99 protein-coding genes, 1 rRNA gene, 1 other RNA gene and 2 pseudogenes (1 of these 103 running past the window's edge) are annotated in these 115,343 nt (G+C 47.3%); 43 read left to right on the top strand and 60 right to left on the bottom strand.

Features of this window, described 5'->3' with window-relative positions; translation table 11 throughout:
* Both Q4Q52_RS12255 and Q4Q52_RS12250 read left to right on the top strand, forming a co-directional pair.
* A protein-coding gene (locus tag Q4Q52_RS12255) for a hypothetical protein (RefSeq protein WP_259567172.1) crosses the window boundary here: on the top strand, window positions 1–275 show its 3' portion. It extends 70 nt beyond the left edge of the window; only the last 275 of its 345 coding nucleotides appear in the window; its start codon lies beyond the left edge, outside the window; the stop codon is at window positions 273–275.
* A 74-nt stretch (window positions 276–349) separates the two neighbouring features.
* Window positions 350–697, top strand: a complete 348-nt coding sequence (locus tag Q4Q52_RS12250; RefSeq protein WP_311990740.1) for a hypothetical protein — start codon at window positions 350–352, stop codon at window positions 695–697.
* On the opposite strand, the gene Q4Q52_RS12245 is transcribed toward Q4Q52_RS12250, so the two are convergent.
* Window positions 694–1,866 carry a DNA glycosylase AlkZ-like family protein gene (locus tag Q4Q52_RS12245; RefSeq protein WP_311990733.1) on the bottom strand — a complete coding sequence of 391 codons (1,173 nt, stop codon included), beginning with the start codon at window positions 1,864–1,866 and terminating at the stop codon, window positions 694–696. The genes Q4Q52_RS12250 and Q4Q52_RS12245 overlap by 4 nt on opposite strands.
* A 245-nt stretch (window positions 1,867–2,111) precedes the next feature.
* On the opposite strand from Q4Q52_RS12245, the gene Q4Q52_RS12240 reads away from it, so the two are divergent.
* From Q4Q52_RS12240 to Q4Q52_RS12230, 3 genes are all read left to right on the top strand, one after another.
* On the top strand, window positions 2,112–2,642 hold the full coding sequence (locus Q4Q52_RS12240; protein WP_311990732.1) for a hypothetical protein: 531 nt from the start codon (window positions 2,112–2,114) through the stop codon (window positions 2,640–2,642).
* A gap of 176 nt (window positions 2,643–2,818) precedes the next feature.
* On the top strand, window positions 2,819–4,297 hold the full coding sequence (gene creD, locus Q4Q52_RS12235) for a cell envelope integrity protein CreD (RefSeq protein WP_311899563.1): 1,479 nt from the start codon (window positions 2,819–2,821) through the stop codon (window positions 4,295–4,297).
* A gap of 122 nt (window positions 4,298–4,419) precedes the next feature.
* The gene (locus Q4Q52_RS12230) at window positions 4,420–5,202 is read left to right on the top strand and encodes a phosphatase PAP2 family protein (protein ID WP_311906261.1); all 783 of its coding nucleotides are present in this window, start codon (window positions 4,420–4,422) and stop codon (window positions 5,200–5,202) included.
* Between the two features lie 53 nt (window positions 5,203–5,255).
* Here Q4Q52_RS12230 and Q4Q52_RS12225 read toward each other — a convergent pair whose 3' ends face one another.
* A complete protein-coding gene (locus tag Q4Q52_RS12225) occupies window positions 5,256–5,981 on the bottom strand; it encodes a transporter substrate-binding domain-containing protein (RefSeq protein WP_311906252.1) in 726 nt (241 codons plus the stop codon).
* A 192-nt stretch (window positions 5,982–6,173) separates the two neighbouring features.
* Between Q4Q52_RS12225 and Q4Q52_RS12220 the strand changes: the two genes are divergently transcribed.
* A complete protein-coding gene (locus Q4Q52_RS12220) occupies window positions 6,174–6,674 on the top strand; it encodes an Lrp/AsnC family transcriptional regulator (protein WP_006083449.1) in 501 nt (166 codons plus the stop codon).
* Window positions 6,675–7,042: 368 nt separating this feature from the next.
* Window positions 7,043–8,407, top strand: coding sequence for a sodium-dependent transporter (locus Q4Q52_RS12215; RefSeq protein ID WP_311990731.1), 1,365 nt, complete (start codon window positions 7,043–7,045; stop codon window positions 8,405–8,407).
* A 239-nt stretch (window positions 8,408–8,646) separates the two neighbouring features.
* Here the strand turns inward: Q4Q52_RS12215 and Q4Q52_RS12210 are convergent, their stop codons facing one another.
* Entirely contained in the window at window positions 8,647–9,510 is an 864-nt protein-coding gene (locus Q4Q52_RS12210) for a Tim44 domain-containing protein (protein WP_261274013.1), read from the bottom strand.
* A gap of 530 nt (window positions 9,511–10,040) precedes the next feature.
* On the opposite strand from Q4Q52_RS12210, the gene Q4Q52_RS12205 reads away from it, so the two are divergent.
* Window positions 10,041–10,661: a hypothetical protein gene (locus tag Q4Q52_RS12205; protein ID WP_311990730.1), complete on the top strand. Its 621-nt coding sequence runs from the start codon at window positions 10,041–10,043 to the stop codon at window positions 10,659–10,661.
* Window positions 10,662–10,870: 209 nt separating this feature from the next.
* Window positions 10,871–11,885 (top strand): annotated as a pseudogene (locus Q4Q52_RS12200) (IS110-like element ISSba19 family transposase).
* Between the two features lie 629 nt (window positions 11,886–12,514).
* On the opposite strand, the gene Q4Q52_RS12195 reads toward Q4Q52_RS12200, so the two are convergent.
* The 7 genes from Q4Q52_RS12195 to ilvC all read right to left on the bottom strand — a co-directional run bounded on the left by Q4Q52_RS12195 (window position 12,515) and on the right by ilvC (window position 21,940).
* Window positions 12,515–12,775: a hypothetical protein gene (locus Q4Q52_RS12195; RefSeq protein WP_311990729.1), complete on the bottom strand. Its 261-nt coding sequence runs from the start codon at window positions 12,773–12,775 to the stop codon at window positions 12,515–12,517.
* A 1-nt stretch (window position 12,776) separates the two neighbouring features.
* Window positions 12,777–13,910, bottom strand: coding sequence for an alanine--glyoxylate aminotransferase family protein (locus Q4Q52_RS12190; RefSeq protein ID WP_311990739.1), 1,134 nt, complete (start codon window positions 13,908–13,910; stop codon window positions 12,777–12,779).
* Window positions 13,911–14,154: 244 nt separating this feature from the next.
* Window positions 14,155–15,750 (bottom strand): threonine ammonia-lyase, biosynthetic, encoded by a 1,596-nt coding sequence (gene ilvA, locus Q4Q52_RS12185; protein WP_311990728.1) that lies wholly within the window; start codon window positions 15,748–15,750, stop codon window positions 14,155–14,157.
* A 1-nt stretch (window position 15,751) separates the two neighbouring features.
* Window positions 15,752–17,626, bottom strand: a complete 1,875-nt coding sequence (gene ilvD, locus Q4Q52_RS12180) for a dihydroxy-acid dehydratase (protein ID WP_311990727.1) — start codon at window positions 17,624–17,626, stop codon at window positions 15,752–15,754.
* Between the two features lie 136 nt (window positions 17,627–17,762).
* On the bottom strand, window positions 17,763–18,020 hold the full coding sequence (gene ilvM, locus Q4Q52_RS12175; RefSeq protein ID WP_311990726.1) for an acetolactate synthase 2 small subunit: 258 nt from the start codon (window positions 18,018–18,020) through the stop codon (window positions 17,763–17,765).
* Window positions 18,017–19,690 (bottom strand): acetolactate synthase 2 catalytic subunit, encoded by a 1,674-nt coding sequence (gene ilvG, locus Q4Q52_RS12170; protein ID WP_311990725.1) that lies wholly within the window; start codon window positions 19,688–19,690, stop codon window positions 18,017–18,019. Before ilvG ends, ilvM begins: the two co-directional genes overlap by 4 nt.
* Window positions 19,691–20,461: 771 nt before the next feature.
* Window positions 20,462–21,940, bottom strand: a complete 1,479-nt coding sequence (gene ilvC / locus Q4Q52_RS12165; RefSeq protein WP_311990724.1) for a ketol-acid reductoisomerase — start codon at window positions 21,938–21,940, stop codon at window positions 20,462–20,464.
* Window positions 21,941–22,201: 261 nt separating this feature from the next.
* On the opposite strand from ilvC, the gene ilvY reads away from it, so the two are divergent.
* Window positions 22,202–23,074, top strand: a complete 873-nt coding sequence (ilvY, locus tag Q4Q52_RS12160; RefSeq protein ID WP_311990723.1) for an HTH-type transcriptional activator IlvY — start codon at window positions 22,202–22,204, stop codon at window positions 23,072–23,074.
* On the opposite strand, the gene Q4Q52_RS12155 is transcribed toward ilvY, so the two are convergent.
* The 4 genes from Q4Q52_RS12155 to Q4Q52_RS12140 form a co-directional block, all read right to left on the bottom strand.
* Window positions 23,071–24,387, bottom strand: coding sequence for a hemolysin family protein (locus tag Q4Q52_RS12155; protein WP_107946304.1), 1,317 nt, complete (start codon window positions 24,385–24,387; stop codon window positions 23,071–23,073). The genes ilvY and Q4Q52_RS12155 overlap by 4 nt on opposite strands.
* A gap of 751 nt (window positions 24,388–25,138) precedes the next feature.
* Window positions 25,139–26,923: a sensor domain-containing diguanylate cyclase gene (locus Q4Q52_RS12150; protein WP_311990738.1), complete on the bottom strand. Its 1,785-nt coding sequence runs from the start codon at window positions 26,921–26,923 to the stop codon at window positions 25,139–25,141.
* 45 nt (window positions 26,924–26,968) lie between these two features.
* On the bottom strand, window positions 26,969–27,997 hold the full coding sequence (locus tag Q4Q52_RS12145) for an ABC transporter substrate-binding protein (protein WP_006083466.1): 1,029 nt from the start codon (window positions 27,995–27,997) through the stop codon (window positions 26,969–26,971).
* 737 nt (window positions 27,998–28,734) lie between these two features.
* On the bottom strand, window positions 28,735–29,883 hold the full coding sequence (locus Q4Q52_RS12140; RefSeq protein WP_311990737.1) for a DUF1963 domain-containing protein: 1,149 nt from the start codon (window positions 29,881–29,883) through the stop codon (window positions 28,735–28,737).
* Window positions 29,884–30,097: 214 nt separating this feature from the next.
* Here Q4Q52_RS12140 and Q4Q52_RS12135 point away from each other — a divergent pair, with 214 nt between their 5' ends.
* The 3 genes from Q4Q52_RS12135 (at window position 30,098) to Q4Q52_RS12125 (ending at window position 33,588) form a co-directional block, all read left to right on the top strand.
* A complete protein-coding gene (locus tag Q4Q52_RS12135; protein WP_106649161.1) occupies window positions 30,098–31,624 on the top strand; it encodes a YifB family Mg chelatase-like AAA ATPase in 1,527 nt (508 codons plus the stop codon).
* A 109-nt stretch (window positions 31,625–31,733) separates the two neighbouring features.
* Entirely contained in the window at window positions 31,734–32,636 is a 903-nt protein-coding gene (locus Q4Q52_RS12130; protein WP_311990722.1) for an acyltransferase, read from the top strand.
* Window positions 32,637–32,643: 7 nt separating this feature from the next.
* Window positions 32,644–33,588 carry an acyltransferase gene (locus Q4Q52_RS12125; protein ID WP_311990721.1) on the top strand — a complete coding sequence of 315 codons (945 nt, stop codon included), beginning with the start codon at window positions 32,644–32,646 and terminating at the stop codon, window positions 33,586–33,588.
* A gap of 7 nt (window positions 33,589–33,595) precedes the next feature.
* On the opposite strand, the pseudogene Q4Q52_RS12120 reads toward Q4Q52_RS12125, so the two are convergent.
* A pseudogene (locus Q4Q52_RS12120) lies at window positions 33,596–33,892 on the bottom strand (DUF523 domain-containing protein); the annotation flags it as partial.
* A 365-nt stretch (window positions 33,893–34,257) separates the two neighbouring features.
* Here Q4Q52_RS12120 and Q4Q52_RS12115 point away from each other — a divergent pair.
* The 7 genes from Q4Q52_RS12115 to Q4Q52_RS12085 all read left to right on the top strand — a co-directional run bounded on the left by Q4Q52_RS12115 (window position 34,258) and on the right by Q4Q52_RS12085 (window position 47,090).
* Complete coding sequence (locus Q4Q52_RS12115) at window positions 34,258–35,025, top strand: GntR family transcriptional regulator (RefSeq protein WP_259563682.1); 768 nt, start codon at window positions 34,258–34,260, stop codon at window positions 35,023–35,025.
* Window positions 35,026–35,082: 57 nt separating this feature from the next.
* A complete protein-coding gene (prpB, locus tag Q4Q52_RS12110) occupies window positions 35,083–35,961 on the top strand; it encodes a methylisocitrate lyase (protein WP_259579354.1) in 879 nt (292 codons plus the stop codon).
* Window positions 35,962–36,057: 96 nt separating this feature from the next.
* A complete protein-coding gene (prpC, locus tag Q4Q52_RS12105; protein ID WP_259579353.1) occupies window positions 36,058–37,185 on the top strand; it encodes a 2-methylcitrate synthase in 1,128 nt (375 codons plus the stop codon).
* Between the two features lie 80 nt (window positions 37,186–37,265).
* A complete protein-coding gene (acnD, locus tag Q4Q52_RS12100; RefSeq protein WP_311990720.1) occupies window positions 37,266–39,869 on the top strand; it encodes a Fe/S-dependent 2-methylisocitrate dehydratase AcnD in 2,604 nt (867 codons plus the stop codon).
* A gap of 160 nt (window positions 39,870–40,029) precedes the next feature.
* Entirely contained in the window at window positions 40,030–41,253 is a 1,224-nt protein-coding gene (gene prpF / locus Q4Q52_RS12095; RefSeq protein WP_311990719.1) for a 2-methylaconitate cis-trans isomerase PrpF, read from the top strand.
* A 55-nt stretch (window positions 41,254–41,308) separates the two neighbouring features.
* A complete protein-coding gene (locus Q4Q52_RS12090) occupies window positions 41,309–42,172 on the top strand; it encodes an oxaloacetate decarboxylase (protein ID WP_311990718.1) in 864 nt (287 codons plus the stop codon).
* 391 nt (window positions 42,173–42,563) lie between these two features.
* Entirely contained in the window at window positions 42,564–47,090 is a 4,527-nt protein-coding gene (locus Q4Q52_RS12085) for an EAL domain-containing protein (protein ID WP_311990717.1), read from the top strand.
* A 110-nt stretch (window positions 47,091–47,200) separates the two neighbouring features.
* On the opposite strand, the gene Q4Q52_RS12080 is transcribed toward Q4Q52_RS12085, so the two are convergent.
* On the bottom strand, window positions 47,201–48,292 hold the full coding sequence (locus Q4Q52_RS12080) for a branched-chain amino acid aminotransferase (RefSeq protein WP_006083479.1): 1,092 nt from the start codon (window positions 48,290–48,292) through the stop codon (window positions 47,201–47,203).
* A gap of 130 nt (window positions 48,293–48,422) precedes the next feature.
* On the opposite strand from Q4Q52_RS12080, the gene Q4Q52_RS12075 reads away from it, so the two are divergent.
* Complete coding sequence (locus Q4Q52_RS12075) at window positions 48,423–48,692, top strand: Rho-binding antiterminator (RefSeq protein WP_311990716.1); 270 nt, start codon at window positions 48,423–48,425, stop codon at window positions 48,690–48,692.
* A gap of 44 nt (window positions 48,693–48,736) precedes the next feature.
* Here the strand turns inward: Q4Q52_RS12075 and Q4Q52_RS12070 are convergent, their stop codons facing one another.
* Window positions 48,737–49,087, bottom strand: a complete 351-nt coding sequence (locus Q4Q52_RS12070) for a RidA family protein (RefSeq protein ID WP_311990715.1) — start codon at window positions 49,085–49,087, stop codon at window positions 48,737–48,739.
* Between the two features lie 80 nt (window positions 49,088–49,167).
* The gene (locus Q4Q52_RS12065) at window positions 49,168–50,661 is read right to left on the bottom strand and encodes a Na+/H+ antiporter NhaC family protein (protein WP_311990714.1); all 1,494 of its coding nucleotides are present in this window, start codon (window positions 50,659–50,661) and stop codon (window positions 49,168–49,170) included.
* Between the two features lie 179 nt (window positions 50,662–50,840).
* On the opposite strand from Q4Q52_RS12065, the gene Q4Q52_RS12060 reads away from it, so the two are divergent.
* On the top strand, window positions 50,841–51,062 hold the full coding sequence (locus Q4Q52_RS12060) for a cell division protein ZapB (protein WP_006083484.1): 222 nt from the start codon (window positions 50,841–50,843) through the stop codon (window positions 51,060–51,062).
* Here Q4Q52_RS12060 and Q4Q52_RS12055 read toward each other — a convergent pair.
* The 7 genes from Q4Q52_RS12055 to Q4Q52_RS12025 form a co-directional block, all read right to left on the bottom strand.
* Window positions 51,059–51,271: a DUF1107 domain-containing protein gene (locus Q4Q52_RS12055; protein ID WP_106649149.1), complete on the bottom strand. Its 213-nt coding sequence runs from the start codon at window positions 51,269–51,271 to the stop codon at window positions 51,059–51,061. The two genes, Q4Q52_RS12060 and Q4Q52_RS12055, sit on opposite strands and share 4 nt — an antisense overlap.
* 462 nt (window positions 51,272–51,733) lie before the next feature.
* Entirely contained in the window at window positions 51,734–52,342 is a 609-nt protein-coding gene (locus Q4Q52_RS12050) for a thiol:disulfide interchange protein DsbA/DsbL (protein ID WP_311990713.1), read from the bottom strand.
* A 130-nt stretch (window positions 52,343–52,472) separates the two neighbouring features.
* Window positions 52,473–53,495, bottom strand: a complete 1,023-nt coding sequence (locus Q4Q52_RS12045; protein ID WP_006083490.1) for a serine/threonine protein kinase — start codon at window positions 53,493–53,495, stop codon at window positions 52,473–52,475.
* 2 nt (window positions 53,496–53,497) lie between these two features.
* Window positions 53,498–53,830 carry a DUF3630 family protein gene (locus Q4Q52_RS12040; protein ID WP_063884645.1) on the bottom strand — a complete coding sequence of 111 codons (333 nt, stop codon included), beginning with the start codon at window positions 53,828–53,830 and terminating at the stop codon, window positions 53,498–53,500.
* A gap of 13 nt (window positions 53,831–53,843) precedes the next feature.
* A complete protein-coding gene (locus tag Q4Q52_RS12035) occupies window positions 53,844–55,298 on the bottom strand; it encodes a protein adenylyltransferase SelO family protein (RefSeq protein WP_311990712.1) in 1,455 nt (484 codons plus the stop codon).
* A 9-nt stretch (window positions 55,299–55,307) separates the two neighbouring features.
* The gene (locus tag Q4Q52_RS12030; RefSeq protein WP_311891204.1) at window positions 55,308–55,619 is read right to left on the bottom strand and encodes a hypothetical protein; all 312 of its coding nucleotides are present in this window, start codon (window positions 55,617–55,619) and stop codon (window positions 55,308–55,310) included.
* A gap of 144 nt (window positions 55,620–55,763) precedes the next feature.
* Window positions 55,764–56,600: a hypothetical protein gene (locus tag Q4Q52_RS12025; RefSeq protein ID WP_311990711.1), complete on the bottom strand. Its 837-nt coding sequence runs from the start codon at window positions 56,598–56,600 to the stop codon at window positions 55,764–55,766.
* Window positions 56,601–56,874: 274 nt separating this feature from the next.
* Here Q4Q52_RS12025 and Q4Q52_RS12020 point away from each other — a divergent pair, with 274 nt between their 5' ends.
* From Q4Q52_RS12020 to Q4Q52_RS12005, 4 genes are all read left to right on the top strand, one after another.
* Complete coding sequence (locus tag Q4Q52_RS12020; protein WP_311990710.1) at window positions 56,875–57,234, top strand: DsrE family protein; 360 nt, start codon at window positions 56,875–56,877, stop codon at window positions 57,232–57,234.
* A 147-nt stretch (window positions 57,235–57,381) separates the two neighbouring features.
* Window positions 57,382–57,780 (top strand): nitrous oxide-stimulated promoter family protein, encoded by a 399-nt coding sequence (locus Q4Q52_RS12015; RefSeq protein ID WP_012090453.1) that lies wholly within the window; start codon window positions 57,382–57,384, stop codon window positions 57,778–57,780.
* 57 nt (window positions 57,781–57,837) lie between these two features.
* Window positions 57,838–58,752 carry a hypothetical protein gene (locus Q4Q52_RS12010; protein ID WP_311990709.1) on the top strand — a complete coding sequence of 305 codons (915 nt, stop codon included), beginning with the start codon at window positions 57,838–57,840 and terminating at the stop codon, window positions 58,750–58,752.
* Between the two features lie 152 nt (window positions 58,753–58,904).
* The gene (locus Q4Q52_RS12005) at window positions 58,905–59,489 is read left to right on the top strand and encodes a YSC84-related protein (RefSeq protein ID WP_311990708.1); all 585 of its coding nucleotides are present in this window, start codon (window positions 58,905–58,907) and stop codon (window positions 59,487–59,489) included.
* A gap of 95 nt (window positions 59,490–59,584) precedes the next feature.
* Here Q4Q52_RS12005 and Q4Q52_RS12000 read toward each other — a convergent pair whose 3' ends face one another.
* From Q4Q52_RS12000 to Q4Q52_RS11975, 6 genes are all read right to left on the bottom strand, one after another.
* The gene (locus Q4Q52_RS12000; protein WP_311990707.1) at window positions 59,585–60,190 is read right to left on the bottom strand and encodes a hypothetical protein; all 606 of its coding nucleotides are present in this window, start codon (window positions 60,188–60,190) and stop codon (window positions 59,585–59,587) included.
* A gap of 93 nt (window positions 60,191–60,283) precedes the next feature.
* Window positions 60,284–61,321, bottom strand: a complete 1,038-nt coding sequence (locus tag Q4Q52_RS11995) for an acyltransferase (RefSeq protein WP_220591351.1) — start codon at window positions 61,319–61,321, stop codon at window positions 60,284–60,286.
* A 2-nt stretch (window positions 61,322–61,323) separates the two neighbouring features.
* Window positions 61,324–62,721, bottom strand: coding sequence for a hypothetical protein (locus Q4Q52_RS11990; protein ID WP_311990706.1), 1,398 nt, complete (start codon window positions 62,719–62,721; stop codon window positions 61,324–61,326).
* Window positions 62,722–62,914: 193 nt separating this feature from the next.
* Complete coding sequence (locus Q4Q52_RS11985) at window positions 62,915–63,265, bottom strand: YkvA family protein (RefSeq protein ID WP_261273303.1); 351 nt, start codon at window positions 63,263–63,265, stop codon at window positions 62,915–62,917.
* 49 nt (window positions 63,266–63,314) lie between these two features.
* Window positions 63,315–64,073: an AraC family transcriptional regulator gene (locus Q4Q52_RS11980; RefSeq protein WP_006083510.1), complete on the bottom strand. Its 759-nt coding sequence runs from the start codon at window positions 64,071–64,073 to the stop codon at window positions 63,315–63,317.
* Between the two features lie 24 nt (window positions 64,074–64,097).
* A complete protein-coding gene (locus Q4Q52_RS11975) occupies window positions 64,098–64,637 on the bottom strand; it encodes a YbhB/YbcL family Raf kinase inhibitor-like protein (RefSeq protein ID WP_311988570.1) in 540 nt (179 codons plus the stop codon).
* Between the two features lie 469 nt (window positions 64,638–65,106).
* On the opposite strand from Q4Q52_RS11975, the gene speFL reads away from it, so the two are divergent.
* From speFL to Q4Q52_RS11960, 4 genes are all read left to right on the top strand, one after another.
* Window positions 65,107–65,223 (top strand): leader peptide SpeFL, encoded by a 117-nt coding sequence (speFL, locus tag Q4Q52_RS22225; RefSeq protein ID WP_100199882.1) that lies wholly within the window; start codon window positions 65,107–65,109, stop codon window positions 65,221–65,223.
* 321 nt (window positions 65,224–65,544) lie between these two features.
* Window positions 65,545–67,707 (top strand): ornithine decarboxylase SpeF, encoded by a 2,163-nt coding sequence (gene speF / locus Q4Q52_RS11970; protein WP_106649128.1) that lies wholly within the window; start codon window positions 65,545–65,547, stop codon window positions 67,705–67,707.
* Between the two features lie 86 nt (window positions 67,708–67,793).
* Window positions 67,794–69,113, top strand: coding sequence for a putrescine-ornithine antiporter (gene potE, locus Q4Q52_RS11965; RefSeq protein ID WP_311990705.1), 1,320 nt, complete (start codon window positions 67,794–67,796; stop codon window positions 69,111–69,113).
* Between the two features lie 117 nt (window positions 69,114–69,230).
* Window positions 69,231–70,385, top strand: coding sequence for a porin (locus tag Q4Q52_RS11960; RefSeq protein WP_311990704.1), 1,155 nt, complete (start codon window positions 69,231–69,233; stop codon window positions 70,383–70,385).
* Between the two features lie 460 nt (window positions 70,386–70,845).
* Here Q4Q52_RS11960 and Q4Q52_RS11955 read toward each other — a convergent pair whose 3' ends face one another.
* On the bottom strand, window positions 70,846–71,421 hold the full coding sequence (locus tag Q4Q52_RS11955) for a gluconokinase (RefSeq protein WP_409373423.1): 576 nt from the start codon (window positions 71,419–71,421) through the stop codon (window positions 70,846–70,848).
* Window positions 71,422–71,491: 70 nt separating this feature from the next.
* On the opposite strand from Q4Q52_RS11955, the gene gntU reads away from it, so the two are divergent.
* The gene (gene gntU, locus Q4Q52_RS11950; RefSeq protein ID WP_006083518.1) at window positions 71,492–72,835 is read left to right on the top strand and encodes a gluconate transporter; all 1,344 of its coding nucleotides are present in this window, start codon (window positions 71,492–71,494) and stop codon (window positions 72,833–72,835) included.
* Between the two features lie 67 nt (window positions 72,836–72,902).
* On the opposite strand, the gene gntR is transcribed toward gntU, so the two are convergent.
* The 3 genes from gntR to Q4Q52_RS11935 form a co-directional block, all read right to left on the bottom strand.
* Window positions 72,903–73,901: a gluconate operon transcriptional repressor GntR gene (gntR, locus tag Q4Q52_RS11945; protein ID WP_012197748.1), complete on the bottom strand. Its 999-nt coding sequence runs from the start codon at window positions 73,899–73,901 to the stop codon at window positions 72,903–72,905.
* Between the two features lie 405 nt (window positions 73,902–74,306).
* Entirely contained in the window at window positions 74,307–76,757 is a 2,451-nt protein-coding gene (locus Q4Q52_RS11940; RefSeq protein WP_311990702.1) for a YgiQ family radical SAM protein, read from the bottom strand.
* Window positions 76,758–76,972: 215 nt separating this feature from the next.
* Window positions 76,973–77,383 carry an MAPEG family protein gene (locus tag Q4Q52_RS11935; RefSeq protein ID WP_006084485.1) on the bottom strand — a complete coding sequence of 137 codons (411 nt, stop codon included), beginning with the start codon at window positions 77,381–77,383 and terminating at the stop codon, window positions 76,973–76,975.
* 157 nt (window positions 77,384–77,540) lie between these two features.
* Between Q4Q52_RS11935 and Q4Q52_RS11930 the strand changes: the two genes are divergently transcribed.
* On the top strand, window positions 77,541–78,761 hold the full coding sequence (locus Q4Q52_RS11930) for a threonine/serine exporter ThrE family protein (protein WP_126493056.1): 1,221 nt from the start codon (window positions 77,541–77,543) through the stop codon (window positions 78,759–78,761).
* A 191-nt stretch (window positions 78,762–78,952) separates the two neighbouring features.
* Window positions 78,953–80,599, top strand: a complete 1,647-nt coding sequence (locus Q4Q52_RS11925; RefSeq protein ID WP_311990701.1) for a hypothetical protein — start codon at window positions 78,953–78,955, stop codon at window positions 80,597–80,599.
* A 65-nt stretch (window positions 80,600–80,664) separates the two neighbouring features.
* Here the strand turns inward: Q4Q52_RS11925 and Q4Q52_RS11920 are convergent, their stop codons facing one another.
* The 5 genes from Q4Q52_RS11920 to rsmI form a co-directional block, all read right to left on the bottom strand.
* Window positions 80,665–80,913 carry a hypothetical protein gene (locus Q4Q52_RS11920; RefSeq protein WP_311990700.1) on the bottom strand — a complete coding sequence of 83 codons (249 nt, stop codon included), beginning with the start codon at window positions 80,911–80,913 and terminating at the stop codon, window positions 80,665–80,667.
* A complete protein-coding gene (locus tag Q4Q52_RS11915) occupies window positions 80,907–81,416 on the bottom strand; it encodes a hypothetical protein (protein WP_311990699.1) in 510 nt (169 codons plus the stop codon). Before Q4Q52_RS11915 ends, Q4Q52_RS11920 begins: the two co-directional genes overlap by 7 nt.
* A 9-nt stretch (window positions 81,417–81,425) precedes the next feature.
* The gene (locus Q4Q52_RS11910; protein ID WP_311990698.1) at window positions 81,426–81,749 is read right to left on the bottom strand and encodes a DUF883 C-terminal domain-containing protein; all 324 of its coding nucleotides are present in this window, start codon (window positions 81,747–81,749) and stop codon (window positions 81,426–81,428) included.
* A 360-nt stretch (window positions 81,750–82,109) separates the two neighbouring features.
* An RNA gene (rnpB, locus tag Q4Q52_RS11905) (RNase P RNA component class A) lies at window positions 82,110–82,462 on the bottom strand.
* Window positions 82,463–82,527: 65 nt separating this feature from the next.
* Entirely contained in the window at window positions 82,528–83,370 is an 843-nt protein-coding gene (rsmI, locus tag Q4Q52_RS11900; protein WP_006084494.1) for a 16S rRNA (cytidine(1402)-2'-O)-methyltransferase, read from the bottom strand.
* Window positions 83,371–83,458: 88 nt separating this feature from the next.
* On the opposite strand from rsmI, the gene Q4Q52_RS11895 reads away from it, so the two are divergent.
* The 4 genes from Q4Q52_RS11895 to dolP all read left to right on the top strand — a co-directional run bounded on the left by Q4Q52_RS11895 (window position 83,459) and on the right by dolP (window position 86,943).
* Entirely contained in the window at window positions 83,459–85,354 is a 1,896-nt protein-coding gene (locus tag Q4Q52_RS11895) for a penicillin-binding protein activator (protein ID WP_311906223.1), read from the top strand.
* Complete coding sequence (locus Q4Q52_RS11890) at window positions 85,351–85,677, top strand: YraN family protein (protein WP_311906222.1); 327 nt, start codon at window positions 85,351–85,353, stop codon at window positions 85,675–85,677. The genes Q4Q52_RS11895 and Q4Q52_RS11890 overlap by 4 nt, the downstream gene beginning before the upstream one ends.
* 109 nt (window positions 85,678–85,786) lie before the next feature.
* Window positions 85,787–86,380, top strand: coding sequence for a phosphoheptose isomerase (locus Q4Q52_RS11885; RefSeq protein ID WP_006083530.1), 594 nt, complete (start codon window positions 85,787–85,789; stop codon window positions 86,378–86,380).
* A complete protein-coding gene (dolP, locus tag Q4Q52_RS11880) occupies window positions 86,377–86,943 on the top strand; it encodes a division/outer membrane stress-associated lipid-binding lipoprotein (RefSeq protein WP_311906221.1) in 567 nt (188 codons plus the stop codon). The genes Q4Q52_RS11885 and dolP overlap by 4 nt, the downstream gene beginning before the upstream one ends.
* A 92-nt stretch (window positions 86,944–87,035) precedes the next feature.
* Here the strand turns inward: dolP and Q4Q52_RS11875 are convergent, their stop codons facing one another.
* Window positions 87,036–87,920, bottom strand: coding sequence for a DMT family transporter (locus Q4Q52_RS11875; RefSeq protein ID WP_006083532.1), 885 nt, complete (start codon window positions 87,918–87,920; stop codon window positions 87,036–87,038).
* A 120-nt stretch (window positions 87,921–88,040) separates the two neighbouring features.
* On the opposite strand from Q4Q52_RS11875, the gene Q4Q52_RS11870 reads away from it, so the two are divergent.
* On the top strand, window positions 88,041–88,913 hold the full coding sequence (locus Q4Q52_RS11870; protein WP_006083533.1) for a LysR substrate-binding domain-containing protein: 873 nt from the start codon (window positions 88,041–88,043) through the stop codon (window positions 88,911–88,913).
* A gap of 63 nt (window positions 88,914–88,976) precedes the next feature.
* On the opposite strand, the gene trpS is transcribed toward Q4Q52_RS11870, so the two are convergent.
* From trpS to rpe, 3 genes are all read right to left on the bottom strand, one after another.
* The gene (gene trpS, locus Q4Q52_RS11865; RefSeq protein WP_107946270.1) at window positions 88,977–89,975 is read right to left on the bottom strand and encodes a tryptophan--tRNA ligase; all 999 of its coding nucleotides are present in this window, start codon (window positions 89,973–89,975) and stop codon (window positions 88,977–88,979) included.
* 71 nt (window positions 89,976–90,046) lie between these two features.
* Window positions 90,047–90,724 carry a phosphoglycolate phosphatase gene (locus Q4Q52_RS11860; RefSeq protein ID WP_311906220.1) on the bottom strand — a complete coding sequence of 226 codons (678 nt, stop codon included), beginning with the start codon at window positions 90,722–90,724 and terminating at the stop codon, window positions 90,047–90,049.
* Between the two features lie 2 nt (window positions 90,725–90,726).
* Complete coding sequence (rpe, locus tag Q4Q52_RS11855; RefSeq protein ID WP_012090481.1) at window positions 90,727–91,401, bottom strand: ribulose-phosphate 3-epimerase; 675 nt, start codon at window positions 91,399–91,401, stop codon at window positions 90,727–90,729.
* 276 nt (window positions 91,402–91,677) lie between these two features.
* On the opposite strand from rpe, the gene Q4Q52_RS11850 reads away from it, so the two are divergent.
* The gene (locus tag Q4Q52_RS11850) at window positions 91,678–92,043 is read left to right on the top strand and encodes a hypothetical protein (protein WP_311906219.1); all 366 of its coding nucleotides are present in this window, start codon (window positions 91,678–91,680) and stop codon (window positions 92,041–92,043) included.
* Window positions 92,043–92,228 carry a DUF2970 domain-containing protein gene (locus Q4Q52_RS11845; protein WP_311906218.1) on the top strand — a complete coding sequence of 62 codons (186 nt, stop codon included), beginning with the start codon at window positions 92,043–92,045 and terminating at the stop codon, window positions 92,226–92,228. Before Q4Q52_RS11850 ends, Q4Q52_RS11845 begins: the two co-directional genes overlap by 1 nt.
* A gap of 18 nt (window positions 92,229–92,246) precedes the next feature.
* On the opposite strand, the gene Q4Q52_RS11840 is transcribed toward Q4Q52_RS11845, so the two are convergent.
* The 9 genes from Q4Q52_RS11840 to Q4Q52_RS11800 all read right to left on the bottom strand — a co-directional run bounded on the left by Q4Q52_RS11840 (window position 92,247) and on the right by Q4Q52_RS11800 (window position 101,282).
* Window positions 92,247–93,086: a Dam family site-specific DNA-(adenine-N6)-methyltransferase gene (locus Q4Q52_RS11840; protein ID WP_012588791.1), complete on the bottom strand. Its 840-nt coding sequence runs from the start codon at window positions 93,084–93,086 to the stop codon at window positions 92,247–92,249.
* Window positions 93,087–93,134: 48 nt separating this feature from the next.
* On the bottom strand, window positions 93,135–94,583 hold the full coding sequence (locus tag Q4Q52_RS11835) for an AAA family ATPase (protein WP_311906217.1): 1,449 nt from the start codon (window positions 94,581–94,583) through the stop codon (window positions 93,135–93,137).
* Window positions 94,584–94,601: 18 nt separating this feature from the next.
* Window positions 94,602–95,678 carry a 3-dehydroquinate synthase gene (gene aroB, locus Q4Q52_RS11830; protein ID WP_311990697.1) on the bottom strand — a complete coding sequence of 359 codons (1,077 nt, stop codon included), beginning with the start codon at window positions 95,676–95,678 and terminating at the stop codon, window positions 94,602–94,604.
* A 9-nt stretch (window positions 95,679–95,687) separates the two neighbouring features.
* Entirely contained in the window at window positions 95,688–96,203 is a 516-nt protein-coding gene (gene aroK / locus Q4Q52_RS11825; RefSeq protein WP_006083542.1) for a shikimate kinase AroK, read from the bottom strand.
* 216 nt (window positions 96,204–96,419) lie between these two features.
* On the bottom strand, window positions 96,420–98,471 hold the full coding sequence (locus Q4Q52_RS11820; RefSeq protein WP_311990696.1) for a type IV pilus secretin PilQ family protein: 2,052 nt from the start codon (window positions 98,469–98,471) through the stop codon (window positions 96,420–96,422).
* A gap of 21 nt (window positions 98,472–98,492) precedes the next feature.
* A complete protein-coding gene (locus Q4Q52_RS11815; protein ID WP_106649105.1) occupies window positions 98,493–99,008 on the bottom strand; it encodes a pilus assembly protein PilP in 516 nt (171 codons plus the stop codon).
* Window positions 99,008–99,634 (bottom strand): type 4a pilus biogenesis protein PilO, encoded by a 627-nt coding sequence (locus tag Q4Q52_RS11810; RefSeq protein ID WP_311891937.1) that lies wholly within the window; start codon window positions 99,632–99,634, stop codon window positions 99,008–99,010. The genes Q4Q52_RS11815 and Q4Q52_RS11810 overlap by 1 nt, the downstream gene beginning before the upstream one ends.
* Window positions 99,631–100,215, bottom strand: a complete 585-nt coding sequence (locus Q4Q52_RS11805; RefSeq protein WP_106649103.1) for a PilN domain-containing protein — start codon at window positions 100,213–100,215, stop codon at window positions 99,631–99,633. Before Q4Q52_RS11805 ends, Q4Q52_RS11810 begins: the two co-directional genes overlap by 4 nt.
* Window positions 100,203–101,282, bottom strand: a complete 1,080-nt coding sequence (locus tag Q4Q52_RS11800; RefSeq protein ID WP_311990695.1) for a pilus assembly protein PilM — start codon at window positions 101,280–101,282, stop codon at window positions 100,203–100,205. Before Q4Q52_RS11800 ends, Q4Q52_RS11805 begins: the two co-directional genes overlap by 13 nt.
* 188 nt (window positions 101,283–101,470) lie before the next feature.
* Between Q4Q52_RS11800 and Q4Q52_RS11795 the strand changes: the two genes are divergently transcribed.
* Window positions 101,471–104,005: a PBP1A family penicillin-binding protein gene (locus tag Q4Q52_RS11795; RefSeq protein WP_311990694.1), complete on the top strand. Its 2,535-nt coding sequence runs from the start codon at window positions 101,471–101,473 to the stop codon at window positions 104,003–104,005.
* Window positions 104,006–104,105: 100 nt separating this feature from the next.
* Here Q4Q52_RS11795 and argH read toward each other — a convergent pair whose 3' ends face one another.
* The 5 genes from argH to argC form a co-directional block, all read right to left on the bottom strand.
* Window positions 104,106–105,473, bottom strand: a complete 1,368-nt coding sequence (gene argH, locus Q4Q52_RS11790; protein WP_311990693.1) for an argininosuccinate lyase — start codon at window positions 105,471–105,473, stop codon at window positions 104,106–104,108.
* Window positions 105,474–105,582: 109 nt separating this feature from the next.
* Window positions 105,583–106,821, bottom strand: a complete 1,239-nt coding sequence (locus Q4Q52_RS11785) for an argininosuccinate synthase (RefSeq protein ID WP_006083550.1) — start codon at window positions 106,819–106,821, stop codon at window positions 105,583–105,585.
* 59 nt (window positions 106,822–106,880) lie between these two features.
* Window positions 106,881–107,786, bottom strand: coding sequence for an ornithine carbamoyltransferase (locus Q4Q52_RS11780; protein WP_006083551.1), 906 nt, complete (start codon window positions 107,784–107,786; stop codon window positions 106,881–106,883).
* A 12-nt stretch (window positions 107,787–107,798) separates the two neighbouring features.
* Window positions 107,799–108,581 (bottom strand): acetylglutamate kinase, encoded by a 783-nt coding sequence (gene argB, locus Q4Q52_RS11775; RefSeq protein WP_259579301.1) that lies wholly within the window; start codon window positions 108,579–108,581, stop codon window positions 107,799–107,801.
* A 31-nt stretch (window positions 108,582–108,612) separates the two neighbouring features.
* Complete coding sequence (gene argC / locus Q4Q52_RS11770) at window positions 108,613–109,593, bottom strand: N-acetyl-gamma-glutamyl-phosphate reductase (protein ID WP_107946259.1); 981 nt, start codon at window positions 109,591–109,593, stop codon at window positions 108,613–108,615.
* A 624-nt stretch (window positions 109,594–110,217) separates the two neighbouring features.
* Here argC and ppc point away from each other — a divergent pair.
* Together ppc and Q4Q52_RS11760 are read left to right on the top strand one after the other, a co-directional pair.
* A complete protein-coding gene (gene ppc, locus Q4Q52_RS11765; RefSeq protein WP_311891933.1) occupies window positions 110,218–112,887 on the top strand; it encodes a phosphoenolpyruvate carboxylase in 2,670 nt (889 codons plus the stop codon).
* Complete coding sequence (locus tag Q4Q52_RS11760; RefSeq protein WP_261273266.1) at window positions 112,887–113,432, top strand: DUF1439 domain-containing protein; 546 nt, start codon at window positions 112,887–112,889, stop codon at window positions 113,430–113,432. Before ppc ends, Q4Q52_RS11760 begins: the two co-directional genes overlap by 1 nt.
* Before the next feature lie 123 nt (window positions 113,433–113,555).
* Here Q4Q52_RS11760 and Q4Q52_RS11755 read toward each other — a convergent pair whose 3' ends face one another.
* Together Q4Q52_RS11755 and rrf are read right to left on the bottom strand one after the other, a co-directional pair.
* Window positions 113,556–114,830 carry a CinA family nicotinamide mononucleotide deamidase-related protein gene (locus Q4Q52_RS11755; RefSeq protein WP_311891932.1) on the bottom strand — a complete coding sequence of 425 codons (1,275 nt, stop codon included), beginning with the start codon at window positions 114,828–114,830 and terminating at the stop codon, window positions 113,556–113,558.
* A gap of 312 nt (window positions 114,831–115,142) precedes the next feature.
* Window positions 115,143–115,258: ribosomal RNA gene (gene rrf, locus Q4Q52_RS11750) — 5S ribosomal RNA — on the bottom strand.
* Window positions 115,259–115,343 lie beyond the last annotated feature (85 nt).

Below are 115,343 nucleotides of genomic sequence, written 5' to 3'. Positions count from 1 at the left end.
CGAGTAAAAGCCATAGCTATCAAGATAACGACCTCACTATTCATGAAGTAGAAACGCTGTATCACTTCGATAATGGCGTGGTGATCTGCCAGCAAACCGAACAAGATCAACTCATGATTGAGGCGGCATCGGACAGTGTTTGCGAAGACTATTGGATAAACTATCGGGTGATAGCATCGAGCGGAATCGTTATTTCACCGCAGCAGAAATCCTTCAGTAACCTTTGCCAACAGGGATTCTGGCTCAAGATGCAACGGGATCGCAGCTCAATATAGACCCGCAAAATAGACCAGTAAACCTGAGTGATTGATTGAGGCAAAGCGTCAACAGAGGGAAGACGATAAGCGTGATGGAAACCGCTGTGGAGTTAATCACTTTTGAGAGCCTAATACGCTGGACATTACTCCTGCTTGGTGGCCTGCCGCTACTCACTTATCCCGGAGTGCTCCTCGCCAGTTTGATGGGACTGGCCAGTCAATCAAGTATTAAACCCGCTTTTATCACTCGATTGATGAATCAGTGTTTTCTGTGGGGCAGCTTAGTTTATCCCGCCGTATATATTCCCTGCTATCGCATCGCTAGCGATAGCACAGCCTCGTCACCCTTAATCACCGCAGCCTTGCCACTGCTGTATCTTATTTTACTCTATGGTTGCTTCCGCTTTATGGACATTCCAATTAAAGCGACTGATGACTAACACTTTTGTTGCCGTGCATACTTCTGCTTAAGGCCTTTATGATTTGCTTTAACTAACTTCCAGCGATCGCAACCGTTAAAGCGGGCATATTCACTGACGGCGATATCAAAGGCAGCACAGAAATCCTCATCTAGGCCATTCACCATCACGCCCGCTTCTAAGGTCAATTGCTGCAATAACAAGATGCCCGTTTGGCGATCGGCTTTCACATCCACGCGGCCAACAAAAGTATCGCGCCACAGAATCGCTAAAGAATAATAACCATACCGACGCTTTTCGGCGGGCACATAGACTTCAATTTGATAATCAAAATCAAACCATTGCTTTAGCCGTTGCCGTTGGATTAATAAATTATCGAAGGGATTTAGCAGCCAGACTTTATTGGGTAATGGCGCATGGAGCTGTAATGCAGGGTGGTAAAAGTAGCTTTGCCCCGCCGCCTTAAAACTCGCTAATACCCCCTGTGACTGCATCTCTGCCAGCTCTTGGGCTACTGCTGGTTTTAAGCCTTTGCGTAGATAAGCTATTTGCGCCGCAGTACCAAAGGCATGGGCATCGAGATAACGATCAATCAGATAGCGGGTAAATTCAGCCTCTGTCGGTGCTTTGGCATTTATGTCTTGTGGTAACACCCGCGCAGTGAGATCGTAAACCTTCTGGAATTTCTCTCGCCGCACCACCATTAGCTCACCACGCATAAAGAGCTGCTCTAGGGCTTTTTTCGCGGGTTTCCAATCCCACCAGGCACCGTTTTTACCTTCACTGTGTTCAAAATCACTGGCCTTGAGTGGCCCTTCTGCAATGATTCGTGCCCGCACCTCTTGCATTACTTTATCGTCGGGCTCAAACCAATGTTTACCGCCATTTTGCAGCTGCAGTTTACGTTGCAAACTAAAACGGTAATCGGCGATCGGTAAATAGGCCGCCGCATGGGACCAATATTCGAAGATTTCTCCCTTAGCTAAAGCCGAATCGAGCATCTTCGGCTGGTATCCGGGCATACGACTATGCAACACATGGTGATGCGCCCGCTCAACCACGTTAATTGAGTCGATTTGCACATAACTTAGGCGCAAGACAGTCTCAGCCACCGAAGTCTGTGGCTGTAATAATCCTTGCTGCTGCATCGTTAATTGCAGCCATTCGCGGGGTGAAAAGGGATTAGACATCACGTTTCCTAAGGTAAAACCTGCAAACACTAAGCCCAACAGACAAAACTAAGATTCTAAAAAATGCTGATGTAGTTTGTATCTTTCGAATGAGCCCCTAAAATACACCGCAAACCAGCTCATGCAGCGCGCTCTTCGGATAACATAAGCCATTTATAACTTAACGGCTATCGCTTTACAGGCCTGTTAGTGTCACGACTCAAGGTCGCGCTAACCACCCACTGACGCCTCATTAAGGATTGATGATGAATATCTACTATCGCCAAGCACAACTCTGCGGCCGCAAAACGGGCAATGGCGCTAAGCTGCCATTTTTGATGAATATCTTGTATTCACTTGCAGCTAAAAATGGCGATCACCAGCCCTTTTCAATGGATGACATTAACGCCGTACTATTCAATCAACATCAGTCGATTGGTTGCTCCATCAAAGCGCCGCTGCCGATAGTGAGTTGGCGCACCGAAGCGATAGAGTATGAGTTATTCAAAGGCGAAGAGCTGGTTTATCTGCCCCAATGCATCATCTTTAGCAATGGCGCCATCGCCTATGTCATTGTCGTCATAGGTGATGAGTATGAGCTGCGTATTTGGCCCGATTACAGTAACCGTGAGCGGGAAAAACAGCACTGGTTTTCCCACCATGCCGTAGTCTATTGCGCCGAACTTGACGTCTTTAAGCAAAGCTTCGAAACACTGCTTAAGCATATTCGAAAAGAAGATGACTACGAGAAAAAACACCCCAGATTTGGCAAAGACACCCCACTCTCAGATTTATAAACGTGATTAATGTGTATGGATTTAGCGGTAATTGCCATAATTTTGCCACTATTGATCAGCAACTTGCCCGCAACTCTTACGGGGAAATCTGTTTTAATACCCGCCGTGATACCGAGCTAACTCAGCACAATCTTAGCGGTGAAGTCTCGGTCGTATTTCATAGGGAATGAAATCCAATGTTCAGTATTATTTTCTGGGTACTCACCCTACTTAGTTTGGCCTTATTTGGTGGTGCAGCCTACTTAGTCGTACGCGCACTGCTAAAAAAATTCAATCGAGATCAAGGAATAGACATGGAATCGCCACAGGCACAGTCCTCACACAGCAAAGGGACACCACTCGCCAAAAACACCACCCTATTGAAAGCGTTAACCATAGGCATACTGTCGATCTTAGCTTTGATCCCATTAGGGATCATCATGGACATGACCTCAGATCGCGAAGCCCTGTACCACAGTGTTGTCGATGAAATTGGCCGTTCATGGGGCGAGCAACAAACGCTCTCAGGACCTGTGCTTGTCATTCCCTATAGCTATTTTGTGATGCAGGAAGAAGTCAGCGCCGATGGCAAAAATCGCCATCAAGTAAAGCGTACCTATCAAGATGAATTGGTCATACTGCCGAAAAAACTCAAACTAGATTTAGATCTTAAGCATGATTTCCGTACCCGCGGCATTTATCAATCCTTAGTTTATAACGCCACTTTGCAAGGCAAAGCAGATTTCAGTTTAAGTCATTATGAAATCCCCAACCTCATTGCCTTTGACAATAAAAATGCGCGTCTCGCCTTTGGTGTCTCATCAAATCAAGCCATTGATAAAGTGGATAAACTTGAATTAACGGGTGATGCGGTCACGCTGTCAGGCTCGCTGATGTCGGGTACAGGTTTAGGCACCACTGGCGGCTTAGAAAAAGGCTTCAACCAAGGTGTACAAGTCGGTGAAGCGAGTGACTTTAGTGTGGACTTTGCGATGACACTGCGCGGCTCGCAGTCGATTAGTGCCTTACCACTGGGCGAACAAACCCTGCTTAATATTCATGCGGATTGGCCACACCCGAGCTTCAAGGGATTATTACCCGCAGAACGTGATATTAACGCACAGGGTTTTACCGCAAGTTGGAATATCAGTCACTTAACCCGTAACTACCCACAGGAGTTTATTAAGAGTAATCAATCGACCCTGACCGAAGTGTCGGCCAATGCGATTCTGTTCGAGCCCGTAACTCACTACGGCAAGATTGAACGCTCAGTGAAATACGGCCTACTGTTTATCGTACTGACTTTTATCATGTTATTTATTTTTGAGCTGGGGCAAAAAACCAGTCTTAGTACGATTCAATATGTGTTAGTCGGCAGCGCCATGGCCTTGTTCTATTTGCTCCTGCTGTCGCTATCTGAGCATTTAGCCTTCTTGCATGCCTATTTAATTGCCGCCTGTATTCCTGTGCTATCGGTATCCGCCTATGTCGGCAGCGCCACGGCAAGTATCAAGCGCGGTGCGATAGTGGGCATTATGCTGGTGAGTTTATATGCCGTGCTTTACTCGATACTGCAACTGGAAGATTACGCCCTGCTGATGGGCACAGGATTACTGTTAGTTGTCCTACTGATTTTGATGTTTGTCACAAGGCATCAACCCAAGAACACGGCGTAACAGCGCCCAACCGATCCACCCTTGAAGACCCCCGACAGCGCCACTTTTTGCTGTCGGGATTTTTTTATTGGCAAAGCCATTGCCGCGTTGTAGCCTATGGCGTTTATCAAGAGGCTTGTATTTTGACCCATAGCGCCTATCTTTTCCGCCGTTTAGGTTTAGCCTGGTTATTGCTGGCAAGCATTCCAAGCTTACTGTTACTGACCCAAAATCAGTTGTTTCCACTGATCGATCTGCACTCTCACTTAGCCCGAACCTTATATTGGATTACCATGACGGGCACAGCGCCCTATGGCGTGGCCACTGTGTTGTTTGTGCTGGCTATCGCCTATCGTCTTATGCCTAAAGCCCTCTTTATGAGTTTGTTTTTAGCCATTAGTCTCAGCCAAGTCATCAGCTTAAGTGTGAGCCATACGCTCAAATCCTATTTCAAAGAGCCCAGACCTAATCTGGTCTTTTTGGCTAAGCAAGCACTGCCTACGGATGAACAACTTTCACTCGATGCCTTTTATCAATTGGATAAACAGGGGCGCTCCGAGACAATATCCAATGCGCTCGATGGCTTAAAAGTGGCAGACCCTGAGATGAGGCTCGACTCGCGCATTCACCAGCATTGGGAAAATGAAATCGGCTACTCATTCCCTTCTGGGCATACCATTTTTGCTGTGACACTGGTGCTCACCGCCAGTTACTATCTGCTGCTCGCAGGCTTACCTAGCGTTGCATTGGTATTATTGGGTTGGGGATTTTTGATGGGATTAAGCCGCATGCTGTTAGGGATGCATTGGCCACAAGATGTGTTGTTTTCGACCTTTTTAGCCGCCTTCATCAGCAGCTTGAGCGTGTTCTTAGTCAGTAAAATACGCCCACTCACGCAAACGCTCGTGAACGAGCCAGAACGCTAACCTCTGTAGTTGATCATCTCGATTCAGCCTTTCACTCAAATACTTAGGCCTTGCTAAGCACTGCCTAAGTATTTGACCACTAAGGCCTGATAAATCCCATTGGCCTTAATTTTTGCCAGCCCTTGATTAAAAGTATCCCGCGCCACTGAGTTGTGGAATACCATGCGATAGGATGTCGGCGGGAAAATAAAGTGGTAGCTCAATGCTTGCTGGGTGTCGATATTGGGTTCAACAAACCGATTCAATTGAGTGAAAATATAACGGTCGGCAATCACAGTATTAATCCGACCTAAGTACAACATACGATTCTGGCTTAGTTGAGTATCGACTTCGCGATAAATCGTCTGTTGCGCTACGGCATTAAATTCAGTACCGAGCAATAGGCGAGCATTTTCAAAGGCCGCAATACTGTAATTTTTTAGATCGGCAATACTTTTTATTTCAAGGTGTTGCGCAGCCAAGCTAATTGCCACATTGGTATAGTCGACATAATCATTGGACCAATAGCCATCGACGCCATTTACTGGGTTCATGGTCATCACGGCATCTAATCTGTCTTTGTTGAAATATAAGACTTGGCGCTTACGAGAGTAAAATTTAAAGTTAACTGACTGGCCCATTTCCTTAAAGGCGGCCTTAATAATATCAATCTCAAGTCCTGATTCGGCATCTTCGATAATATAGGGTGGGCGATTTAACGCACTACCAATGGTTATCGAGGCAGGAAATGCATACGTCGGTAAGATTAATAGGCAGATTAACAGCAAACTCAAGCGCATACAGTGTCTCACTCTTATTAGTATTATAACTATAGCGGTAAATGGTGGGAGATCCAGACAGCGCGCCCCTCACCCACTGTAAGTAAGGGTGATCACTCTCCCAACTTTTAAATCCCGATTGACTCAAGATTTTTGGCAAACTTGGCTAAGACTGGCAAACTAGGGGCAGACCCTGCCAACCCTAAGCTTTCGATGACAGAAACTCACCCATACAAACTCGATCAACTCGATTTAACCATTTTGCGTTTACTGCAAACCCACGGCAGATTGTCCAACCTCGAACTGGCCAATAAAGTCGGCCTGTCGCCGTCCCCTTGCTCGCGCCGTGTTAAAGCCTTAGAAGAAGCGGGTTATATTGCCGATTATGCAACGCGTCTGTCGGCGGATAAGTTCAACCTGCATTTGACTGCGTATATCCATGTGCGGATGGAAAAACACACGCCAGCAATCCTCAATCAATTTGAAGCCAATGTACTAGCCTACGAAGAAGTCCAAGAATGCGCGCTGATCACAGGTTCTGAAGCCGACTACCAACTTAAAGTGTTAGTACAAGATATGGCGCACTTTCGCACTTTCCTGTTAGATAAACTCACGACCAATGTACATATCGCAGGTGTGCATTCCAGCTTTGTGTTGAAAAAGGTCAAGGACCACACGGCCATTCCCTTAAGCCACATCACCATTCAACCATAGGCTATGTAAAAGATACGGCGTTCAGACACAAAGTGCTGCGACATGACTCAGACTTATCCAGTCACAATCGTGACTCAAGTAAAGTCATAGCATCAAAATACCCACTAAGCTTCTGCCATACGGTATTTTTTGACCATAAGATCACAATTCATTGCATTTTTATCATCGCAATTATTCGCTAAAGTGAGGCCACTAGTCGTTGTCAATCGCAATATAGTCTCGCATAAAACCAGCTAGTGAAGCTAAACACCAAAATATCAGCAAAATGAGAATATAAATTGCCTATTAACACCATTTTAACGCACTAAAATTGCGTTGAAATCCTAATTTATCCGCCTAAGATACGCCTTCTTTTTATGGGAGGCACAATGCAATCGGCCAATACAAGTTCAACTAACCACTTCAGCTCACGCTTAGGTTTTATCATGGCGGCCGCAGGTAGCGCCGTTGGCGTCGGCAATATTTGGGGATTCCCCACCCAAGCGGCCACCCATGGTGGCGGCGCCTTTCTACTTGTGTACCTAGTGCTGATTTTCATCCTAGGCATTCCCATGCTGATGGCTGAACTCATGATAGGTCGCCACGGGCAAACCAACCCTGCCGATGCCATGGGTAAACTCGGCTTCAACTCACTCACCCGAGGTTTAGGCAAGACCATAGGTTTGCTTTCCATAGTGACTGCGGGATTGATTTATACCTTCTACAGCATTCTCTCCGGCTGGTTTGTCAGCTTTGCCATCGCGCCAATTGCCAAAGCTATGGGCTCGAATGACACCGCCGCTTGGCTAGTGGATTTTTCGCTGTCACGTAATCTGGTGTTTACACTGATCTTCAGCACGCTGGTGTTTCTGGTATTACTGCAAGGCGTGCAAGAAGGCATAGAAAAATGGTCGAAACGCTTAATGCCGTTATTACTGATCATGCTGATCGCGGGCGTGGCGTATATCTTCACCCTAAATGGTGCGAGCGAAGGGATAAGCGCGCTACTAACGCCTAACTTTACCAAGGCACTGGCACCGGATACCCTGATAAGCGCGCTCGGACAAACCTTCTTCTCCCTCACCATAGGCACAGGTGCCATGATGGTGTACGGCAGTTATCTGAGCCAAAAAGAGAATATTGCTAAACTGACCGTCTGGGTTGCCTTTACCGACAGCGGCATCGCCTTTCTCGCCGCCTTCTTGATTATCCCAGCCATGTATGTGGCCCAGCACAATGGCGTGGAGATTTTTAATGCTGAGGGTAAATTACTCGATTCGGATGCATTGGTGTTTACTGTCTTACCCGCGTTATTTTCGACCTTAGGCGATACGGCCAACCTCATCATCAGCGTGATTTTCTTTATTCTGCTGATCATCGCGGGTTTAACCTCGGCCATATCCATCGCCGAAGTGCCGACGAGTTATGTGATGCAAAAGTTCGGACTCAGCCGTCAACGCGCCACCTTGATCATCGGCCTATTGTTGACCTCATTATCCTTATTACTGGCGGTATTTTTTGAGACGCTATTTAGTTTCACTATAATGCTGACCACCCAAATCGCCCAGCCGCTGGTCGCCCTCGGCATTGCGATTTACTTAGGTTGGATTTGGCGCCAAACACAATTGCTCAAGGCGATTCGTGGACAAGATGGCGTCAATACCACAGGACTCTTCTGGCACATTTGGCCAAGGTATGTAAAGTATGTTTGCCCAGTGCTGATTATCGCGATCGCCATCAGGCAATTTGTGTAAGCCTTTAAAAAGCAAAAATCCCCGCTAAGTGCAGGGATTTTTTATTTAGCAATGGATGATCTAATTAACTTTTTTAAAATAATCATCAAAGTCTTGCTGCCGCCAATAGTCAATGCGATGACAGCTGTATCCTTCCATCTATCAATAACGTTGAACTGCTAAGGAAGTCTAGATTTGAACGAAAGGGGGATATAAATAGCAGCCTTAAGGGATTAAGGCTGCTTTTGAAGACGGGCAGATTACTGTTCGATACCAACGATCAACCAAGGTGAATTGGCTTGCGTTACGTTACGCTCTAAATGCCAGATTTCCTTAATGTCCTCTTCTACGCCTTCAACGGTATCGCGATAGCGGCCGCTAAATTTAACGCTCACTTCCGCAAGATTGGCATTGTGTGTGGCGCGGACGAGTTCGGCATCCAAAAACATCACTTCAGTGTGCTGATCGCCAACTAACTCGCGACGTTGGTTGCTGAGTTCATTGTAAAGATCTATAGAAACATACTCTTGGATTTTGCTTAAGTCGTTTTCATTCCACGCCAATTGCAAGGTTTTGTAGTGACTACGAGCACCTTCCAAAAAGCTGGGTAAATCAAAGCCGGCAGGCAAATCGAAGGGAACTGCGCTTGTCGCTTGGCCAAAACCATTGCTGCCGCTGTTTGCATTGGTGGCAAAACCTGTTTGTTCAGTCTGTTGGCGCTGCATATTCGGATTGGGTTGGCCTGCTCCCGCGTAGGCTGGTCTTTGCTGCGCCCCCGTTTTTGAGGCCATCACAGTACGGACGATTTTGAATATTACGAATGCCAGCAAACCGATTATCAAAATATCCATGATTTGAATATTTTCAAAACCACCGCCCATAAACAGCGCAGCCAATAAGCCACCCGCTAATAAACCGCCTAACATGCCGCCCATCATACCTTTCTTGCCCGGCGCTCCCGCTGGTGCCGTAGTCGGTGTGTTGGTCGCCGCTGGTTGAGCCGGAGCCGTTTGGTGACTCTTGCCAATAGATTTACTACCGCCGAACTTTTTCGCTTCTGCGACTGGACTAGCAACCAAGCTAACCGCAAAAATCATCGCAAACATAATTAATAACTTTTTCATTTATAAGATCTTTGTTTATATAACCTGTGGTGTCGGCATCATAGCGGGATGACATTATATGTCAACTATCAAAAGAGGGGCCTAGGCTTACAAACTTCGTTTGTTCTTCTAAATCAAAATCAAAGTCGTGGGGCTTCATCCCTGATTATTCAACATGACTCAACTAAGAATGCGTCAAAAGATATGACCATTAGACTATGTGACGTGAGAAGTGACTAAGCACTGTCATTCCAGTGACACGCAGCAAGCACATCCCTGTGAGCTCGACCGTGACATCCCTGTCACGAACGGTCACTTACATGCCAGTGCTTAATCTCGTTAACTTCCGTGCATTCTGTTCGCCAGAACTACCCGAGGTCCAATGCCAAGATCTAAGTAACATCTCAATAGGCATATTTTTTGAAATATGCGATTCGATACAATGTTATTAGATAAATGTATGCCTGTTCTTTGTTTTTTCTAACATAATAGAACAACTAATATAGTTAACATTAGAGGACATGGCAGTGTGTCATTATAGGGAAATGATTATGAGAAGCGCTGGGGTTATTTTGCTTTTGTTGTTAACGGGTTGTCAGCCTAACGATACTGACTTTAATAATGAAGTCAGTGAATTCAAATCGACTGGAATAGGGGCTGATATTGCCAATAGTCGATTTATTCCTCCATACAATAGTTTTGAGCCATTACTTGAATATACACAGTGGTGCAATTCAGTCTTATGGGCTCAACAGTCTGCTGAAGAGACTTCGATTGATTTGGCATTTTTAAGAGAAGAAGTTTTTGTAATGACACCCCCAGAAATTATTGGTGCTAAAGGCTTAGTAAATGAGTTTGTTGAGCGTAGCGGTGGTGTAGATTCTCTTTATCCCTATATTCACGGGGATGCTGCTTATCTTATGAAACCTTCTCGTCTAGCGATGCCAATTATTAAGAAGATGCTAAATAGCTACCAAAGAAGTGCTAGTTTTGAAAAGGCAATTGAACTTAATAAGAAGAGACCCAAAAGGTCAAAGTCTTTCACTGATGCTGATACCTTGTGTTTTAAAGCGGACATGTTGACCGGTATTTTAGGTGGGGAAAGTCGCTCAAGGAACGTTATTAGTGAAGTTTCGGAATTAGTTCGTAAGAATACTTTAGCAAGTCGATAAATCCACATTGTTGGTATCCGGTAGTTTTTACCTAATTTGACCACGAATGCCGCAGGATACGATTTCCCTGCGAAGTTGCCGCGGGGCGTTGGAATAAATGGCGTGAGTCCGGACATGGATAATGGAATGGACCCATCCACTTTTAATCGGCCTCGCAATGGGCCACGATGTAGTCGCTAAAACTCATCAGAAAGAGGACGGGTCCATTTATGAAGATTACTACAATCGGTTTAGATATCGCAAAGTCTGTTTTTCATGCTGTTGGTGTCGATAAAGCTGGCAAGTTAATCAAAAAAAATGCTTAGACGCAAGGACTTGCTTCCCTTTCTTGCTCAAATTGAGCCGTGCCTAATTGTGATGGAAGCCTGTGGTGGAGCAAATTACTGGGCCAGAGAATTTGAGCTGTTGGGCCATAACGTCAAGCTAATCGCACCTCAATTTGTGGTGCCTTTTCGGCAAGGTAATAAAAATGACTACAACGATGCGCTAGCCATCGCTGAAGCTGCGCAGCGACCCAACATGCGGTTTGTAAAACCCAAAAGCGTCGAGCAGCAAGATGTGCAACTGCTCCACCGCATGCGCGAAAGATTAACTAAGCAATCAACTGCCTTAATCAACCAAGTGCGAGGCATGTTAGCAGAATACGGCATTGTGATAGCCAAGAGTAAATCGGCTTTTAAAGTACAGTTTCCAGATATTTTAGCGGATGAAACCAATGCGCTGACCACCAAAGGTCGGGCCATTTTTTATCAGTTATATGAAGAATTTAGTGATATAGAAAAACGGCTTAAGGGCTGTGATGCCCAAGTGCTCACTGAAACTAAAAACAATGTGATTTGCCAGCGTTTAGAAACTATCCCAGGTATTGGTCCAGTCACCGCTACAGCCTTTTATGCGGCCGTCGGTGATGGTAAAGATTTCACTAATGGCAGGCACTTTTCAGCTTGGTGTGGCTTAGTTCCCAAGCAACACAGCAGTGGAGGTAAAGATAACCTCCTTGGGATAAGCAAGCGGGGAAATGCTTACTTACGTACCCTGTTCATCCACGGCGCCAGAGCCGTGTTGCAACACAGTTGTCATAAACAGGATAAATTTAGTTGCTGGGCAATCCAGTTAGCAGAACGCCGAGGTTTTAACCGAGCCTGTGTAGCCGTCGCCAATAAACTCGCGAGAATGGCATGGGTTATCGCGGCGCATGACGAAGAATATCGACTTCCAGTATAGTGCTGAATAGATTCAATAAATGCTAATAATTAACCAACCAGCAAGTTGCTAAGACACTTGATTTGATGATGAGACAGTCAGACTGATCTACTGAAAACCTTAGTCGGGCATAGGCTCATAATGAAGCCGCAAGGATGATAAGGACAGTAGAAGCAGATATCCATCAGGGCCAGAGGCATACCTCAATAACAGGCCGGATATATGGGTGCAATGAACTCTTCTCAAAATCGCTATCGATTGTCTTGCAAACCGGATGGGTCCATATATGTCCGGCTAGCTTCCGTAGGTACAGGGACGTTGCCTTCGGAAGCGATAGCCATTTATCCATAAGACCAAGGCCAGTATCTAATGCATGTAACTTCGCTAGGGACGGCAAGGGAGATCCAAGAGGGGATTGCTGTTGATCCCCTCTTGGTCGGGTGTGGGGTGAAGCCCCACGACTTTCTCGGCCGTAAGGCCGCAAATATGTTTAATAAAATACAACTTTAAAACCGAAAATCCTCTAGAGCCCATTGAACATTATTCTGGGTGATTTCAGAAAATATCAACTAAGTGCAACCAGCAGAAAAGTAAAAATCCCCGCATTGCGGGGATTTTCAATATATCAAAGACAACTAACACTCACAGCGTTACACGCATTTTCCATCCGATGAGTCACCGGAAGAAAGTGCTCGACTGATGCCGCCGAAGATGACACTCAAGAAGCCGATACCGACATCTTTTTGTCGCTCATCTGCGCTGCCCGTATCGTGGCCGCTCGCCTCACGCATACTTTGATTATTGTTGGTTCCGCGCACAAAATCGCAGGACGCATTGCTGGTATTGTTCACTGAACAGGCACTGAGCAAAGCGAGCATTAGGCCGCAAAGTGCAAGGCGTAATCTTGGCATATTAGTTCAACACTTCTTCTAATGCCTTGAGGCATAAAGAAACATTCTCACGGCGGGCACCAAAGCCCATTAGACCGATGCGCCATGCTTTACCCGCAAGGGCCCCAAGGCCTGCGCCGATTTCGAGGTTGTAATCCTTCAGTAAACGAGTGCGCACTGCGGCATCATCGACACCAGCGGGGATATAAACCGTATTCAGCTGCGGTAGGCGATAATCTTCGGCAACCACAAAATTAAGCCCTAACTTTTCCAGCCCAGCACGCAGCACTAAATGCATTTCGTGATGGCGTTGCCACGCATTCTCTAAACCTTCGGCCGCCAAAATACGCAGAGATTCATGCAGTGCATACAGGGCATTCACTGGCGCAGTGTGATGATAACTACGCTTACCGCCCGCGCTGGTCCAATAGGCCATCACAAGACTTTGATCGAGGAACCAACTTTGCACAGGAGTTTTACGATTCTTGAGTTTCTCTACCGCTGCGCTCGAGAAAGACACGGGCGATAAACCCGGTACACAGGAGAGACACTTTTGACTGCCGGAATAAATGGCATCTATGCCCCACTCATCAACTCTTAACTCGACGCCACCAAGGGAAGTCACGGCATCGACTATGCTCAAGCAACCATAGGTTTTGGCTAATGCACACAAGGTCTTGGGATCGGACAAAGCACCAGTAGAGGTTTCTGCGTGCACAAAGGCTAAAAACTTGGCATCGGGATTGGCTTTAAGCGCCGCTTCAACCGCAGCAGGATCGACAGGCGCGCCCCACTCATTGTCCACCAGCACTGCAATGGCGCCCACGCGCTCGACGTTTTGGCGCATACGCTCACCAAACACACCGTTACGACAGACAATAACTTTCTCACCCGGCTCGACTAAATTAACGAAACAGGTTTCCATGCCCGCACTGCCCGGCGCAGAGACCGCCATAGTCATTTCGTTTTTAGTTTGGAAGGCGTATTGGATCAGGCTCTTAAGCTCATCCATCATGCCGACAAACAGCGGATCTAAGTGGCCAATTGTCGGTCTGGACTGCGCCGCAAGCACTTCGGGATAAACATCCGACGGGCCAGGGCCCATCAAAATACGGCGAGGAGGATTAAAAGCGGTAAAACGCGGTGCTGGTAACATCATGTCTCCTTAATGCGTGCAGGTCGAGGTCTCGTTGTTATTCGTTAGCCGTTCTGTGTTAAGAAACAGCCAGTTAATCGTTAACGGGTTAAGTCAGTAACTTAACTGTGACGTATTAATCGGCGGCTAGAGTATTAAGTCTACAAAACTACCACAAAAAAGGGCGCATGTGCGCCCCTCCTTTAGCCTAACTTTGCCTAACATGTCATCGCGTCGATCTAAGCTATGTGCATCACAGCGAACGCTATAAGCCTTTGTTGCCGTTACCCGCATTTAAAAACAGCTGATAGGCAGGACTTTGGGTTTCCTCTTGATAGACAAAACCCAACTCAGTTAAAAACTGTTGGAACGGCAAAGCATCACTGGCGGGTACTTCAAACCCCGCCAGCACTCGGCCAAAGGCCGCGCCGTGGTTGCGATAATGGAACAGACTGATGTTCCATTTGCTCTGCAAGGTCGTTAAAAACTTCAGCAGCGCACCGGGATGTTCAGGAAACTCAAAGCTAAATAAACGCTCCTCTAAAGGCTCAGGTGGATGACCACCGACCATATAACGCACATGCAATTTCGCGGTTTCATCCCCGGATAAATCCTGCACTTCAAAACCATTAGCCTCTAAGGTGGCAATGATTTGTTCTAGCTCACCTTGGCCTCGGCTTAAACGAATGCCGGCAAACACCACGGCAAGATCACGACTACTGAAACGATAGTTAAACTCTGTCATCACCCGCTTATCGAGTAACTCACAGAATCTTAAGAAACTTCCCGGACGCTCAGGGACTTTCACCGCCAGTACCGCTTCTTTTTGCTCGCCAAGCTCACAACGTTCAGACACATAACGCAGACTGTGGAAATTCACATTCGCGCCACTTAAAATCGCGGCGACTTTCTCACCATTGCCGCAATCACCATGGGCATTAGCGCTGACATATTTTTTAAGCCCAGCTAAGGACAAGGCCCCTGCGGGTTCGGCGATCGCACGGGTGTCTTCGAAGATATCTTTTACCGCGGCGCAGATTTCATCCGAAGTGACAGTCACTACTTCATCGACATACAGCTTGGCGACACGAAACGGCTCAGTGCCGATACGTTTAACCGCCACGCCGTCGGCAAATAAACCGACTTGCGCCAGTGTCACAGGTTCGCCCGCTTCCATCGCTGCCTTTAAACAGGCCGCGTCTTCGGGCTCGACACCGACAATTTTCACCTGCGGCATCACCGCCTTGTAATAGGCGGCGATACCCGCGATGAGCCCACCACCGCCCACGGGTACAAATACCACTTCGAGATCGCGCTGCTGCTGCAACATCTCTTGGGCGATAGTGCCTTGTCCTGCGATCACCGCTTCATCATCAAAGGGCGCGATATAGACTCGGCCCTCTTCTTTAGCCATCGCCATCGCATAGCCATTGGCTTGATCGAAGGCTTGGCCGTGCAATACCACGTTGCCACCTAAACGGCGCACCGCATCGACTTTAATATCGGGCGTTGTCTCTGGCATCACAATCACAGCATCCACACCGCGACTCGCCGCCGACATCGCCACACCCTGAGCATGATTGCCTGCCGAAGCACACACCACACCGCGTTGACATTCTTCTTTCGTCAGCTGGGCGATACGGTTATAGGCACCGCGTAACTTGAAGGAATGCACTGGCTGCATATCTTCGCGCTTCAAAAATACCTGACAACCTAAACGCGCCGATAGCTTGTTCATGCTTGAAAGCGGCGTCACTTTCGCTATGTCATACACAGATGACAACAGGATTTTTTGCAGATAGCTTTGTGCCAACTGAAAATGTGCTAAATCCGTCCGAGCTTGCGATGCAAGTGGCAACATATTAGTCCTCCAGTTTACTGCGATCGCGCACCGCGCCCTTGTCGGCACTGGTGGCGAGCATGGCGTAGGCCTTAAGCGCGAGTGATACATAACGCTCGCGACCGATAGGTTTCCACGCCATTGGGCCACGCGCTAACATGGTCTCGCGGCGAGCATTGAGTTCAACATCACTTACTGCCAACTTGATGCTGCGCTTGGGTATATCAATTTCGATGCGATCGCCATTTTCAATCAAGGCGATCGTGCCGCCCGCTGCCGCTTCGGGTGAGACGTGACCGATAGATAAACCTGAAGTGCCACCGGAGAAACGACCATCGGTGATCAGCGCACAGGCCTTGCCTAAGCCACGTGATTTTAAGTAACTGGTTGGGTACAACATTTCTTGCATACCCGGGCCGCCTTTCGGGCCTTCATAACGGATAACCACCACATCACCCGCCACCACTTCGCCGCCTAAGATACCCGCCACTGCGTCATCTTGGCTTTCATAGACGCGCGCCGAGCCGATGAAGGTCAGATTCGATTCATCCACGCCCGCTGTTTTAACGATACAGCCGTTCTCGGCCACGTTGCCCGACAATACGGCAAGGCCACCCTCTTGGCTGAAAGCAAACTCACGGCTACGGATACAACCTTCTTGCCTGTCGTTATCCAGTGACGGCCAGCGACAATCTTGGCTAAAGGCTTTAGTGGTCGGAATCCCCGCAGGCCCAGCCATAAAGAAATGTTTTACTTTTTCATCTTGCGTCTGCATCACATCGTACTGGGCCAATACCGATTTCAAGGTCCCGCTGCCCGGCGTGCCGTCATTATCGGCCGCCACATGGAACACATCGGTATGCAGTAATCCAGCTCTGTCGAGTTCGCCTAAAATCCCCATCACGCCGCCCGCACGGTGCACGTCTTCCATATGGTATTTAGGCGTCGATGGCGCAACCTTACAAAGGTGCGGCACAAGGCGCGACATACGGTCGATATCCGCCATGGTAAAATCAACATCGGCCTCCTGCGCGGCGGCCAATAAATGCAATACGGTATTAGATGAACCGCCCATGGCGATATCTAAGGTCATGGCATTTTCGAAGGCGTTAAAATTGGCGATATTGCGCGGCAATGCCGATTCATCATCTTGATGATAATAACGTTTTGCCAGCGCCATCACGCGGCGACCCGCTTCTAAAAACAGCTCGCGGCGGTCGGCGTGGGTTGCCAGCATAGAGCCGTTACCCGGCAGCGATAATCCTAGCGCTTCGGTTAAACAGTTCATTGAGTTGGCGGTAAACATGCCTGAGCAAGAGCCACAGGTTGGGCACGCGCTACGCTCGATTTTGGCACTGTCTTCATCGCTCACGTTCGAGTCGGCGCCCGCCACCATAGCATCGACTAAATCGAGCTTGATGAGTTTATCCGACAGCTTAGTCTTGCCCGCTTCCATCGGTCCGCCCGAGACAAATACGACGGGAATATTAAGGCGCAGCGCCGCCATCAACATACCGGGGGTGATCTTGTCGCAGTTGGAGATACAGACTAGAGCATCGGCACAGTGGGCGTTAACCATGTATTCCACACTGTCGGCGATAAGCTCACGCGATGGCAGACTGTACAGCATGCCGCCGTGGCCCATGGCGATACCGTCATCGACGGCAATCGTATTGAATTCTTTGGCAATACCGCCCGCTTCTTCGATGGCGCTCGCCACCAGTGAGCCCATGTCTTTTAAGTGCACATGACCCGGTACAAACTGAGTAAAGGAGTTAGCAATGGCGATAATTGGCTTACCAAAATCATTGTCTTTCACCCCTGTGGCGCGCCATAACGCACGGGCACCCGCCATATTGCGGCCTTCGGTACTGGTAGCTGATCGTAACTTTGGCATTGACTGTATCCTTTATCTCAAATCGAAAATCGTATTCTTAATTCACATGGCGAATGCTGCACTTACCGCATTCGTCTCAATATCTGGCACTCATAGTCACTCAACATCAGGGACTAAAATGAACCCAAGCAAGGCCTTAAGCATTCGCCGTTTGTTGCAAGCTCAGCGGTAACAATACCTTACATTGAGTCACATCAATCAGTTTATTCAGCTGATTACTTAACAGTTCGATAGCACGTTCGCTATCGACCTCCATATCCAGCGACAGGCTCGCATCATCATTCATGCGCATCTGCATTTGGGTAATCGTAAAGCCACGGTGGCGAGTCACGCGCAAAACACGCTCAAGCACTTCGGGGCGTTGTTGAACCGTTAATTCCAGAAAGTGGATCATGTTTGTTTCTCCATTTCGTCCATCATATCGCTGTTTGATGCGCCGGGGGGCACCAGTGGCCAAACGTTAAAAGCATCGTCGATTGCAACGTGTAACAAATACGGGCCCTTAGCCGCTAACATTTCGGTTAAGGCTTCTTCCACTTCGTCGGAAGAGAAAATCGTCCGACCGGGGATATCGAAGGCGGAGGCCAATTGCACAAAATCTGGGTTATCGGATAAATCCGTTTCGCTGTAGCGTTCTTCAAAAAATAGCTGCTGCCACTGCTTCACCATGCCAAGCTTTTGATTGTCGATAAGCACAATCTTCACTGGCAGCTTGCGGCGTTTGATGGTGGTCAGTTCCTGCACATTCATCATAAAAGAACCATCGCCAGACACAGTCACCACAGTCGCATCGGGACGGGCCACTTGCGCACCAATGGCGGCGGGCAAACCAAAGCCCATAGTGCCTAAGCCAGCACTGGACAGATGATCTTCTGGGCGGCGGAACCACATATGCTGGGCCACCCACATTTGGTGCTGGCCCACATCGCAACAAACAACATTGTCTTCGGGTAATTTATTGGCTAAACGGCGCAGCAGTGCGGGGGCGTAGATCAAACTGCCGGGGTGTTGATAATCCCATTGATGCTTATGGGATAAATGCTCCACCTCGGTCTGCCAAGGTGTGATGTTTATCGGCATGGCTAAGGCAGGTAAGATTTGGCGTAAGTCGCCGGCGATTGCCACCTCTGGCATACGTAATTTGCCCAGTTCGGCGGCGTCGATGTCTAAATGGATCACTTTGGCCTTGTCGGCAAAGCTCGCTAAACGGCCTGTTACCCTGTCGTCGAAACGGGCGCCCACCACGATCAGCAAATCGCAATCCTGTACCGCTAAGTTAGCGGCCTTGCCGCCATGCATGCCTAACATGCCTAAGTAGCCGGGTGTGCCGTGGGCGATACTGCCCAGCCCTTTCAAGGTTGCGACCGAAGGTATGCCCGTCACTTTGATAAACTCACGCAGTTGATCGACCGCGCCCGCCATGCCCACACCACCGCCGACATACAACATAGGCTGTTTAGCCTCAGCCAACAGTGCACGGGCAGCGTCGATATCACTCATCTCGGCTTGGGGTTCGTTCATCACAGCCAGCAAAGGGGTGCGATATTCCAATTGGGCGATTTGGATATCCTTCGGGATATCGACTAGCACAGGGCCAGGGCGACCGGATGCAGCGATTTCGAAGGCTTGATACAAGGTTGGGATCAGGTCGTTGACGTCTGTCACCATAAAACTGTGCTTAGTGCAGCTCAACGACATGCCCAGCACGTCGATTTCTTGAAAAGCGTCGGTGCCGATTACGGCGGTAGAGACTTGGCCTGTGATGGCCACCATAGGCACAGAATCTAACAGGGCATCGGCTAAGGAAGTGATCAGGTTAGTCGCGCCAGGGCCTGAGGTCGCAAAGCACACGCCGGTTTTACCGCTGGCTCTTGCGTATCCTACGGCAGCAAAGGCGGCGCCTTGTTCATGACGGCTGAGCAGGTGTTCGACAGGGCTTCCATAGAGGGCATCGTATATTGGCATAATGGCACCACCTGGGTAACCAAACACTGTGGTGACTCCATGTGCTGCTAACACTTTGATTACCGCGTCTGCGCCTCTGATCATCTGCCCTGGTTCCATATTCTCTCTCGCTACGTTAGTCCTGAATTGCCGAAAATCGACGCTAATTTTTTACTCTTTCGAAGCTTAGGACCTTGCTCTAGGCCCTGAAACGAAGAACCCCCCGGTCCTTTCGGAGCGGGGGGTTCTTTCGAAACTTTTAACCTTTTAGGTCTATCAGTTCGCCATGCGCCGCCCCCGCTGTGATTTAATAATCACGACGGTAATAATCACGAGAATGAGCTTGGCAGCTTGGTTAAACATCAATATGGATTCCTAATCGGTGTTTCTAAAATTGGGATATTGCATGAAAGTTAGTTTCGCTTTGGACTTTGCCCTACCGCGAGCTATTAGCTTTACCATAAAGCGACAGCCAAACACAATAAAAAATATCTTTTGTCAAAAAAATTCAGCTTCCCTGCCGAGACAATGCAAAACAACAAAGTAAAACGTTAACTGTTGATCCTCAGTCGGCGCGATTCACCTACCGCAGGATTCATTCACTGAACGCGCATTCACTCGCGAACGTTCACTGAAGATTCACTCACTAACTATTAACTCACTAACAATGTCGTTTTTGCCCGCTCGACAACCCACTGAACAGGAAAAATTTGTTTCTCACTACACTGATTTATCACAAAGCTGATTCATCACTAAGCAAACTCAAGATGCGCGTTTCACTATCTTGAGCTTGTTTGGGAACTGAGCTGAGACCCAAGTCCTTTGAGTCTCAACCCTCTCCCCCAATGCTGGGTTTAATTTAAGCTCAACTAAATCTCAGCTAAAACTCAATTAGGCCTCAACAATGCTCTTCATATCTGTCATGTAACCGCGAAGCTCAGCACCAACATATTCCACTGCCGTTTCACGAATCGCTTCGTTAACTGCGATGAGCGTTAGGTTGTCGACACCGGTTGCGCTGTCTTTCAGGCCAGCACCTAAATACTCAGGTGACATGGCATTAACGTAATCGCGCAGCATAGGCACGGCGGCGTGATTGAACAGGTAGCAACCGTATTCGGCGGTATCTGAAATCACTACGTTCATTTCGTACAAACGCTTACGGGCAATCGTGTTGGCGATAAGTGGGGTTTCGTGCAGTGACTCGTAATAAGCCGACTCTTCCACGATACCCGCAGACACCATAGTGTCGAACGCCAGTTCCACACCCGCTTTGATCATAGCGACAAGGAAAATACCTTTGTCGAAATAGGTTTGTTCGTCGATATGCTCGCTCGATACGGGTGCATTTTCGAAACCTGTTTCGCCAGTTTCGGCTCTCCAACGCAGTAAGTTCGCATCATCGTTCGCCCAGTCTTCCATCATAGTGCGAGAGAATTCGCCGCTGATGATGTCATCCATGTGCTTTTCAAATAATGGCTGGAGGATTTCTTTTAAATCTTCTGCAATTTCAAATGCTTTAATCTTGGCTGGATTAGACAAACGGTCCATCATGTTAGTGATGCCACCGTGTTTCAGCGCTTCAGTGACCGTTTCCCAACCTTGCTGGATAAGCTTGGCCGCATAGCCTGGCTCAACGCCATCGGCGATCATTTTCTCGTAACCTAAGATGGCGCCCGTCTGCAACATACCGCACAGAATGGTCTGCTCGCCCATTAGATCCGACTTCACTTCAGCGATGAAAGACGACAGTAAAACACCGGCTCTGTCGCCACCCGTTGCGCTAGCGTAGGCTTTCGCAATCTCTAAGCCGTCACCGTCTGGATCGTTTTCTGGGTGAACCGCAATAAGGGTTGGTACACCAAAACCACGTTTGTATTCTTCACGCACTTCAGTGCCAGGGCACTTAGGGGCAACCATCACCACAGTGATATCGGGACGAACTTGCATGCCCTCTTCAACGATGTTGAAGCCGTGTGAGTAAGACAAGGTAGAACCTTGCTTCATCAATGGCATAACCGCGTTAACCACGTTGGAATGCTGTTTGTCCGGCGTCAGGTTAAGCACCAGATCCGCCGCGGGTATTAATTCTTCAAACGTACCGACACGGAAACCATTGTCGGTCGCTTTTTGCCATGAGGCACGTTTCTGTTCAATTGCTTCAGGGCGCAGGGCAAAAGAGATATTCAAGCCCGAATCACGCATGTTCAAGCCTTGGTTCAGACCTTGAGCACCACAACCTAAAATAACAATATTCCAATCTTTGATGTAGTTACAGCCGTCGCTAAACTCAGAACGATCCATGAAACGACATTGGCCAAGCTGTGCTAATTGTTGACGTAAATTCAGAGAGTTAAAATAGTTAGCCATCTGATATACCACCTATAAGTCAGAAATTTTGGACGCAACCAAACTAACATAATGTTACGGCTTGGTTGTGATTGAAATCACTATAACCCATGCTTATCATTGCTTAAAATGATATATTCGGAACTTCATATTGCATTATGCGCAACGTCAACTGCAATCATGGATTCATAACACTGACAGTAACATCGGCGCCAATATGCGACACCCAATCACGCCGTCACTCAAGCCAAGGCTTAAGTTCAAACTAAACAGGATAAGATCATGGATATTCGTACCCTCAAATTGTATCTGCACTTATGTGACAGTTTGCACTTCGCCAAAACGGCGGAGCAGATGCATGTGAGCCCATCGACCTTAAGCCGAGCCCTGCAAAGATTAGAAGAGGAAGTGAACGCTAAGCTGTTAGAGCGGGATAATCGCAGTGTGACCTTAACCCACGCGGGACGCGAGTTTAAGCTGTTTGCCGAGCAAACCTTGAACCATTGGAGCACGCTCAAGCACAGTATCGATCTCAAGCAGGACGTACTGCGCGGTCGGTTAAATCTGTATTGCTCGGTCACTGCTGCCTACAGTCATTTACCGGGTTTATTGGATTTATTCCGCCAAGAACATCCCTTCGTCGAGATAGCCTTAACCACGGGAGATGCGGCGAACGCCCTGGCCGAAGTGCAGCAGAATCGCGCCGATATTGCCATTGCCGCGCTGCCGGATCCCTTCCCTGCCACCTTGCATTTCGCCAAGATTGACGATGTGCCTTTGTCCTTAATCGCGCCAACCATGCGCTGCGCGGTGCAGCAACAGATAAGCCAAGCCCCCATCGACTGGTCGCGGGTGCCCTTTATCATTCCCGACCATGGCCCTGGGCGGCGCCGCGCCGATAATTGGTTCAAACAAATGGGCATCAGCCCTAATATTTACGCCCAAGTCTCGGGCCAAGAAGCGATCGCCTCTATGGTGGCGTTGGGCTGCGGCGTGAGCATGAGCCCAGAAGTGGTGATCAATAACAGCCCAGTGCGGGATCGCATTCAGTTACTCGCTTCTCCCGTTGCAATACCGCCCTTCGAGTTAGGTTGCTGCTGCAAAGTAAAGCGGCTCGACGATCCCATAGTCAATGCGTTTTTGGATGTGATTTAAACATCCGGCGAGTTGAGCTTATCGATAGGATCGATACGGGTCACCAATAGCTGATCGACCTTGTAAGAATCGATATCGACCACCTCAAATTTATAGCCCGCATAGTTGACGAAATCGGTACGCTTAGGGATTTTACGCAGCATATACATCATAAAACCGGCAATGGTTTCGTAGTTTTGATTATGCGGGAATTCTTCGATGCCGAAGGCGCGCATCACATCGGTAATCGGTGTTACCCCATCGACTAACCAAGAGTTACCATCGCGGGCGATGATCTGCTCTTCGCTCTCGTGCAATGACCAAGCCCCCATCACGGCGCGTTGTAAATCGTTGGTCGTGACAATACCCACCACTAAGGCATATTCGTTCATTACTACGGCAAAATCGGCGCGGCTGTTCTTAAAATATTCCATCGCCTCTGACAGGCTCAAAGTATCGGGAATAATCAGCGAAGTGTGGACTAAATTGCTGCCTTTTAAGGTAATATTCTCACCGTTAATCACTCGGATCAGCAGCTCTTTTGCATCCACAAAGCCTTTGATCATATCTAACTGACCATCGCAGACGAGGAACTTAGTGTGGGGATCTTCAGAAATCTTACGCTTGATATCTTCTTCGCTGTCTTGCAGTAAAAAGTACACTAAGCTTTCACGGGCCGTCATGGCAGAGGTTACAGAAACGGTTTGCATTTCAAACACATTTTCCATCATCTGTTGTTCACCGCGATCTAAAACTCCAGCTTCGGCGCCTGCATTCATCACGGCATAAATGTCGTCGGAGGTGATAGCATCGTTACGCACGGTTGGGATTTGCAGCAGTTTAAAGATGCCGCTCGCCATGCCATTGAAAAACCATACTAATGGACGCAATAGCACAATACAGAAAGACATAGGCCCAACAACGGCTAATGCGACGGGCTCAGGCATCGCCATCGCAATGCGTTTTGGCATCAAATCGGCCACCAGAATAAAGGCACTGGTGACGACAACAAAGGATAAAATAAAGCTCAGTTGGCTCAACCAAGGATCGGTCAGCAAAGGCGATAGTAATTCATAGAAATAAGGTCGAAATGCCGACTCACCGACGATACCGCCCATGATAGCAACGGCATTAAGCCCGATTTGTACCACAGTAAAAAAGCTGCCGGGAACGGCTTGTAACTGCAACACTTTTTCTGCGCGGGCATCGCCCTCATCGGCCAATTGACGTAAACGGATTTTACGTGAAGCGGCAAGTGCAATTTCTGACATAGAGAAGAAACAACTCGCGCCGATTAGGCACAATATAATCATCACGTTATCAAAGAGACTCATGTAACACCTTTCATTTAACACTGGACTAACTAGGACCAACCCGCGCTTTATGGCTCGCGAGTCAGCTGAATTCATTTAATTGGGGCACAGTTTGCTAGGGGTTATCCAGCCTACAAACCGTTCAAACGGCTGCGCCAGCTCCTTGCTACCCTAAGATAAAAAGCACTTACATTGCCGTTTTAGGCTGCTCTGAGTATATCTGCAAATTCACGGCTTAGGCGCGACTCGACATCATTAAGACATCTCAGTGCGGTGGCTTTGATATTGAGCTGCTAGAACGTACATTTAAGCCAATGGAATTGACTAGGCAGTCGTGGCTTTCGCTTAGTTGCGTTACGAGAAATACGTCCAGAATGGCAGCATGGATGTCACTCAGAGTGCATCGCTAAATCGACTATGGGCGACAGATTATATCTCATTTGCCGCCTAATATTACCTCACCTTGAGTAATTTTTATCTTAACGATGGATCTACAGCACAGTTTCATGCAAATGTTATCAATTAGTTAGCATGATTGAATGCGGTCTGTGACATAAAGAGGCTCAGCTGATTTAGCCTAAATCTCGCCGGATGGCTAAATGACGGACGCTGATGACCTAAACATTACTTAAGCATGGAGATAGGACAATTTGAGGCTTAATCCCAATCATTAAGCGCAGAGAGCACCTAATGATGGAGCAATACTCAACTGATGCCGAGCAACAAAAGACTGCAATAGGTATAGGTACAAGGCTGACTTGCCCCTATGCCATTAAATCACTTCAACTTCGACCCTATTACGCCCTTTATCCTTAGCGCGATAGAGACAAACATCGGCACGGCGTAACACGTCGGGCATCTTAAGTCCCGAGACCTTATCTAATGGCAAAAACACGCTGCCAATACTAATCGTTACCACAGCCAACGGCGATGCTTGATGGGGAATATTGAGTTGGTCGACGAGATAACATAGCTGCGTGGCAATGGCCGTTAACTGTGCCGGCGTGACATGCTCAACGACTAAGGCAAACTCTTCGCCACCGATGCGCGCCAATAAAGCATTGTGCGGCAGGATATCGCACTGCGCTAAGGCATCCGCCACACGCTTAAGCACTAGGTCACCTTCAATATGACCATAAGTGTCGTTATAGGATTTAAAATAATCGACGTCCAACATCAACAGCCCTGCTGGCGTCTTGGTCTGTAGCACAGCCTCTAGCCTTTCGGTAAAAGGACGTCTATTCGCTAACCCAGTCAACTCATCGGTTTCGGCCTTTTCTTTCAATTGAGTATTGGCAGTAACCAGCGCTTGTTGCAGCACTATCATCTGCCGCTCTTTTTGCTCGCGCAGCAGTAACTCGTTCAATGCGGACGCAAACTGAGTCAGCATATTCTTTTTCTGGGCATTCCAGTTCAGTGGCCGCGACACCGTCGACATCGAGAGTAATCCCAATAACTCTCCGGCATTTTTAATCGCAAAGGCAGCAATCGAACATATCCCCACGGATTTCATCACCTCATATTCCTGTGGTGAGAAGTCCTTTAACGCCTCAAGATCCTCAATCACTAAGGTCGATTCTGTCTCGAGTTTTTTAGCAAGCTGAGTAATGTTGTCCACCGAAATCCCTTGGACCTTGTTAGCATGTAACTCGCTGGTCCAAAAACTGCGGTAATAAGCATGCTGTTGATGAAATTCGAGAATGCTCACCCTCTCAACATCAAACAACTGACCGATTTTGTGGCACACCTCAGCTAAGGTTTTATCTACATTGCAGGTGTCGATACTCAAAAATTGCAACGAAATCTCCGCCAGCAACTGATTCGATTGCGACTGCCAATCCAGTTCTTTGGTCCGCTCTTTCACTAAGTCCGACAATAAATGCTGCTGTTGCTGTAACGCACGTTGATGGCGCTTATTGATAGCGAGGTCATTGCGTATCCTTTGGTACATGTCCTTAAGCGACAATGCCACATGAGCAATCTCGTCAGGACTGGCGGTCACCGTCTCTGGCACAGATAACTTCTTTAGCGATTTAAGATTGATTTTATTAGTAAAATCTTCCAATGCCGACAATCTATCCGTCACCATGAGTCGCACTAAGGTCAAGATCAAATAGATCATCAGCAGGGTCTTTAAGCCATTGCCAAGCACAATAAAAATCAACTGCCGCCACAGCTCGTAGTAAAGCTGGTTGGTGTCTAAGCCTACGGTTAAGGTTGCGATCAGCTGATCTTGATAAGTCACAGGATAATGAAACAGGGTTTGTGACTCGTCGTCGGTTAACAGCGGTTTACCCAGCTGCATAGTGACGCCGTCGATACTGTCTAAATGCACGCTCGACACTAACGGCATCATTCCTAAACCAGAGAGCAAATCAGATAGCAGGCTGCGGTCGACGTCCCACAGCGACTTCGCCACACTCGGCAGAATAGATTCTGAATATTCGCGGATATCCGACGTGGCATTGTCGATACTATCCTGATAGTTCCAAATCAACTGCACCAGCATAGTTAACACTGCAAAAAATGAACTCACCCCGATAATGGTCAGCGTCATCTTATGACTAATAGAATGATTTCGATGCTTCATGTACACCCGTTATTACGCCTTGAAGGGCAACTTATTCAAAATCTGAGACTGGAAAATCTGTGGCCAATCCCGAGCAACTAACATTTGATAAAATGCCGAATCAGGCAGTAAAACGCCGAACAAGGTGACATTGTCATAGGGAATATAGTGCTTATGCTGCTGATAATATTGCAACTCGACCAAAGCTAACGCGCCAGCCATAAAGTGCCCGCCACCAATAATGCTCACCGCGTGTTGGCGACAAAGCTGTAAAATCTCAGGTGACGTATTGATCGTACTGACAAATACATCTTTACCCGAGACTAAGCCTTTTTCCTTCAATGCTTTAAGCACTCCAATCGCCATACGATCACTGGCGGTCCAAATCACGTTTAGATCGGGATAACGGTTCAGCAGAGTGAGCGCTTGACCATAAGCTACTGCGTCACTCCATTGGCCATAAACCGTTTGAGTCAGAGTGGCATTGGGCTGCATAAAGAAATAATCGCTGGCACCTTGGGTACGTAGCACTGAAGCAGGCGTCGACTTATCGCCCGAAATCAACAAAACTTTAGCCTGCTTTCCCTCTAAGTCGTCCATTAAGCCTTTAGCGGTCGCCGAACCTATAGCGTAATTATCGGGAATAATGGCGGGTAACAGATATTCTTGCCAATGGGGATCTTGCAGTAAAACATCACGTTCGCCGATAGAGATATCGTTTAAAATCAATTGCACATAGATGGGATGGGAGTAAAGCGCTTGCAGCATTTTTATCGCGGATTGTTTTTCATTAACCAGAATAACGTAATTAGGTAACGCCTTTGCGGAAGCTAACAACTCATCGAGTTGGGTGATCATCTTGAAATGATTGCGATCGGAATGAATGATTTCGAGCTTAATATCGAGTGTCGTCGCCGCCTCCAGCATCAATTGGTCGACGTCCCCCCAAAAACTGTCATCGACAGCCCCGGGATTAAAAAATACGACATCGAGTTTAGCCCAAACTGCCCCACCAAACCCCGCAGTACAGATAAACACACACGCTAACATCCACGAACGCATAGGCGAGTTCTCCTCGACCATGTTCCCTCAAATGTCATCCTTCACAAGAGGTCACTTTATTATTATCGATTCACAACCTTGTTACCGCATCGCCGCCCAAAATGTTGCTAAAACCAGCAGCAGATGTTTCGATTAAACCACAAAATGATACAAAGTATACTTTATATGCTGACTATTTATTCCGACACCCTGTCTGTATAAAGAAATCGCGTGGATCCGTAGCAGAATATTTATGAGTCGTTGCTGACTCTCTTATGGGTCAGTCTTACGGCTTAACCACGTAGAAAATGACAGGGACCTAAACGTTTTAAAAGGGAAGTTGTTGGTTCGTCATGGTTCGTCATAAAGAGTCACAAAGTACACGAGTTCACTCTAGCCGTTAATGCGGCCAAACGGCCGAGGTGAATGAATATCGTGAGGAGAACCATGATTTTCATTGGAGGGTAAACCAAATGAGGCTGCTCAACGATGCCCTCATATAATGGCATAGGTTGACTAATTCACATTAACAGATTGAAATAATTAAATATAAATATCAACCACCTAATCTATTCAGTCGGGTTCAAGAATCCCAGAATCAATCCTTTATAACTCATATTTACTCAAAGGCACGAAATTGTGCGACTCTTCTTTTAATCGGTCGCAACATACATCTCCAATCATCTCTATGTACTCCAAGTGCTGCGTAGCCCGCATCGCCAAACAAAAAGGTTAGTTATAGCCAACCTTTCAATATGCTAATAATCATAAATGCAGTAAATGCGATCGAATTTTCCTAACGCTAAATCATCCCTGTGGATAATAAAATTCAATTGCATAGAATGCTCACTGTAGACTACTTTGAACAGTACTAGATAATCTTCGGCATTGCCGCCTAACTCAGCCGCGGCGTGGAGCTCGGGGGCTTTATAGCGGCTATCGCCATGGCCATTAATGCTGGCGATACCATTGTAATACGGCAGCGGCTGCTCGGGGACGAGCAATGCCTGCAAGTTGGATGACTGCCAGTCGGGTAGCGCTGACCATTGTGCTTGAGTGAGAATCTGACCGGGGATTAACCCGTGTTTATTCATTTTCATCAGATCAAAGAAATAGAGCTGATCTTGCCACTCTGGTACCAATTCATCTTCCACAACCGCTAGGGCCTCCAGCACCATAGCTTGTTGCGGTTCTGGTAGCGCTTGTAAACGTGCCTTGGCTAACTTTAATAAATGCGGGTTGTCACTATTAACCATGTCAGTGGCTATCATCTTAATGCTGGCAATCCCCTGAAGTTGATAAGCCGCCTCATACTCATAGTTTGCACATACCGCATCGTCGAACTTAAGTTCGGCAATCGCTTCCCCAGAGTTAAGCTGCTGATCCTCAGCGACATAATAGACATGGCCGCGAAGCATTTCTGAAAATCGCCAGCGCTCCAAAAAGAACAACAATCGCCCTTCTCGAGGTAAATAAGATTGAAACGCCTTCAGGTCGCTACAGTTGAGCTGTGCGATAAATTGCATGGGCACACGGAAGGCTTGCGCCGCCTCGTCCCAGTCCCAAAGATGCGCCTCATCTGTCTCCCAATCGTCCTGCCAGTCCTCCCGCCAATGCTCATTAATAAACTCGCGGGTATGGCCAAAGCTCTCAACATAGCCATCCAACATCTCCTCCCTTCCGACCAAAGTCACCGGATAATCCATGCCAACAGGCAAATCCGGCAATCCACCCAGTCGGCTATTACCTAACTGGGCATAGTCTTCGATTGCACAGGGATAGAGATCGACACTACTTCGAATAAATGCCGAAAGCGTATGGGCAAGATTCGGGTCTTTAAACTGCGCCAGCTTTTGCTCGAGCTGCTGCTGACGAATGGGGGAATTTTCTGCTAACAACATATCCATATTGACCTCAGGACTCCAATGTTTGCTTTTTATCATTTCTATCAACTATTTGCTATCGTCCAATATGGCAATTTGCCAAAGCTATCACGGGAACGGTATAGCCAGATTCAGCAGCTTACTGATGAGGCGAATGACCAAGTTAATCGAAAACCCCTAACGTCAATTACTGCTACACTCAAATTCTGTGCGAAATGAACAACAAAAGGATTTGTTTATGGCGATTGCCTGCGTCAATACCCGAGCCAGTTGTGGGGTCGAAGCACCCCAAGTCACAGTTGAGGTGCATCTGAGCAATGGCTTACCGGCATTTAATCTGGTGGGGTTACCCGAAGCGTCGGTAAAAGAAGCTCGCGAGCGGGTGCGCAGCGCACTGATCAATGCGGGATTCGAATTTCCGATGCGGCGGATAACCGTTAACCTCGCGCCAGCAGATTTACCTAAACAAGGTGGCCGCTACGACTTACCCATAGCCGTAGGCATATTGGCCGCATCAGAACAAATCCCCCTTAATAGCCTAAAAAATCTCGAGTTTGTCGGTGAACTGGCATTGTCTGGGCACATACGTTATTGCCAAGGATTATTACCGGCGATTATCGCCGCAAAGCGCCAAGACCATACCTTGATATTGCCGCTGGATAATCGCCACGATGCCGAGTTAGTCGGCTATCCCAATGTATTGTTTGGCTCGCACCTTCAGAGTCTGGCCGCTTATTTACAGGGGCAAAATCAACTGCCGACGTTAGCGCCGCAATTAGAATGGATAAGCCAAGAGACGCCCGAGTCCCATACTTGCCTGAGCGATGTGATTGGCCAATATCAGGCCAAGCAAGCACTCGAAATTGCCGCGGCGGGAAACCATAACCTCTTGATGCTTGGCCCGCCAGGTACGGGCAAAACCATGCTTGCCAGTCGCATGATGGCGCTATTGCCAGCGCTTAATTATGAGGAAGCATTAGAAGTAGCAGCAATTCATTCCGTTGCTGGACTCGACATTAAGCCGCAGCATTTTTTACAGCGACCCTTTAGGGCGCCGCACCACACGAGTTCTTCGATTTCCCTCGTGGGCGGTGGCAGTATCCCAAAACCTGGGGAGATCTCCCTCGCCCATCGCGGTGTATTATTCTTGGATGAAGTGGCTGAATTTCCGCGTAAAGTCTTAGATTGCCTGCGCGAACCGATGGAAACCGGCGAAGTGGTGATTTCCCGCGCCGCCGCTAAGCTGACATTTTTGAGTCGCTTCCAATTGATCGCGGCGATGAATCCCAGCCCGAGTGGCGATATCGATAGCCAACACAGATCGAGCCCAGAACAGATTCAGCGTTATCTTTCGCGGCTTTCAGGCCCGTTTCTCGACCGTTTCGATTTAACCATTGAAGTCCCCAAACTCCCCGCGGGTACATTAACTCAAGCCGCGCCGCAAACAGAAACCAGCCAAGATATCGCCAAGCGGGTCAAACTGGCGCGTGAGCTGCAACTCGCCCGCGCTGGCGTGCTCAATAGTGAACTCACAGGGAAACAATTGAAACGCTTTAGCGGACTCAGTGACGCTGATTTAGTGTTTTTGGAGCAAAGCGTGGTAAAGCTTGGCCTCTCGGTTCGCAGTTTTCATCGTATACAAAGAGTTGCGCGCACGATTGCCGATCTGGAACAAGTGCCTAACACAGAACGCCGCCATATCGCCCAAGCACTGGGTTATCGCGCTATGGATAGATTACTCGCCCGCTTATCCCAGCAATATTAAGTTTGCCCGGGAATAAATGTTAACAAATGCACCGACCAGCAGTGCCTAAGATTGAGCCAAACGCCGACACCGAGTAACATAGGCCTCCAATTTTTGTCAGGGGGCTCGGATGGGAACGCTGTTTTCACAGATAAAAGGCTGTATCGCATTTTTAGGCTACGTTATAAATACCGTCTTTTGGACAATCCCAATCCTGTTGGTCAGTTTTATAAAACTGATACCTATCAGTTCGTTAAGGACTGCAACTAGCCATGTACTCGACTTTTGTGCCAGCGCTTGGATCAGTGTTAATGGCGTAATTGAACGCTGCTTACATCCCGTTAAGATTGAACTGAGTGGTGACACCGACTTTTCCACTAAAGAGTGGTACATGGTGATAGCCAACCACCAGTCTTGGGTGGATATCCTGATCCTGCAGCGGATTTTTAATCGAAAAATCCCTTTCTTGAAGTTTTTCCTCAAGCAAGAACTGATTTTTGTGCCGATTTTAGGCCTAGCTTGGTGGGCGCTCGATTTTCCGTTTATGCGCCGTTATAGCACGGCACAGCTACGTAAAAACCCTAAGCTAAAGGGCAAAGACATTGAAATTACACGTAAAGCCTGTGCTAAGTTCAAGGCTAAACCGGTAAGTGTGATGAACTTTGTCGAAGGCACCCGCTTCAGCAAGGCTAAGCATCAAAAGCAGAACTCACAGTTCCAACATTTGTTAAAACCTAAAGCAGGCGGCATGGCCTTCGCACTATCGGCCATGGGTGAACAGATCCACAAGCTAGTCGATGTCTCCATTTACTACCCAGACACAGTGCCTAGCTATTGGGACTACCTGACAGGTAAGTTGCCAAGCGTTAAAGTACACATCAAGGTTTCTGATATTGATCCTGCGATGCGCGGCGATTATATGAATGACCGCGATTTTAAAATTGGCTTCCAAGAACAACTGAATCAACTCTGGCTCACTAAGGATCAAGTGTTAAGCCAACTCGCTAGCCAAGTAAATAAAGAACAAAGGTAACGCCACTATGTTGAATTTTCTGCCCGGGCCAGTGTTGTTTATGCTGAGCTTAAGCTTGCTGATCATTAATACCGCTGTTTGGGGCTCGCTTATCAGCATAGGCGGAGTCGTAAAACTTGTGATGCCAGCGCAAAGTGCACGTAATGCGGTGACTGCGGTTATGAATCGTTTTATGTGGGCGTGGGCCTGCTGCAACGGTGGCATTCTGTTTTTGATCGCCAAAATTGAGTGGGATGTCAAAGGGCTCGAAGGACTCGATAAAAACAGCTGGTATTTACTGATCAGTAACCACCTCAGTGGATTCGATATCGCCGCGCAAACTTATGTGTTACGCAACCATATTCCTATGTTGAAGTTCTTCCTCAAAAAAGAACTCATCTATGTGCCGATTATGGGACTGGGTTGTTGGGCGCTGGATATGCCATTTATGAACAGAACCAGCCCAGCAAAACTCAAGAAGAACCCAAAGCTTAAGGGCAAAGATTTAGCGACCACACGCCGCGCCTGCGAAAAATTTAAAAATATGCCCACGTCAATCATTAACTATGTTGAAGGCAGCCGGTTTACCCGTGATAAACATCAACGCCAAAACTCGCCTTATCAACATTTGTTACGCCCTAAAGCAGGTGGAATCGCTTTTACCCTATCGGCCATGGGTGAGCAATTTACTAACCTGCTGGATATGACAATTGTCTACCCAGATGCGCCTGACGATATTCTGTTTGGGGTGATGAACGGCAAGGTCAGCAAGATTATCGTGCGGATCAACGCCCTGCCCGTACCTCAAGTCGATCCAACGCGTTATTTCTCTGAGTCTGAGTATCGCGTCGAGTTCCAACGCTGGTTAAACCAAGTGTGGGCGGAAAAAGATCAACAAATTCATGCGTTACTGCAAACAAATCAAAATGTCGCGGATAGCGCCACCAGCACTAATCACACTCAAGCAAGCTAGCTCGCCTCTAGCTTTGCTCTAGTTCAGCAACGCATGCCGCTGCAGCGGATAACTCCAATTCATTGAATACAGTTATTCCTGCGGCACTGAGTTTTTCAGCCGTTAATTCTTGCCCCGCAATTAACTGTTTTGCAAATTGACCATCGTAGATCTGCCTATTACCACAGGATGGACTGCGGGCTTTTAAAATCGCCACTTTAATCCCGTGTTGCTGCGCCAGCTTAAGCGCGGGATCGGCTCCTAGACTAAAAGCGTGGGTCACATCCTCACCTTGGGCAGTTAAGATGCACTGTCCAATCCGCTTGCCCGAGTAAACAACTGCTCACTAACACTTTTTCCACTGTCACCTCCAAATGTCTCATTCCGCCCATAGCGTAACGCGAAGGATAAACATGCCAAATGCATTTGGACGATTTTCCCCAAAACCATCAACATCCGCAACGAAGTCGGAAGATGAAACCACATCATTGTTGACAATTTAATATTTAAAATTCGTAATTAAAAATATAAAAATCGACAACATAAAAATAAAACAATTTAAATCAATGATTTAAACAAGATCAACTTACAATATAGACTTACGTCTAAGTAAACACATTGTTGACAATCCACCAAGGGAGGGCTATTTTTTACCCATTGTCGACAATCCTATTAATAGTGATGCGTTCTATGTTGAAGCAAGACACGACGTTCGTTTCTGATGACACTCAAGTTCCCCACCTGCATAAGGTCAAATCGACCTCGGCAGATAAAACGTCGACCACATTAGCCGATCAAATTTTGGTGCAGATCCAAACCAGCATCATCAAGGGCGAACTGCCTGCAGGCAGCAAGATTAACGAGCAAGCATTGGCCGAAAAATACGGCATCAGCCGCGGCCCGACCCGCGAAGCCCTGCAAACCTTAGAAAGACAACGCTTAGTCGTGCGCGCACCCCATGTTGGCGCCCGCGTAGCACAACTGACAGTGAGCGAACTTAACGATTTATATCAACTGCGTAGCGTGCTTGAAGGCATGGCCTGCGAACTTGCCGCCAGTCGTATCACCCCTGAGCAATTAGCCAAGTTAGAAGATTTACTCGCAACGCAAGATGCGGCGCTCGCTAAGGGTGATACCTACTTCCAAGAGGAAGGCGATGTCGATTTTCACTACCAAATTATTCAAGCCAGCGGTAACAAGCATCTGCAGGAAACCTTAGTCGGCGGCCTGTATCACCTGCTGCGCATGTACCGCTACCAATGCACCAATAAAAATCGCCCCGTTAAAGCGATTGCCGAACACAGACGCATAGTCGAAGCCATTGCCCAGCGCGATGGAGAACTCGCCAGTTTGCTGATGCGCCGCCATATCGAACAGGGGCGTAAAAATACCGAATTACGCTTAATTGAATTGCAAGCCAATGCAGCCGCCAAAGAAACCTTAGCCAACATCAGCTAAGTTTATACGGCTCAATATGCCCACTTCCCATAAATGGAAAAGGATAAGGACAAGACCATGATCCAAAGCGCAGGATTACGTTTTCGCCAAGCTCTTGCTAAGGCTAAACCGTTACAAATCGTTGGCACCACCAATGCCTATTTTGCCTTGATGGCAGAGCAAACTGGCTTCCAAGCCTTGTATCTTTCGGGCGCTGGCGTTGCCAATGCTTCATACGGTTTGCCTGACTTAGGTATGACCTCAATGAACGACGTGCTGATCGATGCAGGTCGTATCACCTCAGCCACACAAGTGCCTTTATTGGTCGATATCGACACTGGCTGGGGCGGCGCATTCAACATTGCTCGTACCATCAAAGAATTCGAAAAAATCGGCGTCGCCGCTGTGCACATGGAAGACCAAGTGTCGCAAAAGCGTTGCGGCCACAGACCTAACAAAGCGGTGGTCAGTATCGAAGAAATGGTCGATCGCATTAAAGCCGCCGTCGATGCCCGTACCGATCCTAACTTTGTGATCATGGCGCGTACCGATGCGGTTGCCGTTGAAGGCTTAGAAGCCGGTATCGAACGCGCGCAAGCCTATATTGCCGCCGGTGCCGACATGATCTTCGCCGAAGCCTTAACTGAGCTAGACCAATATCGCCACTTTAAAGCGCAAGTCAAAGCACCGATTTTGGCCAACATGACTGAATTTGGTCAAACCCAATTGTTCAATAAAGAAGAACTAGCCGAAGCGGGCGCCGACATGGTGCTTTATCCACTCGGTACTTTCCGTGCAGCCAACCAAGCTGCACTGAACGTCATGCAAGCGCTGATGAATGATGGTCATCAACGCAACGTGCTCGACACTATGCAAACCCGTAAAGACTTGTATAAGTACTTGGGCTACCACGCCTTTGAAGACAAGTTAGATCAACTGTTTAGCCAAGATAAATAACCGACAAGCTGCCGCCCTACACCAGCAGCCTTAACCAATAAACGTCAGCGCTCGGCGCTGGCAATAATCAAATAGCGTTAACGGAAGGATTACATTATGTCAGAAGGTAAAAAGTTAAGCGGCGCAGGACTACGTGGCCAAAGCGCAGGCGAAACCGCATTAAGCACAGTGGGCGTGTCAGGCTCGGGCCTCACTTACCGCGGTTATGATGTGAAAGATCTCGGTGAAAACGCCACCTTCGAAGAAGTCGCCTATCTCATTCTTTACGGCGAGTTGCCCACTCAAGCCCAGCTTGATGCCTACAAAACCAAACTCAAAGGCCTTCGCGGTCTGCCGCAAGCCTTAAAAGAAGTATTAGAGCGCATTCCTGCCGAGACTCATCCTATGGATGTGATGCGTACTGGCTGCTCTATGCTAGGTAACTTAGAAGCCGAGCACAACTTTAGCGAACAGAGTGAAATCACCGATCGCCTATTAGCCGCCTTCCCATCAATCATCTGTTACTGGTATCGCTTTAGTCACGACGGTGTGCGTATCGACACTGAAACCGATGACGACCAAATTGGCGCCCACTTCCTGCATTTATTACACGGTAAAGCGCCGTCTGAACTGCATGCAAAAGTGATGGACGTATCCTTGATTCTTTATGCAGAACATGAATTTAACGCATCAACCTTTACCGCTCGCGTCTGTGCTTCAACTCTGTCAGACATGCATTCATGCGTCACTGGCGCCATTGGTTCACTGCGCGGCCCGCTGCATGGCGGCGCGAACGAAGCGGCGATGGAACTGATCCAAGACATGAAAGATGAAGCCGATGCCCGCGACATCTTAATGGGCAAACTCGAGCGTAAAGATAAGATCATGGGCTTCGGCCACGCGATTTACCGCGATAGCGATCCACGTAATGCCATCATCAAAGAATGGTCAGAAAAACTGGCTGCCGCCAACGGTGACGACCGTCTATACCGCGTATCGGTTGCCTGTGAAGCCCTGATGTGGGAACAGAAAAAACTCTTCTGTAATGCAGATTTTTTCCACGCCAGCGCGTACCACTACATGGACATTCCGACTAAGTTGTTCACGCCTATCTTCGTGTGTTCACGGGTAACGGGCTGGGCTGCGCACGTGATGGAGCAACGCTCTAACAACCGCATCATCCGCCCAAGTGCCGATTATGTGGGCGTGGCACCACGCAAAGTCGTCCCCATTGCCAACCGTTAAGCCAAGCTAACGACTCTGGCGCGAGACTTCTGTTAAAGGATAGTCTCGCGCCAACTTCATTTTCCGAAATGGATGATGTTATGAACACTGCTATGAATACCCAATATCGCAAGCCCTTACCCGGCACCAAACTCGATTATTTCGATACCCGCGAAGCCGTGGAAGCCATTGAGCCAAGCAGCTACGCCAAGCTACCTTATACCTCGCGCGTGCTGGCTGAAAACTTAGTCCGTCGCTGCACACCTGCGGACTTAACCGCCTCGCTGAAACAAATTATCGAATCTAAGCAAGAACTTGATTTCCCTTGGTTTCCTGCCCGCGTGGTCTGCCACGACATTTTGGGGCAAACCGCCTTAGTTGACCTTGCAGGCCTGCGTGATGCGATTGCGGCTAAAGGGGGCGATCCCGCTAAAGTGAACCCAGTGGTGCCAACTCAATTAATTGTCGATCACTCACTGGCGGTGGAATTTGGCGGTTTCGATAAAGACGCCTTTGCTAAAAACCGCGCCATCGAAGACAGACGCAACGAAGACAGATTCCACTTTATTGATTGGACGCAAAAAGCCTTTAAAAACATTGATGTTATCCCTCAGGGTAACGGCATCATGCACCAAATTAACTTAGAGCGTATGTCGCCTGTGGTGCATGCTCGCAATGGCGTGGCCTTCCCCGATACTCTAGTTGGCACCGACAGCCACACGCCGCACGTTGATGCTCTGGGCGTTATCGCCATTGGTGTCGGCGGGCTAGAAGCCGAAAGCGTGATGCTGGGGCGCGCATCTTATATGCGTCTGCCGGACATTATCGGTGTCGAACTCACGGGCAGACCGCAGCCTGGCATTACGGCCACTGACATAGTATTAGCCTTAACCGAATTTTTACGCGCACAAAAAGTCGTCTCCTCTTACTTAGAGTTCTTCGGTGAAGGCGCAGCGGCGCTGACATTAGGCGATCGCGCCACGATTTCAAACATGACGCCTGAATTTGGCGCCACCGCAGCCATGTTCTACATTGACCAGCAAACACTTGATTATTTGACCTTAACGGGCCGCGAAGCCGAGCAAGTTAAGCTGGTTGAAACCTATGCTAAAACCGCAGGTTTGTGGGCCGACAGCTTGACTGAAGTGCACTATCCACGGGTACTGCGTTTTGATTTATCCTCGGTGGTGCGCACCATTGCAGGGCCATCAAACCCACATGCACGGGTGCCAACATCAGAATTAGCTGAGCGCGGAATTAGCGGCGTAGTCGAAAACGAACCCGGCTTAATGCCTGATGGCGCTGTAATTATCGCGGCGATTACCAGCTGCACAAACACCAGTAACCCGCGCAACGTGATTGCCGCCGGTCTGATTGCCCGCAACGCCAACGCCAAAGGCTTAACTCGTAAACCTTGGGTCAAAACCTCACTGGCCCCCGGCTCAAAAGCGGTGCAGTTGTATTTGGAAGAAGCCAAGCTATTACCAGAGCTTGAACAGCTCGGTTTTGGCATTGTTGGTTTTGCCTGCACGACATGTAACGGCATGAGCGGCGCGCTGGATCCTGTGATTCAAAAAGAAGTGATCGACCGCGACTTGTACGCCACCGCAGTGTTATCGGGTAACCGCAACTTTGATGGCCGTATTCATCCCTATGCTAAACAAGCCTTCTTAGCATCGCCGCCATTAGTGGTCGCCTACGCAATTGCCGGCACTATACGTTTCGATATCGAAAAGGATGTGCTGGGATTAGATAAAGACGGCAACCCCGTCAAACTTATCGACATTTGGCCATCGGATGAAGAAATCGATGCCGTGATTGCGACTAGCGTTAAACCTGAGCAGTTCCGCAAAGTGTACGAGCCCATGTTCGATTTAGCCGTCGATTACGGCGAGCAAATCAGTCCGCTGTACGATTGGCGTCCGCAATCTACTTATATTCGTCGCCCACCTTACTGGGAAGGCGCATTGGCCGGAGAGCGCACATTAAAAGGCATGCGACCACTCGCGGTGCTGGGTGACAACATCACTACCGACCATTTATCACCATCGAACGCCATTATGATGGACAGCGCCGCAGGCGAATATCTGCACAAAATGGGCTTGCCGGAGGAAGACTTTAACTCCTACGCCACCCACAGGGGCGATCACTTAACCGCCCAGCGCGCGACCTTTGCCAACCCTAAGCTTAAAAACGAGATGGCAATCGTTGACGGTAAAGTGCAACAAGGTTCACTGACGCGTATCGAGCCCGAAGGCCAAGTGACCCGCATGTGGGAAGCGATTGAAACCTATATGGAACGTAAGCAGCCGCTGATCATCATAGCAGGCGCAGACTACGGCCAAGGTTCGTCCCGCGACTGGGCCGCCAAAGGCGTGCGTTTAGCGGGCGTTGAGGCCATTGTTGCCGAAGGTTTCGAGCGCATTCATCGCACTAACTTAGTGGGTATGGGCGTGTTGCCGCTGGAATTTAAAGCCGGCGACAACCGCGCGACTTACACCATCGATGGCACCGAAGTGTTCGATGTCCTCGGCACGACAGCACCACGAGCGGATTTGACCGTCGTTATCACCCGTAAAAACGGTGAGCGCATCGAAGTGCCAGTAACCTGTCGTCTCGATACCGCCGAAGAAGTCTCAATCTACGAGGCGGGCGGCGTATTGCAACGCTTCGCGCAGGACTTTCTCGAATCGAATCAGGCTTAAATCGAATCAGGCTTGAGTCGAGTCTTGAATCAAGGCTCGGCTCAAGTAAAACGCGAATATCAGCTAAAGATAAGCTAGCTAAACCGAGCGCCAATAACTTCCCCAATTAAGTTACTGGCGCTCATTTGGATTCCATTGGGAGTCCTTTTGGAGTCAATCTATGAATGCTTCAACAACCCACGCGCCACAAATCAAAATCGCTGCGACCTATATGCGCGGCGGCACCAGTAAAGGCGTGTTTTTCCGTCTGCAGGATTTGCCGAAAGCCGCACAAGTTGCTGGCCCTGCCCGTGATGCGCTACTGCTGCGAGTGATTGGCAGCCCAGACGCTTACGGCAAACAAATCGATGGCATGGGCGGCGCCACCTCAAGCACCAGTAAAACTGTGATCCTCTCCCCTAGCACTCAAACCGATCACGATGTCGATTACCTGTTCGGCCAAGTGGCCATCGATAAACCCTTTGTCGATTGGAGTGGTAACTGCGGCAACTTAACCGCCGCCGTCGGTGCCTTTGCCATCAGTAATGGCTTAATTGATACGGCCCGCATTCCACAAAATGGCGTCTGCACTGTGCGTATTTGGCAAGCCAACATAGGCAAAACCATTATCGCTCATGTGCCCATCACCAAGGGTGAAGTGCAAGAAACCGGTGATTTTGAGCTCGATGGTGTGACCTTTCCCGCGGCTGAAGTGCAAATCGAATTTATGAACCCGGCTGCAGACGAAGATGCCAATTCTAACGGAGGGAGTGGCAGCATGTTCCCGACGGGCAATGTTGTCGATGTGCTAGAAGTGCCGGGTATTGGCAGCTTTAAGGCCACTATGATTAACGCTGGCATTCCCACCATTTTTATCAATGCTGAGGACTTAGGCTACACAGGCACTGAGCTGCAGGATGATATTAATAGCGACACAGCGGCACTGGCAAAATTCGAAACCATTCGCGCCTATGGCGCAGTGCGTATGGGCTTGATTTCACATATAGATGAAGCCATTACACGCCAACATACGCCCAAGGTTGCCTTTGTTGCTAAACCCAAAGCCTATGTGTCATCGAGCGGCAAACCCGTCAATATCGATGATATCGACTTGCTCGTGCGCGCCCTGTCGATGGGCAAACTGCACCACGCCATGATGGGTACGGCAGCAGTGGCAATTGGCACAGCAGCAGCGATCCCAGGCACCTTAGTTAACTTAGCCGCTGGCGGCGACACTAAGGACAAAATAGATGCGGTGCGCTTTGGTCATCCCTCTGGCACGCTGCGTGTTGGGGCTGAGGCGTCAATGGTCAACGGCGAATGGACAGTTGTTAAAGCCATTATGAGCCGCAGCGCCCGCGTGCTAATGGAAGGTTTTGTGCGAGTACCGAGCGAGTGTTTCTAATCGTTTATCTGGTTTTAGATTCAATCGCTAAAGGCGCACAAGGAAGAGGATTCAAATGAAAAAAACAACGGCATTACGACAAATGCTCAGTGGTAGCGATATTCACGTCGCCCCCGGTGTTTACGATGGTATGACGGCACGTTTAGCCGAACAGGCGGGGTTTAAGCTGATTTATGCCAGTGGCGGCGCGATTGCGAGAAGTTGTGGTTTCCCCGATATAGGCATTCTGAGCTTTAGCGAAGTGTTGCATCGACTTGAGCAAATGGTCGAAGTGACCCAAGTGCCCATCATAGCGGATGCAGATACTGGGTTTGGTAATGCCATCAACGTGAGCCGTACAGTGAAAGCCTTTGAGCGAGCGGGTGTCGCAGCATTGCACTTGGAAGATCAAACCTTTCCAAAGCGCTGCGGCCATCTGAATGATAAATCTTTGGTGAGTACCCAAGAAATGGTGCACAAAATCCGTGTTGCCAAGGATAGCCAAACTGACCCAGATTTTACCTTAATTGCTCGCACTGATGCGATTGCCGTTGAAGGATTCGATGCTGCAATGGAACGCTCACATGCGTATTTAGCAGCGGGTGCCGACGTGATCTTTGTCGAAGCACCCGAAACCGTTGAGCAAATTGAATTGATCGCTAAACATATTAAGCAGCCTAAGCTCATCAATATGTTCCACAGTGGTAAAACACCGCTGGTGTCGAAGGACAGACTGCAAGAGTTGGGATACAAGTTCATTATTATTCCCTCTGACTTACAGCGAGCGACTATCCATGCTTGTCAGCACACCTTACGCACCATTCTCGAGCAAGGTGACAGTGACAGCATTGCCGAGAAGATGGTGTCGTTTGCTGAGCGTGAACGGATCATAAACACACAAGCGTATTTAGATCTTGACCTCGGTTATGGCCATAACTGAGATGCACCCGCTATAGCCTTAAAATAGTTCAACCAAAGACCTTGCTTCTCCCCCTTCCGGCAAGGTCTTTTTCTATTCGCCCTCGTGATTTTAGTGACCCCACGCACTGGTTTTCGCTGCATTTGTCGCAGCATCATATGTTGGCCTATCTTAAACAGTGCTAAGCTTCTTAAGCTTAAACACGGGAAAAAAAGCTCGTCATAACCAGCACAAAGACACTGAAACAGTATATTTAAGCTATCGCATGATCGGTGATAGAATCGCGCCCATCGATTTTGGTTATTTTTAAACCAAGTCAGTTATTTAAACTAAATTTTTACAACAAAATGGCATTTAAGGTCTAGGCTAAGAACTAAACTAAATAGAAACCTAATCAGGATGGGTCCGTTTTTTGGTAGGGGAAAATTTGAGTCAACTAATCCACAAGCTTGTGCTAAGCGCGCTTTGTATCCTAAGTTTGTGGGGGATATCGTGCAATGGATTAACGCAACCCTTGAGTGCGGCTTTTACACAGCTTAAATTTGAACATATTCGCAGTGAAGATGGTCTCAACCAGAATACAATTACCAGCCTGTTTATGGACAGTGCTGGCATGTTGTGGATTGGCACTCAAGATGGTTTGCATGCCTATAATGGTCATAACTTCAATATTTTCACCCACTCACCCAACGATCCTAACAGTATTTCTGAAAGTTATGTCTCTGACATTATTCAAGATTCAGAAGGCTACATCTGGGTTTCCACGTTCAGCCAAGGAGTCAATCGACTCGATTTAAGCACTGGGACCTTTGAACACTTTGGCCAAGAACAAGGCTTAACCGATCCCCGCACCACCAAACTCAGCATAGTGGGTAATACACTCTGGATTGGCACTAAAGCAGGACTATTTTCCCTATCGATCAAAACTAAACGCATTACCCAAGTGAGTTTAGGTAATAGTGTCGAACCCCATATCACAAGCCTAGCCAATGTTGAAAACACTTATCTGTTAGCTGGAACCCAAGATAGCGGCACCTTTGCTGTCAGTGCAAATACCATCACCCGCTTGAACGTGCCGCAAAATGTCACGGCCTATCAAATTAAAGCGAACTCGGCCTATTCGATCAGCTTAGCGCTCGGTGGACAGCTATGGCACTACAACTTAGCCTCGCAACAGGGCGAAATCCTTTGGCAGACCGACGATAACGTGCCTTATATCAAGGATTTTATCCAAACTGAACAGGGTGATTTTTGGGTCGTCGGGCCTGAAGCGGGTCTTATTCAACTGGAGAGAAACAACAAAGCATTTAATGCGACTTACCACAGGTATGATCCTAAGCGCGTCAACAGTATCAGTGAAAACAACATACTGAGTTTGCTGCAAGATCCCTTTGGTAATTTATGGTTAGGCGCCAGTTATTCGGGCTTAGATAAAATAAATACCCGCCGCCAGTATTTTCAGCATATTTTCGAATACACCCCAGATCTGTCGCAACAGAGTAACAATATTCGCACCTTGTTCCGCAGTAAAGATGATGCCCTCTGGATAGGTACTGAAGGCGCAGGGCTTAAGCGCATGTTAACGAACGGGCAATATGAGCACTTTACGGAGAGATTTGCGAACGCCTTAGGGATGCATCAACGCAATTTAAATCTCACCCTGCGAGATATTGATCAAGACAAAGCAGGCGTGCTCTGGTTTGCGACTAACTATGGACTCGGCCGGTTGTCGCCAGAGGGAGAATTCCAATTACTCAAGGTCACTGCAAGTACGGACCAAGGCTCTGAAGCCAATTATATTCGTAATCTAGAAATTGATGATCAAGGCCATCTCTGGGTAGCAACGACTCACGCCCTCTATCGCAAGGCTATAGGTAACGATGAGTTTACTTTTATCTCATTGGCGAATATTGACCATTTCTCTCCAGCACAAAACCAACTTTTAATCCTCAGAGCACATAAAGATACGCTATGGATTGGTACACTCGATGGTTTGTTGAAACTGGACATGCAGACGGGTATAGGGAAATCTTACTTCCATCAAGCTGCTAATAAGAAAAGCTTAATCAATAACCGTGTCCGCGATATTTTAGTGACTCAAGCGGGCGAGGTGTGGTTCGCCACCCATGGTGGCATCAGTATATTACCTTCTCAAGATGCCAATGCAGACTTTACCCATTACACCCGCGATCAGGGATTACCAAGCGATACTATCTACGCCTTATTAGAAGACCAACAACATAATATTTGGTTTAGCAGTAATGCGGGCATAGGCAAACTAAACCCTAAAACCAATCGTGTCATCATATTCAACGAGCAAGAGGGATTACAGGCGCTGGAGTTTAACGGTGGTGTAAAACTGCAAGACAGCGATGGCGATCTCTGGTTTGGTGGCATTAATGGTATCAATCGTTTTAATCCCAAGTTGATTCCGGATCAACGACCCGATGTTAAAGTCGCGCTCACAGGCTATAGCATTGCAGGAAAAGACCATACGATTCTCGACTTAAGTCATCCTCCTAGCATAGTGATGGACTATAGCGATCAGCTGATCAGTTTTGAGGTGACCTCATTGGATTTCAGCTACACAGGTAAAAATCGTTTTAGCTATTATCTTGAAGGATTTGATAACGAATGGCATGAGCTACCCACAGGCAATGAAATCACCTTCACTAACATCAATCCTGGTCATTACCGATTGCATGTTCGCCATGGCCTACAATACAACTCAGCAGGTGCCTATGCACTGCTTGTCGATCTGAATGTACAAGCCCCCTTCTATCGCACTCAGTTCGCCTACACCCTTTATTTCTTACTCACATTAGGCTTGCTGGTTTGGATTATTCGCTGGCGTAAAAAGAAACGTCACATACAAAGTGAATTTGAAACCAGTATCCGCGCCTCTGAGGAGCGACTAAAGCTGGCACTGTGGGCATCTGGCGATGGCATGTGGGACTGGAACATACCCGAAAATCGAGTCTATCGTACCAATATGGATGCTTCGATTCCCCATTGGAATAGCAGCAATATTGCCCATGAGAGCATGCACTCAGAAGACAGAGAGAGATTCAAACTTGAGCTAAACGAGCATCTTCAAGGCCGCTCACCTTTCTTCGAAGCCGAGTACCGTGTCGAACGCTCACCGGGTAATTGGGTATGGATTTTAGATCGTGGCAAAGTGGTTGAAAAAGATAGTTTAGATAACCCGATCCGCATGACAGGGACTAACCGTAACATTACCTCTCGTAAGCTGATTGAGAACGAGTTGGTCTTGTCCTCACAAGTGCTCAACAGCATGAATGAAGCCGTTGTCGTAGCGGGCCTAGACTATCGCATTGGCTCAGTAAACCCTGCATTTTGCACGATAACAGGCTACACAGAACGCCAAATCAGCGACAGACATTTTACTCACTTAGCCTTTGGCCGCCAACAGCGTGAATTGTTCAATACCATTGAACAACAGCTGCTGCGTCATAAACATTGGGTTGGGGAACTGTGGATCCGCAATAAACAACGGCAGGCAATTCTAGTCTGGCTAGAGATCAACCAAGTTATCGACATTAAAGGTGAAACCAGCCACTTCGTTGCGGTATTTACCGACATTACAGAGCGAAAAAAAGCCGAAGAAGATCTGCGTTTCCTCGCCAGTTTCGACACGTTAACTGGCCTACCCAACCGAACCTTGTTCCAAGACAGGCTTAATCACGCGATAACCCAAGCGCATAGAGCGAACAATATCGTCGCCTTACTGTTTTTAGATCTCGACCGCTTTAAACATATCAACGACTCCATGGGTCACCATGTCGGCGATTTACTGCTCAAAGCCGTTGCCAGAAGACTACAAAATGCAGTGCGCGATGGCGATACGGTTGCACGCTTAGGCGGTGACGAATTTACCATTATTTTAGAAGGAGTGGCCAAAACCAAAGCCGCTACTTTGATCTCAGAAAAAGTGCTCAGAGCATTCCAAACGCCCTTTTTATTAGACGATAAAACGCTGACCATTTCGACCTCTATCGGTATCAGTCTCTATCCAAACGATGCCGACAACGCCGACTCGCTGATTAAATTTGCCGATACTGCCATGTACCACGCGAAATCGTCAGGCAGGAATAACTTCCAGTTTTATACTTCTAAGTTAAATGAAATTGCCACGCGCCATGTGCAACTCGAAAGTGGGTTAAAACAGGCGATTCAGCGCAACGAGTTGAGCTTAGTTTATCAGCCTAAGTTCTGTTTAAAAGATGGCTCGCTGACTGGGATAGAAGCGCTTTTACGTTGGCATCACACTGAACTTGGCCCCATTTCCCCCGTCGAGTTTATTCCGCTGGCGGAAGAAACCGGCATCATCACTCAAATTGGCCATTGGGTAATCAATCATGCTTGCCAGCAATTAGCCGAATGGAACAGCTTAGGATTCAATGGTATCACTGTCGCCGTTAACCTATCGGCGCGCCAGCTTAAGGCTGATATTATCTCCACCATAGAAGTGGCCTTGGCAGTTTCTGGTCTACCAGCACAATCCCTTGAGCTTGAACTGACAGAGTCGATGATCATGGGCAATCCGCAGGAGTCAGTCAGCATTTTATCTAAACTCAAAGCCCTAGGCTTGACCATAGCGGTGGATGATTTTGGGACAGGTTATTCGAGCCTAAGTTATCTCAAACGCTTCCCGATAGACACGCTGAAAATCGATCGAGAGTTCGTCAGAGATATTACCAATGATCCCGACGATGCGGCCATCACCAGCGCCATTATCGCCCTCGCCCACAGTTTAGACCTCAACGTTGTCGCCGAAGGCGTAGAAACCCAAGAACAGCTCAACTTCTTGGCGATGCAGGGTTGCGATCAAGTACAAGGTTTCTTACTCAGTAAACCCTTAAGTGGCGCGGATTTTTTAACTTTACTCAAGAATCAATCTAAGCCACAGCCGATTTGATTTGATTTGGTTTGATTTGATTTGCTTTGAGGCGAAGTCTACAAATGTCATCGTCAAAATCAGCCAATAAAAAAGGCTCCTAGGAGCCTTTAATCATCACCACAACATCCTTACTTTGCTAAACGTTCAACACGCTTAACCCAGCCTTCAGGACCTTGAATGTGGCCCTTTTGGATTTCGGTATACAGTTTGTAGATGCGCTGAACATGCTCGCCCACTTCACCATTACCGACAGTGACTATGTGGCCATCTTCAAAAATGTAGGAACCTACAGCTGAAACCACGGCCGCTGTACCAAAACCACCCGCCTCGATAATTTCACCAGATTCGATATCGGCGATAAATTGATCAAGCATGACAGTCTCTTGGCGCACTTCACAACCAAGCATCTCACCCAATTCCATGATGGATTGCGAGGTGATCGACTTAAGAATGGTATCGGTGAAGGTCGGAATGATCACAGTGCCATCTTTTAAGATATGGAAATGGTTCATCGCACCCGCTTCTTCAATCTGTTGATTGGTCGAGTCGAGATATAACACTTGCGATGCACCAAAGGCTGCCGCGGCTTTACCCGCACGCAACGACGCCGCATAGTTACCCGCCGCTTTTGAGGCGCCAGTGCCGCCCGATACCGCGCGATGGAAAGTTTTGCTAATGAGTAAGCGTATGCCTTTGTTCACGCCCGCTGCGTAATAAGCACCACTTGGGCTTAAGACCACACAGAAGGTATAACGCGTGCTTGGGCTAACAGAGAGTCGGTCTTCGGTCGCAAAAATAAAGGGGCGAATATACAGACACGCACCTTCTTGCATCGGGAACCACAGGCGATCGACATCGATCAACGCATTGATCGCATCCATCTGCACTTGTTCATCGATATTAGGAATACAGACGATATCGGCGGAGCGATTCATCCGCTCGGCATTCTTATTAATGCGGAAAGTATAAATCTCGCCATCTTCGTGCATAAAGGCTTTCGCGCCTTCAAAGATCGACTGGCCATAATGCAACGCCATTGCACCCGGTGCCATTTCAAATGGACCATAGGGAACGATGCGTGGATCGCACCATTGTCCGTCATGATAATCCATCAAAAACATATGATCGGTTCTGAGGCTACCAAAGCCCACATTCCCCTCGGGCTTGAATTGCTCAGTACGGCGCTCGGACGCAGGTTTTAAATTGTAAGTTATTTCCATCGCATACCACCTTGATTACTGAACAAGCAGACTAGGGAGCGACAGGAATAAAGTCAAGAGGGGCGCGCATATAATGCCAATGGCAAGTATTTTTGCCACAATAGGGTCGAACTCCCAATGAGACGACCCTATGTCTGACTATAAAATGATCCCCTGCGAACACTACGATTACCTCGAACTTGCCTGCCTGCGCGGTTATCAGCTCAAGATTGAGTTGATTGATGGCACCCAGTGCCAAGGCCAAGCCATCACCACGCAGACCAGAGCCGACAAAACCGAGTGGCTTGTTATCCAGCAGCAAACTCAACACGTCCTTAGGCTCGACCATATCGTTGCCATCACGCCTGCCGATGCGAATGCTGAATTTGGCAAGGTGCTAATTGCCACTAAACAAGATTAACAGTGGCAACACATGGCAACTATAATTTTATCGGTTGAAATCGGTCACTGGATCGCCGCGATCACAGACACTTCAACCAAATATTCGGGCTCAGCAATAGCAGCCTGCACGCAAGCGCGAGCTGGTGCATGGCCTTTAGGCACCCAAGCATCCCATACGGCATTCATCGCATCGTAATCCCCCATGTCTTTCAGATAGATAGTCGCTGACAATATATGCTCACGTGAACTCCCCGACTGCGCTAACAAGGTATCGACTTCCTCCAGCATAGTGACGGTTTGCTCAGTGATATCTTGATACTTATCCTTCGCCACTTGGCCACACAGATACACAGTACCTTGGTGAATGACTATGCTGCTCATGCGGGTGCCAACGTCTAAACGGGTAATGCTCATATTGATCATCTCTTAAATCAGTACATTGAAATAAAGGGTTTCACTCAAACCGAATAGGCCATTTTAACGATAAACAGGCTTTATGTCTGCGCCGCTAACTTAGGCCAAGGCGAGTAGAAACGTGCCATCAAGGCAAATAAACCGAGACCACAGCTCACCACGGCCAACCACACTAACGGCGTCGCCACAGCTAAATTCACTAATTGGAATCCTACCAAGGCCGAACACGCCGCGATTAACGCGAAAGGCAACTGAGTCACCACATGGTCATGGGGAGCGCAACCTGAACTGGTCGCACTGAGCACGCTGGTATCTGAGATGGGCGAGCAGTGATCGCCAAAAACTGACCCCGCCATCACAGCGCTCAATACAGGCAATAACAGATGAGGATCTAAATTATGGGCAATCTCAGCGCCAATCGGGATCATAATCGCAAATGTTCCCCAGCTTGAACCCGTCGCAAAAGCCATAATCGCGCAGAGTAAAAACATGCCCGCCACCAGCAAGTGCGGAGAAAGATAAGACTTAGCCCAAGCAGCTAACAATTTCGCCACGCCAAGATCTTGGATCACAGCGCCAATCATCCAAGTACAGAGCAAAATCGCAATGGCGAAAGCGATCATACGCACACCGTGGCTCAAATCCCCCACTAACGCCGTTAAACGTCGCCCAGACAAGCTCAACATAATCAGAGTGACCAAGGTCGCCAATAAACAAGCATCGCGCATAGAGGCGCCAATATCAGCCTTAGCCAGCCAGAGAGACACATTCCAAGACGAGACCTGCTGAGCCCCCGACCACAAAGTTAATCCCACCGAAGCCAATAACAGCGTCAGCATAGGAATAGCGAGCAGCCAAGGATTTCCCCTAGCCTCGACCGCATTTGAGGATTTGGCCTCTATAGGGGCAACAAAAGAGCGAAACCCCACACCATACCAAGCGACAAGCACGGATAAACCTAAAGTCACTATGGCGTAAAAATTAAATAAAGCCACATCGATAAAGGCTTCCAGCGGTGACACGGGCAAAAAGCTGATCCCCGCAATCAGAGCCATCACATAGGGGCCCCAGCTAGAGAAAGGCAATAGCGCACACAGAGGTGAAGCGTTGGAATCGACCAAATAGGCGAGCTGCTCATGGCGAATACCATAACGTTGGCTCAATGGCTGACAAACATGGCCGACGGCAAGGCAACTGAAAATTCCATCGATAAACACTAACCAACCAAGGAAAACGACGCCCAGACGCGCCTGACGTTCAGTGCGGATACGGCTATAAAGCCAATCACCAAACTGACCCACGGCGCCGCCACGTGCTAATAACTGCGTCATGCAGCCTAGCAGCAACATGGCCAATAGCACATTGAGGTGCCAAGCTTGCCAAGCACCTTGGGCATAGAATTGTTTAACGCCGATATCAAGCAAATACCGCCCAGTTTGCAGCGGATCAAATTGGGCGATCAATAGCGCGCCAGAGACGATGCCGACGCCTAACGCCACAAGTGTACGACGTAAAAACAGGGCTAAGGTTAAGGTCAACAGTAGCGGGAGTATGGCGAGCAGACTAGGCGACATGGACCATTCCGATAAAAAATAAAACCAAGAATACTAACGAGTTAATAACAAATGCAAAAAAACTTAATTTAGAACCCAGTAATAGGGTGTTTTTTGACCAAACGACAAGAATCGCTATTCCTTAAGTTCTAGGCACTGCTAGAATCACAGTCCCATCCAGAAACCATAGGACTCTCCAGATGAGCCTTGAATTACTGTCCAAACTGGAAACCAAAATCCAGGCTGCACTCGAAACTATCGAGCTTCTAAAAATGGAGCTTGAAGAAGAGAAGCAAAAAGCGTCTACGCTGAGTGAGCACAATCAACAATTGAATGCGCAAAACCAGCAACTACAAGAAGAACTCACTTCTTGGAACGAAAAAGTGACTGGCCTTGTTGGCTTGTTAAACAGCGAAATCTAAACAGCCTTTGTTTGATGATGCTGCGCTTCGATCAGTTCGTTCAATTCTAAAATAGCCTGCTTCACTTTTGGCAGGCTTTTTCTTGGCAGCAAAAACCGTCCCTTCTCAAATTCCAATCGTCCTAAGTCTTTAACCCAAATAACACCAGTGAGAAAAATACGCGCATGCTTAACGATAAGCTTAGGTGCGTAGACAGGAAAAACTCTCATATGACCACCTACAAGCATTCTTGTTGTTATTGATTACAGTTGTTTGACAGAAGCTTTACCACTTGAGTTTCATCGTTAGCGTGCTTTTTTTCATAATTTATTGCCAAAAACAGTTAATCATCTGATTTAGTTAACTTATCAATTTGCCACGCTGTAACCCAAATAAACAAAACGCCATAATAATGTCACTTGCCATTTTTTTGACGCTCTGCTAAATTAACAGCGTTACTCAGGGTAAAAATGAGTCCTCTGGCTCAAGTCCGTACTTTCTTTTACAAGAAGTACGGTTTTTTTTGCCTATTTTTTGCCTCGCTTTTATTCAATAAGTTCAAGCGACTAACCTCAAAATCGCCTAGTCTGCGCCGTACCGCAATAAAAAAGGAGCCCTCAGGCTCCTTTCAAACTCAGTATATTCAGCATTATTACAAACCCGCATGACAGTGATGTGATAACGCCATAAAACTATTTTTTGGTTAAGTAGAAAGCGATATCTAACAGTTCGTCGTAGGATTTAATCGCGCCAGTCTCAACACGATACTTACCGTTAACGACGAGAGCAGGTACGCCAGTCAGCTTAGCGTTTTCAGTATCACGCTTCATTTTCGCCATTTGCGCCTTCACCATGAAAGACTCTGCGGCCGCATCGAAGGTTTTACCATCGACACCGTTAGCCACGAAAAGAGCGCGAATATCGGCAAGGCTAGTGAAGTGTTCTTTTTTCTCATGAATGGCAGAGAATAACGCCGCATCCATTTTATCATCGACGTTTAACTGATGCGCAACTGCGAATGCGCGTGACATTTCAACGCCCATTTCTTTACCAATAAAATCAACGTGTGCTTGGTTAAACGCTACGCCTTCAGGCTTTTCTGCGAGAATTTTTGGCACTACCGTTTTAGAGAAATTAAAGCAGTGTGGGCAATAGAAAGAGAAAAACTCGGTGATCTCTGGCTTAGCGGTTGCTGGGCCATCGTTAATCACTGTGTAATGCACACCTTCTTGGTATTCCACAGCCGATACAGCCAGTGGCGCCAGTAATAAAGCCGCGGCCATAAGTAATACTTTTTTCATGAACATTCCTTAAATCATTTTTGATAAATTGGCTGGAGACTAACATATTCCATTTTTTGAGTGTAACTCAAGCTTAAGAGTTCAATCTAATGTCACAAGATACGTCTGTGACATCATATTTTGCTCAATACTAATAAGGCACTAGGCTCAGTGGTGGCTCGCCAAGGGCAAAAAGTTGCTCCTTAAATGCCAAGATCTGCTGTTCCCAATACTTTTCATCCCCAAACCAAGGGAAGTTCATCGGGAAAGCAGGATCGTCCCAGCGACGACCAATCCACGCGTTGTAGTGCACCATACGCAGCGCCCGCAGCGGTTCAATCAAGGCTAACTGCCTTGTATCAAACTCACAAAACTCTTCATAGGCTTCGAGTAATATCTCAAGCTGCATCAACTGCTGCGCTCTATCACCCGTTAGCATCATCCATAAATCTTGAATCGCCGGCCCCATGCGAGCATCGTCTAAATCAACGAATCCGGGACCATCTGGCGTCCACAAAATATTGCCTGGGTGTAAATCGCCATGCAAACGAATGGCCGCAAAATCTTGGCGATCCCAAATCGCATTCGCCTTAGCCAACACTTGCTCAACGACGGTAAAAAACGGCAAGCGTAGGCTATTAGGCACTAGATTAGATTGCTTTAACCACGCAAGCGGCTCGGCACCTAAAATCTGCGGATTCAGCGGTTCACGTTCAGCAAATACAGTTTGCGCCGCGTACTGATGTATACGACCGATGAATCGGCCAACTAATTCCAGCTGTTCTAAATTATCGACTTCGAAGGCGCGGCCACCCAAGGAAGGAAACAGGGTAAATCGATAGCCTTGGTACTTGTGTAACGTATGACCTTCGATGATCACAGGCACGGCAATCGGGATATCTTCTGCCGCAAGTGCGAGCGCATAATCATGTTCCTCTTGGATCTGCGCGTCGCTCCAACGGTCGGGGCGATAGAATTTCACCACATAACGCAGTCCTTCATCGCTGCGGAATTGATAGACGCGGTTCTCGTAACTATTCAGCGCGAGCAGGCCCGTTTCCGGGTACACGCCCAGACTTTCGATCGCATCTAAGATCAAATCCGGCGTTAGGGCTTGAAAATGGAACTCAGCGCCGCTAGAACTCGTGGTTGGTGGCGTCATATTCTGACTCATATTCAGTTCACTCTTAGGTGAGGTTGCAGCAAAGTGGCTAAGTATTCCAGCACCTCAAAATCGGCTTCTCGTTCGGTCGAGAGCCAGCAAATGTTGCCGTAAAACTCATAATTGAGCCATAACTGGCTGCCTTCAAATTCTAATAACCATTGATGCCTGTCGGCGCCCCACTGACGCTCGCGCACAGTGCAATCGAGCGCCGCGGCTAAGGGTTCGGCAAAGTCGGCGAAACGATCAAAATCGATATCCGCACTGACCGCTAAACTTAAGGCGCTTCTATCTAAGCTAATGGTATCTAAGCTCATGGCTTTTAAATGCGTACTTGGTAATTTCATGCTTGTTATCCCATCAACTACTACATGACATGATCAAACCTTGGCCCCAGTCCGGTGGACGCTTGGCCAAGTCTTCATGCTCTGCGTGCTCGGCAAAGGGCTGAGTTAAGATTTTTTGCAGCAAATGCAGCGGCGCAAGATTACCCTCTTCCACTGCGATTATCGCCTCTTGGGCTAAATAGTTACGCAAAATATATTTGGGATTCACACTATTGCGCTCAGTTTGCCACGCTGGGATATCCGCTACTGCGCCCAATCGTTGTTGGTAGGCTTGATACCAAGTATCAAACTGGCTGACATCGATAAAGTCATCCCGCAGTGCACTGTGTTTGCTGGTCGGATCTAACTTGCCTAATTGACGCCAAGTCTGAGTGTAATCAAGCTGATTTTTCTCCATCAGCACAGTGAATCTACCTATGAGGTCGAGATCCTGTTTGTCCTGCTCTACCGACGAGACATCAACTACTGAAAGACCTAGTTTTGCCCGCATCAAGCGCAAATAAGGCTGCACTAGCGCCTCTTGGTATTGATTAAGAATGGCAATTAAGTCATCGGATGGGATCACGGGCGTGAGCGCTTGCGCTAAGCGTTGCAAGTTCCACAAACCGACCCCCGGCTGCTGACCAAAGGCATAGCGACCTTCGGGATCCGAATGATTGCAGATAAAATCTTCTTGAAATGTATCGAGGAACGCAAAGGGACCGAAGTCAAAACTGTCACCCAGAATCGACATATTGTCTGTGTTCATCACTCCATGGGCAAAACCGACCGCCTGCCAGTGGGCAATCATCTTAGCGGTATCTTGCACTACCTGTAAAAACCACGCTTTATAGCCTGCGGCATCACAACTCAAATGGGGATAGTGCTGAGTAATAGTGAAGTTGAGTAATTGAATCAGCTTATCGGCACGGCCGCGCTCACTGTGGCAGAAAAACTCGAAATGACCGAAACGAATATGGCTACGGGCTAAACGCACGGTAATAGCTGCGGTTTCTTGGCTCTCACGCCATACGGGTAAGTCAGAGCCAATCACGGCCAAGGCACGGGTCGTCGGCACGTGCAAATGATGCAACGCCTCAGAGACTAAAAACTCACGCACGGCAGAGCGCATCACAGCTCGACCATCACCACGGCGCGAATAAGGCGTCGGACCGCCGCCTTTAAGGGCAACATCCCATGCGCCATTTGGGCCAATCGCTTCACCTAAAATGATCGAGCGTCCATCTCCTAAGCGCGGCGTGTAACCGCCAAATTGGTGGCCGCTATACACTTGAGCATAATAAGTTGCGCCATCGACGGCGGCATTGCCAGACAAGCCCAATAACAGCTCATCGGTGGGTTGGCTCAAGCCAATCAATTGCGCAGCGTCATCACTCCATGCCAGCCATTCAGGCTTAGTTATCCCTTGCGGGTACACCTGCGAGTAAAACTCAGGTAACTGTGTAAAAAAATCCTGTTTAAACTTCATCTTATCCACCTATTGGCTCATGGTCTTGCAAACCAGCACCGACTTATCGTCGAACTCACATAGGTGCCCACATTGATACACACCAAGGCCAAAGCCACTCACACCAGAGCTGCTTAGACGCTGCATGCCGTGGGCCTTGCTCTGGCATTGCGCTAAGGTGTCGTAGTAGCCATTAATATCCTCAGCCTGCAAAGGCGTCACCGGAATGGCACTCACATCGGGATAATAAAATAGGGTCCATTCTGGGGTTTTAGTACAGCCACTGAGTAGCAATAATCCAAGCCCGAATAAGACATTCTGTAAGGCATAGCTTAGTTTCATTTTTCCCCTATCAAGCCCATAAAAAAAGCGAACCTTAGTTCGCCTTTTGCGCATTCAGTTAGCAGGGATTCTACACTGCTTAGACGAGGGAAATAACCGCTTTTCGTTTAAGGGTTTACCCGCTAAGCACTCCCAACCAAAGTGTTAAGCCGTAGTTGCTTTAGCCTGTGCTTTCTCAATCCGATTGATACGACCCTCAAAGCCAGTGACAGTGCCATCGCTCAGCCCAAGCTCTAATGCTTTACGACAAATGACAATGGCGGCATCGAAGGCTTGGGTATCATTTAGCAAGGTGGCTAAATGCAAGAAACCGGAAGACTTAAGCTCAGTATCTTTGCCTTGCTCGGCGCTAGCCGCTTGGAACAGTGCGACATATTCTTCAGCTAACTGAGCGCCATAGTTGAGATAATCCGCCGATTTACGCTGCTTGTAGCACTCTGCGACCATATTTTGCAGCGCGGTATAGCGAGCACTGGCTGACGTTGCCCCTTGATGTTCTTCAAAGGCCCGAACTAAGGTTACATTCGCCCAAGCCCCTGGCGCACCGACCTCTGAACGCGTGCTCGATGCTGGCTCTGCTTCAGTCTTAACGTCAGCTTGTTCATCTGTTGGCGTGGTGCCTAAAATGATCACCGCCTCTTCATTATGAGCCGCAGGAATATCGACTTCGATGATATCTGTGTCTAGTTCCACCGAAATGTTCGCCGGCTCATTCGTCTCACGGGGCATCAATTCGGCTTCAACTTCGATGACAGGCTCAACTTCCACCACGCGAGAGTCCTCAGCCTGCTCAACTGGCTCAGGCTCTACTCGCTCGGGTTCAGCAGCGGAGGAAATAGGTGCCTCTTCGGAAGGAACAACAGATTTTACCGTGGTCGATTTAGGTTTCATCGCCTCTTGTTCTTCTTTCGCCAATCGCTGCGCACGAAGAAATAAAAACACCCCGACAGCAATTAGTATAAATACGACTATGATCTTCATTCTTGTTCACCTTTGATGGCCGCTTCTCGTCAGAAGCCGTGTCAATTGGTTTGCCAAAATCCATTAGGACAGTGTCCATGGCAACCGAGTCTAGCTAAAAATTGAGCAGAGATTAACCGCTATTAAAGTCCATTGTGTCGGTGCAAATCAAGTATTTATGCCTTTTTATACGATCTTGCGCTCAAATAGTTATAGTCAATTGCGCTAGACTGACGCAACCGTATTGCCTTATCACCCCAATCGCCCTGTTTACGACAAATATAAGGAACACCTGATGCAAAGTATTCTTATCGTGGCTCACGCCAGCCCCTACGGGACAGAAAAGCTATTTAACAGCCTACGCATCGCATTAGCACTGAAGGATCAGGATGAACAAGCCGTCGATCTTAAACTCTTTCTCATGTCTAATGCCGTGTTTGGCGCACTCAAAAATCAAACCACACCCGACTTAAGCTACAACCTACAACAGATGTTCGAGATCCTCTCAGCGCAGCAAGTGCCTATCCTGCTTTGTAAGACCTGTGCTCAAGCGCGAGGCGTCACGGCGGAAATGATTATCGAAGGCGCACACATAGGTACGCTGCAAGATTTAACTCGCTGGACACTAGCTGCCGACAAAGTGATGCATATCTAAGGTTTACTTTTAGGTGCGACATTGAGGATGACGGGATTGTTTAAAGCCCTATTTTGTGCGCACCTTCATAAATTGGCGCTTTCATTTTGTCAGCGTCAATTTCTCTGCCTATGATGGGATATCCGAGTGACAAGCTAAGGTATTCCAATGGGCACAGCCACACTGCTTACGGGCAAACTCCTGTACGAACACCAAACCATTGCCGCTATGGTAACGATTTATTGCAAGGCGAAACACCAAGGCCAAGACGCGACAGGCCTATGTGCAGATTGCATTGAGTTATTGGATTATGCCGCAACGCGCCTAGATCGCTGCCCCTACGGACAAAGCAAACCCACCTGTAATAAATGCCCTGTACATTGCTACAAACCAGCGCAGAAACAAATCGTCAAAGAGATCATGATCTTCTCCGGTCCTAGGATGCTGTTACCGCATCCCATTCGCGCAATCAAACACTTACTCGCGGAACGCATTCCCGTTCCCAGCGCTGTGCCCGAGGCGGCTTCAAATCGTCATCAGCGCATAGCAAGCCAGCAGAAAAACTAACGGCGATACTTTTACCGAGCCGATTTCCCTGATATAACAGGGCTCGAGGTATCGCATATGAACGATTTTAATACTTTTTTCGCTCAAGCTTACTGGTGGTTGTCGTTATTCGGAGGCGTACATTGCCTCGCGTTAGCTATTTATATTCGCTACTTTTATCACCCAGACGGTAACCAAAAACTCCTCGCCGCTTTCTTAAGTCTCATCGCCCTGTACTTCCTAACGGGTTTATTGAACCGCGATAACAGTCCAATTCCGATCCATATTCTATTCAACCTGATTAACCCTATCTATTTTTTGCTTATGCCTTTGCTCTATCTCTACTGCAAACGCAGCTTAGTACCAACCCATAAACCACTAGGGTTTTCAAAACATTACTGGCCGTCGGCATTCACCTTAGTTTTCGCCATTTTAGATATTGCCCTAAGATTAAGCGCGCATCCCAACGGGGAGTGGCAACCTTTAACCCAAATGCTGAAGGAAATTAGCATTAGCCAATGGGGCGCCATACTGCCCGCACTGCTATCAATACAAACCTGTTGTTACTTTATCGCGCTGTGGGTGCTGTTTCGTCGGCATAAACGCAATCAAAGCGATGCCACACTAACCCAAGAGGCGCTCGGTACCATTCGGTTTCGGTGGCTGATAGGTTTGACTTTAGCCATGTTGTTGAACTGGTTGATCCGCGTGTTTGTGGTGATTTTGCCCTTCTATCTTGGTGATCACTTATCGTTGCTATCCCATGCATTGCCAAGACTCACCTTACTGCTGAGCATGTATATGTTGGCCGTATACGGCCTGAAACAAATCACCCGCTCTGCCTACCTAAAAGGTCGCCTGGCTAAACCCCAATCACAGCAACGCCCGATCGCGATTGAAAATGTGCTCACCCCTGAGGAGTATGAATTCTTACATCAAATTCAACAGGACGACGCAGAAAAACCCCAAGCTTCTTCACCACCTAAGAACTAATTGGCGAAACCACACTCCAATAATCACCATCAATATCACTCCAACCATTGAGCCGAACACTGAACCTAAGCTGACACAGGAGTCACTTTGGGCTGTCATTTGTGTCGATAAAGGCTAGTCTGGAGCAACTGAAGACTTGAAGAGGCGTTACCATGAAATCATTTTTAACTGCCATTGCGGCATCAACATGCCTTATCGTGAGCCTATTTGCGGCGCCCACTGCACATGCGGATGAAAGCTATGATCAGGCGGTAGTCAATTTCCAAAAAGCGAAAGAAACCAGTAAGTTTTTCGACACAGCCTATGGCTATGCGTTATTCCCGACTGTGGGTAAAGGCGGCATAGGCATTGGCGCAGCCTATGGCAAGGGCCGAGTCTATCAAGGCGGTGTTTATATGGGTGATTCGAGCCTGACTCAATTATCCATCGGTTTTCAATTAGGTGGACAAGCCTACAGCGAGATCATCTTCTTTAAAGATGCTAAAGCCTATGAAGCCTTCACAAGCGGCAGTTTCGAGTTTGATGCCCAAGCCTCGGCGGTTGCCATCAACATGGGTGCAAGTGCTCAAGCGGGAACCACGGGCAACTCCGCAGGCGCAGGCCAATCGGGTGGTAATAGCTCAGCAAGCGGCTCTTACATTAACGGTATGGCGGTATTTACCGCAGCAAAAGGCGGCTTGATGTTTGAAGCAGCACTTGCGGGTCAAGCCTTTAGCTTCGAACCTAAAGCTAACTAATGCGAGTCATTAAACGGTTAAATCAAACGGCGAGCCTCAGTGCTCGCCGTTTTGTTAGATATGCTCTAACCTATGGTTCAAAAGTGCGCGCGACACTACTCATGCCCCCAAGGTTTTGGCGGTAATGCGACGGGTTGAGTGAGATCAAAATCGACTTTGAAATCGCGGTTTTCGCGCGTAAGTTGATAGCTAAACGTTGTTGGCGTAATTTCCATGTGCCACACATTCGTGATCGACTGGGTTAGCCCATTCTTAACGAAGTTATCGATAGATTCCCGATCAATGGGGAACGATTGTTTCAACACTGTCCCATCATTCATGGTATCGCCGCCATACATAGTTACAGCATCTTCACTGCCATCTTGATGGCGATGGTCGTGTTTCAACTTAAGTCTTTGCTGCGTTTTAGTCAGCACCCAAGTACGTGAATGGTCATCACCGACATGGAACGGGATCTTAAGCTCAGTGTCGCTACATTCACGCACGTGCATAATTAAAGACTTACCGCTAAAGGCCGAGTCCGCAGTGTCACCTGAAACCACTTTCCCCGCAAAAGCTTGGCCACAATGGGCGGCAATTTGCGCAAAGAAAGTATGCTGCGTTTCAGTGTATAAGGGCTCAGCTTGAGCCGCTATGGATGATAAAGCAATCGAGGACAAACTGGTGAGCACAAGGCTCTGTAGGGCAATTTTAGATTTCATCTTGTTCTCCATTTTTAGATGAAAAACACCCTAACACTAGGAAATAAATTCAAACTGAATTTCACCTAGTGTTAGTGATGATAAGCCAAGTGATTACCAGCCGATGTAGGTACGTGAACGGTTACCGAGACGCTTCTTGATAAAGCGAGCCGTAATAATACTTCCCACCATCAGGAAGATAAAAATCCCCGCAGAGAAGAGCACGCTAGTGACCCAAGATCCCGGCGGTAAACGGTAACGCATTAAGGTCGCAGTAGCGTTAAACATCATGTCGAACAGCGGATGAATAAAGAAAATTGCAAAACTCATCTCAGCCACTTCCACTAACCAAGGCAATCGACTGCGCCCCGACAACCATTCGCAAAAGTTCAGCACTAACACACATAAACAGAGTTTTTGAATAAACTGCCAATCGATACCGTTATATTCAAACGGTGCCTTATGGTAATTACCAATATGCTGCACTATGTAAGTTTGCTCGACTAAGCTCACCACTAAAAAAATCATCGCGAGGGCAGTAAAGATAGACCCAAAGCGCGTCACAATATGTTCATCTTGTGAATATAAAATACCAATCAAATAGAAAGGCATAAAATACACCACTGAGTGGATGAAATTGACGTTACCTATGGGCCTATGCAGCAGAATAGCCACCACACAACTCAGTACAAATAGCGTCCAGCGCATCTGCTGTGAGCAACGGATAAACCATAAAAATATCGGCGAGAATAAAAATACCGCCATAATGAATGGAATATACCAATGCGGATACAGGATATAACCGTTACGTACCGTATAAAAAATACTCAGCAAGAGTTTATCGAGCGACTGGTGCTCCATAAAAATCCAGCGCAAACACAAACAGAATAAACCGATCAAAGAGACGACTAAAAAAGGATAAAGTACGTTCTGTACTTTGTTCTTCATGAACTTGCTGTAGTCGAAATCCTTATAAAAAATACGATGGAAAAAGTACCCTGAGATAAACACGAACAAAGCCGTGCCACCGCGTAATAGGTTTTCCAACAGCAGCGGGAAACCTTCTCCAGAGTTGTAAATACTGTGGCCAAGCACGATAAAGATAATCGCAATGCCACGCATGTAGGTAAATTCGAGCTGATTTTTTCTCATTATTAATTCATCGCACAGTAGAGGGTTCTTCCATCAACAACACTCGCAGAAACCCTAATAGTTCCATGGACTTCTGCTTCATTGAATACCAGATACTGACCCTCACGCTGAAAGGGGAATGCCAAAGGTAACAGAGTTGCAGCCTCAATGCCCTCACAATAATTTTGTACAGGAACATCGAGTAATGGACTGCCACTCACTGACAAGTTACTAAATTGCGCGCTCATCCCTAGATAGGCTTGCGTCATTTCATCTTGGTACGGCACAACATAAAAACCAGAACGCACATCACCCACATCAATAAAACTACTGCTATCGCTCACGCTCGGCATCACCAATAACGGTACTCTAACGTCTTGCGCATTCAATAATAGCTGCGACAATTTCGCTTGAGTGGCAGGATAATACGCTAGCATTTGCTGTAACGGCTTCTTCTGTTTATTGTCTTTTCTTTCCACCGGCGGCACTGGTTTCACGCGATTTAACAGTAAATCTAGCGGTAACATGCCCGACATAACAGACTCTTTCCACACGTAAGCGTCTTGAGTGCTATCCAGCAATATGCCCGCCAGAGCACCGATATTTTCCGCCTCCGCAGTCCAACCACCCAACATCTTTCTCTGCTGGTAATAGTCGTGCACATATTGGGTCAATATTTGCTGATAACCGAGTAAGGTTTGATTTTGGCTCAAGATACGTGCGCCAGCTGCCAATTCAACATACTTAGCGCTGCCCTCGACGAGATCGTTGATGTAACCGACTCTATCCTCGTTCGGCGCAATTTGACGCCATTGCTGCAACCAATAGGCCGCATGGCTCAAGTGTAATGACTGCTGTTCGGGCTGTGCCAGCGCCGCCATTAAGGCATCAAATAACTGTAAACGGTAATAGCGGGCATCGAGGCTGAGCGGGAACACTTCGCCCTCGTAACGCCTCCCCTCTTCTAACACGCGCCATTCGGATTGTGCATAAAAGTGGAAAGCTTCATGCAGACCATTACTGGCCCAGATTAAAAAGGCTAAATCCGTGGGCTTAGTGTCAGCGCTAAATTGGATGTTTGGCGATTCGAGTTGGATTAACACCCCAGGTTGACCTTGATATTGCGGGAAGCCGAAATTAATCGACAAGCCAGACTGTAGGTTAACCGACTCTAAGACGCTGTTATCTTGGATGATTTCACCGCCAGGCTGACGTAGCCAAACGTTGCCGCCATAACTAAAGAGGTGCACTTTATCTTCGAGGCGAAAACCCGGCCACAGAGCTTCGCTCTGGCGACTATTCTGCGCCATAAAATCGAGGTAAAGACGGGCGAGTTGTTCCGGAGAGGCTTCATCGGCAAACGCGGGGGTAGCGGCAGAGACACCTAAAAGCCATAGGATCACTACCATAATATTTTTCATTTATCTGCCTAAACAAACACAAGAGGTTTACAAAACAGCGCTAGCATATAGCGCAATCAAGCAATAGTGAAACGTTTGCAAAAAAATATTTTTACCCCAGAAAATCTAAGTAAAAACCAAATCAACGACTCCTAATAAAATCATATTTTTAGCGCAATTTAGCATCACTTAGGTCTTGTCGCGCCCATTAGGCTTAAGCCTTAGGTTCCGTAGGTTTATCGCCAAACCAGAGCGCCAGTTTATCCGCCGCGAGGGATTTCACTTCGTCATCAATATATAAGGTCACCATAGTCAAAGCGGCGGCAAGCGCCCCTAAGTCATCGGTAAAGCCCACTAAAGGCGTAAGATCGGGGATCGCATCTAAGGGAGAAATAAAATACGCCAAGGCACCGAAGATGACAGACTTGGCCCATTTAGGCGTATTCGGCTGCTGCGCCGCATAATAAAGCCACAGGGCACGCTCGATCACTTCCCTGCCCGCCTGACGGCTAAAGAGTTTAACCTTGTTCCAAAATCCGCTGTCGGTAAATTGCTCATCCGCCATTATATCGCTCCTGCAGCTTGAGATTGTTTGAGTATCAATCTATTCCTCCTCACAGTGTACGACGATAAGCCGCAGGGGTCAGGCCAAATTGTTGCTTAAAACGTAAGGAAAACTTTTCCGCCGATTGATAACCACAGGCTAAGGCCACTTGTAGTAATGGCTCGCCCGAGTTTTGCAGCATGGCCAAACCATGGCTCAGCCGGACTTCGACTAACAACTGCCTAAAACTGGTGTCTTCTAACGCCAATTTACGCCTAAGGCTGGCCGTGCTCATGTGTAACTTGTCGGCAATCTCCTCCTGCTGCCATGGCGCCGAAGGACTCACGCTCATCAAAGCCAAGGCCGCTTGAGTCACGCTGCGTTGCGTGTGGCCATACAACCAGTTCACACTGCGTTTATCAGGCAAACTGAGCAGTAACGCAGCCAGATAATGCAGCTGAACAGAATCAGCCAGAGACAAGCTCAAACTCTGTAATAACGCATTCCAAGCTAAGTCCACCGCGCGCGATACGTTTTGGACTGGCATAGGATCGCGCCAATCGGCCGTGCTCGATAAAATGCCTTGGGGTAAATCGTGGGGAAGCAATAACTGCACTGCCCGATAGCGCCCAAGAAAAGGCCGATTCACAAAGCTGATATGCGAACCCGCCGGAATTAACAGTAACTGACCTTGGCCCACCAAAACGGATTCATCTTGCCAGAGTAAAGACTTTTCCCCATGGATAACCCGAATAATCGACGGCTGGTGCACAGGTACTTGAGATAAAGATTGTGCCTGCTTCGAATCATATTCAAACAAACGGATCATGACACCAGCCTAATTATCAATGGATTATCGGTTATATACCGCAGTCAACTTGGCGCTACCTAAGGCTTGTGCTCTGAGCATAAAGCCTAATAATGCAGGGCTAGCGTCCTTTGGCAGATCTAATGCACTGGGCAATGCCCACACAGTGAATTCATACCTGTGTACGCCATGACCTTCGGGCGGACAAGCGCCACCAAAGTCAGTGGTGCCGAAGTCGTTCTTCAAAGCAATAGCGCCTTTGGGCAGTGCATCAGCATGCGAGCCCGCGCCTTGCGCCAATGATGTTTGCGCTACGGGTAAGTTATATACCGCCCAGTGCCACCAACCGCTGCCCGTTGGCGCATCAGGATCATAAGCCGTCACCGCAAACGCTTTCGTCCCCGCAGGTACTTCAGTCCAAGTCAGTTGCGGCGAAATGTTGTCACCTTGGCAACCGAAACCATTAAATACTAATTGCGATGTGAGTTTATTGCCCTCGCTCATATCTTTGCTCGTTAACGTCATAGCATGTGCCTGTCCAAATAAGCCCAATACTAAACTCGCCCCTAACCACCATTTATTCATGTCTATCTCCCATTGATGTTTCGACCTGACTAATCTACGTCAATCCCAAAGCTCACATCTGCCCTAAAACGGCAACCTTCTGCCCGAAATGCTCAAATATGAGAAAAAAACTGTCATTTTTGCAATTTTTTAGCATGAAGGTGATTTTGTAAAGAGAATTTATGCATAACAATGCAAGGGTGGTATGCGGTATAAATCGAGATACTTATTACCACAGCATGTTAATTAAGATTAGAAAAAAGCAATAAGAAAATTTATGCAAAAAATATTATTTAAATAACACTGACAATATTTACTTTCATAATTTAGATAAAGATACTTAAGTATGATTGACTCAATTTAATATTGATAAAACAAGTTAAATTTAAGTGCCAATTATTAAAAAGTAAGACATAGGTCATGATTTTATTTATAACTCGCATATAAACTTCACTACGTAATAAAACCTAACTGTTTTCTCTAAGTCATAATGGAGTCGTATATGAAGAGGAAATCTAAAATAATGGCGCATATCCGGCGCACGCGGCATATCATGATGCCTAGTCAACGTGACTATTTCGATCATTCCTTTATCTTCCTCCGCTAATCTCAGCGCAGGTTGTAGGCCAATAAACAGGTCTAAAGTGCTATTGCTCTAAATTTTGCAAACACTTAATGTACTGTCTTTTTTTTGGTTTATTATCTTGCGTCACTATCAAAGCATTCTTTTATCAGTGCAGTTTTACTGCGGCTAAGCTATTTGTACGCCAAATAAATATATTTTAGTTTTATTTATTTCGCGACATTGGCATAACCACATCTAATTTGCACACGGAATAGCTATATCTAATTTTCATGCCATTAATGTTTTTAATTAGGTATAGGCACACTTGTATCTATTTTTTAAAAAGTAAAAGGGAAATTAACTATGAAATCATTAAAAGTAGCCGCTAGCTTATCTGTTAGATCTTGTTTCGATATCGACAGAGAAGTCGTCAATGTACTAACCACAGATTTTTGTGATGTGGGCGCGGCTGTAGTCTCTGTTGATGATGTTAGAAATGGTATTGTTGAAAAGATTAAAAACACCGGATTGAAACTACCGATATTCGTTTCAGTTTGCTGTGAAGAAACTTTCCCGGACGATGTTTGCTCATCGATTACTGGGGTATTTGAACTCTGCGGCGATAACACTGACTTCTACGGAAAACAGGTTGAAACGGCAGTCAATAAATATGAACAAGCACTATTACCGCCTTTCTTCGGCACCTTGAAAAAGTACGTTGAAATGGGTAATTCCACCTTTGCTTGCCCGGGTCATCAGGGCGGACAATTCTTCCGTAAGCATCCTGTGGGCCGTCAATTCTTCGACTTTTTTGGCGAAACGATTTTCCGCGCCGACATGTGTAATGCCGACGTGAAATTAGGTGATTTACTGATCCATGAAGGCGCACCACTCGATGCACAAAAATACGCAGCCAAAGTCTTTAATGCCGATAAAACCTATTTTGTACTTAACGGGACTTCATCCTCAAATAAAGTGGCGACTAATGCGCTATTAGCTAAGGGCGATCTCGTTTTATTCGACCGCAATAACCACAAATCAAACCACCATGGCGCGTTAATTCAAGCAGGTGCCACGCCGATTTATTTAGAAACCGCGCGTAACCCCTTCGGATTTATTGGCGGTATCGATGCCCATTGCTTCCAAGAATCCTATTTAAGAGATCAAATTCGCGAAGTCGCCCCAGAAAGAGCCGATGAAAAACGCCCCTTCCGTTTAGCGATTATCCAACTCGGCACCTATGACGGCACTATCTATAATGCTCGTCAAGTCATTGACCGTATTGGCCATCTTTGTGACTATGTCTTATTCGACTCGGCTTGGGTCGGTTATGAACAGTTCATCCCTATGATGAATGACTGCTCGCCACTCTTGCTCGAACTGACCGCCGAAGATCCCGGTATTATCGTGACTCAGTCGGTGCATAAACAACAGGCGGGTTTCTCGCAAACATCGCAAATCCATAAAAAAGACAAGCATATCAAAGGACAAGATAGATATTGTAACCATAAACGCTTCAACAACGCTTTTATGATGCACGCCTCTACTAGCCCCTTCTATCCATTATTTGCGGCGCTAGATGTGAACGCGAAAATGCACGAAGGCGCGAGTGGTCGTTATCTGTGGCGTGAAGCGGTAAAAGCGGGTATTGAAGCACGTAAGCTACTGCTTAAAAAATGTAAATATATCAAACCATTTGTGCCCACTATGATAGATGGTCGCCTATGGCAAGATTATGAAACTGAACAAATGGCTGATGACTTACGTTTCTTCGAATTCGAACCCGGTCAGAAATGGCACTCCTTCGAAGGTTATGAAAAAGGCCAATACTTTGTTGACCCTTGTAAATTCCTATTAACGACACCCGGTATAGATGCAGAAACCGGTAAATATACCGAATTCGGTATTCCAGCCACTATTTTGGCTAACTTCTTACGGGAAAATAATATTATTCCTGAGAAGTGCGACTTGAATTCAATTTTATTTCTGATGACACCTGCAGAAGATATGGCCAAGATGCAACATCTAGTCTCGCAAATATCTCGTTTCGAGAAATTAGTCGATGAAGATGCGCCTTTATCTGAAGTATTACCTAACGTCTACAACGCGAATAAAGCACGTTATCAAGACTATACCATCCGCCAACTTTGCCAAGAAATGCACAATCTTTATGTCAGTCATGACGTAAAACAACTGCAGAAAGAAATGTTCCGTAAAGCGCATTTCCCAACCAAAGTGATGGACCCACAGGAAGCAAATCTAGAATTTATTCGTGGCAAAGTCGAACTCGTTCCGCTGTCGCAAATTGAGGGGAGAATTGCCGCAGAAGGCGCGCTTCCTTATCCACCAGGTGTGCTGTGTATGGTACCGGGTGAAATTTGGGGCGGTTCGGTGCAACGTTATTTCCTCGCTCTCGAAGAAGGTATCAATCTATTACCTGGATTCTCGCCAGAACTGCAAGGTGTTTATCTTGAAAATACCGCAGACGGCAAAATTCAAGCTATGGGATATGTATTAAATAAATAATGAAAACTGACTGCAGAGTTAATTAACCCCGCTCTGCAGTCAATTTCAAACCTCCTATAATAAGTCACCTAAATTAGGTTATTAATATGAGTAAATCAGCAAATAAAATTGGTGTAATCCAATTAACGATTATCACCATAGTCAACATGATGGGCTCAGGCATTATTATGCTGCCAACCCAACTCGCTCAAGTCGGTACCATTTCAATTTTATCTTGGCTAGTCACAGCGGCGGGTTCTACAGCCCTCGCGTTTGCTTTTGCCAAGTGCGGTATGTTCAGTAAGAAATCCGGCGGTATGGGAGGATATGCTGAATATGCTTTCGGCCGCTCAGGCAACTTTATGGCCAACTATACCTATGCCGTCTCGCTGCTCATCGCCAACGTCGCGATTGCTATCTCGGCTGTGGGTTATGCCGCCGTATTGCTCGAAGTCAACTTAAGCCCTATGGCAATTTGTCTTGCGACCATTGGCGTACTTTGGCTAGCAACCGTTGCCAACTTTGGCGGTGCTCGCATCACGGGCCGTGTGAGTAGCGTGACAGTATGGGGGATCATTCTGCCCGTGATTGGCGTGTCGTTAATTGGTTGGTTCTGGTTCGACATCGACCTCTACAAAGGCGCATGGAACCCGCATGATATGCCATTCTTCAAAGCGTTAGGCGGTTCTATCGCGATGACTTTATGGGCGTTCCTCGGTCTAGAATCGGCCTGCGCCAACTCAGAAGCCGTCGATAATCCAGAGAAAAACGTCCCTATCGCTGTGATGGGCGGTACCTTAGGTGCGGCGGTGATTTATATCGTCTCTACTAACGTGATTGCAGGTATCGTACCAAACGCTGAACTTGCCATGTCGAATGCGCCCTTCGGTTTAGCCTTCGCGCAAATGTTTAATCCTGTGGTCGGTAAAATCGTGATGGCCTGTGCCATTATCTCTTGTACTGGCTCACTTTTAGGTTGGCAGTTCACTATTGCCCAAGTGTTTAAAGCCTCTGCCGATGAAGGATTCTTCCCTAAAATCTTCTCTAAAGTCAGCAAAGCCGATGCGCCAATTTGGGGCATGACAATTATTGTTTCTATCCAAACCGTCCTTTCATTAATGACTATTAGTCCATCGCTAAGTAAGCAATTCGAAGCCTTAGTGAACCTCGCCGTTGTCACCAACATTGTGCCTTATATCTTATCTATGGCCGCGCTTGGCATAATGCAAAGACAGCAAAAAGTGCCTATCAATAAAGCCCGCGTTGCCAACGTGATCGCCGTAATCGGTGCGTTATATAGCTTCTATGCCCTGTATAGCTCAGGCGAAACCGCAGTAATGCTCGGCGCCATTGCCACCTTCTTCGGTTGGACTATCTTCGGTGTGATTTCCAACAAAGCAACGGTTAACGATACACGTCCAGCCTAAATCCGGCTAACGCACTATCAAAACGATTAACAACAGCATCTAAAAGAACAGTTACTCAGGGATCATAGGCTAAGCCTATGATCCCCTGGAGAATACTTGCTCATTATCGGGGGATTTATGAATAAGACTTGTCTTGCTTTAGTGTTACCTATGCTATTAACAGCCACCAGCAGTCAGGCGGTTGAGCTTTATAAAGATCAAAAAAACACATTAGATTTAACCGGTTGGCTAGGGTTCGCGGCCCTGAATGACAGCCACGACACCTCGGTTATTGACGATTCTTCTCGCCTCAGATTTAGTTTCGAGCGCAGCGAAAGAAATGGCTGGACCGCCTTTGCTACCACGGAATGGGGGATCAATATGGTCTCCAGCGACGATGGTCTAGTGATGCAAGGAGGCAAACTCGCCGCCGAAAAGACCGATGATTTTCTCTATAACCGCTTAGGTTATGTCGGCATGTCCCACGATGTCTGGGGGAGTTTGAGCTTTGGTAAACAATGGGGCGCCTATTACGATGTCGCCGGCACCACAGATTTACCTAACGTTTTCGCAGGTTACAGCGTTGGCGCTTACACCTTTGGCGATGGCGGCCTCACAGGCACTGGCCGTGCCGACTCCGCCTTTATTTACCGCAATAGTGTCGGCCCAGTGCAAATTGCCCTGCAATATGCCGCCAAAACCAATGGCGATGTCAGCTTAAAAAATGATGACGGCAGCGAGATGAATAACTCTGAGCTGAGTTTCGACAGCAGTTACGGTGCCAGTATCATCTATTCAGCAACCGAAAAATTCAAGCTGCTCGCAGGCTTTAACCGCGGTGATTTTGAAGGCCATCTAGCTAATACTCAAGTCGACGAAACCAATGAAATTATTGGCATTGGTGCCATGTACGGTGACTACTATCACTATGCCGAAGGACGCGAAGCCAGCGGTCTCTATGTGGGTTTTAATGCTCATCAAAGCAAAAGCAATGAACTGGTCAACGGCGATCTCTACGACGCCACTGGTGCAGAGTTGATGACGGCCTATCAATTCGACAACGGTTTTGTGCCTATGGTTGTACTCAGTTATTTAGATTTAGACACAGATGTAGCTACGCCTATTCAAGGTCAATGGACTCGCCAATTTGCCATGCTGGGGCTGCATTATCGCTACAGTAACGACACTGTGATGTTTGCCGAGATGAAGCTAGATTTCAGTGATATGGATGATCCTGCACTCGAAGCACAGGAAGACAACAGCTTCGCAGTGGGGATCAACTACTTTTTTTAGGACTAAAGGAGATGTTAGCTAAGGTTTCTAAAGCGCTCATTCTACTTTGGCATTGCTTAGTCGCATGAAGCAGGACGATTTTGAGTAACAGTCTTCAGTGACAGTTCTAATCACATGTTGAGTTAAATCATGTTTAGCAGGATAGGCAGCTCGCGTCATCGCTCATATGCGTGAGCCTATTTGAGGCTGAGGTGCGGCGCACGTTTCGTCTACAAACGCTCGCCGTAACACTCATTGGATGGTACCGCAGGCTTACCATTATCTCTACGCCACTCCAAGTCAGTTTCTGGAGTGGTTTTTTTCAATGTCGAGCGGCTAGATCCAGATTTGCTTCGACCTTCAGCGTCACTTATTAATGCCGACGACTGTCGTTCAGCTCCCCCTTCGCTTTAAAGGCTAATCTGCAACATCATGATAAAGCAGCCAAGCCTCGCGTTAAGATCCCATGACCGACTTATGCTTATGCTTCGCCATTTATCGCCTGAATACAGCGCTGCACGACTTCTTCGAAAGAGCCATCTATGCTCACTTGGATAACGTCAGCTTCATCGGTGGCGGGCATTTCCAGCGTATCGAACTGACTCTTGAGTAGCTCAATCGGCATGAAGTGGGCTTTTCTGGCAAACATGCGCTCTTTGACTAATTCAAAATCACCATATAGATGAATAAACACCAGCTTACTGTTGTTCTGACGGATTAAGTCACGATACTGACGACGCAGCGCAGAGCAGACAATCACCCCCTGTTCACCTTTTTGTTCAATGCTATACACAGCATCGTTGATGCGCTCAAGCCAAGGAGAGCGATCGCTATCGTTAAGCGGTGAGCCAGATTTCATCTTGATAATATTGGCTCTAGGATGCAGGTCATCACCATCGATAAATTTCGTCTCTAACGCCTTTGCGACCGCTGCACCAATCGAAGATTTGCCACAACTAGAGACGCCCATGAACACATAGCTATTGCCTTTTTTTCTCTCAGTCACTTTGTTAACCTCATGCCAATTCTCGAATTTAGTCACTTCCCACTCTATCATATTACGGGTAACATGTTACCGGTAACCTACAAAAATGTGGACAACTTAACTAACAAGGAAAAGTCCTCTTATGTCTGATATGTCATTGATTCTGACAGCGCTGGGTTCAATCGCCCTGCTACTGTTCTTAGTGATGAAAGTGAGATTACATGCAGTGGTATCGCTGATACTTGTGTCGATCATTGCCGGTCTTTTCTCTGGCATGAACCCAGCCGATATCACCAATACTATTCAACAAGGTATGGGGGGAACACTGGGCTTTGTGGCGGTGGTGGTCGCTTTGGGGGCGATGTTTGGTCGCGTCATGGAAGAAACTGGCGCACTCGATCAGATAGCCCATACACTGCTGAATAAATTTGGTAACGACAAAGCCCACTGGGCGATGACCTTTACTGGCTTTATCTGTGCGCTCCCCCTCTTCTTCGACGTTGCTGTGGTGCTGCTGATTGGCATCGCCTTTGCCGTGGTTCGTAAAGGGGGCGGTAGCGTGGTTAAAATTGGTATTTCGTTGCTCGCGGGTATTGCCACCTGTCAGGCGTTTCTTATTCCTGCACCTGGGCCTATTTTGGTCGCTTCCCAGCTCAATGCCGACTTTGGCTACATGATAGTCTTCGGTCTGCTGGCATCGATTCCTGCGATGATTCTTGGCGGCCCTCTCTTTGCCAGTCTCATCTCGCAAAAAGTCCATGTTGAGCTACCAGCCCACGAACAGCAAGAGAAAGGCGAACGAGAAGGCGGACCTATCCCCTCATTCGCGTTATCAATCAGTATTGTGATTTTTCCACTGCTGCTTATCGGTTTGAAGACGGTGGTGTCGCGCTTTATTGATGAAAAATCCGATCTGCATAATTGGCTCGCCTTGATAGGTCACCCTTTCACCGCCATTCTGCTTGCCTGTTTAATCGCATTTTATGTGCTGGGCGTGAGACGTAACATTCCCAATGACCGCATCATGGAAATCTGTAGCAGTGCGCTCCAACCTGCGGGGGTCATTATTCTCGTCACCGGTGCTGGCGGAGTGTTCAAGCAAGTACTGATTGATTCGGGTGTCGGCGATGCGTTAGGGAATATGCTGGCAGGTTCGGGATTACCGATTGTGATACTGGCATTTATTTTGTCGGCTTCGGTGCGCGTGATCCAAGGGTCGGCAACCGTGGCCATGTTAACGGCTTGCGGCCTTATCATCCCGATACTTGAACCATTGAACTTAGATGGTGCTCAATTGGCGGCGATTACGATTGCCATTGGCGGTGGTTCGATTGTGCTCTCGCACGTTAATGACTCAGGCTTCTGGCTCGCCAACCGTTTTCTTGGATTGTCAGAAAAACAAACGCTGCAAACCTGGACGGTAATGGAAACCATTATTGGCACGACGGGCGGCATAGTTGCAGTCATCATCTCAGCGTTTCTCTAACGCAAGCCAGTGATCAAAAACATTAGGCATTAGGCATTAGCCGTTAAGCGAAAGATCGAGGGGAAGTCTACAATGTTTCCCCTAAATCAATACGATAGCCCAGATCGATAACCGATTCTGCTATCTCTTTGCCATTTAACCTATCTAATAGCTCAGTGGCAGCAATTCGACCGATCTCCTTTCTCGGGGTAATAATGCTCGCCAATTTTGGCGTCATGGATTGCCCTATATCATGGCCATGAAACCCTGCAACGCCTATTTGTTCTGGGATCTTGATGCCTTGTCTTTGGCACTCAAATATCACCCCCGCCGCTAAATCATCGTTGGTACAGAAAAAGCTATCCACATAGGGATATTTCGCTAAGGTTTGCTGCAATAACGACGCACCCAAGGAAAACGACGAGGCCTCATTGGTGGTCATCGCCAAAGGTGTGAGCTTGGCTTCCTGCATCGCTAACTCGTAGCCTCGCATCTTAAGCTGAGTGCGAATATCCATGCGCGCGCCTAAGTAAGCAATGTGGCGATAGCCTTGTGCAATCATGGCCTTAACCATTTCGTATGCGGCAGCTGTGTTATCGAACCCCACACACTGTTGAATTGAAGGCGACACACTATCCATCATTTCAATGACCGGAATGCCCGCCGTTTCAATCATTCGCACGGTACGCGGCGTGTGGTAACTTTCGGATAAAAGTAAGCCATCAATATTGTAAGAAAGCAGTGATGCCACCCGCTCTTCTTCTAATTCGGCCTGATATCCGTAGTGAGCCAGCATGGTTTGATAACCGCGTTTGCCAGTCACATTCTCGATACCGCGCAGCACTTCAGCAAACACTTGGTTGGTTAACGACGGCACTAACACGCCAATGGCGCGGCTGGTTGCTTGCGCCAAAATTTCCGGCGCGCGATTAGGAATATAACCTAAGGTTTCTAGTGCGATAGCTATCTTTTCTTGAGTGCTTTGCGCCACTCTTGTTGGATTTTTTAAATAGCGGCTCACCGTCATTTTGGTGATCCCAACTTGATCGGCAACGTCTTGAAGAGTGGGTCTACGCTTTTTATTCATAGTATCTAATGTTAGTTAACAAGCCGCGGATATGGGTGAGATGTATAGCTAAAATATCGAATATAAACAAATAGTAGACATAAGCATCAGACGAGATTTTATAATAGTTCGCCCTGCGATACCAGTTAGGACTCTTTTATCGCGGCGCCGCTCATTGTAAGCATTTATCGGTAAAGATGATGAGGGGCTAATAACAAAAAGCTCAAGTGCTATCCCGTATATACATTAACTTATTTCAGACTGAGCTAAGGCAAACATACTGGCAAAATTGTGGCGAAATCAAAAAGGATTGTAAAAAAGGAGAATAAAAAGAAAAGTATCGCGGGATGATCATGCTAGCTAGGCCGCTCCAAACTTATTTCAGGAGCGGCCTTTGCACATTATTTGTGATGGCTAAAAAAGTGATTACTTAGCCTGTTGGCGACCCTGAGCGGACTTACCAGCAGGTTTACCACCACTTTTTGATGGGTTTCCGACTTTAGCGCCGCCTTTAGCTTGAGAGCTGCCCGCCTTAAAACCAGACTGGCCGAAAGGCGCTTTCGCTCCAGGGCGGCTCGAATGGGCTCCGCTGGGTTTAGAGCCGGTTGGTTTAGCTCCTGCTGGCTTAGAACCCGCTGGCTTAGCGCCACTCGCTACGGGTTTTCCACCTTTTGCGGCCGGTTTTGATTCCGCACCAACTTGAGCTTGCGCGCCGCCTTTAGCCGTACCTTTAGATTTGCCATCGCCCTTGCGGTCATCAAACTGATTACCCGAGAAGCGAGTAAAGGCTTTTTGGCCTTGGTTGGCATCTTTCATCCACTTAGGTCCGCGCTCATTTCGACCTTCTGGCGGCACTAACTGATGCGGACTATTACCGATTAAGTCTTCACGCCCCATGGCGGTTAAGCCTTCACGGATTAATGGCCAACCCGCAGGATCGTGATAACGCAGCAATGCTTTGTGCAAGCGACGTTGGCGCCCTTTCTTCGGCACAGATACCACTTCGCTGGTGTGCTTAACGTTTTTCAGCGAGTTTAACTCGGTATGATAAATCGTGGTCGCATTCGCCATCGGTGACGGATAGAAGTTCTGCACTTGGTCGAGCTTGAACTTACGTTCCTTCAACCACAGCGCTAAGTTCACCATGTCTTCGTCGGTCGTGCCCGGATGCGCCGAAATAAAGTAAGGGATCAGGAACTGCTCTTTGCCCGCTTCCTTCGAAAACTTATCGAACAATTCTTTAAACTTATCGTAGGCGCCCATGCCGGGTTTCATCATCTTGCTGAGCGGACCTTCTTCGGTATGCTCAGGGGCGATTTTTAAGTAGCCGCCCACATGGTGTTGCACTAACTCTTTAACGTAAGCCGGATCTTCAATTGCCAAGTCGTAACGCACGCCAGAGGCGATCAATACTTTCTTGATGCCAGGTACAGCACGCGCCGCGCGGTACAGGTCGATAGTGTGTTTATGATCTGTGCCTAAGTGGCCGCAAATCGATGGGAACACACAAGAAAGACGGCGACAGGTTTTTTCGGCCTTTTCGCTAGTACAACCTAAACGATACATGTTGGCGGTTGGGCCGCCTAAATCGGAAATTACCCCAGTAAAGCCTGGCACTTTTTCCTGAATATCTTTGATTTCTTTAACAATCGATTCTTGTGAACGACTCTGAATGATTCGGCCTTCATGTTCGGTAATCGAACAGAAAGAACAACCACCAAAGCAGCCACGCATGATGTTGATAGACGTCTTAATCATGTCATAGGCAGGGATTTTTTCCTTGCCATAGATAGGATGAGGAATGCGCTGGTAAGGTAAATCGAATACGGCATCCATCTCATCGGTATTAAGCGGCCATGCGGGCGGATTCACCCAAACGGCGCGATCGCCATGGGGTTGGAATAACGCACGGGCACAACCTGGATTTTGCTCTTGGTGCAAAATCCGTGAAGCATGGGCATATAAATATTTGTCTTCAGAGACTTTTTCAAACGCTGGCAGCAGCACATAGGTTTTATCCCATGGCTTAGGTTTAGGCGGCTGAACGCTAATTGGCTTAGGGGCTTCGTTATCGAATATCTTCACATCCGACGGGCCAGACAAGTTAGCACAACCCACATCATCGGCGCCGTAAGGATTCGGCAGCGGCTCTATCTTATGCAGTTGGTCAATCTTGCGCGAGTCCATACCGCGCCATTCGGGCAGCGGCTCTTTACGGATAACCGCAGTGCCGCGCACATCGTGCAGCGAGCTAATCGGTTCGCCCGCAGCTAAGCGGCGTGCCACTTCAACTAAAGGACGCTCGGCGTTGCCGTACATCAGAATGTCGGCCTTGGCATCGAAAATCACACTGCGACGCACTTTGTCCGACCAATAATCGTAATGGGCGATGCGGCGTAAACTGGCTTCGATACCGCCAATGATCACGGGCACATCTTTAAAGGCTTCTTTACAGCGCTGGGTGTACACAGTCACAGCGCGATCTGGGCGCTTACCGCCAATATCGCCCGCGGTATAAGCATCGTCAGAACGTAAACGACGGTCAGCGGTGTAACGGTTGATCATTGAATCCATGTTGCCGGCGGTGACGCCAAAAAACAGGTTTGGACGACCCAATTGCATAAAGGCGTCTTTGCTCGACCAATCAGGTTGGGAAATAATGCCGACTCGGTAACCTTGGGCCTCTAACATACGGCCGATCACTGCCATGCCAAAGCTTGGGTGATCCACATAAGCGTCACCTGTGACTATGATAATGTCACAGCTATCCCAGCCAAGCTTATCCATCTCCTTGCGGGACATAGGTAAGAAAGGCGCAGTGCTATCGCCTGTAGCCCAATACTTGGGATGACTAAAGAGTGTGGATTCAACTTGCATCGATTATGACCCGAAAACGTAATGTCAAATAAAGGCGTCACTGAAAATAAGTTACACCAATTTAGGGACGCGGAGTATAGCAGGCAACGAGGGATAAGTGCGATTAAAAAAACATCAATCAAGGCGTTTTCGGGGTATTTGAGCCTGAAGCCTAATACCCCTAAATCCGCTATGGATATGGCTTAGGGCGGAATCAACCGCCCAATCCCAAGCGTCTAGAGACCCTTTCCTAATCCTTGGGCAAAATGTAGCAAATTCACCAATGCCAGACTGATGATCACTAGCCAAGTGAGCAATACGCCCCAGAAACGTCCAAAATGGTAACCGCCTTGGCCTTGGGTTAAACCGATAGCATGAAGCAGGCGCGCCACTATCCACACAGTTCCAAAGCAGTGGAGATAAAATACGGGTAAGCCACCGGCTTCGGCCACCAGCATGAGAATCAATACGATAGGCGCATTTTCGATCAGGTTTACATGGACGCGATTCGCTAAGGCAAGCGCATTGTTACCGCCATCCCCTAGGCCAATCTTGTGACTTTTTCTGACCTTCACCACGCGATAGGCTAAAGCGACAATTAATAGCCCAGTGAGGCTAGCGTAAAGACCCGTTACCATCAAAGACATATCTATTTTCCCTTATCAAAAAGCTGACTATAGCCCGAGCTGCAAAAATTCAGCAATTTATTTGTATTAAGGTTAAAAGCCGTTAACCTTTTATAGACAAGATAGGTTAATATGCGCGCGTTAATCCCTACAACTTTTTATACAGTGAAGACCCCGATTGGATAACGACGAGTTTATCGAAAAACGCAGATTTATCATCAAGCTAGGCAAGGCATTGCATAAGTTTGGCACACCCGCTTATCGCCTAGAAACCCACTTACAAACCGTTGCGCGTACCTTAGGTATCGAAGGCTACTTCCTTATCTCGCCAACTTCGATGACCTTCGTTTTACAACACGATACAGATCAAGAATATAACCATGCCGCTCGGGTGAAGCCCGGCGAACTCGATTTAGGTTCACTCGCCCGCACAGATGAATTAGTTGACGAATTAACCTCAGGTAAACGCACCTTGGCAGAAGCCTTAGAGCGCTTAGAAGAAATCGCCAACAAACCCAATCCCTATGGCCCAGTGTTAACCTGCTTTTCATTTGGGACTTCAGCCGCAGCCTTTGCCATGTTGATGGGCACAGGTTGGAACGATGTATTTTGGTCGGGGTTATTAGGCTTATTCGTTTATGGTTTGGTATACCGCGCCGAACGCTCAGCACGCATGGCCGAAGTGCTCGAACCCTTCGCCACCATTCTTTGTGCTATCGCCGCCTGCGGCATAGCGCGCATCGATCCCAACATTAATATCCCAGTGGTGATCCTCTCCTCGATCATTATTTTTATTCCCGGCTTAGCCTTAACCTTAGGTCTGGCCGAACTCGCTGCGCGGGATTTGATTTCCGGCACGGCGCGTATCATGGATGCGAGCATGCTGCTGTTTAAGCTGTACTTTGGCGCAGTGCTCGGCATGGCTATTGGTAAAGCCGTGTTTGGCGAAGCGATTCATATCGAGCCAGAGGGGTTACCGCGCTGGGCAATTTGGTCGGCGGTGCCGATTTTATCTATGGCGTTAGTGTTTATCTTCAAGGCACGGATGCAGGATTCACCTTGGGGCGTATTAGCAGGGATAGTGGCGTTTTTCTCGGCCATGCTCGGCGGGCATTATTTTGGTGATTCGGTGGGCATTTTCTTTGGCGCCTTGGCTGTCGGGATTTATTCCAACCTCTTCGCCCGCTGGATGAAAGCTCCCGCCTCCATCGCCCTGTTGCAAGGCATAGTGATCTTAGTGCCCGGCAGTAAAACCTATATCGGACTCAATGCCTTAATCTCAGGTGAGACCATGCTCAATCAATCCCATATTGGCTCGCAAATCTTTTTGATTTTTATGTCGCTGATCGCGGGATTGATTTTTGCCAACGTCGCCGTGCCACCAAGGCGAACATTGTAACAATTGTGAATTCGGCTAGAGCCCGCACCCAGCCGCTACCTCAAGACAATCTTAAGCTAACCTTAAGTAAAATCAGAAACTTATTAAAATGTTTTCTTGACTAACCTCCACTTTCCATGTGTTATTTAATTGTGAATTGCAGAGTGAAGTTGTTTTCGCTGCAGTCGTCAATTTCATGGGAGTGGTCTTTTATGCAGAAATTCATTCAGTATGCATGCATCCTACCTTGTTGTGTTGGCAGCCTTATCAGTGCTGCCCAAGCAGAAGACGCTAAGCTCGCCGATCCCGCAACACAGGCTCAAGAAACCAAAAAAGTCAGCAAGATTGTCGTAGTTAACAATCCTATTTTTGATGAATCCGATCCCGATGCTTTTTTCATCCACCGCTGGGCGAACGCCCTGCATATCAACACTAAAGAATACGTGGTGCTCGATAAACTGACCTTCGGCGAAAATGATACTGTCACCCAGAAAGATCTCGATGAATCGCAACGGCTATTACGGGCCGTGCCCTATATCCGCGACGCCAAAATTTATGTTGCCGAAAAAGATCCCCTCGCCGATACCGATCCCACGGTTGAATCCGTTGTCGTCGAAACCTGGGATAACTGGTCATTACTGCCAACTGCGAGCCTGAGTAGTTCAGGTGGCGACACTCGCTATTCCTTCGGCGTTAAAGAAGATAACTTACTCGGAACAGGTATTCGCACTCGACTCAAGTACCAGTCCAACGAGTCCCGCAATGGCTATAAATTTGCGTTCGAAGCTCCGCTGAGCATTATCGAACACGGCACAGTTGCTGCCGAGTTTTACGACAATAGCGACGGCCAAGCGAAACACGTTTATGTCAGTAAGCCCTTCTATTCACTCGATACCAATACCATGTATTCGGCTGAGTTTTTAGACGATAACCGTATCGATACGATTCGACAAAATGGGCAAGATATAAATGAATTCGAACACACAGTCGACTACCTCAATCTAAAATATGGTTGGTTAATCAATAAAAACAGTGAGCATCTTTCTCGCTTTATTACCGGTGTTACCCAAGACAAACATGAGTTTGCCAATTCAGATCTCTACCCCAATTCGATGCTGCCTCAAGACAGGGACTTTATGTACCCTTGGGTCGCATACGAGTTTATCCAAGATGATTTCCACGTACTGAATAACGTTCACCTGATATCTAACAACGAAGACTTTAACTTAGGCTGGCATCACTATGTGCAACTCGGCATAGAAACCAACGACATAGGAGATAACAATCCTGTCGGCTACCACGTCAATTGGCAAAGCACTGGCGGCTATAAGTTCGACGACCAACTGTGGCTGTTAGAAATGGGCGGCACTAGCACAATCGGCACAACCCAAAAAGACACTTACAAGGTCGATATCCAAGCCGAATACTTCTATCAAATCAATCCTAAGTGGACAGCCTACGGCAAAGCATGGGCTAGCCTTTCAAAGAACACTTATCTGGATCTGAGCAAAGGGCTGGGAGATGAAACTGGCGTACGCGGCTATCCTAACGAATACCAACAAGGGGACAATCAGTGGTTACTGACCGCCGAGATACGCAACTACCCCAATATCAACTTATACCAACTGGCTGAATTGGGTTGGGCAGTCTTTGCCGATCTGGGTCAAGCTTCCGGCGGTCAACTCGCCGAGAATAACGAAGTCAGCGGTCCACTGGGCAGCATAGGCATAGGCGCGCGAATTTATTCCTCTCGCTCCAGCTATGGCAACGTCGCCCATATCGATTTTTCACTCCCTTATACAGGCGGCGAGTCAGTCAACAGCTGGGAATGGCGATTCCTAGTAAAAAGCAGTTTTTAGTCGCTGATTTCGGAACTGTAAATCCGACAAAACCAAACGCTAACCGCCATAGGAAGGCTGGGCAGTTAGAGTTTGGTCATCCAACGCAAACCAAAGGTGCTACGCAGCAGTTTTACTGTGCTGTTGTGGCGCATTTGAAACAGGCAGCCAAGGCTAAAACTGACGATTAAGCCAGGTGTCGACCCAATAAAAGCACGACCGCTTTGCGCTAGTTGTTGTTTCCTCACCTGCAATAACTCATGCTGCAGCCGACCTTGCTCGGTCAGTACAGTGAGCTCTAATTGCTGTTTTTTCAGTAACTGTTGCACTAGCATTGTTGATCTTCCTGTTGTTTGTTGGCTGACTTTTGAGTAGAAAACAACAACCGTAACTGCTGCCAAGTCTTTGAAAAACCGGCTTGCGACAGCACATAGCTCAGACTACGCCAACACCAGATCAATAACACAAACTGCAATACCACTAACACGCTCGCGGTAATCAACAACGAGCCGCCCAGTTGAAACAACATATAGCCCAGCAGTAATAAAACACTGCCCCAGAATAGGGTAATACCCGTCCCAAAACAGACAACCAAAGCCGCAGCAATAATCAAGCTGCGACCCGTTAACTGCCATTCTGCCGTTGCTATTTTTCCTGCCAAATTTAACTGATAGATATAGGCTTGCTTCACCGAGCTGCTCAGTGCCGCTATTTCAGCCAATTGCTCAATGGCCTGATCAACCACTTTATTCTGGGCAGCGGATGCATGCTGCCCAGTGAGTTCAGCATGCTGGACTGGTCTTTGCTCTGGCGCCTCTGACTGTGCACGGTTTTGCATAAACCCACCCTAACGACGGCGTAACAAGGCAGTCAACACTACACCAGCTGCAAACGCTATCCCGGCGGTGGCCAGCGGATTTTGCGCTGCCAGCTCACGGGTTTTACTGTAAGAGCTTTGCAGTTGCTGTTTGATTTCCTCTTGCTTGTGCGCCAGCGTTTCCTGCGAGCTAGCGGCGGTTTTACGCAAAGTATCCTCTGCAACAGCGGCTTTCTCTGCCACAGCGTCAACGGCATGATGCGTCACTTCGCTGGCTTTCGCTGTGGTTGGCGAATTTAACGCGCCGCTATCTTTACTGTTAGTTTGTTCTGTTACACTTTTTGAACTGGCCATTAGCAGACTCCTTGATGAACTGAGTGCAATGCAACAAAATGCTGCACTTTGCATATAAACCAATGCAATGGCTAAGCCAATTGATATAAACAAATAAAAACAAATATTTAGACTAAAATACTTTATATCCGTGCCCTCAGTTAACGGTAGATGTTACCTACATAGGGTAATTTTTACCTGCAGCGAAGGCTGATAAAGAGAGCGACAGAACAGACAACTAAATAGGATATAGATTGGATACGGACGGGGAATTCAACACTTTGATTTTTAATTATTTAACAAGTAACGGTCGCTTAAAGCTGCAACAGTTAAAAACAAAAAGCCCGTTTGTCATTACGACAAACGGGCTTTTTATTGAATGAGGTGAGTTGGCCGATAAGCCGGGTCCTGTCTTGGACAGTCATTCATCTAGGCCTGCAATCGCTCACAGGCTCAAGCGACCTACCCGGTTCCAACGCGAGCCACGCCATACGGAACCCTATTTGGTCTTGCTCCGGGTGGAGTTTACCTTGCTACGAACTATTGCTAGCCGCACGGTGCGCTCTTACCGCACCCTTTCACCCTTACCGACCTGATAAAATCAGGCAGGCGGTCTACTCTCTGTTGCACTTGTCGTCGGTTCGCACCGCCCAGGCGTTACCTGGCACCCCGCTCTTTGGAGCCCGGACTTTCCTCCCCGTTCTTGCGAACGCGGCGACTGTCTGGCCAACTCGGCGCGGATTATAGCCTAAGCCACCCTGATGCACCACAGATAATCCGCTCGCGGCCGTTTTAGCGCTTATAAATCAGACTCTAGGCCATATTTATACAGAGCATTCTTTTTAAGTCCATGAATTTGCGCGGCAATTGCAGCGGCTTTCTTCAATGGCAATTCTTCACATAAGAGCTTGAGCGTGTTGATGGCGACCGTGGGAATCGCTTCGTCATCACTCAAATGGTAACCATGCACCATAAGCACGATTTCACCCTTCTGCTGATTCGGGTCAGTACTAACTGTGGCAAGCACTTCTGAGACAGGACCAGATAAAAAGGTTTCGAAGGTTTTGGTCACTTCGCGCGCCATCACCACATGGCGATCGCCGCCCAGCACTTCGACCATAGTCGTTAAGCTATGCTCGATGCGGTGCGGTGATTCATAAAAAATCAGCGTGCGCGGATCTTCTTTCAGTGCCAATAACTTATCGGCACGGGCCTTTTCTTTTGATGGCAGAAAACCTTCGAAAGAAAAACGGTCCGATGGCAAACCTGAGGCGCTCAGGGCGGTAATCGCCGCGCAAGGGCCGGGCAGAGGGATCACATTAAACCCAGATTGGCGCACATGGGAGACTAAGTGGTAACCAGGATCGGAAATCAACGGCGTACCCGCATCGGAAATTAATGCTATCGACTGTCCAGCGGCAAGCTGATCGACAATCCACTGGGCACGCGCACGCTCATTGTGGTCATGCAAGGCCGTGGTTTTAGTGGTAATGCCAAAGTGGCTCAATAACTTACCGCTGTGGCGAGTATCTTCACAGGCGATCAATGAAACCTGATTCAGCACTTCTATTGCCCGTGAGCTCATATCGCCCAAATTACCTATGGGAGTAGGAACTATGTAGAGTGCGACGCTTTGGTCCATATATACCTCTGTAATGACAGTGCCAAGACTTTCGTCAAGCGCGAGAGAAGGTTAAACTAGAGGCCGCATCTTACCAGAGTGAAGCCCAGTGTTAAAAAGCCTGAATACAACTAAGTTCGTTTCCGTGGCCATTTTATCGGTAATCTTGGCGGGTTGTGGTGTTTCATCGCCCAATTCCACTGGAACAACCGCCACAGTGGCTACCTCATTAGCATCCGCACCTTTGGCGGCAAATGTCTATTTGGCGCAAGCGGCCAATAGCAAAGACCCGCAGCAGCGCGATACTTATCTGCTGCTAGCAGCCCATGCCTATATTAATGCCAATGACTATGCGGCGGCGCAGAAGCTACTCAAATCGATACAGCCGAGCTTAACTCAGAGCCCTACATTACTGGCCGAACATAAATACTTGACCGCGCGTGTACTTGAACATACGTCCACCTACAGTGATGCCCTTAAAACCTTAAATTATCCAAGTAGTTGGAGCCTGCCAAGCTGGCAAATGACGGCCTATCACCAATTCAAAGCGCATTTATATCAATTGAATAAACAGCCAATTGAACAAGTGCGCGAGTTGAGTTTGCTGACAACTTACTTGCCACCCGCCCAAGCCAACGAAGTGAATAACACCATTTGGCAAGTGCTGCAGCCGATGCACGAACAAACCATAAAGACGTTTACCCAAGATGCTAAAAGTCCAGTGTTTGCGGGCTGGTTACAACTGGCTTATATCGCTAAGCATTATGCCGTCGATCCCACTCAGTTAGTGCGCTACTTAGGTGAATGGCAGAAACAAAATCCTTATCACCCAGCTGCAGCCAAACTGCCCGCCGATTTGGATAGAGCCTTAAACGCTAAACCATTTACGCCGAAAAATATTGCCGTGCTGTTGCCGCTGACGGGTCCAAGAGCGAACGCCGCCAATGCGATTCGCCAAGGTATATTAGCCAGCTATATGGCAAAGCAAAACGATCAAGTCGCAGTGAATTTTTACGATACGGCCAACGATGCGGCGAGCGCCTATCAACAGGCACTGACAGCAGGAGCCGAGTTTATTATTGGCCCATTACTACCGACTGAAATCGAACAAATACAAGTGATGAATGCAGCAAATACTGCCACCACTAATGCGCTGACCAATACGGCTAACCCAGAAAAAAAAGCTAATACAGTTACAGCTGCGCCTGTACCACAACTGTTTTTGAATCAAGTTGATAAATTCACCCCCGATCCAAACAAATTCTACTTTGCGCTATCACCAGCCCAAGAAGCAGCCGATGCCGTCGAGCATTTATATCAAGATGGCGTCACTATGCCATTGCTGCTCGCCAGCAATGATGCCCTTGGCAAACGTATGGCCGAAAGCTTTATTCAAGCGTGGAAAAAGAAGAGCGATAACGTCGTCGAAGTCTATTACTACGATGGTGGCGACCAAATGAAAACCACAGTGCAAGATGCCCTTGGCGTACGTGATAGCCAAGCCCGTATCGCACGCATCAAGGAGCTGCTGGGTAACTCAGTGCAGGCTGACTTCCGTTCACGCCAAGATATTGATGCCATTTATATGATTTCAACGCCGCAGGATCTGACTCTGCTCAAGGCCTTTATCGATGTTAACTTCAGCGTGTTCACTCAACCTGTGCCCTTGTATACCTCAAGCCGCAGCCGAGTTGAGAACGAAAGCACACAAACGGCGCAGGATTTAAATAACCTCACCCTCAGTGATGCTCCTTGGCTGATGCAAAACGGCGAAGAAAACCTAATGGTCAACACGTTATTTTCGGGCTGGAATAACAGTCAGAAACGTTTGTTTGTTATGGGTTATGATGCAATGGACTTGATCGGCCGTTTAGCACAAATGCGCTCATTTACGGGTTACCAATTCAATGGCCGCAGCGGCGCTTTATCGGTTAGTCCAGATGGCATAGTAAACCGCCAATTAAGCTGGGGACGTTACCAAAGAGGCAGCTTCCGCCAGCTATGACACTCGGACAGCAGGCAGAAGCGCACGCACAACGTTACCTTGAACAGCAAGGGTTAACTTTTGTCGAACGTAATGTCCGCTATCCGTTTGGGGAAATTGATTTGGTCATGCGCCATAAAAGCCATTGGGTATTTGTTGAAGTGAAGTATCGCTCGGCAACCCAATATGGCGGCGCATTACAGGCTTTAAGCACGGCGCAAATCACGCGGATTCGTAAAGCGGCCAACCATTATTTGCAACTCAATAGACTCGATGTGCCCTGTCGTTTCGATGTCATCGCCATGGAAGCCGATCAAATTCATTGGCTCGTCGATGCCTTTTAAGCGCCAATAGTGCGAGAGTAGCGACACAAATTATTTTTAACGTCTGTGCCTCAACACGCTTGTGGAAATATGGCATGATAGCAACACTTTATCCTGAAAGGATTTATCCATGTTAGAACGCATTAAAGACAGCTTTACTGAATCTATCCAGACAAAAATCGATGCAGCCGAAGCACTGCCAGAATCAATCGCCAAAGCGGCCGAGATGATGGTGCACTGTCTTTTGGGTGGCAATAAAATCCTTGCTTGCGGTAACGGCGGCAGTGCTGGCGATGCACAACATTTCTCAGCCGAACTGCTAAACCGCTACGAGATTGAACGTCCACCCTTACCGGCCATTGCCCTGTCTACTGACACTTCAACCATCACAGCTATCGCCAACGACTATAGCTATGATGAGATTTTCTCAAAACAGATTTTTGCCTTAGGTCAACCGGGCGACATTCTGCTGGCGATCTCCACCAGCGGTAACTCAGGTAACGTGATTAAAGCCATGGAAGCCGCATTAAGCCGTGACATGACGATCGTTGCACTAACAGGTAAAGATGGCGGCGCTATGGCAGGCCTGCTGAGCGTGGGCGATGTGGAAATCCGCGTGCCTTCAAACGTCACCGCACGTATTCAAGAAGTGCACTTACTGGTGATCCACTGCCTATGTGACAACATTGACCGCACACTCTTCCCGCAGGACGAGCAGCAATGAGACACGCTGCCCCGCTGTTAATGGTTTGCTTGCTGCTACAAGGCTGCGCCGGTGCCGTTATGGTGGGCGCAGTGAGTGGCGCTATGATGGCCAACGATGAGCGCACTGTTAAGACACAAATTGATGATACTAATACGGATTTTAGGATCACTAGTGCGCTACTAGAGCAAGAAGATCTTAAAAAACAAACTAATATCACTGGTGTGTCCGTCAATGGCAATGTGCTTATGATAGGCCAAGCCCCTAACTCCATGTTAAGGGATAAAGCCATCAAGGTCGTACAAGATCTTAAGCTAGGCGGCAAGATCCACAATCAGATCCGCATTGGCAACCCAACTTCTTTCACCACACGTAGCAACGACACTTGGATCACCACCAAAGTGAAGGGCCGCATGCTAAACGAGAAAGATTTGGATATGACTCGGATTAAAGTCATCACTGAAAATGGTGAAGTCTTTTTGCTCGGCGTGATCCATCGCTCGCAAGCAGACTTAGCCGTTGATATCGCCCGCAATACTGCAGGCGTGCGTAAAGTGGTAAGAGTATTTGAATATACAGAGTGATTTTACAATTTGAGCAGGTTGTAATTTGAGCGTAGTGGAAGTTAAGCCTAAGTCGCGAGTCAACTCGTACACTTAGGCTTAAACGCTCACCATTATTTCCCCGCTAGCGTATCCGCTATCTTAGGCGTCGATTTTGATAACAACGACCCTAGCCAAGGTAAAAACAACGAAGGCAACACAATCAAAGCGGCGCCAAGCCAGCTTAAATTATCCAACCATTCATCGAATAATAACCAGCCTAAAAAGACAATAAATAACAAGCCACTATATTCCGCAATCGCGATATCGCTCGCCTGTGTTTTACGGTAGGCCAGCACACAAAACCAGTGATATACAAGTAAGAATACGTTGCTCAGCAATGCCACGCCCACCAGCTCCCAACTCAAACCTTCAATGCCCTGAAACGCCGCAATCACTAACGTCGCCGGAATACCCAGCAAGTTATACAACATCAGCGTTAATACGGGATGTTCAGCATGGGGCACTTTTTTCAGCGCTAACTGATTCACTGCAAAGGTAAAAGCAGAAAATAGCACAGCAATGCCATACCAGTTCATTTCACTCGGTCGCAGGATAATCAAAATACCGACAAAACCTAAGCCTGTGCAGATGGTCTGGGCAGCAGTGATCCGCTCTCTCAGGAAAAAATACCCCATCAAGATGATCATCAAAGGTGCCGAATAAAACAATGAACTCACTGTCGCGAGTGGCAATGCCATCAAGCCAATAATTAAAAAAAGCGCGCCAACTGAGCCTATGTTGGCACGCCAAAGGTGAACTGAAATATGTGTTGTCATTGGCCGCTGTGAATACAGCCACACTGGTAACAGCATAAAGACTGAGGAGATTTGCCTGACAAGGAGGAAAGTCGAGGCATTTGCATCGTCCGGCAACCACTTGATCGACACATCATAGAAGGCACTGAATAGATTACCTACTATCAATAAAATCAAACCGATAACAACTGGGCGTTGCATTTTTTAACATCCATAAATCTCAATGGCGGCATGATAATCCTCGCAAAACTTAAGCTGAAATGATGCTTTCTCATGCTAGATGAATTAGATTCATACTAAAGCCTTTAGATATTGAAAATAATGAGAAAGCTCCCACCATTACGCGCTCTGCAAGTGTTCGAAGCCGCCGCCAGACAACAGCATTTTTCTAAGGCGGCCGATGAACTGTGCATCACCCAAAGTGCGGTTTCTCACCAAGTGCGGGTATTAGAAGAGTATTTTGGCGAGCAACTGTTCGACCGTCAGGGGCGTAAACTGCAGTTAACCCCAAAAGGACACGGACTATTTCTAGAGTTAGAGCGGATATTCAACGAGTTAAGTGATCTTAATTTGAAGGTTCGCGACACGCCCAATCAGCAGCTGTGCTTAGCCGTTTATAGCTCCTTCTCGGTGAAATGGTTGATCCCCAGACTCACCGATTTTCGCCGCCAATATCCGAGCGTGAAAATCCGCCTCGAGATGATCACCCAAGATCCTGATCTCAGCACTAGCACGGCGGATATCTTCATCGCCGGTAAACTGAATCAACGCGGCTATTGGCAACAGTTACTCCATAAAGAGCGGTTAATCCCAGTGTGCAGCCCAAATTTCTACCTTAAATGGCGCGACATTAGCCTGAGCAATTTCCAGCAACAAGCCCTGCTGGTTGTCGATGAAGGCCCACTCGGACTCGACTGGCACAAATGGTCATCGGCACACCAGATCCCACTCGATAACGAACAACAGCATGTGTTTAGTCATATTGTGATGGCAATTGAGGCGGCGATTGCAGGCCAAGGCTTAGCCCTAGCGCCGGACTTTATGGTGGCTGGCGATATCACCACGGGGCGTTTAGTCGCTTTGAATCTTCCCGATGTGCATACCGGATTTGAATTTACTTTCTTTTGTAAACAGCGCCGTTTATCTGAGCCTGCGATTGCCGCCTTCTCATCTTGGCTAAAATCACAGGCCTAAGGTGAACGTCCAGACACAAAAAAGCCGACGCTGACGTCGGCTTAATTTATCGATATCGATTGATTACACTAACAAACCAATCTTCTCGTACACTTTTTTCAATGTCACTTCGGCGCGCGCCTGCGCACTTTCAGCGCCAGCTTTCATCACTTGGTCTAAGTAAGCACGGTCGGCACGAATCGCGCGGTAACGCTCTTGCAGCGGCGCTAACATGCTCACAACCGCTTCGCCTGCTGCACCTTTCAAATGGCCATACATCTTGCCTTCAAACTCGGCTTCTAGGCTTGCAATGCTTTGTCCCGTCACACCCGACATGAGACTCAGCAGGTTAGAAACGCCTGGCTTATTGTCCATATCGAAACGCACGACTGGCGGCTCATCACTGTCTGTCATAGCTTTTTTCAGCTTCTTCAGCACGGCTTTTGGATCTTCTAGCAGGCCGATGACGTTGTTACGGTTCTCGTCTGACTTAGACATCTTCTTCAGCGGCTCCTGCAACGACATCACTTTCGCGCCATGTTCAGGAATAAACGGCTCAGGAATGGTGAAAGTATCACCGTAGGCATTGTTGAAGCGAGTCGCGATATCACGCGTTAACTCAAGGTGTTGCTTCTGATCTTGACCAACTGGGATTTCGTTCGCTTGATAAATCAGAATATCCGCCGCCATCAGCACAGGGTAACCAAACAGACCCACGTTGATGTTATTAGCATGCTTTTGTGACTTATCTTTAAACTGCGTCATACGACTCAACTCGCCCATTTGGGTGTAGCAATTTAATGCCCAACCCAATTGCGTGTGTTGTGGCACCTGTGACTGGATAAACACTGTGCTCTTTTTAGGATCGACGCCACAGGCCAAATACAGGGCTAAGGTGTCTAAACAGGCTTCGCGCAACGCTTTAGGATCTTGACGCACGGTAATGGCATGCAAGTCGACCACACAATAGAGGCAGTCGTGGCTATCTTGCATCGCAACCCATTGACGCAATGCACCCATGTAGTTACCTATGGTTAATTCGCCGGACGGCTGTGCACCGCTGAGTACTATGGGTTTGGTCATTACGTCATTGCTCCACTATCTATATATAAAAAGACTATAAAAAAATCGACTAAAAAACGGGTAAACACGCATTACTTAGTAGGTTTTACCCAGTTCAAAATCTCACTAAATTGCTCACATACGGCATCTGGGCCACTGAGCCCAATATCTTCACCGTAGTTGTAGCCGTAGGTCAAGCCGATTGACGCTATCCCAGCCGCTTTCGCCGCTAAAATGTCGTTTTTAGAGTCGCCGACCATCAATAACGCCTCTTTATCCAATTGCCACTCATGTAATAAGTGCTGCAGCGGCAAAGGATCGGGCTTCATCTTAGCTAGGGTATCGCCACCTAACACTAAGCTGAAAAAGTCATTAATCCCAAAGGCATTGAGTAATGGCAAGGTAAAACGATAGGGTTTATTGGTGACAACGGCGAGCTTAAAACCTGCATCGAACAAGGTTTGCAGTACTTGATGCACGTCACTATACAGCGCACTGTGTTTTTCAAGATTTTCTTGATAATGATGCATAAAAATCGGCATGGCCGCATCCAGTGGGGTTTGCTCAACATCCGCTCCCAAGGCATGGGTCATGGCGCGGCGCATTAACATTTCGGCACCGTTACCGACCCAAGTACGCACTTGGGCCTCAGAGCAGCTCTTCAAACCTAACTCGGCTAAGGCTTGCTGCGTGGCAACGGCTAGGTCCGGCACACTGTCGATCAGCGTGCCATCAAGATCAAACGCTATCGCTTTAATCTTATCCCACATGCCTATGCCCCAACTTTAGCAAGTTCGGCACGCATCTCATCAACAACAGCTTTGTAATCTGGCTTGCCGAAAATGGCAGAGCCCGCAACAAACATGTCGGCACCGGCGGCGGCGATTTCAGCAATATTGTCGACCTTAACGCCGCCATCCACTTCTAAGCGAATATCGAACCCACTGGCATCGATACGCGCACGCACTTGACGCAGTTTATCTAAGGTCGATGGGATAAAAGATTGACCGCCAAAACCAGGGTTCACTGACATCAACAGAATCACATCCAGCTTATCCATCACATGGTCGAGATAATGCAGTGGTGTGGCAGGATTAAACACGAGACCCGCTTTACAGCCACATTCTTTGATCAACTGAAGTGTGCGATCGACGTGCTCTGAGGCTTCTGGATGGAAAGTAATAATAGATGCGCCCGCTTTAGCAAAATCAGGCACGATACGGTCAACTGGCTTAACCATCAAATGCACATCAATATCGGCGGTAATACCGTAGTTACGCAGCGCTTGGCACACCATGGGGCCAATTGTTAAGTTAGGAACATAGTGATTATCCATCACATCAAAATGCACTACGTCGGTCCCCGCATCTAACACGGCTTTTACATCATCACCCAAACGGGCAAAATCGGCAGATAAAATCGATGGAGCAATCAAGAATGGACGCATAAAACACTCGCTGCTATTTGGATAAAAAGTGCCTTATTTTACCCTGAGCCAAGCTAAGCCTCTATAGCTAAAGCCACATTTCTGGCAATTGATACGCGATGCCCGTGTCAGCAAAGCAGCACATTCTGTAACTATCGCAGTCAATTGGGGCTTGGATTCGGTAAAATAAGCTAATATTTTCGAGCATTTTGGCGGCAATTGATAAATTTTTGTTCATAAACTAGGCGAGTTTGTTATACTCGAGGCGCAATGCTGGTTCATTTCAAAGGAAGCGTTATGAAGGGGCGGTTTAGTTTGTTTTCACACTATGTTAAGTCAGTGACATTTAAGTCATCTATGATGTTGGCATTCACTGCTGTTGTCGTGGCCACGTTAGCTTTTGGCGTTGAAAAACTTACGGAAAATACCGAAACAGCTTCATGCGCTTGTAGCAGTGACATCCGTTACAATAATGCTCTGCCTAGTAGTCATCCTAATAATCGCTGCGCCGATCAAGCACAAACCCTAAGCTGGAAAACGTGGCTCACAGGAAAAAACCGTTCAAGTCAGTTCCACTTTGTCGATTTGCTTGAGCTATTACACGGCCATCAAGATAAACCTATGGATGACCTCAAGCCCACTACATCTCATCTTGCCTATTAATGCTTAGCCGTATCTGGCAGGTATTCCACAGCACAGTCGCCGCCTTTTTCGGGGTACAAACTGACGAGAATCGAAAAAAAGATTTCCAAACTAGCTCACCATTACCTTATATCGTAATGGGAATCGTATTGGCAGTCGTCTTAGTGGCAAGCCTGATGTTTCTCGTAGGACAAGTGCTTAGCTGAACGTAGGCTATGTCGAACCTAGTCATCCTTTGGATCGTAATTTTCATCATATAACGCCATCAACTCATCCACTTTGTTACGACCACTACCATTTTGGCTAATGTTACGTTGCACTTGGATTTTCGCTAAGTGAGCGCCGCGGTATAACTCGCGAGTCAATGGAATATCGTGATTACTGATCAACACAGGAATACCACGTTCTAGTGCTGTATGGCGCGAATGACGAGCCAGCAGCGCTTGGTCGTCTAGACTAAAGCCCGCACCGACATACGTAGTGAAACTGGATGTGGTAGATAATGGCGCATAAGGTGGATCGCAGTAAACCACATCGCCGCTACGTGTCTGCTCAAAGGCTTTTTCGTAACCTATGCATTTAAACTCGGCACGTTGCGCTTTTTCAGAAAAGGCCCAGATTTCCTTTTCGGGGAAATACGGCTTTTTATAGGAACCAAAGGGCACATTGAAGCCGCCTTTACGGTTATAACGGCATAAGCCATTAAAACCATGGCGGTTTAGATAGAGGAAATACACGGAACGTTGGAAAGGGTCGCGACATTTATTAAAGTCGGTCCGCACCTGATAGTAAGCGTCTTTTTGATTCATCTCATCAACAAACATTGCCTTAGCCGCGGCAATGTAAGCTTCTGGTTGATGCTTCACAATCTGGTATAACTCAATCAAGTCCTGATTAATGTCACAGAGCAGGTAGCTAGGATAATCCGTATTTAAGAAAACGGATCCTGCACCCACGAATGGCTCGACCAAACGGTCTCCTGTGGGTAAATAACTGGCCAAATCATCCACCAATTTAAATTTACCGCCAGCCCACTTAAGGAAGGCTCTGTGTTTTTTTATCATTTAACTTGATGAATGCCGACAAAAATAAAGGCCATGATTGTACTCTGTTTATTCTGAAATTTCACGATTTGGCAGACTTTCTTCTAGTTGATAATCTTTTAAATCCGCCCACTTTCTTACCCAAGGTTGCTCGAAACGATACTCTTTAACCAATTGTGCCGCCGCATTCGAAGCTGATTTGCTACTGCTGTAGTTGCCAACGAGGACAACCCAACGCTGCTTATGTTGTGCAACGCGAACGCCCTCAAGATGCTCAATACTCTTTAATGTTGCACGCAGGGTATCCAACTGAGCAACACTGGCAATCTGTATTGTGTAACCTTTGAGCGGCTTTTGCGTATCCAAGCCCGCTTTAGCTACCGGCTTATCGGCCTTTGCAGCATCAATGGTTGCGGGTTGAGTCTGAGCCGCTTTAGCTTGTGGTTCAGTATCCTCAGGCGGCTTATCCTCACCAAAAGACTTGCTACTCACCTCACCCACACTCACTAAGGCAGCATCGTCAGGCATGGGATGTTGCGCTTCACCGTGGAATTCACTTAAGGGATCGACGGCTTGTTCAGCTTTGGCTTCTGCCGTCTCGATTTCAATAACTTTCGCAGTCTCCGCGGCGAGCTTCAGTTGCTCAGCGCGCAGCGTAAAATACGGCGTTAAGACTTTTTGCCCGTAGGACAAGAAGGCGGGTGAATCTATCGATGGATAAGTTACGACCTCAGGAGCTTGCTCTTCAGAAAATGGTTGAGTAACACCAAGCCAAATACCTAAGGCGAGTAACATACTCACAGCCGTCACCATCACGGCTTTATACTTCATCCAAGAAGATGTTTTCTCTGGCGTGCTATGCAAGGCTTTATCTAACAGATTGACCACTTCCTGCGGCGTACCGGTTTGCTTCTCAAGCTGACTGCGCACAATTTCCCTTGGCGTAAAAGGATTTTGCTCGCTGTATCTCAGTAACGTTTGATATAAGGCCTCACGCTCGGGCATGGTTAACGGCTCAATATTGATAGGCAATATCTGCCGCCGTAACTGCTCAGGCAATTGGGGTAATAGGTCGGCTAAAAATGCCGGTGGAACCGTGAGCGTGACGGCAATATTCTTACCCGCACACTGAATTTGATTGAGAATAATACACTCTGCCCATAATGCCTTAGGCAATAAATGCGCATCATCGATAATAATATGTAGGGGTTTAGTTTGGGTACTCGCAAGCCGCAACAAGGTATCGGCAAGGGGAATATCGTCGTCAAAAATCGGGGATGAAATTAACTGGACTAGAATTTTGCGCCGTATCTCAGCGTTATCAGCATGCATAGGACAAATCACAAATGCCACATTGGATTCGTCAAAATCGGTCGCTAATCCGGTCACTAAGGTGGTTTTGCCTGAGCCGCTGACACCAGAAAGCACCAGCAGCTGATCGCTATAACTGGCAACATGATGCATTCTTTGTATGAGGGCTTCCTGAGAAGGAAGCAAGACAGAACCTTGAAACGTCACTCGCCCACCACACAGTGTTTATGCGCAGCGAATAACCTGTTCAAGGGTAGATTCTGTGACTTGACTAAACACATCCGCGCGGCCTATTGCCGTTGGGAGCACCAGTCGAATCTGACCGCCTAAAACTTTTTTATCGCGTCGCATATGTTGAATGAAACTGTCGAAATCCATAGATTCCGGCGCACTCACTGGAAGATCAAAAGCTTGTAGTAACTGTATGATACGACAAACTATTGACTCATCGATAAGCCCCAGTGCTTTAGCTGTTTGAGCAGCAAGGACTGTGCCAGCTGACACTGCTTCACCATGCAACCAATTACCGTAGCCCATTTCGGCTTCAATCGCATGACCAAAGGTATGACCTAGATTCAATAAAGCACGTACACCCTGCTCAGTTTCGTCTTGGCTAACCACATCGGCCTTAATCTCACAGCAACGGGAGATAGCATAAACCAATGCTTGGGCATCTAAGGTTTTTAGTGCCGTTACATTATCTTCAAGCCATTGAAAAAAATCAGCATCCCACATGATGCCATACTTGATGACTTCCGCCATTCCCGCCGCAAACTCGCGCGCTGGAAGCGTATGTAAACATAAAGTATCGATAAGCACGATTTGTGGCTGATAAAAGGCCCCAATCATGTTTTTACCAAGAGGATGGTTAACAGCCGTTTTACCGCCGACGGAAGAATCCACCTGCGACAATAAGGTTGTCGGAATTTGAATAAAATCGATCCCACGTTGATAACATGCCGCGGCAAAGCCCGTCATATCACCAATTACGCCGCCACCCAAAGCCACCAGCACAGAATCTCGACCATAGTTTTGCTGCAGCAATGCAGTAAAAATAACATCTAGATGTGCTAAATCTTTGAATTGTTCGCCATCGGGGAGGATAACACTCTCTACCTCACCAAACGAAGCCATCGTCTCTTGTATCTGTTTAAGATACAAAGGCGCGACAGTATCATTGGTGACGATAAGAATACGTTTTTTAAGCAGGTAGCGAGACAAGGTCTCGCCATCACTCATCAAATTCTGGCCAATGTAAATGGGATAACTACGTACACCTAAATCAACCTGAATTTGCTTCATAAATTCTGCCTAAAAACCTAATTGCTCAATGATCTGATTGGCGACAATCTTTGCGCTTTGATCATCGGTTTTGACAATCACATCGGCAATTTCTTCGTACAATGGATTACGGATCTCTGCAAGATTCTCCAACACTTCTCGAGGATCATCCACTTGCAATAATGGGCGTCGCTTGTCTCTTTGAGTACGAGCGACCTGTTTGTCGATAGTGGTTTCCAGATAAACCACAATGCCACGAGCAGACAGATGATTACGGATATCTTTGCTTTGTACTGAACCACCACCGGTGGCAAGGACAATACCTTGTTTCTCAGACAAATCAGCAATAACCTGAGCTTCACGACGACGGAAGCCTTCTTCACCTTCGACGTCAAACACCCAAGCAATATCAGCGCCTGTGCGTTGCTCAATCTCTTGATCTGAATCGTGGAATTCTAAATGCAGCATTTGCGCCAGATGGCGACCAATTGTGCTTTTACCTGCGCCCATAGGGCCTACCAGAAAAATATTACGTTTTTCAGCCATTTCTTGTACGTCTGAATCTTATTGAAAAGTATGCCTATATCGACTCAAAATCAAGCCGACCTATATGTTACCTTGCTCTTATGAGACTTGACCGAGGATTATCTCAGCTTAAGGTCTACTATGGCAAGCCATGTACGCTATTTATGCAAAGAATTGTATACCAGTAATAATAAAGCCAGCAATTACTGCTGGCTTTAGTCGATACATAGCAAGTGCTTAGATCTTCTCACCGACAATTTTCGGGGTGACGAAAATAAGTAGCTCTTGACGCTCATTTTTGTCTGTTGTGTTCCTAAACAAGAAACCAACTAAGGGAATATCACCTAGGATTGGCACTTTACTGACACGGCTAATGAGATTTTGCTGATAAATACCACCAAGTACTATGGTTTCGCCGTTATTAACGAGCACTTGGGTACCAATACGTTGAGTATCGATGGCCACAGCAGGACCCGTTGGAGTATCAACGGTTTTACCCTGAGAATCTTGAGTAATTTCTAGATCTAAAATGACTCGGTTATCAGGCGTAATTTGTGGTGTAACCCGTAGAGATAACACCGCCTTCTTAAACGTGACTGACGTTGCACCACTCGAAGTCGACTGCACATAAGGGATCTCGACACCTTGCTCAATATAAGCCGCCTTTTGGTTAGAGGTGGTAATACGAGGGCTGGCGATGATCTCACCTTTGTTTTCTTGCTCTAACGCGCTTAATTCCAAATCTAGAATGGTTCCATCAGCCAATTTAGCTACGCTAAATGCAATACTTGTTGCATTAGCTGCTGCTGCAGGCAAATTGACATTAAGACGATTATCTAGAGCAGGAATAATGCCATTAGCGATACTATTTGCTCCCTCTAAACTTCCTGAAGTACCTTTACTGCCCTGTTGATCTGTAATCCCCCAACGAATACCTAAGTCTTCGGAGACATCATCTTTTACAGTCACCATACGTGACTCGATCAACACTTGGCGGATAGGGATATCGAGCACTTCAACTAAGCGGTGGATGTTCTCAATCGTTTCAGCCGTATCTTTCACTAACACTGTGTTAGTACGTTCATCGACCGCGACTGAACCTCGTGGTGAAAGTAAGCTCGAATCCGTGCTTTTTAATAACTCTGCAATATCGACCGCTTTCGCGTAGTTAATTTGTAAATACTCGGAATAGAGCGGTGCTAACTCTTTAACCTCTTGTTTGTTTTTGAGGTTTTGGCTTTCACGAATTGCCAGCTCTTCGCTCGGCGCCACCATTAAGATATTACCTTCGATACGCTTATCTAATCCTTTGGTTTGAAGAATTAGTTCTAAAGCTTGATCCCAAGGCACATCATCCAATCTTAAAGTGATATTGCCTTCCACAGTATCACTGGTGACTAAGTTAAAATTGTTATAGTCGGCAATGATTTGCAGCACAGTCCGTACAGGGATATTTTGAAAGTTAAGCGACAAGGTACGGCCATTGTATTTTTTAACATCTTTCTTGGCGGCGACTCTCTCGACTTTATTCATTGAAAGTCTAAAGAGATTATCTTCTTGCTTGTAAGTGAAATCATATTCACCCGCAATATCAACGACAATACGCGCTGTTAAATCTTCTTTAAATGTCTCGAAGCTTTTTACTGGTGTGGAGAAGTCTTTCACATCCATAACATACAGAAGATCGTTATTAATATCTGTGTTATACAACTTCACTTCAAGCTTAGCGCCCACTTGCTCGACATTAGCCGCAACCGAGCGATTATTTAGATAGACCAATAACTCACCGCCACCATTATCATTACGACGGAAATCGATATTTTTAATGCTATTAACGAAGGGGTTTTCAGCTTGGGCTTGAGTCCCTGACACTTCATCGTTAATCGTAAGCCGGTATGAATTGCCCATTACTGAACCTTGGTAAGGTTTCACTTTGGACATACCTAAGATGACTTTTAGTTGGGTATCTTGCTGCTCAGTGGTGATATCTGCAACCCCAACCTGATTAATAGGTAAACGATCCTTAGATAAACCCGAGATACTATTATCGAAGGTCAGCACTAGCTCGGCGGGCGAAGCATTTGAATCTATTGCAGGCGGAGCGACCGCATCTTCAAAGACCAATTCTAGCTCCAATTGATGATCAACCAGAGCATGGTATTTAACATCCATTAATCGATTTGCCGCAAAACTCGATGGCAAAATTCCAAATACCAGTGCGATCCCTATAACAGACTTGATTAAGCCTGAAGAAATTAACGGGACTTTTATCGCGGCAGAAGATTTCATTATTCCCTCATCCTTCGCTCGTTATTCTCCAGAAAGTTCTAAATTGCTTGTCCTTTCGGACCAACAACCAGAACCATCTGGAATTAATTCTACTACTTCGACATTTTGTGAAGTAACTTTAGAAATGCGTCCATTAAACAGACCTAAATACTCACCAACGCCCATCCGATACACACTGCCATCGTTTGTTTCGACTAGTGCCCAAGTCGTATCGGCTTCACTTAAGGTGCCGCGCATTTTTAAATTATCTAAAGGATAAGTTTCTAACCGCCCTTTTCGACGCTTTAAATCTGGTTGTAAACAATCTTTGCTGGTATCAACAACCTCTTCAGTTAATTCACGTGAAGGAGGTACAAATGGGCTACGCATTAACTCTGCCTGGTAGGCAAAGTGCTCAAACTTTGGCGGTTCTTTTAAAGGTGGAATATGAGCAACGTGTTGCGCTTTAGTTGTAGTAACAAATAGCTCTAAATCACTGCGATCGCCAACACAACCCATTAAAAAAAGACTCAACGCCAATAGAGGTAAGAATTTCATTATTTCTTCCCCTGTTTGTTAGCAGAGTTTTCAGGCGGTAATTCAGCCCCTTCTTTAAAGCGATAGGTCTTAGCTAAAATATCCATGGCTAAGTTACCAGCATCATCGCGCTTAATCGTAAAATCATGCAGACTGACAATACGCGGCAGTTTTGCTACGCCACTTACCATATTACCTAGCTGGTGATAATCACCTGTAACAGACATTTTAATGGGGAATTCAATATAAAAATCCCGCTGAATTTCCGGCTCCCAATCTAAACTCTTAATTCGAAGTCCTGCATCGGTGGCGACAAAGGTTAAATCATCTAGCAAGCCTGGCATTTCATTCTCAGAGGGTAGCATCTTCAGTAACTCGGCAAATTGCACTTCCATCGTTGCTAACTGCTCACGATAAAGTTTTAAATTTGCTGCGAGTTGATACTTATTCTTAAAATCATCTCTGAGTTGAAATTCCCTATCTTGCTCTGCGGTATAAGAGTCAATCGAATCTGAAACGACTAAGAAATAACCCGCTGCAAAAACACACAGTGCCAATAGGATCGCGAAAAAACTTTTAACTTGGTTAGGCCAACCACCAATATTTTCAAAGTCGATATCATTAAATTGACTTAGATCGAGTTTCATTTACTCGCTCCTTTTGTCATTTTCTCAGGCTCGCCCACATTCGCGCCTTTAATCGTGACTCTTAAACTGAATCGCTGTAATTGCCGTAATTCTTCATTTTGAGTCACAATCGACTGCATATTGGGATCGGTTAGCCACTCCGAGGTCTTAACCTTACGCATCATATTGGCAACGTTATTATTTGATTCACTGCGTCCTTCAATCAGTAACAAGCTGCCCTTTTTCTCTAAGCTAGAAAGGTAGATTCCTGGGGGCACAATTCGCACTAACTCATCTAACACATGGGTCGGTAAATTACGGGATTGTTGTAAATTCAAAATAATTTCGGTGCGGCGTTCAATATCCTTCTTACGCTCGGTAATCTTCTTAATCTCAGAAATTTGTGTTTCTAGCAGGCTAATTTCCGATTGCAAATAGGCATTACGCGCTTTTTGCTCATCAGTCATCACGTCCAAAAGAGATACAGCCACATAAACCAAGATTGCCGACGCTAAAAATACCGCGGCTAAAATACCAATATAATCGCGCTTTTGTTTTTCTCTCGCCTCTTCTCGCCAAGGGAGTAGGTTTATGTTCGCCATTGACCGTAACTCCTCAATGCTAAGCCACATGCAACCATATATTTACTGATTGTAGGTTGCAGTACAGTTTTAACCGACTCATCAGCATGCAGGCACCCTTGAAAAGGATCGGCAATAATAGTGTGGACCCCCAATTCATTCGTCAGTAAATTGGCCATACCTTCTAATTTAGAGGTCCCACCACATAATACGAGGTAGTCAACTTTATCTTTTCCACTCGAAGTACAATAGATTTGCAGCGTACGTTTTATTTGTTGTAATAGCTGAGTTTGGAAAGGTGATAGGACTTCAAACATATAATTTCGTGGTAGGTCGCCTTCAATTTTTGCTTTTTCGGCTTGATCATAAGACATGCCATAGAAGGATAATATTGACTGAGTAAATTGCTCACCTCCGAAGGCTTGTTCACGAATAAAAGTCGTCTCTCCCGCTTCAACTACAGAAAAAGTCGTCATATTGGCGCCAATATCGACCATAGCAACGGCCTTATTTTTCGCTCCTTCGGGTAGCTGCGCCAGAATTAATTCAGCTGCGCGACCTAAAGCATAACCTTCTACATCAACCACTTTAGCCTCAAGTTCTACACTATCGAGCGCATCGACTCTGACATCAATATTGTCGGTGCGGCATGCGCTCAACAACACATCCACTTTGGTAGGATCTGTACTGTTTACACTGAGGGTTTCAAAATCTATGCTGACTTCATCGAGTGAATACGGAATAAGGTTATCGGCTTCGATTTCGATCTGTGCTTCCATTTCCTCCTCGCTCAGCGAGGCGTCCATGTAAATCACTTTAGTCATGACTGCAGAGCCTGAAACACAAACCGCAGCATATTTAACCGATTTAGGTAAATTACGTTTTATTTGCCTAAGGCATTCGACAACGGCATCAGCATCACGAATATCATGATCGTTAACGGCCCCCTTTTTAATAGGTACCGCCGCATGACTCACTATCTTGTATCCATCAGCAGTCTTACTCAACAAAATGGCCTTAACCTCATGGGAACCGATATCGATTCCGACCATCTGCGGAGCCTGACGCTTCCATAAATTTGAAAGCATATCCATTGTCACTTTTTTATTTATATTTCAGTAAAAGAGATTAGCACAAAATCAACTTGTTATACTTACTTGTATCGAATGTTTCGTCATTTTACAAATGCTATTTTAGGCTTCTCACGTTTTTACTTCACCAAGAGGTGTACGCCTTATATACTGTCGCACTTAACGGAACATTAGGATAAATTTTGGTGAAGTGGTTAAAACGTATTGTTATAGCACTATTCAGTCTAGCCCTTTTAGGCGTAGGCGCCATTGTGGCAGCATACTTTTATGTTTTGCCGGATTTGCCGGATGTTTCAACACTAAAAAATGTGCAACTTCAAACACCTTTACGCATTTACAGCAGTGACGGCAAACTTATTTCACAATTTGGTGAGAAGCGTCGCATTCCATTGAAGCTAGACGAAGTACCAAAACCCTTGCTTCAAGCATTTATTGCAACTGAAGATGCGCGTTTTTACGAACATGGTGGTATTGATCCTGTTGGCGTACTTCGCGCAGCATTAGTCATGCTAACCACAGGAGAAAAGAAGCAAGGTGCGAGTACCATTACCATGCAGGTCGCACGTAACTTCTTCTTAACCCGCGACAAAACGATTATTCGTAAAGTGAAGGAGATCTTTATTTCCTATCACATTGAAGAATTACTTACCAAAGATGAGATTTTAGAACTCTATGTGAACCGCATTTACTTAGGCCAACGCGCCTATGGTGTTGGTGCCGCTGCACAGGTTTATTTTGGTAAAGATGTTAAAGATCTTACACTCTCAGAAATGAGTATGATCGCCGGCTTACCCAAAGCGCCTTCAACACTCAACCCTGTGACCTCACCTTCTCGTGCTGTCGCTCGCCGTAATGTCGTTCTCATGCGGATGAATGAAGTAGGTTATATCAGCCAAGCTGAATACCAAGCCGCTTTACAAGAACCGCTGATTGCTAAATACCATGGCGCCGAAATTGATCTCTATGCCCCGTATATTTCTGAGATGGCACGGGATTATATGGTGCAAAAGTACGGTGAAGAAGAAGCCTATACCAATGGCTACAACGTCTACACGACCATTTCATCGGATATACAACTGAAAGCTCAGCAAGCGTTACGTAATAACGTTTATGCCTATGATGAGCGTCATGGCTACCGTGGTCCTGCCGCCGTACTGTGGACAGACGAAAAACCAGATCAAGCCCAAATCAAGGCTGTACTCGCCAAGGTAGCTTCAATTCAAGAACTGCAACCCGCAGCCGTCATCAGCGTGGCAGATCAACAAGCCAGCGTCATGACCGCCAAGGGCGAGACTAAAGTCATTACTTGGGATGGTTTGAAGTGGGCGCGTAAATTTATTACCGATAAGCGTCAAGGCAGTGTACCTAAGTCAGCTTCTGACATGCTCAAGGTTGGTGAGCGTATTTGGATCCGTGATAACGGCCAATATTTGCAGTTATCGCAAGTACCAGAAGTTGCCAGCGCGACTGTGTCACTCGACCCACAAAATGGTGCGATTCGTTCTTTAGTCGGTGGATATAGCTTTAGCCAAAGCCAGTACAACCGCGTCACTCAAGCGAAACGCCAATTAGGTTCGAACATCAAACCTTTCATTTATGCTGGCGCATTAGAGAAAGGCTTTACCTTAGCGACTCTCATCAACAATGCACCGATCAATAAACCCGATATCAGCCAAGGCACCGCATGGCGCCCTAAAAACTCGCCTGATATCTATGGCGGCCCAACCCGTTTACGTGTGGGCTTAGCGCAATCAATCAACGTGATGTCTGTGCGTGCAATGCGCCATGTTGGACTCGATGCCACCATTGCAGAATTGATTAAATTTGGTTTCGACCCTAATGACTTACCGCGTAACGAGTCGATTGCATTAGGTTCGTCTTCAGTAACGCCATTACAAGTGGTCACGGCATTTAACGTGTTTGCTAACGGCGGTTTCTTACTCGAACCTTTCTATATCGATCGCGTCGAAGATGCCTATGGTAATGTGATTGAAAAAGCGAATCCAACATTGGCCTGTAAGCCTAACCAAAGTCTTAGCCAACCAGTTACACCGAGCGATCCTATGGCGTACAGTGTTAGTGGAGACTCTAGTGCTCAACCGAGTGCACCTGTTGCCCAGTGTTTCGAGCAAACGGGTCGCTTTGCGCCACAGATCATTTCAGAGCAAACGGCATTCCTCATCACCGAAGCGTTAAAGAGCGTGATCTGGGGTGGCGGTGATTGGAGTCACGGTACTGGTTGGCAAGGTACGGCTTGGCGTGCTGCAAGATTAATTAAACGCCATGATATTGCGGGTAAAACAGGTACAACCAACGAATCTCGCGATACGTGGTTCAGTGGATTTAGCCCTGTGCTCACCAGTACGTTCTGGGTCGGTTTCGACGATCACGGTCGACAACTGGGTAGAACTGCATGGAATGCCAGCGCAGAGAAAGATCAGATCACCGGCGCCGAAGCTGGCGCGAAAACGGCAGGTCCTGGTTGGAACGAGTTTATGAACAGTGTCTTACAAGGCACACCTGAAACTACATCGATTCCACCAGAAGGCATTGTATCGGTACGGATCGATTTAGCAACGGGTAAACTCACGCGTAAAACCGACTATACCAGCGCGTTCGAATACTTCATTTCGGGCACTGAGCCGAAGGAATACATCAGCGAAACTCAGGATGAAAATAACATCTTCATCGATGCGCCAACTGACGACCTATTCCAATAAACGACTCATAGAAAGTCATTGCCCATACGGATAATGACCCAATAAAAAACGCGACTTAAAGTCGCGTTTTTTATTGGCTTGTTGATTTGAACAACTTGCCTTAGCGGGCTTTTTTAGCCGCGATCGCCTGCTGAATTTGCGGCAGAGCTGTCCCACCAAGCACATCGCGTTTCGCTAAACAGGCTTCAATGGTGAGGTTAGGATAAACGTCATCTTCAATGATGGCGGCAAAGGTTTTTAACTCGGCCAAGGAGAATTCCTCCAGCGGAATTTGCTTCGCTATCGCGGCAACCACCACTTCACCCACAACGTGGTGCGCCTCACGGAAAGGCATACCCTTAGAAACTAGATAATCAGCTAACTCAGTAGAGTTGGCATAACCTTGCTGCGCAGCTAACAGCGCATTAGGACGATTAACTTTCAGACCCGATAACACTAACGCCGCCATATCGAGGCAAATTGCCCAGCTATCAACTACGTCAAACAGGCCTTCTTTATCTTCCTGCATATCTTTGTTATACGCCAAAGGAAGCGCTTTCATGGTGGTGAGAATACCCACTAAACTGCCATAAACCCGACCCGTTTTACCACGGATAAGCTCTAATGCATCAGGATTTTTCTTCTGTGGCATCAGGGATGAACCCGAGGTCACTTCATCACTCAGAGAGATAAAGTTCGCTTCACCTGAGTTAAAGAAAATCAAATCTTCGGCCATACGGCTTAAATGCATCATGCTGATCGATGCTGTAGAACAAAGCTCTACCACGTGATCTCTATCTGACACACTATCTAAGCTATTGAGCGTCGGTGCGGCAAAATTTAGCGCGGCAGCCAGTGCATGTCGATCCATTTTATAGGCTGTGCCAGCAAGGGCACCCGAACCTAATGGACAGGTGTTAGCGCGGGTTAACGCATCGGCTAAACGGCTGATATCCCGCTCATACATTTCCACATACGCTAAACACCAGTGACCAAATGTCACAGGTTGGGCGCGCTGCAAGTGAGTGTAACCAGGCATTACCGCATCAAACTCACGTTCAGCCAACGCCAGCAATTCAGCATGTAAGCTTTGAAGGCGCGCGAGTAGTGCAGCCCCTTCGGATTGACACCAAAGCTTTAAATCGGTGGCGACTTGATCGTTACGGCTCCGGCCGGTGTGCAATTTCTTACCGAGATCGCCTACTTTGGCAATCAAGGCAGACTCGACGAAACTGTGAATATCTTCAGCGCCCGACGCGAGAATAATCGCTGGATCGCCATTCACTTCCACCAGCAAGTCATTGAGTGCTTTTTTTAAGTCGCTGCATTCAGTGGCTGTGATAATACCCACGCTAGCAATCGCATCAGCCCAAGCGATAGAGCCGACCACATCCTGTTCGAACAGGCGATAATCCACGGGTAGCGAATCGTTGAATAATTTGAATAGCGCGCTCGTTTCGCCCTGAAATCTTCCACCCCATAAAGCCATGCTAACTCCCCTTACTCACTGCTGATTTGAAATCGACTCATCTGAATCAAAAAACTGGATCAAAACCTAGAAACAAAAAAGGGCGCTAGGCGCCCTTTTAAACGACCTATTACTTAGACTTAACGTCATTAGCGTTGAGTGCGCGGATGCGGCTCGCTAATGAGTACAGGCGGATAAAGCCTTCTGCATGTTTTTGGTCGTACACTTGATCTTCACCAAAGGTGGCAAACGCTTCAGAGTACAAGCTGTTAGGTGAACGTTTCTTCACTGCCGTCGCTTGACCTTTGTAGAGTTTAACCACGACTTCACCGTTAACTGATTCTGCCAGTGACTCAGATGCTGCCAACAGTGACTTGCACAGTGGCGTGAACCAACGGCCGTCATACACTAAATGCGCCATTTGTGCGGCAACTTGCTCACGCCAGTTACGGCTAGTTTTGTCGAGTACAAGCTCTTCAATCGCACGCAGCGCAGCGAACATCACAGTGCCGCCGGGAGTTTCGTAACAGCCACGAGACTTCATGCCCACTAAACGATTTTCAGTGATGTCGATACGACCCACACCGTGTGGCGCAGCAATCGCGTTCAATGTCATCAGCGCAGCATAAGGCGTTAGGGCTTCACCATTCACTTTCGTGATACGGCCATGTTCTACTTCTAGCGACACATATTCAGGCTTGTTCGGTGCATCTTCAGGATCGGCTGTCAGAGTCCATACGCCTTTGCTTGGCTCATTCCATGGATCTTCTAACTCACCACCTTCATGGGAAATATGGAAAGCGTTGGCATCACGGCTATAGATTTTAGTCGCTGACGCTGATGTCTTAATGTCACGTTCGGCTAAATAGGCCAGTAGATCTTCACGGCTCTGCATAGTCCATTCACGCCATGGTGCAATCACTTTTAAATCAGGGGCTAATGCAGCGAAACAACCTTCGAAACGTACTTGATCGTTCCCTTTACCGGTACAACCGTGGCACAGAGCATCGGCGCCCACTTTACGGGCCACTTCAACCTGCGCTTTGGCAATGATAGGACGCGCCATCGACGTACCGAGTAAATAAGTGCCTTCGTAAATCGCACCGCTCGCAATCGTTGGGTAGATATATTCTTTAACGAATTCTTCTTTCAGGTCGACGATATGACACTCAGACGCACCCGAAGCTAAGGCTTTTTCAGTCAAGCCAACCAGCTCTTCTTCGCCTTGGCCGACATCGGCGCAGAATGCGATGATTTCACAGTTATCGTAGTTTTCTTTTAACCAAGGAATAATGGCCGAGGTATCTAGACCACCCGAATAGGCTAAAACCACTTTTTTCACGCCAGTATTTTTTATCTCGATAGACATCTTAAATTCCTATGACTCGTTTCTCTCAAGGAGAAAACAGGCTGCTAAACAGGGTTAATTTAACTAAATAAGGTTACCAGTACCGCATTTTGGGCATGCATCCGATTTTCGGCTTGTTGCAGAATTAAGGAGCCTGCACCGTCCATCACTTCATCTGTTACTTCTACACCACGGTGGGCGGGCAAACAATGCATAAAGAAGTTAGCGCCCGCTTTCGCCATCAAAGCTTTGTTGACTTGGTATGGTGCAAACTTCGCTTTGATATCCGCTAGCGGAGTGGGATCGCCCATTGAAATCCAAGTATCGGTATAAATAGCGTCGTGACCTTCAATCGCATCGATATCTGAAGTCAGTACCAGCTTACCGCCATATCGCTTAGCAAGCTCTTGCACTTCTGCCACTACGTAGCCATCAGGAAAGTGACCCGCTGGGCAGATCACTGTCATGGTAGCACCGAGAATAGCCGCACAGTACATCAGCGAGTTAGTGACATTATTACCATCACCAACATAAGCTAATTTGGCTTTGCTGACATCCTCAAACTGCTCGGCCAGTGTTAAAAAATCGGCTAATGCTTGGCAAGGATGATAAAGATCCGACAAAGCATTAATCACGGGCACTGTGCCACACTCGGCTAATTGCTCAATGGTGGTGTGCGAATAGGTTCTCGCCACAATCGCATCGGCCCAGCAAGACAGGTTAGCAGCAAAGTCAGCAACCGATTCCCGTTGACCTAGCGCACCATTTTGTTGGTCTAGGTATAAACAGTGGCCACCGAGCTTATTAATACCAATATCAAAGCTAACGCGTGTTCTGAGCGAGGGCTTTTCAAACAACATCACCACACTCTTGCCATCCAGCGCATGGCGGTACTCAGCCGGATTGGCTTTGATCGTTTTTGCCAAGGCAATCAGATCAAGTAACTGCTGCTGGGTTAACTCTTTTATCGATAGTAAATGCTTCATAACCTACTCCACTTATGGTTGGATTTGTGTTCCTACGGCTTCACCTTTTGCTAATGCGATTAATTGGCTTGCATCACGCCACGAGGCAACTTGAACCGCCTGCCCCATCCACTGTGCGACTTCGAGCGCAGCTTCAACTTTGACCTTCATTCCCTTTTCGATCACACCTTGTTTAACAAGGTCTGCTATCTGCTTGCCATTTAAACTGTGAATGAGCTGGCCTTTACCATCGAGCACACCAGACACATCCGACAGCAGCACTAACTTGCCGCCCACTAATTTGGCTAAGGCCGTCGCAGCTTGGTCAGCATTGACGTTAAGCATTTGGCCATCGTCCATCATGGCGATAGAGCTACAAATCGGCATCCAACCTTGGGCGAGGATAAACTTAAGATAAGCGCCATCTTTTGGTGTCACTTCGCCCACTAGGCCTAAACGTTCATCTTTAATCTTTGCCGATACAGTATTGCCATCGGCGAGACTCATGCCCACACTCACAATCCCAGCTTTAGTCGCTGCGCCTTGGAGGATCTTGTTCGAAGTGCCCGCAAGTGCGCCGGCAATAATCGGCATTTGCTCAGGCGGAGTCACCCGTAAACCTTCTAACTTGACGGTTTCCATACCGTTTGCCGCTAACTGTTCATCCACTAAACAGCCGCCGCCATGCACCATCAACACTTGCTGACCATTGGCTAACATAGCCGCAGCCGTATTCATTAACCGCGCCATCCCCATTTCACACTGCAGCAGCGCGCCACCAACTTTAAGAACTAATACTGAGTTGTTTGTAGACATCTTGACGACTCTCTTAAATAAGGATGAACAATTAAAGGTTAAAATGAATCTTTATGCATTGCAGCGCTTGGCTGGCAGCACCTTTCATCAAATTATCGATTGCACTGGCTACCACTAAGTAACCGCTATTCTCATCAAACTTCCAACCTAAGTGGCAGTTAGGTGTCAGCACCACATCGTCCACTTTCGGGAACTGATTGTGCTTCACAGTGACCAATGGCGCCTGGTCATATACGCTATAGGCCGCTGCCACATCGGCAGTCGTAGTGCCTGGTTTTAGCTGCACGGTAATAGTCGCTAAAATGCCACGCTTAAAGTTGCCAAGGTGCGGGGTAAATATCACTTCTTGACCAAGCTGAGTGGCGATCTCGGGTTGATGTCTGTGGCCTAATACGCCGTAAGGTGTCAGGCTTACTTCACAAAAACTGGTGTGTAACTGCGCCTTACGGCCCGCACCTGTTACGCCGCTCACAGCATTGATCACCGGATAAGCCGATGTCAGTAAACTCGCCAGCGGTTTTAACGCTGTAAGTGATGCGGTTGGATAACAACCTGGCACGGCGATCATCTTAGTCGCCGCGATTTCTTTAGCATTCCATTCGGCAAGTCCGTACACAGCTTTGGCTAAAACTTCAGGATATTCATGCTCAAAGCCATACCACTTAGGATATTGCGCCACATCGCTAAAACGATAAGCACCGCTTAAATCGAATACCGCTAACCCTTGGCTATAAAACCAAGCGGCTAAATGTAAGCTCACTGAATGCTCAGTCGCTAATACCACGGCATCAGCTTCGGCAACGATTTTTGCCTTAGCGTCATCGGACAATGGCGACAGCGTTAATGCGATATGGCTATAGCTAGGGTACAAATCCGCTAAAGGCTTACCTTTATCTAAACTGTTTTCAGAAACATACAAACCCTGAATCGTCAGATCTGCTTCTGCATGGATTAAAGCGGTCAGTTGTGCGCCTGTGTAACCACTGGCACCAATAATGGCGATATTTTTCATGTGTTGTTGTCTTATTAACCGAATCAAAGAAACTTAAAGAATAGATGAATAGCGTACACGCAACTGCGCATATCTATGATGACAAGATTATCGTCGCAGGAAATCGTAATTGGTTGTTATTTTATTCACTGTCAGGTTAATGCTCTGAATCATGATATTTACTCTACAGGTCACAGGGGGTGACTCATCTCAACTGCAGGCTAGACTACCACAAAGATCTACTTATGCAATATATGTGAATATATATTTTTAATTTATTTTTATATTTCTTACTGAAATACAGATCTCGCCCGTCTATCATCCGTTCAGCTAACTCGTTAATAACTCAGTTATCTAGGGTTAATTTGCGCAAAAACCAGTCCTTTTTATTAACAGCTAAGATACATGCCTGCAAAGCCGAAAATGATGCACTTCATATTCACTTACGCTAATCATCACAAAATATTGCGTAGCTTCGCATTTATATTGAATATTCCTCAACGATCATTGCGATTAGCTGCATATTAGATAAGCCAGTCGTATAAGTTATAAGTTCTTCTGTTGACCATTGCCCCAAGTGATAGGTATTGTGCTAACGGGCTAAATGCAATGCGGAATTTTCATGTTTTTCTATTCGGAGTAACTATGGTTGTAACCAAGGCAGACAATATGACCGATATGTATGCGTCATTAAGATCGAACGTGAGTATGTTAGGACAAATCCTCGGTGACACTATGCGCACCCACCTCGGGGACTCTTTTCTCGAGAAGGTTGAACAGATCCGTAAACTTGCTAAAGATTCACGCCGGGGCGATCAAGCCGCTAGAGAGCAAATGCTCGAGTTACTTACCGCCCTGCCAGACGAAGAATTAGTTCCGTTTGCAAAGGCATTTAACCAGTTCCTCAACTTAGCTAATTTATCTGAACAGTTTCATACCATTAGCCGCAATTGTGACGAACTCGTCTGCGTACCAGATCCCGTGGAACAGCTGCTAGGCCGCATGTTAAATGGCCGTGTAGACCAAACGAAAATGCTCGACTGCCTTAAGACACTGGATATCGATCTAGTGCTGACAGCGCATCCCACTGAAATTTCACGTCGCACCCTGATCCAAAAGTATGCCGCCATTGTCGACTGCTTAACTGAGCAAGAAAACGATCAATTATCGGATAGAGAACGTCAGCAAATCAGTCTGCGCCTGCGCCAATTGATCGCACAAATTTGGCACACCAATGAAATCCGCCGTGAGCGCCCAACACCTGTTGATGAAGCCCGCTGGGGATTATCGACCATTGAAGAGTCACTTTGGCATGCGGTGCCGGACTTCTTAAGACAGCTTAACGACCAAGTGCAACAACGCACGGGTCAGCAATTACCGATTGATATCGCGCCAGTGCGTTTTTCAAGCTGGATGGGCGGCGATCGCGACGGCAACCCCTTTGTTACCGCGAAAGTCACCCAAGAGGTGCTCGATCGCAACCGCCATGCCGCCGCCAGATTATTCTTAAAAGACATAGTCCTACTGGTTGGCGAGCTGTCGATGGAAGAAGCCAATGATGAGTTAAAGGCTTACACCAACAACAGCTGCGAGCCATACCGCCATGTGCTGCGCTCACTTCGCCAAAGACTGCGCGATACCATAGATTATTTAAATGCGCGCATCGAAGGCCACAATCCTGAAGTCGATAAGTCGAGCCTGATTTGGCAAGAGAGCGATCTCAAAACGCCGTTAGAAATGCTCTATAAGAGTTTAACCGACTGCGGTATGCGCTTAATCGCCAACGGATTATTGCTCGATATTCTCCGTCGTCTCGCCTGTTTTGGCATTCACATGCTCAGACTCGATATTCGCCAAGATGCCAGCCGTCACAGCGATGTGCTCGCCGAATTAACTCGTTATCTCGGCATGGGGGATTTTAACCATTGGGATGAAACCGAGAAACAAGCCTTCCTATTACGCGAACTCAGTAACCGTCGGCCACTAATCCCAAGCAACTGGCAGCCGTCAGCCGATGTGGCCGAAGTGCTTAATACCTGTCGTTTAATTGCTAAACATCCAGCTAAAGCGCTTGGATCCTATGTGATTTCGATGGCAGGTAAACCATCGGATGTCTTAACGGTTTTACTGTTACTCAAAGAAACGGGCTGTTCGCATCCAATGCGCGTGGTACCACTGTTTGAAACCTTAAGCGACTTAAACAACGCCGCGGCCTGTATTACCGATTTGCTCGATATCGACTGGTATCGTGGCTATACCAAAGGCATGCAAGAGGTCATGATTGGCTACTCTGACTCAGCTAAAGATGCCGGTGTTATGGCGGCGGCTTGGGCTCAGTATCACGCTCAAGAGCAGTTAGTGGCTGTCTGTAAACAAGCGGGCGTCAAGCTCACACTATTCCATGGCCGTGGCGGCAGCATTGGTCGCGGCGGCGGTCCTGCACACAAAGCGATTCTATCCCAACCTCCGGGTTCGGTAGATGGCCGTATTCGTGTGACAGAACAGGGCGAAATGATCCGCTTCAAGTTTGGCTTGCCAAAACTCGCGGTTCAAAGCTTGGCCTTGTATACCTCTGCCGTATTGGAAGCAACCCTGCTACCACCGCCAGAGCCTAAACAAGAATGGCGCGATTGCATGCAACGTATCGCTGAAGAATCCGTGGGTGCTTACCGTGGCATAGTGCGTGATGAACCTGATTTTGTGGCTTATTTCCGCGCGGCAACGCCAGAGGTGGAATTAGGAAAACTGCCACTCGGCAGCCGCCCAGCCAAACGTCGTGTCGATGGTGGGATTGAAAGCCTACGGGCAATTCCGTGGATCTTTGCTTGGTCTCAAAACCGTTTGATGTTACCGGCATGGCTCGGCGCCGGCGAAGCACTTCAGGCCGCCAGTGAACGCGGTGAAATGGGCTTACTGCAAGACATGGAACGGGAATGGCCCTTCTTTAGCACACGCATTTCAATGCTAGAAATGGTCTACGCCAAAGCAGAACCTAATTTGGCCCGTTACTACGAAACCTGCTTAGTACCGAAAGACTTGCATCACTTAGGTGAAACCTTGCGCCAACGCTTAGATCTGGGCATTAAAGTCGTGCTTGAACTGACAAAATCAGATAGCTTAATGGCGCATACGCCGTGGAATCGCGAGTCAGTAAAACTGCGAAATCCGTATATCGACCCATTAAACTTCTTACAAACCGAGCTATTAGCGCGGACACGTAAGGAAACAACCGAAACTCCCGCGTCTGAACATGTGCAGCTAGCGCTAATGCTGACTATTGCAGGTGTGGCAGCGGGAATGAGAAACACTGGTTAATGAAAAAACTTTCCCGCACGATTTGCTTAGGGATCACTGTACTGCTTGGCGGCTGCGTCTCGCAGTACAGTATCAGCGAGCACGAAATGGAGCAGTACCTCAGTAAAGAGATCCATTTTGAGATAAAACAAGGCAATCAATTAGTTGGCGCAGAAGTGCGCATTAACGACATCAATGTCAGACTAGGTGCAAAACCTGACACTATGAGCGTAAGTGCCGCAACGCAAGTATCAATTAAGAATCCAATCTTTCCATTGAGTGCCAAACTCACTACGACTTTCGAAGCCAAGCCTTGGTATGACAGCGCAACGCACAGTGTCTATCTGCGCCAGCTCGAATTAGTCAAAGTGGAGTCAACACCAAAAGATATTGAAAAAGCCATCAGCAGTGCCACGCCGCAGGTAATGGGCTATCTAAGACAATTCTTAGAAAACCAGCCTGTATATGTGCTGGATACTAAGGACAGTAACCAAGCACTGATGGCAAAAATGACCGAAAGCATTCAAGTTGCCCCTGGCAAATTAGTGCTTAAGTTCACTAAATAACTGATTTTTCGGGATCACACTCCATAAAAAATGCTCCCTCGGGAGCATTTTTGTTAATACGTTTAAACAGCCGTAAACCAATAAATCTTCAAGCTTGTATAATCTTCAAGCTTGTATAAAAAGTTACTTACTGAATCGAGCAATCGACTGATAATCGACGATCACAGCTTCAGCTAAAAGCTCACGTCTTAGCATATCGTAAGCTACAGCAGCACTTAAACTGCGTACCAGATCCCGTGAACGTCTCGGTAGTTTAATCATCTGACTATAAACACCGCCGCGAGTTGCTAAGGCAATCGCTACAGTGCCCACAGGCTTCTCGTCTGTGCCACCATCGGGTCCCGCAATACCACTGGTTGCTAGCGCATAGTCACTGTCCAATATTTGTCTTGCCCCCTTTGCCATTTCTTCCACAGTCGCAATGGAGACAGCGCCATGATCATCTAAGGTTGAAGGATTGACGCCTAACACGCGCACTTTAGATTCATTACTGTAAGTCACTAATCCGTGCTGTAAGTAAGATGAACTACCAGGGAAATCAACTAACTGACTGGTGATCATGCCGCCAGTGCAGGATTCAGCAACGCTTAAGGTCAAGCCGGAGTTGAGTAACTTATAATGAATTTCTTCGGCAAGAGTGGCTTTATCTTCCGCGACTACCGCAGTGCCCAGCACCATTTTGATGTGTCCAGCGACCCGAGGTAATACCGCTATCGCCTTCTCGCCACGGGCAAAAATCTTAATCTCAATATGCGGCATAGAAGAACGGTAACCAATAGTAATACCTTCTGGCAGCTCTAGTGGCTCTAACTTATCTGCCAACGCCGACTCGCCTTGGCCTATCGTTAATAATTTTTTTAAGGCGACCTTGGAATCAAGATTAAACTCATCGCGGATAAAAGGCACAAACTGCTTTGTAACCATATGCTTAAGCTCAAAAGGCACACCCGGTGTAAAGAATAACCACGCGCGGTTAAGCTTAACTCTAAAGCCACAGGCGGTTCCCACAGGGTTATCAACCATCACAGCTGAGGCTGGCAGCATAGCTTGCTTGAGATTACTTAAAGGCATTTCACGGTTATTACGGGTAAACCACTCCTCTAAACGCTCACGCCATTCCACATTCTCGACCAAAGGTTCCCCCTTTGCCTTCGCCATAGCTAAAGCAGACATATCATCACTTGTCGGTCCGAGACCACCATTAACCAAAATAACATCAGCGTGTAAGCTGCGCTCTTGGAAAACTGCAATCAAATCCTCGAGGCGATCGCCGACAGTCACTCGACGCTGGATCTCGACACCATGCTCCATCATAGTACTGGCAAACCAAGCGGCATTGGTATCTACAATCTGCCCCGCCAACACCTCTTCCCCAGTACAAATCATCTCTAACTTCATCTCAGATCCTTATCTACCCCAACAAATTAAAACATAAGGTAAGTAACCGCTTAACTAATAGCAATAGCTAGACGCGATCTAGAACTCAGATCGCTGTAGCGATATCGAAGCATTGTCAGAATAACTGCTGAAATAAAAGCCAAGCGGCACGAATTATCAATATCGTGGAGCGTGAAAGAAGGTAATTGTAGAGAGAAAATTGAAGAGAAACTAATAAATTGAGGACAAACTAGGCTGAAATTGACAAATTCCAGACGCAAAAAAGCCAGCTTATTCAGCTGGCTTCGTTACATCTCAATGAGATAATTAGGCGCTTGGCGATGACCTACTCTCACATGGGGAGACCCCACACTACCATCGGCGCGTTTGCGTTTCACTTCTGAGTTCGGGATGGGATCAGGTGGTTCCACAAGGCTATTGTCACCAAGCAAATTCTGTTTATTACCGTGTCCATCGCTGGACCACGTTAATAATAATTCGGAAAGCTGATTTGCTTTGTTTGAGTTCGCACTT

It is taken from the genome of Shewanella sp. SP1S2-4, assembly GCF_031932075.1.
Classification (GTDB): Bacteria; Pseudomonadota; Gammaproteobacteria; order Enterobacterales; family Shewanellaceae; genus Shewanella; species Shewanella baltica.
This window is presented reverse-complemented; position numbering and strand designations above follow the sequence as displayed.

Bases quoted from the DNA above. Each gene is read 5' to 3' on its own strand.
- Q4Q52_RS12250 (WP_311990740.1), top strand. From the start codon at position 350: ATGGAAACCGCTGTGGAGTTAATCACTTTTGAGAGCCTAATACGCTGG.
- Q4Q52_RS12245 (WP_311990733.1), bottom strand. From the start codon at position 1,866: ATGTCTAATCCCTTTTCACCCCGCGAATGGCTGCAATTAACGATGCAG.
- Q4Q52_RS12240 (WP_311990732.1), top strand. From the start codon at position 2,112: ATGAATATCTACTATCGCCAAGCACAACTCTGCGGCCGCAAAACGGGC.
- creD (WP_311899563.1), top strand. From the start codon at position 2,819: ATGTTCAGTATTATTTTCTGGGTACTCACCCTACTTAGTTTGGCCTTA.
- Q4Q52_RS12225 (WP_311906252.1), bottom strand. From the start codon at position 5,981: ATGCGCTTGAGTTTGCTGTTAATCTGCCTATTAATCTTACCGACGTAT.
- Q4Q52_RS12220 (WP_006083449.1), top strand. From the start codon at position 6,174: ATGACAGAAACTCACCCATACAAACTCGATCAACTCGATTTAACCATT.
- Q4Q52_RS12215 (WP_311990731.1), top strand. From the start codon at position 7,043: ATGCAATCGGCCAATACAAGTTCAACTAACCACTTCAGCTCACGCTTA.
- Q4Q52_RS12210 (WP_261274013.1), bottom strand. From the start codon at position 9,510: ATGAAAAAGTTATTAATTATGTTTGCGATGATTTTTGCGGTTAGCTTG.
- Q4Q52_RS12205 (WP_311990730.1), top strand. From the start codon at position 10,041: ATGAGAAGCGCTGGGGTTATTTTGCTTTTGTTGTTAACGGGTTGTCAG.
- Q4Q52_RS12195 (WP_311990729.1), bottom strand. From the start codon at position 12,775: ATGCCAAGATTACGCCTTGCACTTTGCGGCCTAATGCTCGCTTTGCTC.
- Q4Q52_RS12190 (WP_311990739.1), bottom strand. From the start codon at position 13,910: ATGTTACCAGCACCGCGTTTTACCGCTTTTAATCCTCCTCGCCGTATT.
- ilvA (WP_311990728.1), bottom strand. From the start codon at position 15,750: ATGTTGCCACTTGCATCGCAAGCTCGGACGGATTTAGCACATTTTCAG.
- ilvD (WP_311990727.1), bottom strand. From the start codon at position 17,626: ATGCCAAAGTTACGATCAGCTACCAGTACCGAAGGCCGCAATATGGCG.
- ilvM (WP_311990726.1), bottom strand. From the start codon at position 18,020: ATGATCCACTTTCTGGAATTAACGGTTCAACAACGCCCCGAAGTGCTT.
- ilvG (WP_311990725.1), bottom strand. From the start codon at position 19,690: ATGGAACCAGGGCAGATGATCAGAGGCGCAGACGCGGTAATCAAAGTG.
- ilvC (WP_311990724.1), bottom strand. From the start codon at position 21,940: ATGGCTAACTATTTTAACTCTCTGAATTTACGTCAACAATTAGCACAG.
- ilvY (WP_311990723.1), top strand. From the start codon at position 22,202: ATGGATATTCGTACCCTCAAATTGTATCTGCACTTATGTGACAGTTTG.
- Q4Q52_RS12155 (WP_107946304.1), bottom strand. From the start codon at position 24,387: ATGAGTCTCTTTGATAACGTGATGATTATATTGTGCCTAATCGGCGCG.
- Q4Q52_RS12150 (WP_311990738.1), bottom strand. From the start codon at position 26,923: ATGACGCTGACCATTATCGGGGTGAGTTCATTTTTTGCAGTGTTAACT.
- Q4Q52_RS12145 (WP_006083466.1), bottom strand. From the start codon at position 27,997: ATGCGTTCGTGGATGTTAGCGTGTGTGTTTATCTGTACTGCGGGGTTT.
- Q4Q52_RS12140 (WP_311990737.1), bottom strand. From the start codon at position 29,883: ATGGATATGTTGTTAGCAGAAAATTCCCCCATTCGTCAGCAGCAGCTC.
- Q4Q52_RS12135 (WP_106649161.1), top strand. From the start codon at position 30,098: ATGGCGATTGCCTGCGTCAATACCCGAGCCAGTTGTGGGGTCGAAGCA.
- Q4Q52_RS12130 (WP_311990722.1), top strand. From the start codon at position 31,734: ATGGGAACGCTGTTTTCACAGATAAAAGGCTGTATCGCATTTTTAGGC.
- Q4Q52_RS12125 (WP_311990721.1), top strand. From the start codon at position 32,644: ATGTTGAATTTTCTGCCCGGGCCAGTGTTGTTTATGCTGAGCTTAAGC.
- Q4Q52_RS12115 (WP_259563682.1), top strand. From the start codon at position 34,258: ATGTTGAAGCAAGACACGACGTTCGTTTCTGATGACACTCAAGTTCCC.
- prpB (WP_259579354.1), top strand. From the start codon at position 35,083: ATGATCCAAAGCGCAGGATTACGTTTTCGCCAAGCTCTTGCTAAGGCT.
- prpC (WP_259579353.1), top strand. From the start codon at position 36,058: ATGTCAGAAGGTAAAAAGTTAAGCGGCGCAGGACTACGTGGCCAAAGC.
- acnD (WP_311990720.1), top strand. From the start codon at position 37,266: ATGAACACTGCTATGAATACCCAATATCGCAAGCCCTTACCCGGCACC.
- prpF (WP_311990719.1), top strand. From the start codon at position 40,030: ATGAATGCTTCAACAACCCACGCGCCACAAATCAAAATCGCTGCGACC.
- Q4Q52_RS12090 (WP_311990718.1), top strand. From the start codon at position 41,309: ATGAAAAAAACAACGGCATTACGACAAATGCTCAGTGGTAGCGATATT.
- Q4Q52_RS12080 (WP_006083479.1), bottom strand. From the start codon at position 48,292: ATGGAAATAACTTACAATTTAAAACCTGCGTCCGAGCGCCGTACTGAG.
- Q4Q52_RS12075 (WP_311990716.1), top strand. From the start codon at position 48,423: ATGTCTGACTATAAAATGATCCCCTGCGAACACTACGATTACCTCGAA.
- Q4Q52_RS12070 (WP_311990715.1), bottom strand. From the start codon at position 49,087: ATGAGCATTACCCGTTTAGACGTTGGCACCCGCATGAGCAGCATAGTC.
- Q4Q52_RS12065 (WP_311990714.1), bottom strand. From the start codon at position 50,661: ATGTCGCCTAGTCTGCTCGCCATACTCCCGCTACTGTTGACCTTAACC.
- Q4Q52_RS12060 (WP_006083484.1), top strand. From the start codon at position 50,841: ATGAGCCTTGAATTACTGTCCAAACTGGAAACCAAAATCCAGGCTGCA.
- Q4Q52_RS12055 (WP_106649149.1), bottom strand. From the start codon at position 51,271: ATGAGAGTTTTTCCTGTCTACGCACCTAAGCTTATCGTTAAGCATGCG.
- Q4Q52_RS12050 (WP_311990713.1), bottom strand. From the start codon at position 52,342: ATGAAAAAAGTATTACTTATGGCCGCGGCTTTATTACTGGCGCCACTG.
- Q4Q52_RS12045 (WP_006083490.1), bottom strand. From the start codon at position 53,495: ATGAGTCAGAATATGACGCCACCAACCACGAGTTCTAGCGGCGCTGAG.
- Q4Q52_RS12040 (WP_063884645.1), bottom strand. From the start codon at position 53,830: ATGAAATTACCAAGTACGCATTTAAAAGCCATGAGCTTAGATACCATT.
- Q4Q52_RS12035 (WP_311990712.1), bottom strand. From the start codon at position 55,298: ATGAAGTTTAAACAGGATTTTTTTACACAGTTACCTGAGTTTTACTCG.
- Q4Q52_RS12030 (WP_311891204.1), bottom strand. From the start codon at position 55,619: ATGAAACTAAGCTATGCCTTACAGAATGTCTTATTCGGGCTTGGATTA.
- Q4Q52_RS12025 (WP_311990711.1), bottom strand. From the start codon at position 56,600: ATGAAGATCATAGTCGTATTTATACTAATTGCTGTCGGGGTGTTTTTA.
- Q4Q52_RS12020 (WP_311990710.1), top strand. From the start codon at position 56,875: ATGCAAAGTATTCTTATCGTGGCTCACGCCAGCCCCTACGGGACAGAA.
- Q4Q52_RS12015 (WP_012090453.1), top strand. From the start codon at position 57,382: ATGGGCACAGCCACACTGCTTACGGGCAAACTCCTGTACGAACACCAA.
- Q4Q52_RS12010 (WP_311990709.1), top strand. From the start codon at position 57,838: ATGAACGATTTTAATACTTTTTTCGCTCAAGCTTACTGGTGGTTGTCG.
- Q4Q52_RS12005 (WP_311990708.1), top strand. From the start codon at position 58,905: ATGAAATCATTTTTAACTGCCATTGCGGCATCAACATGCCTTATCGTG.
- Q4Q52_RS12000 (WP_311990707.1), bottom strand. From the start codon at position 60,190: ATGAAATCTAAAATTGCCCTACAGAGCCTTGTGCTCACCAGTTTGTCC.
- Q4Q52_RS11995 (WP_220591351.1), bottom strand. From the start codon at position 61,321: ATGAGAAAAAATCAGCTCGAATTTACCTACATGCGTGGCATTGCGATT.
- Q4Q52_RS11990 (WP_311990706.1), bottom strand. From the start codon at position 62,721: ATGAAAAATATTATGGTAGTGATCCTATGGCTTTTAGGTGTCTCTGCC.
- Q4Q52_RS11985 (WP_261273303.1), bottom strand. From the start codon at position 63,265: ATGGCGGATGAGCAATTTACCGACAGCGGATTTTGGAACAAGGTTAAA.
- Q4Q52_RS11980 (WP_006083510.1), bottom strand. From the start codon at position 64,073: ATGATCCGTTTGTTTGAATATGATTCGAAGCAGGCACAATCTTTATCT.
- Q4Q52_RS11975 (WP_311988570.1), bottom strand. From the start codon at position 64,637: ATGAATAAATGGTGGTTAGGGGCGAGTTTAGTATTGGGCTTATTTGGA.
- speFL (WP_100199882.1), top strand. From the start codon at position 65,107: ATGGAGTCGTATATGAAGAGGAAATCTAAAATAATGGCGCATATCCGG.
- speF (WP_106649128.1), top strand. From the start codon at position 65,545: ATGAAATCATTAAAAGTAGCCGCTAGCTTATCTGTTAGATCTTGTTTC.
- potE (WP_311990705.1), top strand. From the start codon at position 67,794: ATGAGTAAATCAGCAAATAAAATTGGTGTAATCCAATTAACGATTATC.
- Q4Q52_RS11960 (WP_311990704.1), top strand. From the start codon at position 69,231: ATGAATAAGACTTGTCTTGCTTTAGTGTTACCTATGCTATTAACAGCC.
- Q4Q52_RS11955 (WP_409373423.1), bottom strand. From the start codon at position 71,421: ATGATAGAGTGGGAAGTGACTAAATTCGAGAATTGGCATGAGGTTAAC.
- gntU (WP_006083518.1), top strand. From the start codon at position 71,492: ATGTCTGATATGTCATTGATTCTGACAGCGCTGGGTTCAATCGCCCTG.
- gntR (WP_012197748.1), bottom strand. From the start codon at position 73,901: ATGAATAAAAAGCGTAGACCCACTCTTCAAGACGTTGCCGATCAAGTT.
- Q4Q52_RS11940 (WP_311990702.1), bottom strand. From the start codon at position 76,757: ATGCAAGTTGAATCCACACTCTTTAGTCATCCCAAGTATTGGGCTACA.
- Q4Q52_RS11935 (WP_006084485.1), bottom strand. From the start codon at position 77,383: ATGTCTTTGATGGTAACGGGTCTTTACGCTAGCCTCACTGGGCTATTA.
- Q4Q52_RS11925 (WP_311990701.1), top strand. From the start codon at position 78,953: ATGCAGAAATTCATTCAGTATGCATGCATCCTACCTTGTTGTGTTGGC.
- Q4Q52_RS11920 (WP_311990700.1), bottom strand. From the start codon at position 80,913: ATGCTAGTGCAACAGTTACTGAAAAAACAGCAATTAGAGCTCACTGTA.
- Q4Q52_RS11915 (WP_311990699.1), bottom strand. From the start codon at position 81,416: ATGCAAAACCGTGCACAGTCAGAGGCGCCAGAGCAAAGACCAGTCCAG.
- Q4Q52_RS11910 (WP_311990698.1), bottom strand. From the start codon at position 81,749: ATGGCCAGTTCAAAAAGTGTAACAGAACAAACTAACAGTAAAGATAGC.
- rsmI (WP_006084494.1), bottom strand. From the start codon at position 83,370: ATGGACCAAAGCGTCGCACTCTACATAGTTCCTACTCCCATAGGTAAT.
- Q4Q52_RS11890 (WP_311906222.1), top strand. From the start codon at position 85,351: ATGACACTCGGACAGCAGGCAGAAGCGCACGCACAACGTTACCTTGAA.
- Q4Q52_RS11885 (WP_006083530.1), top strand. From the start codon at position 85,787: ATGTTAGAACGCATTAAAGACAGCTTTACTGAATCTATCCAGACAAAA.
- dolP (WP_311906221.1), top strand. From the start codon at position 86,377: ATGAGACACGCTGCCCCGCTGTTAATGGTTTGCTTGCTGCTACAAGGC.
- Q4Q52_RS11875 (WP_006083532.1), bottom strand. From the start codon at position 87,920: ATGCAACGCCCAGTTGTTATCGGTTTGATTTTATTGATAGTAGGTAAT.
- Q4Q52_RS11870 (WP_006083533.1), top strand. From the start codon at position 88,041: ATGAGAAAGCTCCCACCATTACGCGCTCTGCAAGTGTTCGAAGCCGCC.
- trpS (WP_107946270.1), bottom strand. From the start codon at position 89,975: ATGACCAAACCCATAGTACTCAGCGGTGCACAGCCGTCCGGCGAATTA.
- Q4Q52_RS11860 (WP_311906220.1), bottom strand. From the start codon at position 90,724: ATGTGGGATAAGATTAAAGCGATAGCGTTTGATCTTGATGGCACGCTG.
- rpe (WP_012090481.1), bottom strand. From the start codon at position 91,401: ATGCGTCCATTCTTGATTGCTCCATCGATTTTATCTGCCGATTTTGCC.
- Q4Q52_RS11850 (WP_311906219.1), top strand. From the start codon at position 91,678: ATGAAGGGGCGGTTTAGTTTGTTTTCACACTATGTTAAGTCAGTGACA.
- Q4Q52_RS11845 (WP_311906218.1), top strand. From the start codon at position 92,043: ATGCTTAGCCGTATCTGGCAGGTATTCCACAGCACAGTCGCCGCCTTT.
- Q4Q52_RS11840 (WP_012588791.1), bottom strand. From the start codon at position 93,086: ATGATAAAAAAACACAGAGCCTTCCTTAAGTGGGCTGGCGGTAAATTT.
- aroB (WP_311990697.1), bottom strand. From the start codon at position 95,678: ATGAAGCAAATTCAGGTTGATTTAGGTGTACGTAGTTATCCCATTTAC.
- aroK (WP_006083542.1), bottom strand. From the start codon at position 96,203: ATGGCTGAAAAACGTAATATTTTTCTGGTAGGCCCTATGGGCGCAGGT.
- Q4Q52_RS11820 (WP_311990696.1), bottom strand. From the start codon at position 98,471: ATGAAATCTTCTGCCGCGATAAAAGTCCCGTTAATTTCTTCAGGCTTA.
- Q4Q52_RS11815 (WP_106649105.1), bottom strand. From the start codon at position 99,008: ATGAAATTCTTACCTCTATTGGCGTTGAGTCTTTTTTTAATGGGTTGT.
- Q4Q52_RS11810 (WP_311891937.1), bottom strand. From the start codon at position 99,634: ATGAAACTCGATCTAAGTCAATTTAATGATATCGACTTTGAAAATATT.
- Q4Q52_RS11805 (WP_106649103.1), bottom strand. From the start codon at position 100,215: ATGGCGAACATAAACCTACTCCCTTGGCGAGAAGAGGCGAGAGAAAAA.
- Q4Q52_RS11800 (WP_311990695.1), bottom strand. From the start codon at position 101,282: ATGCTTTCAAATTTATGGAAGCGTCAGGCTCCGCAGATGGTCGGAATC.
- argH (WP_311990693.1), bottom strand. From the start codon at position 105,473: ATGGCTTTATGGGGTGGAAGATTTCAGGGCGAAACGAGCGCGCTATTC.
- Q4Q52_RS11785 (WP_006083550.1), bottom strand. From the start codon at position 106,821: ATGTCTATCGAGATAAAAAATACTGGCGTGAAAAAAGTGGTTTTAGCC.
- Q4Q52_RS11780 (WP_006083551.1), bottom strand. From the start codon at position 107,786: ATGAAGCATTTACTATCGATAAAAGAGTTAACCCAGCAGCAGTTACTT.
- argB (WP_259579301.1), bottom strand. From the start codon at position 108,581: ATGTCTACAAACAACTCAGTATTAGTTCTTAAAGTTGGTGGCGCGCTG.
- argC (WP_107946259.1), bottom strand. From the start codon at position 109,593: ATGAAAAATATCGCCATTATTGGTGCCAGTGGTTACACAGGCGCACAA.
- ppc (WP_311891933.1), top strand. From the start codon at position 110,218: ATGGTTGTAACCAAGGCAGACAATATGACCGATATGTATGCGTCATTA.
- Q4Q52_RS11760 (WP_261273266.1), top strand. From the start codon at position 112,887: ATGAAAAAACTTTCCCGCACGATTTGCTTAGGGATCACTGTACTGCTT.
- Q4Q52_RS11755 (WP_311891932.1), bottom strand. From the start codon at position 114,830: ATGAAGTTAGAGATGATTTGTACTGGGGAAGAGGTGTTGGCGGGGCAG.